Source organism: Albimonas donghaensis, assembly GCF_900106695.1.
GTDB classification, from domain to species: Bacteria; Pseudomonadota; Alphaproteobacteria; order Rhodobacterales; family Rhodobacteraceae; genus Albimonas; species Albimonas donghaensis.
Map to the genome: position 1 here is coordinate 399,430 of NZ_FNMZ01000001.1, position 113,853 is coordinate 513,282.

The window sequence follows — 113,853 nt, forward strand, 5'->3', positions numbered from 1 at the left end:
GAAGATGTGGAAATCCACGCCGATCAGCTTCGCGGGGTCGAATTGCGGAACCATCTTGCGGATGCCGTCGCCGGCGCGGTCCAGCAACTGGACCAGCGACGGGCTGACATAGGTGATCCGGTCCTCGGTGTCGGCGATCATCAGGAGCGTCGAGGCGCTGTCCAGCGCCCGCCTGGTGCGGGCCGAGGCCTGCGACTGCTCATGGATTTCGCCCACCGACCGGGCGAGCATGCCGATCTCGTCCATGCGTTCGAAGCCCGGGATGCTCGCGTCCTCCCCCGCGATCAGCTTGCGCACGGTGGCGCCGAGCTGCACCAGCGGCCGGGTCAGCAGGCGGGTCAGCGCCCACATCCCCAGCGCCCCCGCGCCCAGCGCGATCGCGAGGCCGAGCCCGGCCAGGCGCATGGCCGAGGCGCGCACATCCGCCACGATCACGGCATCGGTCCAGCTGACGAGAATCGCGCCGACGATGTCCTGCCCCTTGCCGAAGCGCACCGCGCGCGCCTGGGTGAGGCCGTCGGCGGAGGCGCCGGGCTCCCCCGTCTCCAGCGTCCGGGCCAGCAGGGCCGCCGCCGCCGGAGCGCGGGTCAGGGCGCCGACCTCGTCCAGCGTCTCGCCGGCCGCGTTGACCACCCTGGCCCCGCCGAAGGCGCGGCCGTTCGCTTCGGACAGATGCACCAGGGTCTCTTCGATGATCTCGGTCTTGGCGAACTTCACCGCGCCGCCCATGTCCCGCGCCGTGAGGTCGGCGAGCTGGGAGACCGAGCGCGCGAAGACCTCGCTTGCGAGCCGGCTCTGCGCCTGCATCGACAGCGCCGCGAACAGCGCCGTCAGCAGGATCGCGCCCAGAGCGAAGGCCAGGGCGATGCGGCGGCCGAGACGGGGGCTGGCGCCGAGTCGCTCCACGTTCGAGGCGGGGGCAGGGGTCATCACGGGCTCCGGGTCACGAGGGGGCGGCGCGGCGCGCCGGGCGCGGCGCCGGAGCCCGCGCGGCGCGGGCCCCGGCGTCGCGGATCACTGCAGCAGCTCGACGTTGATCCCGAAGGTCACCGCCCCGATCGGCGCGCCCCCGTCGGGGTCCACCACCGGCAGGCTCACCTGGCTCTGGTAGGTCTGGGTGCTTTCGTCGAGCTCCACGTCCGAGATGTGGATCGCGTCCGCGCCGACCTTGTAGGTCTGGCGCCACTTGGCCTCGTCGCCCTGCCAGTAGTCCGATGTCGGGTCGGAAACCGCGACGTTCAGGCCGACATGATCCATGGCGAACGCCTCCGTGATCAGCCCTTCGGAGGCGTCGCGGGCGTCGGCCAGCACCCTGGAGGCCGGGCGGCCCGCGACCTCGTCCACCAGCGGGGCGGAGGCGGTCCCCACCTGCGCGCGCCAGTCGGCGTCGAGCTGGTCGATCCGCGCCTGGTCGGGCGCGCCGGCGGCGTTCTGCGCCTTGACCGCGGCGACCACCGCGGGATCCGCGGCGATGGCGGCGAGCTGATCCCGGGCCAGCGCGCGGAGGCTGTCCTCGAATTCATTGGCGGCGGCGGGCGTAGCGAGCGGCGCCAGCGCGATGAGGGCGGCGGCGATCCGGGTGTGTCTCATGGCGGGCGGTCCTCGACTGCGAAAGGATGTTCGCGGGACGGATGGCCCTCCCCGCGCGGCGCGGACTTTCCACCCTTAGGGCTACCGTCAGGTTAATCGCCGCAGGATTCGGCCCCCTCCGGCGCGAAGGCGCCGCCGCGGCCCGTCTTCGCGCCGCCCGCGTCGATTGGCGGCGGGCCAGCGCCGGTCCGCGCGCCCCGAAGGCCCCTGCGCGAGGTTTCGCCCCGTCGCGGCGGATTGTATAAGGCGCGCGTGGATTTCGCCGCGACGCGCGACGCGAGGCGCGCGCCCCGGCATCGACAGGACGCAACTAGGCGAGGAGACCGGAAATGGTGGTCAAGGTCGGCATCAACGGGTTCGGACGGATCGGGCGCAACGTGCTGCGCGCCATCGTGGAGAGCGGGCGCACGGACATCCAGGTGGTCGCGATCAACGATCTCGGCCCGGTGGAGACCAACGCTCACCTGCTGCGCTACGACAGCGTCCATGGCCGCTTCCCGGCCGAGGTGAAGGTGGACGGCGACACCATCGACGTGGGCTGGGGCCCGATCAAGGTGACCGCCGAGCGCGACCCCAAGGCGCTGCCCTGGGGCGACGTCGACGTGGCGATGGAGTGCACCGGGATCTTCGCCGACAAGGAGAAGGCCTCGATGCATCTCGAGAACGGCTCCAAGCGCGTTCTCGTCTCGGCCCCCGCCGGCGGCGCCGACAAGACCATCGTCTACGGCGTGAACCACGGCGTGCTGACCGCCGAGGACAAGGTCGTGTCCAACGCGTCCTGCACCACCAACTGCCTGTCGCCGGTGGCCTATGTGCTGGACCGCGCCGTGGGGATCGAAAAGGGGTTCATGACCACGATCCACTCCTACACGGGCGACCAGCCGACGCTCGACACCATGCACAAGGATCTCTACCGGGGCCGCGCCGCGGCGCTGTCGATGATCCCGACCTCCACCGGCGCCGCCAAGGCCGTCGGCCTGGTCCTGCCCGAGCTGAACGGCAAGCTGGACGGCGTCGCCATCCGCGTGCCGACCCCCAACGTCTCGGTCGTCGACCTGACCTTCATCGCCAAGAAGGCGACGACGGTCGAGGAGATCAACGCCGCGATCCGCGAGGCCGCCGACGGCGAGCTGAAGGGCATCCTCGGCTACACGGACGAGCCGCTGGTCTCCATCGACTTCAACCATGACAGCCACTCGTCGGTGTTCCACATGGACCAGACCAAGGTCATGGAAGGCACCATGGTGCGCATCCTGACCTGGTACGACAACGAGTGGGGCTTCTCCAACCGCATGTCGGACACCGCCGTGGCGCTGGCCGCCACGATCTGATCCGGGAGCGCTGGCCGCCACGATCTGATCCGGGGGCGCTGGCCGCCGCGATCTGAAGCGGGGGCGGGGAAAGACCCTCGCCCGCGCCGGACGACCACGGGCGCCGCGGATCACGCGGCGCCCGTTTCGCTTCAACGCCCGTTCCCGCCGTGCCGGAGGCCCGCCATGACCGTTTCCACCCCGACCGGGATCCGGCCCGCCGACGCCGCCGACGCCGCGACCGTGGCCTTCCTGCTCAACGAGGCCGCCAGCGGCTTCGCGATCGCCCTGTGGCGGGGCGCCGCCGCCCCCGGCGAAAACCCCTGGGCCATAGGCGCCGCGCGCATGGTCACGCGCATGGCGGACGCCGCCGTGCGGGTGATCGACGGACCGCAGGGCCGCGCCGCCGCGCCGGAGGCCGCGATGATCGGCTATCCGATCCCGGCGGCGACCGAGCCCGGCCCGGACCTGCCCCCCGCCTTCCTGCCGCTGACGGAGCTGGAGAACCTCTCCGCCCCCAGCTGGTACATCAACGCGCTCGGCGTCCAGCCCGAGGCGCGGGGCCGGGGCCTCGGCGCGCGCCTGCTGGCGGAGGCCGACGCGCTGGCCCGCGCCGCGGAGCTCGACGCGGTGTCGTTGATCGCCTCGGACGTCAATGTCGGGGCCATCCGGCTTTATGAACGCAACGGGTTCGAGGTCGTCGCCTCCCGCCCCAAGGTGGGGTTCGAGGGCTGGACGCCCGAGGGGCGCGACTGGCTGCTGATGCTCCGCCGCGGGCTGGGCTGAGGCCCGCGGGGCGCCCTCGGCGCATATTTCGCCCGGAAACCGCCCTTCGCGCGGTTTTGGCCCTTCGAAGATGACGGCGCCGGCCCTATCTTCGGATCACGCGGGCTCACGCCCTTATCCCGTCCTTTCGCCGTCCCGCTCGCGCCCCATCGGCGCGGCACAGGGGGCGTCGCGCGCCCCGTCCCGCCGCCCGTCGCGCCGCCGCCGGTCATTCCGCCGTCCCGTTTCGTCCGCCCCTCCGACCTCCGAGAAAGATACGCAAGCATGATCCCCATCGCGCCGCGGCCCCGCCGCGACCGAGCCGCCCCGCCCCCGGCCTCCCGCCGTCTCTCCCGCCGTCCGTCCCGCCGATGCGCTTCGCCCCGGCGCGCGGGCGCCGCGGAGCGAGGCGCATGATCTCGCCCGAGCTGCTGCTGCACGACTTCATCACGCTGTGGGTGGTGATCGACCCGATCGGGACGCTGCCGGTGTTCCTGGCGGTGACCTACGGGCTGAGCGCGAAGGCCCGGCGACGGGTGGCGCTGCGGGCGGTGGTCGCGGCTTTCATGGTGCTGATCGGCTTCATCCTCATCGGCCAGCTGGTGCTGGAGGGGCTGGGGATCGCGCTGACCTCGTTCCAGCTTGCGGGCGGGATCGTGCTGTTCATTTTCGCGCTGACCATGATCTTCGGGCAGGGCAAGCCGCAATCGGAGCTGGAGGAGACGCCCAGCCTCTCCCAGACCGCGATCTTTCCGCTGGCCATCCCCTCGCTCGCCTCGCCGGGCGCGATGCTGGCGGTGGTGGTGCTGACCGACAACAACCGCTTCTCTCTGGTCCAGCAGGCGACGACGGCGGGGCTGATGGCGCTGGTGATGGCGGCGGCGCTGGGCGTGCTGTGGGCCGCGAACCCGATCCGCTCGGTGATCGGGGACGCCGGGGCCTCGGTGATCAGCCGGGTGATGGGCATGATCCTCGCCGCGGTGGCGGTGGACGCGGTGCTGGCGGCGCTGGCCGCGATGGGCCTGATCCCGCCGCAGGGCCCGGTCGCGGTCAACGTGCCGGAGCTTGCCGGCTAAGGCGGGCGCGGCCGGCGCGGCCGGCGGGGGGCGGGGAGGGGCTCAGGCGATCAGGTTGTCGGCGTCGAAATCCGCCTCCCGCAGGCCTTTGAACAAGACCTCGCCGCCTTCGAAGATCACCGCGACGCCGCGGGCGCGCTGCTCGAATTCCAGCGCGTCGAGCCCGTCCACCCCGCGCCCGAACACGGCCCGGTCCAGGTCTGGGTCGAAGCGGCGCGCCACGTCCGCGCCGTCGCCGGCGCGGAAGCGGAGCACATCGCGCCCGGCCCCGCCGGCCAGCACGTCGTCGCCCCGCCCGCCGATCAGCACGTCGCGCCCGGCCCCGCCGCGCAGCAGGTCGTCGCCGGCTCCGCCGCGCAGCAGGTCGTCGCCGGCTCCGCCGCGCAAGGTATCGTCGCCGGCCCCGCCGCGCAGGGCATCATCGCCGGCTCCGCCCTTCAGCCGGTCCCGCCCGGCGCCGCCGGTCAGCCGGTCCTCCCCCGCGTCCGCGAGCAGCCGGTCCGCGCCGCCGCCGCCGCGCAGCACGTCGTCGCCCGTCCCGCCGAGCAGGCGCTGCGCCCCCGGCCCGCCCGAAAGCGTCAGCCCGGCCTCCACCGGGGTCGCGGAGGGCGCTCCCGGCGCCGGCCCGGGCTCCGGGTCCGGCTCGGGCGCCGCGCCGGTCACGGTCACCGTGACATGGCCGATGTCGAACGCGCCCTCCGGGTCCGCGGCCGTGTAATCGAACCCGTCCGTCGCCACCGCCCCGACCGCAAGCCCGTCGAAGGCGCCGTCGGGATCATAGACGAAGCGCCCCGACGCCTCGAACCGCACCAGCGCGCCGGAGGCGAGCCGCACCAGCCCGCCGCCGCCCGCCGCCGCGCCCTCGACCCCCGCGAGGTGCAGGACGTCCCCGTCCGGGTCCGCATCCGCCCCCGCGCCGTTATCCGCCAGCAGGTCGCCCGTGACCCCGCCCGTGACCCCGTCGGTGGAGCGCGCGGCGAAGGCGTCGTCCCGCGCCTGCGGACCGCGATTGGTCGAGGCGACCTCCACCGTCACCACCTGGCGGGCCTCCGCCATGCCGTCGCCGACCCGGTAGACGAAACTCGCCTCCCCGTGGAACCCGGCCTCCGGCGTGAAGGTCACCCCGCCGCCCGACAGCGTCGCCGTCCCATGGGCCGCGTCCTCCACACCCAGCAGCGCCAGCGCCGCGCCGGGCGCGGCGATGTCGCCGTCCAGCAGCTCCGCCGCGGAGATCCATACCGACCCGCCCTCGACCGCCTGCACGGTCTCCGCGTCGGGGATCGGGCCGCCGGCCAGCGACACCGTCTCGCCCCCCCGGAACTCCAGGATCTCCATCCCGGTCAGCGTGTCGCGCGCGCGATCATGGGGCGAGCCGCCGTCGGCGACCCGCGCCACGATCGCCGCGCCGGGGCCCAACAGCTCGATCCGGAAATCCTCGCGCGCCGCGACGTAGATGACCCTGTCCATCCCCGGCCCGCCATCCATGGCGTTGAAGCCGTAACCGCGGGAGATGAAGCGGTCGTCGCCCTCGCCCCCCGACTGGCGCGTGTCCCAGCCATAGGCGGCGATCAGGTCGTTTCCCGGCCCCGCCTCCACCACATGGCCGCCGCCATAGGCCGATCCGAGCTGGATCTCGTCATTCCCGGCGCCGGCATGGACGCGGTCGTCGCCGCCCCCGCCATAGATCACGTCGTCGCCGTCGCCCATCACGAAGATGTCGTCGCGGGCCGTCCCCGTGGCGGGCTCGCGCGCGGAGCTGTCGCCGCTGCGCGTCACGCCGGGGCGGGCCTCGGAGATCAGCAGGGACGTGTTGTCGAAGCGCAGGATCTCCACCGCCGGGATCGCCAGCGACACGCCCCAGAGGTCGGAGCGGATGGTCCGGCCGTCGACGGCGAGCTCCCAGTCGGCCTCGACCCCCGGCAGCACCACCGTGTCGAGCCCCTCGCCCCCGGCGAAGAGGCCCGAGCCGCCGGTCGCCTCCAGCACGTCGTCGCCATCGCCGCCGAACATGTCCGCCAGCCCGCCCGAGAGGCGGAACAGATCGTCGCCCGCATCCCCGAACAGCGCGTCGCGATGCGATCCGCCGGCCTCCAGCGTGTCGTTCCCGTCGCCGCCATGGGCCTCGCCGCCGCGTCCGAAGGGTTGCAGCAGGTCGTCGCCCGCGAAGCCGCGCAGCACCTGCCAGTCGCCCTCGCCGTGGAGGGAATCGTCGCCGGGGCCGCCGTCGAGGGTCTCTCCGAAGGGCGGGGTCACGAGTTCGGTCATGGGAGAACGCGCCTTGCTCCGGCCGCGGACGCGTGGCGCCGGGCCTGGTTGAGCGCGCACGAAGCCTCGCGCGCGGCGCCGCGGCTTCAGGCGGCATGTTTCAGCGGAAGTTAGGGATTTCTTAACATCTCGCCGGGATCGGAGCAATCGAAGGCGGGCGGGGCAGGGGCTCCCGCCGCCCCGCCCACCGCCCCGCCCGCCGCCGCTCCCGCCGCCTCTCCCGCCCCCCGCCCGCGTCGCCGCGTCCCCTCCCGCGGCCTTGCGCGGGGACGCGGGACTGCGGTCTATAGGCGCCAGAACCCATCGGCGGACCGGACGCGAGGCCCTTTTCCATGACCCGCAAGACCCTTGACGACATCGACCTTTCGGGAAAGCGCGCGCTGGTGCGCGTCGACGTGAACGTGCCGGTGCGCGACGGCAAGGTGACAGACGCCACCCGCATCGACGCCATCCTGCCCACGCTGCGCGACATCCTCGCCAAGGGCGGCAAGCCGGTTCTGCTGGCGCATTTCGGCCGGCCCAAGGGCCAGGTCGTGCCAGAGATGAGCCTTGAGGTCGTGCGCCCGGCGCTCGAAGCCGCCATCGGCGCGCCGGTCGCCTTCGCCTCCGACTGCGTGGGCGAGCCCGCCGCCGCCGCCATCGCCGCCATGCCCGAAGGCGGCGTGCTGCTGCTGGAGAACACCCGCTTCCATGCGGGCGAGGAGAAGAACGACCCCGCCTTCGCCGATCAGCTCGCGGCGCTGGGCGATGTCTTCGTCAACGACGCCTTCTCCGCCGCCCACCGGGCCCATGCCTCGACCGAGGGGCTGGCGCGCCGGCTCCCCTCCGCCGCCGGGCGGCTGATGGAATCCGAGCTCTCGGCGCTGGAAAAGGCGCTGGCCCATCCCGAACGCCCGGTGACGGCGGTGGTCGGCGGGGCCAAGGTCTCCACCAAGCTGGACCTGCTGTCGAACCTGATGGCCAAGGTCGACGCCATCGTCATCGGCGGCGGCATGGCCAACACCTTCCTCGCCGCCCAGGGGATCGGGGTCGGCAAGTCGCTGTGCGAGCATGACCTGCTCGACACCGCGCGCGAGATCATGGCCAAGGCCGACGCGCAGGGCTGCAAGCTGCTGCTGCCCTCCGACGTGGTGGTGGCCCGCGAATTCGCCGCCAACGCCGCCAATCAGACCGTGCCCGCCACGGAATGCCCTGAGGACGCGATGATCCTCGACGCCGGCCCGGACGCGGTGGCCGCCGTGGCCGCCCAGTTCGCGGCCTCGAAGACGCTGGTCTGGAACGGACCGCTGGGCGCCTTCGAGATCGAGCCCTTCAACACCGCCACCGACGCCGCCGCGACCACGGCGGCGGAGCTGACCGAGGCGGGAAAGCTGCTCTCGGTCGCCGGCGGCGGCGACACGGTGGCGGCGCTCAACGCCTCGGGGGCGGCGGCGAAGTTCTCCTATGTCTCGACCGCGGGCGGCGCCTTCCTGGAATGGCTGGAGGGCAAGACCCTGCCGGGCGTCGCGGCGCTGGAAAGCTGATCGTCCGGATGCGGTTCCGGGCCCGGTTTCGGCCCCGGTTTCGGCCCCGGTTTCGGCCCCGGTTTCGGATCGTGGAGGGGGCGCGCGCCGCAGGGCGCGGGCCCCTTTTCCATGGCGGGAGGGGGCGCGCCCCGCGCGTCCCGCTCGCCGCATTGGCGCTGATCCTCGGCCTCGCGCCCGCAGCGGGGGCGGAGACGGTCTGCACGCTGATCCGGGACGTCGCGACCGGCGCCACCCTGCTTGAGCAGGGCGATTGCCGGACCCGCGTGACCCCGGCCTCGACCTTCAAGATCCCGCTGGCGGTGATTGGCTACGAGGCCGGGCAGCTGATCGACGCGCATGCGCCGGTCATGGCCTTTCGCGAGGGCGACCCGGACTGGGGCGGCGAGGCCTGGAGGCGCGACACCGACCCCGCCGCCTGGCTGCGCCATTCGGTGGTCTGGTATTCGCAACGCCTGACCCGCGCGCTGGGGGCGGAGACGCTGACCCGCCAGGCGCGCGCCTTCGGCTATGGCAACGCCGATTTCTCGGGCGATCCGGGGCTTGGCAACGGGCTGGAACGGGCCTGGATCGCGTCCTCGCTGAAAATCTCTCCGCAGGAACAGGCGGCCTTCCTGCGCGCCCTGGCGCGCGACGCGCTGCCGGTGCGGCGCGACGCGATGGCCCGCGCCCGCGAGATCGTCGAGACCCGCTCCGTCGGCGCCTGGACCCTGCACGGCAAGACCGGCGCCGCCTATCCGCGCCGGGCGGACCGCAGCTTCGACTATGCGCGGGGCTGGGGCTGGTATGCAGGCTGGGCGCGGCGCGAAGGCCCCGGGGCCCGCGGAGACGGGGCGCTGATCTTCGTGCGCCTCACCCAGGCGCGGGGGCGGCGGGCGGGCTCGCCCGGGGTGCTGACCCGCGACGCGTTTCTGGCCGAATGGCCGAAGCTGGTCGGGGACTGAGGCGGGGGGGAATGGGGTCGGCGGATGCCCCGACCCGGCAGGAACGAAGGACGGCGCCGCCCCGCGCCCCGCCCGCGCCCTGCATGAGCCCCGCATGAACCGCCCGGCCGCCGCGCGCCTGCCGGCCGGCAGGCGCGTCCCCGCGTCGCTTGACGCTGATGGGGCGCCACGCTACCCGAACGGGCGGAACCCCTTAACAACCGACCGATATCGGCCCATCCGCTCAGGAGCTCCCATGAAAGCGACCCGTACCGTCAAGCAGATCCTCGCCAATTACGAGGGCGACACCCCCGGCGTGAAAGCCAACCTGTGCCGCATGCTGATGACCGGCAAGCTCGGCGGCACCGGCAAGATGATCATCCTGCCCGTCGACCAGGGCTTCGAGCACGGGCCCGCGCGCTCCTTCGCGCCGAACCCCGCCGGCTATGACCCCCATTACCACTACCAGATGGCCATCGACGCCGGGCTCAACGCCTATGCCGCGCCGCTGGGCATGCTGGAGGCGGGCGCCGACACCTTCGCCGGCCAGATCCCGACCATCCTGAAGTGCAACTCGGCCAACTCGCTGATGTCGGGCACCTCGGGCAAGGACCAGGCGATCACCGCCCGCGTGTCGGACGCGCTGCGCATCGGCGCCTCGGCCATCGGCTTCACCATCTATCCGGGCTCGGACTGCGCGCTGGACATGTTCGAGGAGATCTCGGAGATGCGCGAGGAGGCCGCCTCGGTCGGCATCGCCACCGTGATCTGGTCCTACCCGCGCGGCGAAGGCGTGACCAAGGACGGCGAGACCGCGATCGACGTGGCCGCCTATGCCGGCCAGATCGCCGCGCTGCTGGGCGCCCACATCATCAAGATCAAGCTGTCCACCGACCACCTGATGCTGCCCGAGGCCAAGAAGGTCTACGAGGAGCAGAAGATCGACGTCGCCACCCAGGCCGCGCGCGTGAAGCACTGCGTCGAGAGCGCCTTCGGCGGTCGCCGCATCATGGTGTTCTCGGGCGGGGCCAAGAAGGGCGAGGACTCGGTCTATGACGACGCCCGCGCCATCCGCGACGGCGGCGGCAACGGCTCGATCATCGGCCGCAACACCTTCCAGCGTCCGCGTGAGGACGCGCTGGCGATGCTCGGCAAGCTGGTCGACATCTACAAGGGCAAGGCCTGATCCCACGCGCTCCGGTCCCCTTCGCGGGGCCGGGGGCGAAGGCGACGGAAAACAGGGGGCCCGGCGGCGACGCCGGGCCCTTTTCGCGTCGGCTTGAGGGGGAGGTGAGTGGGGGGCGCCTGAGCGATCGGCGGGCGCTCAGTCCCCGTTCGTCTCCATGAAGGCGGCCATGCGGCCTACGGCGCGGCCGCCGGTGACGACGTGGCCGTCGACCTCGATCCAGGCATGGGCGGCGATCCCCTCGGGGCCCCGCGTCGCGCCCAGCCGGAAGGCGCAGGGCACGCCGAGCCGGTCCAGCCACATCCGCGCGGCCAGCGACTGGATCATGCAATCGGACCGCCAGGGCATCCGCCGGGACACCGCGATCAGCGCGCGGCGCATCCGCTCACGCGAGTCGGCGTCGAGCCGGGCCGGGCGGGGGCCGTCGGCCGGGGCCCGCAATCGTTCGATCAGGCGGGAGGCGGGGAATCGGGCATGGAGGATTCGGGCGCGCGCGAGATAGCGGAACGCGTCGAGCGCCGCGCGCAGCTCGCCGGGCTCGAACACGCGCCGCCAGCCGCGCCGCGGGGGCCGGTCGCCGGGGGCGGTCATCGGCGCCCCCCGCTCACGCCGCGCCCGCTTTCCGCGCGTTGCGATGCGAATGGGGGCGCGAATGGGGGCGCAGACAAATGAAAACGGCCCGCAAAGCGGGCCGCATCATCTTTTCCGACAGCATCGACTGTTCGAGCCGCGTGTCGTGCCGACTCGATTACGAGCAGGCGTCCGTGAAGACCACGGCCTTGCCGCAACCATCGGGGCCAGAGCCGTCGAGGCCGCGAGTCAGCGCTTTCACAGAGACGACCGAAACGGTCGGACGATTCCAAACTTTTTTGCCCATTGGCTCACCTCGTGAGTCTACATCACACCCGCAGCCAACATACGAGTATTCGGCTAAAACGCAAAGAGTTTTTGCGCTGCGCCATGGCGAACGAACCCCGGCGGAGCGTAATGGCGGGCCGGGCGCGGCGCGTTAAGCTTAATGAATTGCGGGATTGTTCATGCGACGCCGGTTCCGCGCCGCGGCAGGGCGCCCGCCGTGACCGGATCGGACAGGACATCCGCGATACCGCGTCGCAGCAGGATCTCGGACAGCCGCGCGGCGGCGTCGCGGGCCGCCTGCGGGGGGCCGGCGGCTCCATGCGGCGCGGGCAGGACGAATCCGGCGCTCAGGAGCACCGCCGCCCGTTCGGTCAGCGCCGGCGTCTCGAGACCGAGCCGCCGCGCCGTGGCGTCAAGCCGCGCGGCGCCGCCGCCGCCGGCCTGCTCCAGCGCGTCGAGCACGGGCAGGTAGGCCGCGCGGGCGAGGGTCATCGGGCCGAGCAGCCCCTCCACCCGGATCCCGGCGGCCACCGCCTCCGCCGCGCCCGGGGCGGGGAGCAGCTGGAGCGCGCCGGGCTCCGCGGCCGGACCGCCGGCCTTGAGGAACAGGTCCGAGCGCGTCTGGCGCATCAGCATCAGGTCGGCGACCTCCGCCGCCTCGAACGGATCGGCGCAGCGGTCGATCTCGGCCTGCTGGGCCTCGGTCATGTCGAAGGATCGGGCCAGGCGCAGGGGATCGGCCGGGGTCCAGGCGACCAGGCCGGCCGGGGCCAGGGCGGCGGCGAAACTCCGCGAATCCTGCGGGGCGGGGCGGGGCGCGCCCCAGATCCGCGCGAAGACCCGCGGCGGCAGGCGGCGCATTTCGTCCCGGCTCTGCGCCCAGTCCACGGCGCCGCGCATGAAGCGGTGGCTGAGCAGCGTCACGCGCTCGGCCTCCTCCAGCGTGCGGGCCATGCGGGCGGCGGGATCGGCGATGTCGGCGGCGGCGTCCCAGCGGTTCAGCGTCAGCTGGCGCAGCGCCCCGACCGACAGCGCCCCCGGCGCCACCGAGCGGGTGAGCATGAAGCCGCCCCCCGGGGCGAGCCGGCGGGCCAGCAGGCCGATCAGCGCGGCGCGTTCGGCCTCGGGCAGCAGGTCCCAGCCCCAGGGCATGACCGCGAGGTCGAATTCGGCGGCGTCTCCCTGCGCATCCCCTTGGGCATCCCCCCGGGCGTCCCCCCGCGCATCCCCCTGGGCGTCGAGGCGGGCGGCGAGCCGGGACGGCGGGCCCGCGACCACCTCCGCCGCCCCGTCCAGCCCGGCTTCGGCGAGCAGGGCGGCGGCATGGGCGGCCTCGGCCGCATCCTCGGCCTGGGCGAGAATCGTCGTCCCGGTTCCGGCCAGCGCCGCGGCCTGGACCGCGAGCCCGACGCCGGAGCCGACCTCCAGCATCAGCAGCCGACGGACGGGCCGCAGCGCGGCGCCGGCCAGCGCGGCGGCGGCGGCGAGCCGGGCGGGGGAGGCGAAGGCGAGGACGCCGTGGCAGGCGGGCAGATCGGCGATGACCGGGCGCGCGGCGATGTCGGCGACGGGCTCCGGAACGGCGCCGGCGGCGGAGAGGACGTCGGGGGTCCGGGTCATTCGGGCCAAGCGCCTCCGGTTGCGTAGGAAAGGCATTTATGCCACAGACGCTTGGGGAGACAAGGGCCGCGCGGGGGCGTGGTTCGAGGGGTTTGGAGAGACGCCATGGGGTTTGTCGGCAAGGCTGCGCCGTGGGCGAGGCGGCGGGCGACCGGTCCGCATGTGGGCCGCGCCCCGCGCCGAAATCTCCGTCCCGCAGACCTCTTCCCCAGCGCTTCGCCATCCTCCGATCCTCGGGCCTGTCGCGTCGCGCGCATGAGACGCGCCGCATGACCGGGGTTCGGGCATGAGCGCGGCCCCGCCGCCGACCGATCCCGGCGCCGCCCCGGACGCCGGCGCCCGGGCGCCGATCCCCGCCCATCGCCCCGACCTCGCGCCGGCGCGGGGGCGTTTCTCGGCGCTCGGCCTGGTCTTCGACAGCGATATCGTCGCCCCGTGGATGGAGCCCGCGCCCGCCGACGCGCCCGCGGACGTCACCGTGCGCATCGCCCCGGTCCCGCCGGCGCCCGATGCCGCGCCCGTCGCCGGCGTCTGGCGGCTGACCGGGCCCGGAGAGATGGTGCAGGAAGCTTCGTTCATGCGCATCCGCATCACCGACGGGCGGCGGGTGGAGCTCGACCTCTCCCGCGCCGCGGGGACCAGCCGGGAGACCATCGCGCTGGCGCTGGGCTACGGCGTCACGCCGGGGCTGCTGCATCAGCGCGGGGCGCTGCCGCTGCATGCCGCCGCCGCCGCCGGCCCGCTGGGCGCCGCGCTGTTCGTGGGCGATGCGGGGGCGGGCAAGTCCACCTTCGCCGCCATGCTGGCGCGATCCGGCTGGGCGCTTGCGGGCGATGACCTGATCGCGCTCGACCTGGGCGAGGGCCGGCCGATCGGGGTGCACCGCGCCATGCGCACCGCGCGCCTGTTCGAGGATTCCGCCCAGGCGCTGGCGCGCATCGACGCGCCGGATCCGTCCCCCCCCCGCGCGCGCGCCCATTCCCTCGCCCACTCCCCCGACCGCGCGCCGAGCCGTGGGGTGTCGGAGATCACCGGCGCCGGCGAGGGGCTGGGCAAGGGCGTCCGGGCGCTGGCGGACGCGGACGCGGCGCTGGGCGGGTTCGCCTGGCCGGTCCCCCTGCGCGCGGTGTTCGCGCTGGAATGGCTGCATCCCGACGACGCCGCGCCGGAACTGGAGCGGATCGGCGGGATGCAGGCCCTGATGCGTCTGCGCGACGCCGTAGGCCGTCCCGAGGTGGCCTCGGCGCTCGGCCGCGACCCCGCCTATTTCGCGCAGCTCGGCCGCATCGCCGCCCAGGCGCCGGTCTATGCGCTGCGCCGACCCCGCCGTTTCGACGCCGCCCCCGCCGCGGCCGCCCTGGCCCGCGCGGCCATGGAGGAGGCGGCCGCCCGCGCCGCTGCAAAGGAGACCTCAGCGTGAAGTCCGAAGACGTGATCAGCCGACGCCCCGGCGTTATGGAAGCCCGGATCAGCGAGGACGAGCTGGTGCTGCTCGGGGTCGGGTCGGAGTCCTATGTGGGCCTGGACGCCATCGCCTCGGACGTCTGGGACCGGCTGGAGGCTCCGATGCGTTTCGCCGATCTGGTGTCGTCGCTGGCCGCGGATTACGACGCGCCGGCCGAGCGGATCGAGGCCGATCTGGAACCCACCCTGGCCACCCTCGTGGAGGGCGGACTGGTCGACATCGCGCCGGCCGGCTGAGCCCGGCGCGCGCGCGGCAGGAGCCCGCCATGCCTTGTCCCGGTCCGAGCCGTCCGCGCCCCGTTCCCGGCGGGCGCTTCGCATGAGCGCGCGGCCGCCCGCGGCGCCGCCGGCGCCGGTGCGGATGTTCGGCGCCTTCGACGCGCGCGGGCGGCGGGACCTGCTGGACGCCGCCTTCGCGCGGATGGGGGCGCCGCTGGCGGGCGGGGCCTGGGCGGGGCCGGACCTGGACGGGCGCGACGCCGACGCCGATCCCGCCGCGCGGGTGCTGCGGCTGGGGCTGCGCCTGCCCTTGGGCCTGGGCGCCGCGGCGCCGGGGCGGCTGCGGCGGCGGGGCGGGCGGATCATCGCCGGCTTCGCGCGGCTGTATGAGGACGCGCCCGCGCGCGCGCCTTCGTCCAATCCCGCGCCCGATCCCGCGCCCGGCGCGCCGCCCCCGGCGACGCGGGACGAGGCCGATCTCGACCGGCTCGCCGACCTGCTGGGGCGGGGCGCCTTCGAGACCGCGCGCACCGGCGCCGCGGCGGTCGAGGGCGCCTATTCGGTGGCGGCGCTGGACCTGGAGGCGCCGGGCGGGCCGGCCCTGACCCTGCTGCGCGACGGCATGGGGCACGAGCCCTTGCCCTATGCGATCCGTCCCGACGGGCTGGTGCTGTTCTCCACCTGGATCCACTGCCTGCGCGCGGTTCCGGGGCTGGACGGCGACCCGGACCCGGCGGCGGTCGGGGAATTCACGCTCTACGCCGATCTGCCCGACGGCGGCACGGTCTGGCCCGGCATCGAGGAACTGCCCCGCGGCGCGCTGCTGCGGGCCGACGCCTCGGGCGCCGCGCGGCGGGTCCACTGGCGCCCCGGGCCCGACCCCGCGTTGCGCGGGCTCGCCCCCGGCGCGGCGATGGAAGCGGGGCGCGAGATCGCCCGCGAGGCGGTGCTGAGCCGCTGGTCCCGGCTGGGGGCGCGGCCGTCGATCCTGTTCTCGGGCGGGCTCGACAGCTCGCTGGTCGCGGGGATCGCCTGCGAGGCGGGGGCGCGGACGGGCGCGGTCGTGCCGGCGGTCAGCTCCGTCTCCACCGAGGGCGCGGCGCCCAGCGAAGACGCCGCCCGCGCCGCCATGCAAGAACGCTGGCCGAACCTGGAGGTGACGCCCTTCCGCTCGGAGCGCGCGACGGCGCTCGGCGGGTCGTGGGAGGCCTGGCTCCGCCATGGCCTGCCCAATATCGACGCCGCCGCGGACACCTATTTCGGGATGCCGCGGGCGATGCGGGCGATGGGACGGGACGCGGCGCTGGGCGGGTTCGGGGGGGACATGCTGGTCTCCCACCCGCTGCGCGACAAGTTCCGGGACGACGTGCTGCATCTGCGGATCGGCGAGGCGCTGCGCGAGGCGCGGGCGCTGCGGGCCGAAGGTCATGGGCGCAAATACCTGTTCCGGCTGGTTTTCGTCATGGCGAGCCTGCGCTGGCGGCTGAACTGGCTGCGCGCAGGGCGGGCGGGGATGGACGCGGCGCGCATCGGCCCGCCGATCCCGCCCGCGCGGATGGAGGCCTGGGTCCGCGCCCGCACCGCGCCGTTCCAGCATCGCGCGCCCTCGATCCTCGCCGCGGAACTGGCGGGGATCGAGAATGCGGCGACCTGGACGATCTGCGACTTTCACCTGCCGGCGGCGGGCGGGCTCGGCGCGGCGCCGGAGGCGGTGGCCTATGGCTCGCCCCTGCTGGACACCCGCCTGATGGCGGCGGTGATGGCGGCGCCGGCGGGGCTGAAGCGGCTGGACGGGCAGCGGCGCGGCTATATCCGGCGGCTGCTGGAACCGGTCGCGCCCGAGCGCGTCGCGCGCCGGCCCGACAAGTCCGGTTTCCAGCCCGACGAGGCCCGCCTGATGGCGGAGGCCCTGCCGCGGGTGGAGGCGGATCTGCGCGCCTTCGCGGCCGATCTGCCGATGTGGCCGGAACTGGTCGACCCGGTCCTGCTGGAGGCGCGGCTGGCGCGGGTGCGCGCCGATCCGGGCGCCGCGGACGGATTCGGCGACCGGCTGGGCGTGCTGCGGGCCTGGAACCACGGCCGTTTCCTCGCCTTCGCCGCAGGGGCGGGGCCGGAGGACGCGGGGCGCTGAGCCCTGAGCGGCGCGGTCGTCAGAGCGCCCGACGCGCCCGCAGCGCCGCCCCGATGGTGCCGTCGTCGAGGTAATCCAGCTCCCCCCCGATCGGGACGCCCTGGGCGAGGGAGGTGCAGGCGACGCCCTCGGGCAGGCTCTCGGCCACGTAATGGGCGGTGGTCTGGCCGTCGATGGTGGCGGGCAGGGCGAGGATGACCTCCGTCACCCCTTCGCGGGCGCGGGCGGCGAGGCGGGGGATCCCGATCTCCTCCGGCCCGGTTCCGTCCAGCGCGGAGAGCAGCCCGCCCAGCACATGGTAGCGGCCGCGGAAGGCGCCGCCGCGCTCCATCGCCCAGAGATCGGAGACGTCCTGCACGACGCAGAGCGTGGCCGCGTCCCGCCGCTGGTCCCGGCAGATCCCGCAGCGCCCCGAGGTCGAGATGTTCCCGCATTCGGCGCAGGGCTTCACGGTGCGCGCGACCTCGGTCATCGCCTCGGCCAGCGGCGCCAGGGTCAGGTCGCGCTTGCGCACCAGGTGCAGCGCCGCCCGGCGGGCGGAGCGGGGGCCGAGCCCGGGCAGGCGGGCCAGAAGCTCGATCAGGCGCTCGACGGCGCGGCCGTCCTCGCCCCCCGACTCGTCGCCGGAATTGTCGCCGATGCCGGCAGGCCCGTCGTCGCGCCCGAGCGGATCGTCGTCGTGCATGCGCCTCACCCCTCGCGGAACTGGAGCCGGTGCAGGTCGGCGTAGAGGCCGCCCTTCGCCAGAAGCTCCTCGTGGCGGCCGGTCTCGACGATGCGGCCGCCATCCATGGCGACGATCATGTCCGCGTCGCGGATCGTGGACAAGCGGTGCGCGATGACCAGCGTGGTGCGGCCATGGGACAGTCGGTCGAGCGCCTGGCGGACTTTCTCCTCGGCCTCGGCGTCGAGCGCGGAGGTCGGCTCGTCCATCAGCAGGATCGGCGCGTCCTTGAGCATGGCGCGGGCGATGGTCAGCCGCTGACGCTCGCCGCCCGAAAAGCGCAGCCCGCGTTCGCCCGCCTGGGTGTCGAGGCCCTCGGGCAGGGCGGCGACGAAGTCCCAGGCCTGGGCGTCGCGGGCGGCCTGCTCGATGGCGGGGCGGTCGGCCTCGGGGTCGCCGAAGCCGATGTTGCGGGCGACGGTGTCGTCGAAGATCACCGCGTCCTGGCCGACCACCGCCACCTGGCCGCGCAGGCTTTGCAGCGTGGCGTCGCGGATGTCGCGGCCGTCGATGGTCACCGCGCCGGAGGTGGCGTCGTAAAGGCGCGGGATCAGGTTCATCAGCGTGGTCTTGCCGGCCCCGGACCGGCCGACCAGCGCCACCTTGGACCCCGCCGGGATGGTCAGCGAGATGTCGCGCAGGGCCGCGGCGCCGCCTTCGTAGTCGAAGCCCACGGCGTCGAAGCGGATTTCGCCGGTGACGCGGGGCAGGGCGACGGCGCCCGGGCGGTCGGCGATCTTCGGCTGGGCGTCGAGCACCGAGAAGATCCGCTCTCCCGCCGCCGAGCCCTGCTGGACCTCGGCGTAGAGCGTGCCGAAGCCGCGCAGGGACTGGCCCGCGATGAGGAAGGAGGAGACGAAGGCCATGAACTCGCCGATGGAATTGGTTCCGGCCGCGATCCGCGCCCCGATCACCCAGAAGATGATGGCGAGGCCGAGGCCCGCCAGCGCCTCCAGGAACGGGTCGATGCGGGCGCGCTGGTCGGCGGCGCGGACCCGCAGGCGGCGCAGGCTCTCGAAGGTCTCGCCGGCCTTTTCGGTGAGGTAACCCTCCAGCCGATAGGTCTTGGACAGGCGGATGCCGGACAGGCCCTCGGCGACGCGGGCGGTCATCTGGCCGGCCTCTTCCTGGGAGCGGCGGGCGATGCGGCGCAGGCGGCGGCCGATGTTGCCGATGGGGATGGCGGCCAGCGGCAGGGCGCCCAGCGCGTAGAGCGTCAGCTCCCAGTCGATCCAGAGCAGGGCGGCGAGCAGGCCGAACACCGTCAGCCCGTCGCGGATCAGTCCGGTGATGAGCTTCTCGACCGAGGTGTGCAGCACCAGGATGTCGGTGGTGAAGCGGTTGGCGGTGGCGGCGGGCGCCTCCTTGTCCAGGGTCGCGAGATCGGCGCGGACCAGCGCGCCATACATCGCCCGCTGAAGGTCGCAGTCGATCTGGGACAGGATGGCGTTGGTCAGCAGCCGCTGCGCGTAGAGCGCGGCGGACTTGATCGTGACCGCGATGATGACCAGCACCGGGGCGAAGCGGATGACGTCGAGGGACCGGGTCTCGAACCCCTCCAGCGACCATTTGATGAGCAGCGGGTAGACCGAGGTCGCCCCCGCCACCACCGCGATCAGCACGAGGTTGAGCACCAGCCGGCGCCAGTAGGGGCGCAGCCAGTCGCGCCACAGGCGGGCCAGCACGTCGAGCGTGCGGGTCTCCACCGGCGCGCGGGGCAGCGTGGCGGCGGCGGCGCGATAGGCCTTCTGGGCGGGGTCGGCCATGCGGCGCTCCTGCTTGGGTCCGGTCCTGCTCGGGGGCCCATGTCTAGCGGTCCGGGCGCGAAGGTCCAGAGGGCAGGGCGGCGCGGGGGCCGGAGCGGGCGCGCGCCCGCGCCGCCCGGCCGGCGCGCCCCACCCGCCCGCCCGCGCGCCGTCCGGCCGTCGCGGGCGCGCGCCGCGGGGCGGCGGGGGTGGCGCGGGGGTTGGGCGGGAGCGGGGGGCCATCGCGATCCGCGACGCGGGCGATCACGAAAATTCATCCGCGCGCAAGGCGCCGCGGGCCGGGGGCGCAAGCCCTTGGAGCGGCGGGACTCGGCCCGCCCGTGGCCGGCGGAATCCGGCCCCGCGCGTCGCGGAGCGTCCGCGCCGCGTCGCAAGACGGCTTTTGCGCCGCAATGAATGGCTGTAGCCCTGTCCGGTCATGCGCGCCCGCGCGCCCGAGATCACGCCCTGCAAGAGGTCCGCCCATGTCCCTCGCCTTCGGCCGGCATTTCCTGTCCATCCCCGGCCCCTCGGTCATGCCGGACCGGGTGCTCAACGCCATGCACCGCGACGCCCCCAACATCTATGAGGGCGCGCTGGCCGAGATGGTCTCCGGGCTTTACGAGGACCTGTTGCGGGTCGCCCGCACCAGGGAAGGCCGCGTCGCGGTCTACGCCGCCAACGGGCATGGGGCGTGGGAGGCCGCGATCTCCAACCTGTTCTCGCGCGGGGACAAGGCCGTGGCGCTGGATTGCGGGCGCTTCGCCGAGGGCTGGGCGATGACGGCGCGCCAGATGGGCGTCGACTGCCAGGTGGTGAGCACGGGCGAGCGCGGTCCGGTCCCGCCCGAGACGGTGGAGGCGCTGCTGCGCGCCGACGTGAACCACGAGATCAAGGCGGTGATCGTGGTGCAGGTGGACACCGCCTCCTCTGCCCGCAACGACATTCCCGCGATCCGCAAGGCCATCGACGCCGCCGGCCATCCGGCGCTGTTCCTGGTGGACTGCATCGCCTCGCTGGGCACCGAGACCTTCGAGTTCGACGCCTGGGGCGTGGACGTGATGGTGGCCGGCTCGCAGAAGGGGCTGATGACCCCGCCGGGGCTGAGCTTCGCTTTCGTCGGGCCCAGGGCGTGGGAGGTCCGCGGGGATCTGGTCACCGCCTATTGGGACTGGAGGCCCCGCGCCGCGCCGGAGATGTTCTACCAGCGCTTCGGCGGCACCGCGCCCACCCACCTGCTGTTCGGCCTGCGCCAGGCGGCGACCATGCTGCTGGAGGAGGAGGGGATCGAGGCCGCCTGGCGCCGGCAGCGCATCCTCGCCGACGCCACCCGCGCCGCGGTCGAAGCCTGGGGCGAGAACGGCGGCCCGGTGGAGCTGAACGTGCAGGACGAGGCCGCGCGCGCCAACGCGGTGACAACGATCCTGACCCGCGGCTTCCCGCCCGCCGCCCTGCGCAAGCTGTGCGAGGACCAGATGGGCGTGACGCTCGGCATCGGGCTGGGGCGCTATGCGGGGACCTCGTTCCGCATCGGGCACATGGGCTGGCTGAACCCGCCGATGATCCTCGGGACGCTGGGCGCGGTGGAGACCGCGTTCAACGTGATGGGCGTGAGCCATGGCGCCGGCGTCGCCGCGGCCGCCGAGACCATCGCGCGCGGTCTTTCGGAAGCCTGAATGGCGGGGGCGCGGCGACCGGAGGCGCCAATCGGGGCGCGGATGGGGATGGGCCGGTTGCGGACGGGCGGGCGGCGATGATCGTCGTCGCCGTCCTGCTCGCGCTCATCGCCCTGGTCGTGCTGACCCTGCGGGCGCGGTCCCGCGCGCAAAGCCGCGGGGCGGCGCGCGACCGGCTGGCCGCCCATGCGCTCCCCCTGCTGCGCGCGGCGTTCCCGGATCAGGCCGGGGCGGTCGACCTCGCCTGGTGCGCCGCGTTGTGGCGGGCCTACGAGGACCACGCGCTGCGCGAGACCGGGCGCCCCGACACCGGCGCTGCCTTCGCCGCCATGGCCCCGCTGGAGGCGGACCCGGAGGCGGCGCCCGCCCTGCGCGCCCGCTACGCCGCCGCCATCGCGCCCCTGTCTCCGCCGCCGCTGCGGGCCTGTCTGCGCGCGGATCCCGACGACGCCGTCCGGCGGATCTACGCCGCCCTGACCCAGGCGGCGGAGCGGAGCGCGCGCGGGGACGGAGCGGGCCGCCGGTGAGGCGCGGGCCGCGCCCCGCTCCGCCGTCGCTCGGCGGCGTCGCGCCGCTTTCCATCCCGCGGCGCCCGGTGTATGCAACCGGCCCATGAGCGATCCGCGCGCGATATCCTCGGCCCTGAGCGGTCGGCGAATTAGCCCGGCGGCCTCCTGAGCGATCAGGGGCGCCGCCCGAACTCCGCTGCGCTCCGGCGCGCCTGACGGCGCGGCCGGGGACCATCGCCCTATTCCGAGACATTCGCCTACGGAGCGTCCGCCCATGTGCGCCGACACCGCCGACAAGACCGCCCCCGACTACCGCGACACGCTGTTCCTGCCCCAGACCGGCTTTCCCATGCGCGCCGGCCTGCCCAAGCGCGAGCCCGAATGGCTGGCCCGCTGGGAGAGGATCGGGGTCTATAACCGCCTGCGCGAGACCGCCGAAGGCCGCCCGCCCTTCGTGCTGCATGACGGCCCGCCCTATGCCAACGGCCACCTGCATATCGGTCACGCGCTGAACAAGACGCTCAAGGATTTCGTGGTGCGTTCCCAGCAGATGCTGGGCCATGACAGCCGCTACGTGCCCGGCTGGGACTGCCACGGCCTGCCGATCGAGTGGAAGATCGAGGAGCAGTATCGCGCCAGGGGCCGCGACAAGGACGAGGTGCCGGTCAACGAGTTCCGGGCCGAGTGCCGCAAGTTCGCCGAAGGCTGGGTGGACGTGCAGCGCGAGGAGTTCAAGCGCCTCGGCGTCACCGGGAACTGGGAAGACCCCTACCTGACCATGAATTTCGACGCGGAGGCCGTGATCGCCGCCGAGTTCATGAAATTCGTGATGAACGGCAGCCTCTATCGCGGCTCCAAGCCGGTGATGTGGTCGGTGGTCGAGAAGACCGCCCTGGCCGAGGCGGAGGTCGAGTATCACGACCACCAGTCCCACACGATCTGGGTGAAGTTCCCCGTGGTCCGCGCCCCCGCCGGCGAGGCCTACTGGCCGGTCGAGGAGGACCCCGAGAAGGAGGACGCCTCGCGCCGCGCCGTCGCCGCGCTGAAGGCGCATGTGGTGATCTGGACCACGACGCCCTGGACCATCCCGCAGAACCGGGCGGTATGCTTCAATCCGTCGGTCTCCTACGGGCTCTACAAGGTCACCCAGGCGCCCGAGGGCAACTGGGCCGCGACCGGCGACGTGCTGTTCCTCGCCGACGCGCTGGCCGAGGACGTGATGACCAAGGCCAAGGTCGAGGCGCATGAGCGTCTGCGCGACGTGACGGCCGAGGAGCTGTCGGGCATGGTCCTCGCCCATCCGCTGCGCGGCGTGGAAGACGGGCGGGGCGAGTGGGACTACGACGTCCCCGTGCTGCCGGGCGATCATGTGACCGACGACGCGGGCACCGGCTTCGTCCACACCGCGCCCAGCCATGGCGCGGACGACTACGAGGTCGGGCGCAGGCACGGCCTGCCGATGACCTACAACGTGCTGGAGGACGGCTCCTACCGGCCCGACCTGCCGCTGTTCGGCGGCGCGGTGATCTTCGACCAGAAGGGCAAGGAGAAGGACGCCAACAAGCGCGTCATCGACAAGCTGGCCGAGGTCGGGGCGATGCTGGCCCGCGGGCGGGTCAAGCATTCCTACCCGCATTCCTGGCGCTCCAAGGCCCCGCTGATCTTCCGCAACACGCCGCAATGGTTCGCCGCCATCGACGTGGCGCTGGACGACGGCATGGACGAGCACGGCGCCACCATCCGTGAGCGCGCGCTGAAATCCATCGACACGCTGGTGGAGTTCACCCCGAAGTCGGGGCGCAACCGCCTGCATTCGATGATCGAGGCGCGGCCCGACTGGGTGCTGTCGCGCCAGCGCGCCTGGGGCGTGCCGCTGACCTGCTTCATGCGCGAGACCGGGCCGGGCGAGGTCGAGCTGCTCCGCAACGCGCAGGTCAACGCCCGCATCGAGGCCGCCTTCCGCGAGGAGGGCGCCGACGCCTGGTTCAACGACGACGCGCATGAGCGGTTCCTGACCGGGATCGAGGGCGTGACCCCGTCCGACTGGACCAAGGTGACGGACATCCTCGACGTGTGGTTCGACTCGGGAAGCACCCACGCCTTCGCCCTGCGCGACCGGCCCGACGGGATCTGGCCCGCCTCGCTCTACCTGGAAGGCACGGACCAGCATCGCGGCTGGTTCCATTCCTCGCTGCTGCAGGGCTGCGGAACGCGGGGGCGGGCGCCCTATGAAGGCGTGCTGACCCACGGTTTCACGCTGGACGAAAAGGGCATGAAGATGTCCAAGTCCATCGGCAACACCGTGGCGCCCGAGGACATCATCCGCCAGTACGGCGCCGATATCCTGCGGCTGTGGGTGGCGCAGACCGACTTCACCGCCGACCAGCGCATCGGGCCGGAGATCCTCAAGGGCACCGCCGACAGCTACCGCCGTCTGCGCAACACCCTGCGCTTCCTGATCGCGGCCTGCGACGGGTTCGAGGACGCCGAGAAGGTCGCGCCCGCGGAGATGCCGGAGCTGGAGCGCTTCATGCTCCACCGGCTGACCGAGCTGGATGCAGAGGTGCGCGCGGGCTACGGCCGCTACGCCTTCCAGACGGTGTTCCAGTCGCTGTTCCAGTTCTGCACGGTGGAGCTGTCGTCGGTCTATTTCGACATCCGCAAGGACACGCTCTACTGCGATCCGGCCGACAGCCTGCGCCGGCGGGCCTGCCGCACGGTGATGGACGCGCTGTTCCATCGCCTGGTCACCTGGCTCGCCCCCATCCTGGTGTTCACCATGGAGGAGGCGTGGCTGGAGCGGTTCCCGGGCGAGGACAGCTCGGTCCACCTGCAGGACTTCCCCGTCACGCCGGACTGGCGCGAGGGCGGCGACCTGACCGCGCGCTGGGAGCGGATCCGCAACGCCCGCCGGGTGGTCACCGGGGCGCTGGAGATCGAGCGGCGCGAAAAGCGCATCGGCTCCAGCCTCGAAGCCGCGCCGGTGGTGCATGTGGCGGACGCCGAGCTGCGCGCCCTGCTGGAGGAGGTGCGCTTCGCCGATCTGTGCATCACCTCGGGGATCGTGCTGACCGATGCGCCGGCGCCGGAAGCGGCCTTCACGCTGGACGACGTGCCGGGCGTGGCGGTGGTTCCGGCCATGGCGGAGGGCGAGAAATGCGCCCGCTGCTGGAAGGTGCTGCCCGATGTCGGGACCCACGCCCATGAGGCGGTCTGCGGCCGTTGCGAGGACGCGCTCGCCTGACGAACCGGCGCCTTTCGCGGGCGCCGGCCCCGGACACGGGGAAAGCGGAATGTCGGATGCGGGCGGGGCCATGGCCCCGCCCGTCGTCGTTTCAGGGAGCGGGTTTCAGGGAGCGGGTTTCGGGGCGGCGTATCGGGACGGCGTATCGGGGAGGGGCGCATGTCGCCGCTCGCCGCAAAGGCGCGCGCCCCGCGCCTGTTCCGGAACGCGAAGGGGGGCGGCGTCCCGCGGACGCCGCCCCCCCTGTTTCGCAACGTCCGTCCCCGGAGGGGATCAGAGCAGCGCCTTGACCTTCTCGGCGGTCGCCTCGGCGGTGATGCCGAAATGGGCGTAAAGCTCGGGCGCGGGGGCGGAGGCGCCGAAGCCCTCCATGCCCACGAAGCCGGCCTTCTTCTCCGACCCGCGCTCGGCGCAGAGCCAGCGGTCCCAGCCCAGGCGCACCGCGGCCTCGATCGCCACGCGCACCGGACCGGCGGGCAGGACCTTCTTGCGATAGGCCTCGTCCTGGGCGGCGAACAGCTCCTGGCAGGGCATGGAGACGACGCGGGTCCCGATCCCTTCGGCCTGAAGCAGGTCGCGGGCGGCGAGCGCGATCTCGACCTCCGAGCCGGTGGCCATCAGGATGGCGCGGCGCTTGCCCTCGGCCTCGGCCAGCACATAGGCGCCCTGGGCGACGAGGTTCCTGGACTGGTTCTTCAGGCGCACCGCCGGCAGGTTCTGGCGCGACAGGGCCAGCACCGAGGGCGCGTCCTGGGTGGTCATCGCCACTTCCCAGGCCTCCAGCGTCTCCACCGCGTCGGCGGGGCGGAACACCAGGGTGTTGGGGGTGGCGCGCAGCATGGCCAGATGCTCGACCGGCTGATGGGTCGGGCCGTCCTCGCCCAGGCCGATGGAGTCATGGGTCATCACGTAGATCGACCGCACGCCCATCAGCGCCGACAGGCGCATGGCGCCGCGGGCGTAGTCGGTGAAGCACATGAAGGTGCCGCCATAGGGGACCACGCCCCCATGCAGCGCCATGCCGTTCATCGCCGCCGCCATGCCGTGTTCGCGGATGCCGTAATAGACGTAACGGCCCTTGCGGTTGTCGGCGTCGAAGGTGCCCAGCCCGGTGGTCAGGGTGTTGTTCGATCCGGTCAGGTCGGCGGAGCCGCCCACGGTTTCCGGCGCGGCCGCGTTGATCGCGCCCAGCGCGATCTCGGAGGCCTTGCGGGTCGCGACCTTGGGGGCGTCGGCGACGAGCTTCTTCTTGAGCTTGCGCACCGCGGCGGCGAGCTTGGGCGAGGTCTCGCCGGTCATGACCCGCTCGAACTCGGCCTGCTTAGTCGCGGACAGCATCCCCAGGCGGACTTCCCAGGCGTAACGCTCGCCCGCGCCCTTCTTGCCGATCTCCGCCCACTGGGCGGCGATGTCGTTGGGGATCACGAAGGGCGCGTGGGACCAGCCGTAGATCTCGCGCACGGTCGCGATCTCCTCGGCGCCCAGCGGCGCGCCATGGGCGCCGGCGGTGTCCTGCTTCTTGGGGCTGCCGTAGCCGATATGGGTCTTGCAGGCGACCAGGGTGGGGCGGTCGTCGGCCTTGGCGGCGGTCAGGGCGCGGTCGATGTCGTCGGGGTCATGCCCGTCGCAGGACAGCACCGCCCAGCCCGAGGCGGAGAAGCGCGCCAGCTGGTCGGTGACGTCGGAGGCGTCGACCCGGCCGTCGATGGTGATGCCGTTGTCGTCCCACAGCACGATCAGCTTGCCGAGCTTCTGCTTGCCCGCGAGCCCGATCGCCTCCTGGGAGATGCCCTCCATCAGGCAGCCGTCGCCGGCGATCACCCAGGTGCGGTGGTCGACGATCTTCCTGCCGTAGCGCGCGGCGAGCGATTCCTCGGCCATCGCCATGCCCACGGCGGTGGCGAGCCCCTGGCCCAGCGGGCCGGTGGTGGTCTCGATCCCCTCGGCATGGCCGAATTCGGGATGGCCGGCGGTCTTGGCGCCCAGCTGGCGGAAATTCTTGAGCTGGTCGATGCCCATGCCCGGATAGCCGGTCAGGTGCAGCAGGGAATAGAGCAGCATCGAGCCGTGGCCGGCCGACAGCACGAAGCGGTCGCGGTCATGCCAGCCGGGATGCGCGGCGTCGAACTTGAGGTGCTTTTCGAACAGCACGGTGGCCACGTCGGCCATGCCCATCGGCATGCCGGGATGACCGGAATTGGCCGCCTGCACGCCGTCCATGGCGAGGGTGCGGATCGCCGCGGCTTTCATCCAGTGCTCGGGATGGCGGGCGCGGAGGGTGGGAATGTCCACGTGAATTCGCCTTTCGTCATCTTGCCGCCCGCCTGCGGGGGGCCGTGCGGGCGCGGGCCGGGGGGGCGCGGGCCGCGGCGGTCATGCATCGAAGGGGCCGCATGGTCAAGGGCGCGGCGGGGCCTCGCGCGCGGAATCCTCATCCGCGGGCGCTTGACGGGCGGGCCTGCGAGTGATCGAATCGCGCTCCACAGGCGTGATCGCGAAACGCGGCGCGCGAAGCGGAAACAACCGCGGAGGCCGGGCAGGCCACGGGACGGAGGGTTGCGCGTGGCGCAGACGCGAGGCACGGGGATCGCCGCGGCGAAGCGGACGCTTGCCGCGGCGCTGGGCGAGCTTGAGGCGGCCGTCGAGGATTTGCGGGAGGACGCGGAGAACGCCGCCGGGCTGGAGGAGGCCGAGGCCGCCGCCCGCGCCGCCATGTCCCGCGCGGTGGAGCTGGAGGCCGCTCTGACCGATCAGCGCCGCGCGTCGGAGCTGGCCGAAGCCGCCGCCGAGGCCGCGGAGGCCGACCGCGACGTGCTGCGCGACGAGCTCGCCGCCGCGCGGGAGGAACTGGCCCGCCTGCGCGCCCTGCGCGAAGAGGACGCCGCCATGATCGAGGAGGCGCTGGAGGAGTTGCGCGCCGTGGTTTGATCCGCGCCCGCGCTTTCATCCGCGCCCTGCGCCGCCTCGCCCGCCCCCATCCGCATCCGGAGACCGACCCCCATCATGGCTGACCTGGATATCGCCATCGCCGGCCGCAACTACCGCGTCGCCTGCGCCGACGGGGAGGAGGACAACCTCACCCGCGCCGCCGCCCTGCTGGCGGAGGAGGCCGAGACCCTGCGCGCCCAGTTCGGCGGACGCTTCGCGGCGTTGCCGGAATCGCGGGTGCTGCTGATGGCCTCGCTGATGCTGGGCGACCGCTTCCGCGCCACGCTGGACGCCGGCGCGGTGGAGCCCGGCGCCCTGGCCGCCGAGCCGGCCGAGCCGGCCGCGGGACAGCCCGGCTTCTTCGACGATCCCGAACTGGCCGCGCGCGTGGAGGCGCTGGAGGCCGAGCTGGCCGAGGCCCGCGAGGCCGAAGCCGCCGCCGTCGCCGCGCTGGAAGACGCCGCCGCGCGGGTCCGCACGCTCTCCGCGGAGATCCGCGAGGATGCGGAAGAGGATGACGAGGAGGGGGACGACGACCTCGACGCGGACGATGGTCCGGACGGGGCCGCCCTTGTCGCCGCGCCTGAAATGATGGCCGCCGACGATGGCGAGACCGACGAGGATGATCCCGACGACGAACTCGACGGCGATCTCGACGACGATCCGGAGGATGATCCGGAGGATGAGGCGCGCGCGGACGACGATCTGGACGTCAGCCTCGACGCCCCGTCGGAGGATGACCTCGACGACGACGATCCGGCGGAGGACGACCTCGACGATGAGGATGCGCTGGAGGACGGCGAACTCGACGAAGAGGACAGCCGCCGCTGATCCGCCTTTCGCCGGGGGGCGCCCGGCGCCGTAGGGGGCAGGGCGTCTCGCCCTCCGATCCGGCGGCGGTTGACAGCGCCGCCGCCCGCGCGATGCTCGCCCCATGACAGCCGCAGCCGCCCCCGCCCCCGCGCCCTTCGCCGCCCGTCTCGTCCGGGCTCCCCGCGCCCATGAGCCCGATCGCGGGCGCGAGAGCTGGGAGGCGCTCGCCCCCGATCTCGGCTTGCCGGAGCTGCGCCCGCTGATCGAGGGCGCCGCCGGGTCCTCCCCCTATCTGCGCGACCTCATGGCCAAGGAGGCCGCCTGGCTGCCCGGCGCGCTCGCCGGCCCGCCCGAAACCGCGCTCGCCGAAATCCTCGCCGACGCGGCGGCCGCCATCGCCGAGCCCCGGACCCTCGGGACCGCGCTGCGCCGGGGCAAGCGGCGGCTGGCGCTGCTGACCGGGCTCGCCGATCTGGGCGGGGTCTGGGGGCTGGAGGCGGTCACCGGCGCGCTCTCCGACTATGCCGACGCGGCGGTGGAGGCCGCGATCCGCGCGGGCCTCGCTGAGGAGATCGCCCGCGGCCGCCTGCCGGGGACGGAGGCGGACCCGAGCGGGACCTCGGGCCTCGTTTCCATCGCCATGGGCAAGGGCGGCGCGCGGGAGCTGAACTATTCGTCGGACATCGACCTGATCTTCCTGTTCGACGAGACCCGCCACGCCCCCGAGGATTACGCCGAGATCCGGGCCCGGCTGGTCAAGGTCTGCCAGGGCGCGGCGCAGCTGCTGTCGAAACCCACCGGCGAGGGCTACGTGTTCCGCACCGACCTGCGGCTGCGCCCCGACCCCTCGGTGACGCCGGTCTGCATCGGCATGGACACGGCGGAACGCTACTACGAATCCCTCGGCCGGACCTGGGAACGCGCGGCCTTCATCAAGGCCCGCGCGGCCTCGGGCGATATCGAGGCGGGGGAGCGGTTCCTGGGCGAGCTGCGGCCCTTCATCTGGCGCCGGTTCCTGGATTTCGCGGCCATCCGCGACGCCCATGACATCCGCCAGCGCATCCGCGACCATCGCGGCGTGGGCGGGGAGATCGCCGTGCCGGGCCATGACGTGAAGCTGGGCCGCGGCGGGATCCGGGAGATCGAGTTCTTCGTCCAGACCCGGCAGCTGATCTGCGGCGGCCGCGACCCGGCCCTGCGCCCGCGGGCGACGCGGCCGGCGCTCGCCGCCCTGACCCGCGCCGGCTGGGTGGCGGAGGAGACCGCCGCGACGCTGGACGCGGCTTACCTCGCGCATCGGGAGCTGGAGCACCGGCTGCAGATGGTCGAAGATCGCCAGACCCATTCCATGCCCACCGCGACCGAGGCCCGCGACCGCATCGCCGCGCTGGCCGGCTATCCGGACCGCGAGACGATGGAACGCGAGCTGGACGCCCGTTTCCACGCCGTGGCCGGGATCACCGAGACCTTCTTCGCCCCCGGCCAGTCCCGCAAGGCGCAGCCAGAGGCGGCGGCGGCGGACGCGCCCTCGGCCGCCGCGCTGCCCGCCACCGGGCTCGCGGCGCTGGAGGCGCGGGGCTTCGCGCGGCCCGAGGCCGGGGCGGCGCTGGTCGATCGCTGGCGGGAGGGGGCGATCCCGGCCACCCGCTCGGACCGCGCGCGGGGGCTGCTGGCGGAGCTGGAGCCGCTGATCCTGAACGCGCTGGCCCGCGCCGCCTCTCCGGACGAGGCGCTGATCCAGTTCGACCGCTTCCTGTCGGGCCTGCCGGCGGGCGTGCAGATCCTGTCGCTGTTCTCCGCCAATCCGCGGCTGCTGGACCTGATCGCGGAGATCTGCGCCGTGGCCCCGCGGTTGGCGGACGAGCTGGGGCGCAATTCGCGGGTCATCGACGCGATCCTGGCCACGGATTTCTTCCGCCCGCTGCCCGATGCCGACGCGCTGGAGGCGGAGCTGAAAGGCTGGCTGGCGCGGGAGGGGGAGGATTACGAACGCAAGCTCGACGCCGCGCGGGTCTGGGCCAAGGAGATGCGCTTCCGGATGGGCGTGCAGCTGCTGCGCGGCATCGCCGGGGCGGAGGAGGCGGGGCGCGGCTTCTCCGCCATCGCCGAGGCCGCGCTGCGCGCGCTGATGCCCGAGGTGGAGGCCGATTTCGCCCGCCGCTACGGCCCCGCGCCGGGGGCCGGGCAGGGGGGCGGGGCGGCGGTGCTGGCCATGGGCCGGCTCGGCAGCCGGGAGATGACGGCGAATTCGGATCTCGACCTGATCCTGCTGTTCGACGCGGCGGGGGAGGAGGCCTCGGACGGGCCGAAATCCCTGTCCTCGGCGGTCTGGTACGCGCGCTTCGCGCAGGCGCTGATCCGCGCGGTCTCGGCCAAGACGGCGGAGGGGGCGCTGTATGAGATCGACATGCGGCTGCGGCCTTCGGGGCGGCAGGGGACGGTGGCGACCTCGATCGAGGGGTTCCGCAACTACCACGCCGAGCGCGCCTGGACCTGGGAGCGGATGGCCCTGACCCGGGCGCGCGCCGTGGCCGGCCATGACGGGCCGATGGCGGCGGCGGAGGCGGCGATCGCCGAGGCGCTGGGGCGGCGCAGGGCGCCGGAGAAGACCCGCGCCGACGCCGCCGAGATGCGCGCGCGGGTGGCCGAGGCGGCCCGCGCCGGGCGCCGCGAGCCCTGGGCGGTGAAGCGGGTGCGGGGCGGGTTGATGGACGTGGAATTCGCCGCGCAGGCCGGGCTGCTGGCCGATATCGACGCCTCGCCCGAGGGCGGGAGCGAGACCGCCTGCGCCGCGCTTCCCCACGCCGTCGACGCCCCGCGCGCCTTGCGGGCGCTGGCCGAGCGGGGCGCGATGACGGTCGAGGACGCCGAGACCCTGGCCGAGGCCCATGCCCTCCAGTCCCGCGCCCTGCAGGCGTTGCGGGTGACGCTGGTCGGCCGCTTCGACCCCGAGACCGCGGGGGCCGGGATGGAGGGCGTGCTGTGCCGCGTCGCCGCCGGCGAGGACGCGGGCGCGGCGGGCGCGGCGGGTTCGGAAGCGAGCGGCGGGGGCGGCATCCCCGGCCTGGAAGCCGCCCTGCGCGCGGCGCAGGCGCGGGCGGGCGATGTGGTGGACCGGCTGCTGCCGCCGCCCGACGACGACGACGGGCCCGAAGCCGGCGCGGACCCGGCGCCGTGAGCCCTGCCGCCCGGCCGCTGCCGATCGTCTGGCATCCCGACTACATCGCCAGCCTGCGCCCCAACCATCCGTTCCCGATGTCCAAGTATCACTACCTGCGGCTGGCGCTGGAGGCGCGGGGGATGATGGGGCCGGGCGAGTGGTTCGCCCCCGCCGCCCTGCCGGCCCTGCGCATCGCCGCGGCCCATGAGATCGGCTATGTGGATCGGGTGATCGGCTGCACCCTGAGCGCGGAGGAGACGCGGCGCATCGGCCTGCCCTCCACCCCCGCCGTCGCCCGCCGCGCCACGCTGTCGAGCGCGGGCACGCTGCTCGCCGCGCGGCTGGCGATGGAGCACGGGCTGGCGGTCAACGCCGCGGGGGGCTCGCATCATGCGGGGCCGGATTACGGCTCGGGCTACTGCGTGTTCAACGACGTAGCGGTGGCGGCGCGGGCGCTGCTGGACGAGGGGCTGGCGGCGCGCATCCTGGTGGTGGATTGCGACGTGCATCAGGGCGACGGCACCGCGTGGATCTTCGAGAACGATCCGCGGGTGTTCACCTTCTCGATCCACGCGCAGAAGAATTTCCCGGCGAGGAAGGCGGTCTCGGACCTCGATGTCGGGCTGATGGACGGGCTGGGCGACGCCGATTACCTCGCGACGCTGGCCGATGCGCTGGCCCAGGCGCTGGAGCGGTCGGCCCCGGATTTCGTGTTCTACAACGCCGGGGTGGACCCGTGGGAGGGGGACCGGCTGGGGCGCCTGGCGCTGTCCTTCGACGGGCTGCGCCGCCGCGACCGTCTGGTGCTGGAGACGATCCGCGCCCGCGGTCTGCCGGTCGCCGCGGCGCTGGGCGGCGGCTATTCGCGCGATCCCGACGAACTGGCGGGGCGGCACGCGATCCTCTTCGAGGAAGCCGCGGCGCTGACCGGCACGGGAGCGGCGGGTTGACACCCGCCCTACGGGTCGGCGCGCGCGGGGCGTAGGGCGGGTGTCAACCCGCCGTCCCCGCATCCGCCAGGGCCTCGATCCGCAGCAGGGCGATGCGGCGGACCTGCTCCAGCGCCTCGGCGAACTCCGCCTCGGGGGCGTTCTCCACCCTCGCGCGGAAATCGGCGAGGATCTCGGTGCGATGCCGGCCGCGGACCGCGAGGATATAGGGGAAGCCGAACTTCGCCTTGTAGCGGTCGTTGAGGGACTGAAACGCGTCCAGCTCCTCCGCCGTGCACTGGTCGAGCCCGGCGCCGGCCTGTTCGGCGGTGGAGTCCGCGGTCAGCCCGCCCGCCAGCGCCAGCTTTCCCGCGAGGTCGGGATGCGCGCGCAGCAGCGCCAGCTGCCGGTCCCGCCCGCCCGCCATCACCTGCGCGTGCAGCGCAGCGGAAAGCCCGGCCGGCGTCGCCGCATCCGCGCCCATGCCCGCGTCGAAGGCGTTCTCCGCCACCCAGGGCGAATGCTCGTAGACCCCGCCGAAGCGGTCCACGAAGGCGGCGCGGCTCAGCGCGGTCGGCGCGGGGGAAGAGGGGGCGGCGGACATGGCGGCTCCTGCGTCGGTTATGCTGCGGCGCGAAATCGGGGCTTGGCGGGCGGCGCGCCGCAACGCTAACGTCGCTTGCCGGCCCATGAAAAGGCCTGCCGAAAATCGACAGCAACCGGCGCAGGGGGCCCGCGACGATGGAAGCCATTTTTCACGACTGGATCAGCTTCGCGGTGCGCGCGGCGCATATCGTTGCGGCGATCGGCTGGATCGGCTCCTCGTTCTACTTCATGTGGCTGGATTATTCGCTGCGCCATGACCCGGACCTGCCCGGCGGCGTGAAGGGCGAGAGCTGGTCGGTGCATGGCGGCGGCTTCTACCAGGTGCGCAAGTTCGCCGTGGCGCCCGAGAAGATGCCGCAGGTGCTGCACTGGTTCAAATGGGAGAGCTATTCGACCTGGCTCACCGGTTTCGCGATGATGGCGGTGACCTATTACTGGGGCGCCACCAGCTTTCTGATCGACCGCGAGGTGGCGGACCTGCCGGTGTTCGCGGCCATCGCCATCTCCATCGCCTCGCTGGGGGTGGGGTGGCTGCTCTACGACCAGCTGTGCAAATCGCCGCTGAAATCGCGGCCGGCGGTGCTGTTCGCCATCCTCTACGCGGCGATCCTGCTGCTGTGCTGGCTCTACGGCCAGATCTTCTCGGCCCGCGCGGCGTGGCTGCATACGGGCGCGGTGATCGCCACGATGATGTCGGGGAACGTGTTCCTGGTCATCATCCCCAACCAGCAGAAGGTGGTGGAGGCGCTGAAGGCCGGAGAGGCGCCGGACGCGAGATACGGCGAGATCGCCAAGCTGCGCTCGACCCACAACAATTACCTGACGCTGCCCGTGGTCGCGATGATGATCTCCAATCATTACCCGATCGCCTTCGGGCATCCGCATAACTGGATCCTGGTCGGCTACATCCTGGCGATCGGCGGGATCATCCGGCACTTCTTCAACATGCATGACCAGGGCAAGCATGGTCGGGCCGTCATGTGGCAGTGGCCGACGGCGACGCTGCTGTTCATCTGCATGATGTGGACGTCGGCCTGGCGGCCCGATCAGGGCTCGGCCGATCTGGACGCGGGGCGGGCGATGACCATCGTCGCCACCCATTGCACGGTCTGCCACGCCGCGAGCCCGCTGCACGAGAATTTCGAGGAGGCGCCGGGCGGGGTGATGTTCGACACGGTGGAGCAGATGCGCACCCATGCCCCCAAGATGCTGGCGCAGGCGGTGCTGTCCAACATCATGCCGCTGGGCAACGAGACGGGCATGACCGCGGAGGACCGCGCGGTGCTGGGCGCCTGGCTGCGCGCCGGCGCGCCGGAAGAATGAGACGCGGGGACATGAGACGCGGGGACATGCGCGGCGCGCGGGAGGGCGGTCGATGAGCACGCTGCTGCTGCGCGGGGCCGAGGTGCTGGTCACCATGGACGGCGCCCGCCGCGAGATCCCGGGCGGCGGGCTCTTTGCGCGCGACGGGGTGATCGAGGCGGTGGGCGCGCCCGCCGACCTGCCGCGGGATGCCGACGAGGTGATCGACGCTGCCGGCTGCGTGGTCACGCCGGGGCTGGTGAACACCCATCACCACCTGTTCCAGACCCTGACCCGCGCCGTGCCCGCGGGGCAGGACGCGCTGCTTTTCGGCTGGTTGCAGTCGCTCTACCCGATCTGGGCGCGGATGGGGCCGGAGGAGATCCGCGTCTCCGCCATGATCGGGCTGGCGGAGATGGCGCTGACCGGCTGCACCCTGTCCTCGGACCATCTCTACCTGTTCCCCAACGGCGCGCGGCTGGATGACGAGATCGACGCGGCCCGCGCGCTGGGGGTGCGGCTGCACGCCATGCGCGGCTCGATGAGCGTGGGGGAGAGCGCGGGAGGCCTGCCGCCGGATGCGCTGTGCGAGGCCGAGCCGGCGATCCTGGAGGACTGCATCCGGGTCATCGACGCCTTCCACGACCCGAACCCCGGCGCGATGATCCGGGTGGGGGTGGCGCCGTGCTCGCCGTTTTCGGTGAGCCCGGAGCTGATGCGGGATTCGGCGCTGCTGGCCCGCGACAAGGGGGTGATGATGCACACCCACCTGGCCGAGAACGACGAGGACATCGCCTTTTCGCTGGAACGGTTCGGGCAGCGGCCGGGGGATTTCGCGGAAGGGCTCGGCTGGACCGGGCCGGATGTGTGGCATGCGCATTGCGTGAAGCTGGACGCGGGCGAGATCGACCTGTTCGCGCGCTCGGGCACCGGGGTGGCGCATTGCCCGTGCTCCAATTGCCGGCTGGGCTCGGGGATCGCGCCGGTGCGGGCGATGCGGGATGCGGGCGTGAAGGTGGGGCTGGGGGTGGACGGCTCGGCCTCCAACGACGCGGGCGACCTGATGGGCGAGGCGCGCCAGGCCATGCTGTTGCAGCGCGTGGCCCGGGGCGCCGACGCGATGAGCGCGCGCGAGGCGCTGGAGATCGCCACGCGGGGCGGGGCGGCGGTGCTGGGGCGCGACGATCTGGGGTCGCTGGAGCCGGGCAAGCGGGCGGATTTCGCGGTGTTCGACGTGGGCGGGATCGCCCAGGCCGGGTCCTGGGACCTTGTGGCGGGGCTGGTGCTTTGCGCCCCGGCGCGGGCGCGGGAGGTGCGGGTCGAGGGCCGCGCCGTGGTCCGTGAAGGCCGCATCGCCATGGCCGGCTGGGACCGCGTGGCGGCGCGGCAGAAGGCGCTGACGCGCAAGCTCGCGGGGGCGTGAAGGACGGAGGGAGGACGGGGGAGGTGAAGGACGGGGGACGGGGTCGGGCCTCGCGGGGCTTCGCCCGCATCGTCCCGCCCGCCGTCCCCGGTTCCGGCCCGCCTTCGCGCGCGGTTCGCGACGTCTTCTGTCGCGAAAGGGGCGCGCCTGGGCGACCCCGGCCTGTCGGCAACGGACGCGCGGCGGGTCGGCGGGACGCCTAGAGAAGGCTCCCCGGCCGCGCGCCTCCGCGCCGCCCTTGCGAGACCGTTCCTCCATGCTCACCCCCGTCGCGCTGCCCGACCTGTTCTCCCGCGAGGATTGCGCCCGCATCATCGCGCTGGCCGAGGGCGGGGCGCTGGACGAGGCCCGCCTGGTCGGCGGCCGCGCCGTCGCCGAGAAACGCCGCGCCCGCATCGCCTGGCTGGACGACGAGGGCGCGGCGTCCTGGGTCATGGCGCGCCTGATGCGGGCGGTGGCGGACGCCAATCGCGACGGGTTCGGCTTCGACATCGAGGCGTTCGAGGAGCGCGGTCAGGTCGCGCTTTACGAAGAGGCGGCGGGCGGAGGCTTCGACTGGCATTCGGACGTGGGCGACGGCCCGCTGGCGCGGCGGCGCAAGCTGACCGTGGTGGCGCAATTGTCGGAGGACGGGGATTACGAGGGCGGGGCGCTGGAGGTGAACGGCGACGGGGCGCCGCGCGCCGCCTCCCGCGCGCAGGGGGGCGGCATCGCCTTTCCGTCCTTCGCGCTGCACCGGGTGGCGCCGGTGACCCGCGGCCGGCGCTGGTCGCTGACGATCTGGGCGCATGGCGCGCCGTTCCGCTGAGGCCCGGCGGAACGGCCGCCTCCCGGCTACGCCGCCCCCCGCTTCAGCCGTCCCCCGCCCCCCGGCTCAGGCGTCCCGGCGCAGGCCGCGATAGGGGGCGTTGGGCAGTTCGCCCGTGCGCGACAGCAGGATGGCGATGGGGCGCGTGACCCGGAACTTGGCGAAGACCATGGTCGCGATCACCATGATCGGCACCGCCAGGAACAGCCCCGCCGGCCCCCAGATGGCGCCCCACACGGTCAGCGACAGCATGATCACGAAGCTGGACAGGTTCAGCCGGTTGCCCATCAGGCTGGGCACCGCCCATTGCCCGGCGATGAACTGGGTCACGCCCAGGACGGCCGCCAGCAGCATCAGGTCCGACGCGTTCCCGTGCGACAGCGCCGCGAAGCCCACCGGCAGCGCCACCCCGGCCAGCGAGCCGATGGTGGGGATGTAGTTCAGCGCGAAGGCTAGGAACCCCCAAAGCGCCGCCCCCGGCACCCCGAGCCACCAGCAGGCGAGCCCGGTGATGACCCCCACGCCGACGCTGATCACGGTCATCAGCCAGAGGTAGACGCGGGTCTCGACGGCGATGTCGGTCAGCGTCTCCTTCAACTCTTCGGCCTGTTCGGGCGTGCGGGCCAGCGCGTGCAGCTTGGCGGGGAAGAACGGCTCGTCCACCAGCAGGAACATGGTGAAGATCAGCACCAGGGTGACGATGGACAGCGAGCTCTGCATATAGCTCAGCACCGCCTCCAGCCCGCCGACGCCGAGGAAACGCTTCATCAGCGCCTCGGAGGTCAGCTCGTCCTGAAGGCCCATGCCCGAGGCCCAGTACCACAGGTCGAGGAAGAACGGGTTGCCGTAGAGCGTCATGTCCCCGGCGAGCTCCGACAGGGAGGTCGCCACCAGATGGGCCGAAACCGCCAGCGCGCTGAACAGCAGCGCCACGGCGATCACCCGCGCCAGCGCGCGGGGGAGGGCGGCGCCGATGAGGGGAACGCGGGTCAGCGCCTCCGCCAGCGCGTTGATCAGGAACCAGGCCAGGATCGACAGCGCCACGGGCACCGAATAGGCCGCCGTGGCCGACAGGCTCCAGGCCAGAAGCGCGGCGAAGGCCAGCGAGAAGAACGGCCCTGCGGCGAGCGCCGCCCCGAGGCTGCGCGCGGCGCGGGGGCGGCCCAGTCCGACGGGACGGTCCCGGCGCGCCGCGGCCTCGCCGGCGGCGCCGGTCGCCGCGGCCGCCGCGGCGTCGGCCGCGTCGATCCTGGCCTCGGCCGCTTCGTGGGCGGCCTGCGCTTCGGGCGGAACGGGCGCTTCGTGGGGATCGGAGGCGGTCGGGGCCGCGAGCTCGGCGGAGGCGAGGTCGGCCGGGCCCAGTCCGAGCGGGGAGGCGGGGGTCGCCCGCAGGGGCGGCTCCGGGATGTTCGAGGAGGCGGCGGGGTCGATCCCGGCCTCCGGCGGCGTGCCAGGGTGGTTCAGGATGTGGCTCCCGTCGTGCCGGCGGGGGATGTCTCCGCCGCCTCCGGACCGCAGAAGATATCGTGCAGAAGCATCAGGATGCGCGCCGCGCGCGGATCGGCGATGCGGTAAAAGATGGTCTTGCCCTCGCGCCGGTTCTCGACCAGCCCCTCCAGCCGCAGACGCGACAGCTGCTGGGACACGGCGGACTGGCGGGCGCTGATCAGCCGTTCGAGCTCGGTGACCGATTTCTCGCCTTCGACGAGGTGGCAGAGGATGCGCAGCCGCCCCTCATGGGCAAGCGCCTTGAGCAGCGCGGTGGCTTCGTCCGCGTTGGCGTCCATGACGTCCATCGCGCTGGGAGACACGTTGATGCGGGAATCGGCGAGACCTGGGGAGAGGGTCATTTGCAAATCGAACTCTATACTGGATGCGCACGCCCCGCACGATCGTCGCGGAAGAGGGGACGCTGGTTGAAGCGCGCATGCGGGCGGGCTCCGAAAAGACATCGCCTGCGCCTGCGAAGGGTCTGAACCGGCGAGGCGCTGAGGATCGCCCGCCGACGGGTCACGCGTTGCGAGGGGGCGAGAACGAATGGAATGTCGACCCTGCTGCGCTAACTAGCATATCACCCAAAACGGCGCAAAAAAGGCTTGCGCTGCGCGAGGCGCGTTTTTTTGGGAGCCGAAGGGGGGCGAAGGGGGGCGGAGGCGCCCCGGAGCGCATCCGCAGGGGGCGCGGCCGGCGGGGCGCGCCGCGGTCCGACCCGCCCGACCCGCCCGACCCGCCGGACTCGTCTGCGGCGCCGCGCCTCCGCCGTCCCGCGCCGGATCCTGAAGGAGAGATCATGTCGCTTTCGATCGTCATCCCGCTCGTCGTCGCCGCGCTGGCCGCCGCCGCGACCGGGGCGCTGTTCCGGCCCGGAGACTGGTATCACGGCCTGGCGCGGCCGCGCTGGACCCCGCCGGACCTGGCGTTTCCGCTGGTGTGGACGGCGCTATACGCGCTGATGACCTGGGCCGCGCTGCGCCTGGCGGATGCGGCGCTGGCCGGCGGGGAGGACGTGGCGGCCGGGATCTCGCGGGAGATGGCCCTGACCGCGCTCGCCTTTCACGGGCTGCAACTGGTGCTGAACGCCACCTGGTCGCCGCTGTTCTTCGGCGCGCGTCGCCCGGTGGCGGCGCTGGTGGTGGTGGCGGCCCTGTTCTTCGCGGTGGTCGCCGAGATCGGCTTCGCGTTGCGCGCCGACCCGCTCGCGGCGCTGCTGCTCGCGCCCTATCCGATCTGGGTGGCGCTGGCCTTCGCGCTGAACCTGTCGATCTGGCGGAGCAATCCGCCCGAGGCGTTCGGCCGGCCCGACTAGGGCGGAGCGGGCGCTGGGGTAGGGGCGCCGGGGGGAAGGGCGCCTGAATCGCATCCAAATGCCGCGGAATTAGCCAGAGCGATTCGCCGCCGGATATGTTTATTTCCCCTCCCCGGCCCGCGCCCGCGCGCCGGGACAGGCGGCGCGCTCCCGCTTCCGTTCGGATCCCTTCCCGGGTCCGGCCCGACGGATCGACGGGGACGCGGCCGCAACGCAGCCTTGGCGCGGCCCGGTCCCACCTGCGGACCCCGGCGGCCGCCCCTGAGCCACGGAGACGAGGGCCGCATGGACTACGAGGGCTTCTTCCGCTCGGAGATCGACGCGCTTCGCGACGAGGGCGAGTATCGCGTCTTCGCCAATCTCGAGCGTCACGTGGGCGCCTTTCCCCGCGCCACCCGCCGCCGCGACGGCGCGGCGCAGGGGGCCAACGACGATCGCCACGAAGTCACCGTCTGGTGCTCCAACGACTATCTCGGCATGGGCCAGAACGCCGAGGTCCGCGCCGCCATGGTCGACGCGATCGAGACCTGCGGCGCCGGCGCCGGCGGCACCCGCAACATCTCCGGCACCAATGTGCATCACGTGGCGCTGGAGGCCGAGCTCGCCGATCTGCACGGCAAGGAATCGGCGCTGCTGTTCACCTCGGGCTATGTGTCGAACTGGGCGGCGCTGGGCACGCTGGGCTCGCGGCTTCCGGGCTGCGTGATCCTGTCGGACGCGCTCAACCACGCCTCGATGATCGAGGGCATGCGCCATTCGCGCGCCGACAAGCGGATCTGGAAGCACAACGACCCCGAGGACCTGCGCCGGCATCTCGCCGCGCTCGACCCTGCGCGGCCCAAGGTGGTGGCGTTCGAGAGCGTCTATTCCATGGACGGCGACATCGCCCCGATCGCCGAGATCCTCGACGTGGCCGAGGAATTCGGCGCCATGACCTATCTCGACGAGGTTCACGCGGTCGGCCTCTACGGCCCCCGCGGCGGCGGCGTCGCGGAGCGGGAGGGCCTGATGGACCGCCTGACCGTGATCGAGGGCACGCTGGGCAAGGCCTTCGGGGTCATGGGCGGCTATATCGCGGCCTCGACCGCGCTGTGCGACTGGGTGCGCAGCTACGCCTCGGGCTTCATCTTCACCACCTCGCTGCCGCCGGCCGTGGCGGCGGGGGCCTGCGCCTCGATCCGCCATCTCAAGGGCTCGGACGCCGAGCGGATGCGGCAGCGCGCCATGGTCGCCCTGCTGCGCCGGCGGCTGGACCAGATGGGCATTCCGCATCTGCCGAACCCCAGCCACATCGTGCCGGTGATGGTGAAGGACCCGGTGAAGTGCAAGATGATCTCCGACATCCTGCTGGACGACCACGGGATCTATGTGCAGCCGATCAACTATCCCACGGTGCCCCGCGGGACCGAGCGGCTGCGCTTCACCCCCTCGCCCCTGCACACGGAGGCGGATGTGGAGCACCTTGTGCAGTCCCTCCACGCGCTGTGGAGCCAGTGCGCGCTGAGCCGCGCCGTCGCCTGACGCCGCGCGCCGGGGCCGGCCGCCCGAGGCCGCCGGCGGAATTCGGAGCCAGCGACCGGAGACCAGAGCCAGCGATCAAAGCCGGGGGCCTGCGCCATGCGCGGGCCCCTTTCGCGTTTAGGGCGCGGGGTCGGGACGGGGTGTCGGGACGGCGCTGGGAAGGCGTCCGGGCGCGCCTGTCATCGCATTCCGGTGAGGCGCGTGCGACACGGCGGCCCGCGCGCGGGTGTCGCCTCGCCCGACCGGGGGCGCCGGCCTATCTCCAGAGACGGATCCGGCCGGCCGCGCCGCGCGCGCAGCCCGGGACCGAGACCAATGTCGGGGCTCCGCCAGCATCAGGACGGTTGCCCCGCCGGGTCAGGTCCGCGAATTTCGGGTCTGCGTCCGGGGCCGCGTCGCGCGCGCCCCGTCCGCGCATGAGGAAGCCAGGGAGAGCCCGATGAAAGCCACCCATGTCCTGACCGCGCTCGGCCTCGCCGCCGCCGCGGCGCTCGCCGGCCCGGCCGCGCAGGCCGCCGACGCCGCCGCCGGCAAGAAGCTGTTCGCCCGCTGCAAGTCCTGCCACATGATCGCCAATGGCGACGACGTGATCTTCAAGGGCGGCAAAACCGGCCCGAACCTTTACGGCATCGTGGGCCGCCCGGTGGGGGCCGAGGAAGGCTTCCGCTACGGAAAAGGCTTCGAGGAGGCCCGCGAGGCCGGCCTCGTGTGGACCGAGGAGGACGTGGCCGCCTACATCACCGACCCGACCGCCTGGATCCGGGAGAAGACGGGCGACCCGAGGGCGCGTTCCAACATGTCGTTCAAGCTGCGCCGCGGGGCCGACGACGTGGCCGCCTACCTCGCCAGCGTCGCCGAGTAAGCCGCCGGGGCGCGCCGGACGCGGCTCGCCCCGGCGCCGTGCGCGCCCGGCCCGATGCCGGCGCCGGCGCGCCCGGGGGATCGCTCGCGACGGCGGGGGCGCCGGCTCCGCGGCCCGCCGCGGGGCGGTGCCCGTGACATTCGGGGGATGACCTGGACGACGCCGGCGGCGCCCGCCCGCCCGGCCTTCAGGCCCGCCCGCCCGGCCCTCAGGCCCGGCTGCGGCCGGCGCCGCCGGCGGGGCGCGGGTCTTCGGGGCCGTCGACTTCCTCTGGGGCGTTGGGCCGGGGGCCGACGCGCTGCTGACGCACTCGGTCCTGCTGGTCCGCGGGATAGGCCGACAGCGGCGGCGGACCGCCCCAGAGCGCCCGCATGATCACGTCCTGCGCGATGGGCGAGGCCGCCGACGACCCGCCCCCGCCATGCTCCACCACCACCGAGACCGCATAGCGCGGCGCGTCATAGGGCGCGAAGCTGACGAACAGCGCATGGTCCCGCCGTTCCCAGGGCAGGTCCTCGTTGCGGATCACGCCCGCCGCGCGCTCGGCCGCCGTGATCCGGCGCACCTGGCTGGTGCCCGACTTGCCGGCCATGGCCAGGCCCTCGGCCATGATCCGCGCCCGCCGCGCGGTGCCGCGCCGGTCGTTGACCACCGCCCACATCCCCTCGCGCACCATGCGCAGATGCGCGCCGTTGACGTCGAGCGGCGGCGGCGTCGGGTCGGGCAGGGGGCGGCCCGCCTCGCCGCGCACCAGCCGAGGGCTGACCGCGCGGCCCGTCGCGATCCGCGCCGTCATCACCGCCAGATGCAGCGGCGAGGCCAGCACATAGCCCTGGCCGATCCCGGCGTTGAGCGTGTCGCCGATCAGCCATGACTGGTCGTAGCTCGCCCGCTTCCAGTCGCGGGTCGGGGCCACGCCCTCGGCCACCACCGGCAGGGGCAGGTCATGGCGCACGCCCACCCCCAGCCGATGCGCCATGTCCGAGATCGCGTCGACCCCGACCCGCCGCGCGATTTCGTAGAAATACACGTCGCAGGACTGGGCCAGCGCGTCGCGAAGGGTCATCTGCCCATGCCCGCCCCGGCTCCAGCAATGGAAATAGCGGTCCCCCAGTTTGTAGCGGCCGTTGCAGAAGATCTTTTCGACATTGTCGACGACCCCCGCCTCCAGCGCCGCCAGCGCCACCACCATCTTGAAGGTGGAGCCCGGCGGGTAGAGCCCCGAGACGGTCTTGTTGGACAGCGGCCGGTAGGGGTCGTCCATCAGCCCCCGCCAGTTCCTGGTGGAGATGCCGAAGACGAACTGGTTGGGCTCGAACCCCGGCGAGGACGCGCAGGCCAACAGGTCCCCGGTGGTCACGTCCATCGCCACCACGGCCGCGCTCTCGCCGTTCAGCCGGTCCATGGCGTAGCGTTGCAGCTCCAGGTCGACGGTCAGCTGAAGGTCGGCGCCCGGCGCGCCTTCCTCCCGGGTCAGCTCGCGCACCTTGCGGCCGCGGGCGTTGACCTCGATCCGGCTGAGCCCGGCATGGCCGCGCAGCGTGTCCTCGCGCCGCGTCTCCACCCCCGACTTGCCGATGTGGAAATCGGGGATCTGGAACAGCGGCGTGCGGCCTTCGTCGGCGATCAGCTCCTTCTCCGACACGCGGCCCACATAGCCCACCACATGGGCCATCGACAGGCCCTCGGGGTAGTAGCGGGTCAGGCCCACCTCGACGTCGATGCCGGGCAGGGCGGGGGCGTTGGCGTTGACGCGGGCGAAATCCTCCCAGTCCAGATGCTCGGTCACCGTCACCGGCACGAAGGAGGACTTGCGGCGGATGTCGCGCAGCACCCGCTCGCGCTCATGCGGCTCGATCCGGATCAGGCGGCCCAGCCGGTCGAGCGTGTCCTCCACATCCCCGGCCTGCTCGCGGATCAGGACCACGCGGTAGTTCTGGGAGTTCACCGCCAGCGGCGCGCCGTTGCGGTCGAAGATCTGGCCGCGGGCGGGGGGGAGGAGGCGGATGTTGATCCGGTTCTCCTCGGCCAGCAGGCGGTAGCGCTGGGCGTCCTCGACCTGCAGCGCGCGCATCCGCCAGGCGAGCGCGCCCATGATCCCGGCCTGGGCGCCGAGCAGCAGCAGCCCCCGGCGGGTCAGCCGAAGGGAGCGGACGGGGGGCGGGCGCCAGCGGCTCATGCCTCGCTCTCCCGCGGGGAGGCGCCGAGGCGCAGGACATAGCGCAGGAAGCCCGCGATCAAGGGAATGGCGAGCGCCGTGGTCGCCACATGGGGGGCGAGCGCCATGGGCGAGGGCGGCTGCGCGAAGGTCAGCGCCATCATCAGCCATTGCAGGCCGACCGCGGCGGCGTAGACCAGCGCCGCCGCCGCCCAGTCGCCGAGCAGGGAGCGGGGGGCGGGGGTCGCCCGGGCGCGCAGGCGCAGCATCTCGGTCCCCAGCAGCAGCGACAGGGCCCCGGCGCCCAGCGGCCCGCCCAGCAGGGCGTCGCGGGTCAGGGTCAGGGCGAAGACCAGCAGCATCGGCGTGGCCTCGGGTCGGCGCAGGGCGAAGAAACTGAGCACGCACCAGAACAGGTCGGGCATCGGCGCGTCGGGCAGGGGGGCCAGCGGCGCGAGCTGGGCCATCAGCGCGGCCAGCGCGCCGAGCAGCAGCACCAGCACCTCCGCCGCCCGGCGAAAGGCCGCGCCCGGTCCGGCGGCGCCGCCGCTCATGGTCTCGTCCCCGGCGCCGCGCCCGCGCCCGCGCCGGGGGCGGGGGCGGAGAAACCGGGCGTCAGGGAGGGCGTCAGGAACGGGATCGTCGCCGCGCCCGGCGGCGGCGCCGGACGGGCCTCGGGACGGGCCTCGGGACCGGGACGGGCGTCAGGACCGGGGGCGCCCCCGCCGTCGGGCGCCGCGTCCGGCCCGCTTTCGGGCCCCGTCTCGTCCAGCGGTCCGCCGCGATGGATCAGCCCGCCCGGCTGGTCGATGGACGTGTCGGGCCGATAGCGCAGCACCCGCACGAATTCCAGCCGCTCCAGGTCCGCGGCCAGGCGGGTGCGCGGCGACCCGTCGGGCCCGGCGATGACCAGGCCGATGGAAAGCTCGGGCGGGAACACCTCGCCGTCGCCCGAGGTCACCACCCGGTCGCCGGGGCGCACCTCGTCGGGGTCTTCGAGAAAGTCGAGCCGGGGCGCGGGGCCGCCGTCGCCCGACAGGATCGCGCGGCGCCCCGAGGGCCGGATCAGCACCGGGATGCGCGAGGAATAGTCCGTCAGGTAGAGGATCCGCGCCGCCCGGCGGCCCAGCCCCACGACCCGCCCCGCCAGCCCGGCGCCGTCCATCACCGCGGCCCCGTCCATGACCCCGTCGCGCCGGCCCACATTGATCAGCCCGGTGGCGAGGAACGGCCCGCCCGAATCCCCGATCACCTCGCCGGTCACGAAACCCAGCGAGGGCGACAGCCGCACGTTGTTGAGCGCGCGCAGGCGGGCGTTCTCCTGCTCCAGCGCCAGCGCGCTTTCGCGCCAGGCGCGCAGGCGCTGGATTTCGAGGCGCAGGGCCTCGTTCTGCTCGTAGACGCGCACGAAGTTCTCGAAATCCGCGACCATGGCCGACAGGAAGTCGAGCGGCCCGCCGACCCGCTCGATCACCGGCTGGAGACCGTCGACGACGCTCATGCGGATGCGGTCGACGCGCGGGTTGTCGAGCCGCCAGAAGGCGAAGACGGCGAGCAGGAACAGGCAGAGCACCAGCAGCAGGATGCGCCGCAGCGCCCGCGCTGCTCCGCCTTCCGCGATGCCGTCATCCCTGGCCATGGCCGTCGTTCACCGTCCGTGTGGTTGCGTCCGCGCCGCCGTTCCCGGTCGTTCCGCGTCGGGTCGTGCCGCGTCGGGCCGTTCCGTGTCGGGCCGCCCGTGGCGCATGGTTTCAGCGTCGAGGGGTCGACGTCTGGCGAAGGTCAACGCGGGCGTCCCGTCTCGCCCCGATCCACGGCCCGGAAGCCGTCAGACTGACCCTCGCGCCCAATCGGGTCAACGCCTTGACCGCCGGTCGGCCGGGGCGCGGACCGTGCCGCCCGCCCGCCTCTCCGCCGCCGCGCGGGTGGCGGCCGGCGCCGGCGCGCGGGAGACAGCGGCGCGCGGGTCGGGGCGCCGGCTCCCGTCCCCCGCATCCTGTCCACCGCATCGCGTCCCCCGCATCCTGCCCGCCGCAAGCGGTCCGCGGCCTCAGGTCTTGTAGTTGAGGATGTGGATCAGGTCCTTCTCGTGCTCCAGCGCCTTGCCGGTGCCCAGCGCCACGCAGCTCAGCGGCTCTTCGGCGGTGGTGATCGCCAGGCCCGTCTGCTCGCGCAGCGCGAGGTCGAGATCGCCCAGCAGCGCCCCGCCGCCGGTCAGCATCACGCCGCGATCCACGATATCCGCGGCCAGGTCCGGCGGAGTCGCCTCCAGCGCCGACATCACGGCTTCCTTGATGTTCATCACCGGTTCGGCCAGCGCCTCGGCGATCTGGGCCTGGGTGACCTCGATCTCCTTGGGAATGCCGTTGAGCAGGTCGCGGCCCCGGATCTCGATGGAGCGGCCGCGGCCGTCCTCGGGCGGGCGGGCGGTGCCGATGGTGCACTTGATGCGCTCCGCCGTCGCCTCGCCGATCAGGATGTTCTGCTGGCGGCGCAGGTAGGAGATGATCGCCTCGTCCATCTTGTCGCCGCCCACCCGGATCGAGCGCGCATAGACGATGTCGCCCAGCGACAGCACCGCGACTTCGGTGGTGCCGCCGCCGATGTCCACGACCATGGAGCCGGTGGCCTCGGTGATCGGCATGCCGGCGCCGATGGCCGCGGCGATGGGCTCGGGGATCAGGGCGGCCTTGCGGGCGCCGGCGGCCATCACGCTCTCGCGGATCGCGCGTTCCTCGACCGGGGTCGCGCCGTAGGGCACGCAGACGATGATCTTGGGCGAGGCGAAGGAGCCGCGCCGATGCACCTTGCGGATGAAGTGCTTGATCATCTCCTCGGCCACGTCGAAATCGGCGATGACCCCGTCGCGCATGGGCCGGATCGCCTGGATCGAGCCGGGCGTGCGCCCGAGCATCAGCTTGGCGTCCTCGCCGACCGCGAGCACCTCCTTCTTGCCGTTCTTGGTGGCGAAGGCGACGACGGAAGGTTCGTTCAGCACGATGCCGCGCCCCTTCACATAGACGAGGGTGTTCGCGGTTCCGAGATCGATGGCCATGTCGGCCGAGAACATCCCGAAGAGGCTGTTCAGCATCATGCCTGTCCTTGCGTGCGGCCGCGCGGCCCGGGCGGCCCCGGTAGCGGGGTCTCGTTGGAATGCGACTCGGCCGGAGTTCGGCGGAAAATATGGGGGCGGAGCCGACAAGCCAACCCCGCCCGTGCCGGGCGCGTCCTGCGGGAGACCCGCGGCCGCACCGTGCGCTCTTTTCGCCCCCCCCGCCATGCCCGCCCCTTGGCGGCGCGACGATTTTTCGACAGCGGCGGCGGACGGGGTTCGGGGGGCGGGGGCGGACCCCGCGGCGAATGCGGCCCGGGGCGGGACCGGGCGCCCCGCGGCGGGTCGTCGCTGTCTTGGCGCGGGGCGTCCGACGGCGGCTTTCGGGGCCGTCGCGCGCGTCTTTCGCGGCAGGGGCGGGCAGGGCTTTTCGGCTGCGCGCGGGGGCCGGTCGTCTCCGGGGTCGGAAGCGGGCCGCGGGGCTTGCGCGCCCAGACCCTTCGCGCCATCGTGAACCCCGAAAGACGCCCCGCTCCCTCAAGCCGCCCCCCCAAGCCGCCCCCCCGAACGCTTCCCGAACCGCCGGAGACCGATGCTGGACGCCGCCCGAGCCTTGCAGGAGACCGCGGAGCGCACGGCGCCCGCCGCCGGCCCGGCCCCCCTGCGCCGCGCCGCGCCCGATCAGCTCCAGCCGCGGGCCGAGGGCGAGGGCCGCGTCGCCGTGCGCGTCGCCCGCGGTCGGACGCGCCTGCGGGACCTCTATCAGCGCGGCTCCGCCAAGATCCTGCTGCCCGCCACCGCCGGCCCCGCCTTCGAGGCGGTGGTGCTCAACACCGCCGGCGGGTTGACCGGGGGCGATCGCTTCGAGTGGCGGGCGGAGGCGGCGGAGGGCGCGTCCCTCGCCCTCTCCACCCAGGCCGCGGAGCGGGTCTACCGCGCCCAGCCGGGGCTCGAAGCGCGGGTGGTCACGCGGCTCCATGCGGGGCCGGGCGCGACGCTGGACTGGCTGCCGCAGGAGACGATCCTGTTCGACGGCGGCGCCCTGCGCCGGCGGCTTGAGATCGACCTGGACCCGACGGCCGCCTTCACCGGGATCGAGCCGCTGATCCTCGGCCGCGCCGCCATGGGGGAGACGGTGCGCGAGGCCGCCTTCCGCGACCAGTGGCGCCTGCGCATCGGCGGAGAGCTGGTCTGGGCCGACGCCCTGCGCCTGGTCGGCCCGGTGGCCGAAATCGCCGCGCGCCCCGCCTGTTTCGGCGAGGGCATCGCCGCGGCGGCCATGGTCCACGCCGCCCCCGGCGCCCCCGCCCGGCTGGGAGAGCTGCGCGCCCTGCTGGCGGGGCATGACGGCGTGGAGGCCGCGGCCTCCGCCCTGGACGGTCTTCTGACCGCCCGTTTCGTCGCCCGCGACGGCCGCGCGCTGCGCCGCGCGCTCATCGCCGTTCTCGGCCGTTTCCGCGCCGGCCCCTTGCCGCGCGTCTGGACCCTGTGAGGAGCCGCCCATGAACCTGACCCCGCGCGAAAAGGACAAGCTCCTGGTGTCGCTCGCCGCCATGGTGGCCCGAGGCCGGCTGGCCCGGGGCGTCAAGCTCAACCACCCGGAGGCCATCGCCCTGATCACCGATTACGTGGTCGAGGGCGCGCGCGACGGGCGTTCGGTCGCCGACCTGATGGAGGCCGGCGCCGGGGTCGTCGCGGCCGAACAGTGCATGGAGGGCATCCCCGAGATGATCCACGAAGTTCAGGTCGAGGCCACCTTTCCCGACGGCACCAAGCTGGTGACCGTCCACCACCCGATCCGCTGATCCCTACCCTTCCGCCCCCCCTCACGCCGCGCCGGCGCGGGGGGGGCGTTTCCATCCCGTGACGCAGACCCATCCAGGAGACCTCCCTTCATGATCACCCGCGCCGCCGCCGCCCTTTCCGCCTCCGCCATGGGCTTCGTCCCCGCCGCGGCCTTCGCCCATGCCGGGCCCGAGGGTCACGCCCACCCCCATGGCATCGAGGTCGTGGCGCTCGCCGCCATCGCGGTGGCCGCCATCTGGGCCGCCCGGAGGGCGCTGCGGTGATCCCCGGAGAGCTCTTCCCCGCCGCGGGCGAGATCGAGCTCAACGCCGGCGCGGAGACGGTGAGCCTCACCGTCTCCAACACCGGCGACCGCCCAGTCCAGGTCGGCTCGCATTACCATTTCGCCGAGACCAACCCCGCGCTCGACTTCGACCGCGAGGCGGCGCGGGGCATGCGGCTCGACATTCCCGCGGGCACTGCGGTGCGTTTCGAGCCGGGCCAGTCCCGCGACGTGATCCTGACGCCCTTCGGCGGCGCCCGGCAGGTCTGGGGGTTCAACCAGAAGGTCATGGGGGCGCTCTGAGTCATGGGAATTCCCGCCTCTCGCGCCCCGCGGGGCGTCGCGCCCGCGCCTGACCATCCCGTCGCCCGTGGACGGCGCCGGGCCGTGGCGATCGGCCGGCGACTTGGCAGGGCGCGGCGGCGCGTGCCGGGGCCGGCGGCATGACCTCGGTGCTCGCGCTGGCGCTGATGGCCGCGATGGCCTGGTACGGCCCGCATCTGGGCCTGCGCCTGTTCGGCGGCCGCAAGGGCGTGCTGATCGGGGGGCTGGGCGCGCTGGCGCTGGCGCCGGCGGTGGGCTTCGGCCTCGCCATCGTGATGTCGCGCTTCAACGGACGCCCGCTGCACACCGAGTTCGAGGCCACCATGAACGCCTGGGGCCTGGCGCTGTTCGCCACCGGCGCGGTCTGCCTGCAGCTTATCCGCCGGGTCCGCCGCGAGCAGCCGTCGCGCAAGTCTCCGGGGCCGTGGCCGGGCCCTTCGCAGTCCGCCTCGGGCGATTCCCATGGCGGCGCCGACGGGACTGCCGGAGGGGATGCTGGAGGGGATTCGGGGGGGGACGGGGATTGAGGGCGGCCGCGGCCGCCCCCCGTCCCGGTCTCGACCGCGCCTCAGTGCGGGTCGGGCAGCGGCGGCAGCGTGCGCAGGAAGGCGACGATCGCCGCCGCGTCGTCATCCGTCATCCGAGCGTAATAGCCGTAGCCCATGGGCGGAGCCATGGCCTCGCCGTCCGGGCGCCGGCCCTGCCGGATCATGGCGTCGATCTCGGCGTCGGTATATCCGGCCAGCCCGTCCTCGTGCGCGGTCAGGTTGGCCGAGACGCTGACGCCCCAGGGCCCGTGCCATTCGTTGCCGCCGGCGCCCAGATGGGTGTCCATCATCGGCCCCTGCGGCCCGAACGTGGTGTGGCACTCGGTGCAATGGGCGACGGGCCCGGCCAGGTAGGCGCCGTATTCGGCGGTCGGTCCCGGCGCCGGCGCCGTCACGCCGGAGACCGGCGGGCCGTAGCTGGGCGGCAGCGGGATGTTGTATTCGGATTTCGGCGTCGTCCCCTCGACCGCCGGCACGGTGCGCAGATAGGCGACCATGGCGTCGAGATCCGCGTCCGACAGCCCGCGATAGAGCATGATCGGCATCGGCGGGCCGATGATGGTCCCGTCGGGGCGGAGGCCCTCGCGGATCGCCTTGCGGAGCTGGTCATCGGTCCAGGCGCCGACGCCGTCGGTCTCATGCGGCGTGATGTTGGGCGCGTAGGCGGTGAAGGCCGGGTTCTTCTCCACCAGCCGGCCGCCGAGATCCCGGGACATGTCCGGCCCCTGCGGGCCGAACGGCGTGTGGCAATTGCCGCATGCGGCGACCACGTTCACCAGGTATGCGCCGCGTTCGAGCTGGGTTTCGGCCCGGGCCGCGCCGGCGGCCGCGGCCGCGGCGACGGCGCTGACGGCCAATGCCTGACGGATATTCACTTTACGCACCTCTTTCCCTACGCGCGGCGACATTCCGCTGCGTCATGGGGATGTTACGTCGGGGCGCCGCGGCGCGTCGATGAGAAATGTCACGCCCGGGCCGGCGTTCGGGCGGAGGCGCCCGCCCCCGCTCCTGCCGCCCATTCCGCCCTGTCCGCCGCCCATTCCGCCGCCCGCGCCGCGCGTCCCCGCGCCGCCTGACCTCCGGAGACCCGCCATGCCCGCCCGCATTTCCCGTCCCGACTACGCCGCCATGTTCGGCCCCACCACCGGCGACCGGCTGCGGCTGGCCGACACCGACCTGGTGATCGAGGTCGAGCGCGACCTGACCACCTATGGCGAGGAGGTGAAGTTCGGCGGCGGCAAGGTGATCCGCGACGGCATGGGGCAGAGCCAGGTGACGCGGGCCGGCGGCTCGGCCGACACGGTGATCACCAACGCGCTGATCGTGGACCATTCGGGGATCTACAAGGCCGATGTGGGGCTGCGCGACGGGCGCATCGCGGCCATCGGCAAGGCCGGCAATCCGGACGTGCAGTCGGGCGTGGACATCATCATCGGCCCGGGCACCGAGGTCATCGCGGGCGAGGGCCGCATCCTCACCGCCGGCGGCTTCGACAGCCATATCCACTTCATCTGCCCCCAGCAGATCGACGACGCCCTGCATTCGGGCGTGACCACGCTGCTGGGCGGCGGCACCGGGCCGGCGCATGGCACGCTGGCCACCACCTGCACGCCGGGCCCCTGGCATATCGGGCGGATGCTTCAGGCGCTGGACGGCTTCCCGATCAATTTCGGGATCTCGGGCAAGGGCAACGCCAGCCGGCCCGAGGCGCTGGTGGAGATGGTCGACGCCGGCGCATGCGCGATGAAACTGCACGAGGACTGGGGCACCACGCCCGGCGCCATCGACTGCTGCCTGTCGGTGGCCGACGACATGGACGTGCAGGTGATGATCCACACCGACACGTTGAATGAGTCAGGCTTCGTCGAGAACACGCTCGCCGCCATCAAGGGCCGCACCATCCACGCCTTCCACACCGAAGGCGCGGGCGGCGGCCACGCCCCCGACATCATCAAGGTCTGCGGCGAGCCGCACGTGATCCCGTCCTCGACCAACCCCACGCGGCCGTTCACGAAGAACACCATCGACGAGCATCTGGACATGCTGATGGTCTGCCATCACCTGTCCAAGTCGATCCCCGAGGACGTGGCCTTCGCCGAAAGCCGCATCCGGCGCGAGACCATCGCGGCGGAGGACATCCTGCACGACATGGGCGCGTTCTCGATCATCGCCTCGGACAGCCAGGCGATGGGGCGGATCGGCGAGGTGCTGATCCGCACCTGGCAGACCGCGCACAAGATGAAGGTGCAGCGCGGTCGCCTGCCGGAGGAGACGGGCGACAACGACAACGTGCGGGTGAAGCGCTATATCGCCAAATACACCATCAACCCGGCGGTCACGCACGGCATGTCGCGGGAGATCGGCTCGGTCGAGGTCGGCAAGCGCGCCGACCTGGTGCTGTGGTCGCCGGCCTTCTTCGGGGTGAAGCCGGAGATGACGCTGGTGGGCGGCACCATCGCCTGCGCGCAGATGGGCGACCCCAACGCCTCGATCCCGACGCCGCAGCCGGTCTATTCGCGGCCGATGTTCGGCGCCTTCGGGGTGTCGCAGTCGCGGGGCTCGGTCACTTTCGTGTCGGAGGCGGCGCAGGCGGCGGGGATCGGGGCCGCGCTGGGGCTGAGCAAGGACACGGTGGCGGTGAAGGGCACGCGCGGGATCGGCAAGGCCGACATGCGCCTGAACGACCACTGCCCGCGGATCGAGGTCCACCCCGAGACCTACGAGGTCCGCGCCGACGGCGTCCTGCTGACCTGCGAGCCGGCGGAAGTGCTGCCGATGGCGCAGCGGTATTTCATGTTCTGAGAGCGCCGCCGCGGCGGAGGGCGGGGCCGAAACGGGGGGCTGGGCGCGGGTCGAAACGGGGCCTTCGGTTCCCCTCATCGCTCGCCCCCGCCGCGAAAAGCGCCATATCCGAAGCTGCGGCGCCCGTTCTGCGTCGCGGGTGAGGAGCGCGCATGTCCAAGGACCACCACCACGACGACCATGACGAAGAGGTGCACCTGGACGCCGAAGGCCAGCGTCAGGTCGAGGCGCATTCGGACGCGCCGGCCGAGGTCGTCTACGAAGCCATTCGCCGACAGGGCATCCACGAGATCGGCCGGCCGGCCAGCGCGCTGTGGTGGTCGGGCTTCGCCGCGGGGCTGACCATCAGCCTGTCGGTGCTGGCGGAGGGCATCCTGCGGGTCTCCCTGCCTGATGAGCCCTGGCGGCCGCTGGTCTCGTGCTTCGGCTACTCCATCGGCTTTCTCATCGTGGTGCAGGCGCGGATGCAGCTGTTCACCGAGAACACCATCACGCCGATCCTGCCGCTGTTCCTCGCCCCCGGTCTGCACGCGCTGGGGCGCACCGCGCGGCTCTGGGCCATCGTGCTGGTCGCGAACCTGGCGGGCTGCGCGGCGGCGGCGGCGGCGATGACGGGGCTGGAGATGGTCCCGGCCGACCTGTTCCGCGGCGCGCTGGAGATCGCCCGGTCCTATGCCAGCCATACTCCGTGGGAGCAGTTCGTGCGCGGCGTGCCGGCGGGGTTCCTGGTCGCGGCCATGGTCTGGATCCTGCCGCGGCACGAGGGCTCGGGCTCCATCCTCATCGTGGTCATCGTGACCTGGCTGATCGGGGTCGGGGAGATGTCGCATGTGGTCGTCGGCTCGACCAAGCTGTTCATGCTGGCGATGCTGGGCGAGATGGACCTGCGGAGCGCGCTGATGGATCACACGCTGCCCGCGCTGGCCGGCAACGTCATCGGCGGCACCGGCATTTTCGCCGCGCTGACCTTCGCGCAGGTCCGCGAGGAGGTCTGAGCCCGCCCCGCCCCCCGCTCGACGCGGCGGGGGCGGGGCGGGGGCGGCCGGATCAGCCCCGCGGCAGCTGCTTCAGCTTCAGGCGGGTGATCTGGTTGCGCCGCCGCTCGATCACCTCGAAGCGGACCCCGTGGAAGGAGAAGATCTGGCCGGCCGAGGGGATCGTCTGCGCCTCGTGGATCACCAGGCCGGCGACGGTGTTGGCCTCGTCGTCGGGCAGGCTCCATTCGGTCGCGCGGTTGAAATCGCGGATGGTCGTGGAGCCGTCCACCAGCAGCGAGCCGTCGGGCAGGCGGGTCAGCCCGTCCACTTCCGAGTCATGCTCGTCCGCGATGTCGCCGACGATCTCCTCGAGGATGTCCTCCAGCGTGATCAGCCCCTGAAGCGTCCCGTATTCGTCCACCACCAGCGCGAAATGCGAGCGGCGCTTGAGGAAGGCCCGCAACTGCTCGTCCAGCGAGGTGGTGTCGGGCACGAACCACGGCTCCATCGCCAGGCCGATGATGTCGAGGTCGCGCACCCCGCGCCAGCCGTCGGGCGTCGCCTCGGTCAGCTTGTGCACGGCGCGCAGCAGGTCCTTGGCGTGGATCACGCCGACGATGTTCTCCGGGTCGTCCTTCCAGATCGGGATGCGGGTATGGGTGGACTGGAGGCAGTAGGCGAGGATCTCGTCCGCGGGCAGGCTGGCGTCGATGGTCTCCAGCTGGCGACGATGGCGCATGACCTCGGCCACCTCGCGCTCGCCCAGGTCGAGCGCGGCGAGCAGCCGGTCCCGGTCGTCCTTCTGCACCGCGCCCTCGAAATGGTGCAGGTCGATGGCGCCGCGGATCTCGTCCAGCGCCAGCACATGGGTCTCCGGGTCCATGTCGACGCCGAAGATCCGCAGGAACAGCCGCACCGCCCGGGTGATCGTGGCCACCACGGGCGCGAAGATCCGCACGATCACCGAGATCGGGCGGGAGACCAGCGTCGCCGCCCGCTCAGGCGCCGAGATGGCGTAGTTCTTGGGCGCGATCTCCGAGAACACCACCACCAGCGCGGTCATCGCGAGGGTGGCGACGGCCACGCCGCTCTCGCCCACCAGGATCGTGAAGAACATGGTGGCCAGCGATGTGCCAAGGATGTTGGCGAGGTTGTTGCCCAGAAGGATCGCGCCGATGAGCCGTTCTCCGTCCTCCTTGAGCGCCAGCGCCGAGGCCGCCCCGCGCGAGCCGCGATCGGCCAGTCCGTGCAGCTTGGCGCGGGAGGCGGCGGTGAGCGCGGTTTCGGAGCCGGAGAAGAAGGCCGAGACCACCAGCAGGATGATGATCGCGACGCCGAGCCAGATCGCTTCGGCCGGGGCGCCGAGCAGGGTGGCGCCGGCCGGGGCCGGATCCGCGCCGGTCGCCGCCGCGCCCCCCGCATCCGCGCCTGCATCCGACTGGGCGGAGGCGGCGAAGAGCTGCCCGAACCAGGCGGAGGCGCGGTCGATGAGGGTGAAATCGGCGGCGGCGGCGGCGCTCCGGGCGATCTCGGCGCCAGGGGTCGCGGCGGTGTCGGCGGAGGTCGCGGCGTCAGGCGTCACGGGGCTCGGCGCTCCTTGCATGGGGGACGGTCGCTCCCTCTTATGGGGCTCCGGCGGGGTGCGGACAAGGGCGCGGGACGCGCGGGAAGGGGCGGCATGACGGCCGGATCGACGGGATACGGGGACGCGGCGGCGGCGGATGGGACGATGCGCCCGCGGCCGGGACGCGTGGCGGATTGGGGCGGGATCGAGGGGCCGGCGGTGCTGTTCGGCGGGCCGTGCTCCAACCTTCAGGCCACGCGGGCGCTGCTGGACGCGGCGGGCGACGCGACGCTGATCTGCACCGGCGACCTCGCCGCCTATTGCGGGGATCCGGGCGCGACGGCGGCGGCGGTCCGGGCCTCGGGCGCGCGGGTCATCGCGGGGAACATGGAGCGGTCGCTGGCCGAAGGCGGGGCCGATTGCGGCTGCGGTTTCGACGAAGGCGCGGCCTGCGCGGTGATGGCCGACGCCTGGTTCGCCCATGCGGATCGCGGGATCGACGCGAAGGCTAGGGCCTGGATGGAAAGCCTGCCGGACCTCGCCGTCTTCCGCCATGCCGGGCGGCGCTGGGCGGTGATCCATGGCGGCGGCACGGCGGTGAACCGGTTCCTCTGGGCCTCGACGCCCGAGGCGGAGCTCGCCGCGGAATGGGCGGCGGTGGAGGCGCTGACCGGCCCGGTGGAGGGCGTGATCTCCGGCCATTCGGGGATCGGCTGGGCGCGGGAGGTCGCGGGCCGGCCCTGGATCAACGCCGGCGCCATCGGCCTGCCGCCGAATGACGGCGACCCCCGGGTGGAATACGCGGTGCTGGAGGGCGGGCGGGCGCGCCTGCGCCGCCTCGCCTACGACCACGCCTCCGCCGTGGCGGCGATGCGGGGGGCGGGCTTGACGCAGGGCTATGAGCGTTGCCTGGAGACCGGGTTCTGGCCATCGCAGGACATGCTCCCCCCCGGTCTGCGCCGGGCCGCGGAGGCGGGCGCATGAGCGCGCCGACCTGCCTTTCGATCCAGTCCGCGGTGGTGGCGGGGCATGTGGGCCACGGGGCGTCCTCCTTCGCGCTGGGGGCGTCGGGGGTGGAGGTCTGGCCGCTGCCCACCGTCACCCTGTCGGGCCACGCCCGCACGCCCGGCGTGAAGGGCCGCCGCGCCACGGGGGCGGAGATCGCGGCCCTGGGCGAGGGGCTGGCGGCGGGCGGGGCGCTGGCGCGCTGCGATGGGCTGCTGACCGGCTATCTCGGCACGGCGGAGGCGGCGGAGGCGGTCGCCGACATCGCCGAGGCGCTGCGGGCGGCGCGGCCCGGCGCGATCGTGCTGTGCGATCCGGTGCTGGGGGACGAGGGGCCGGGGCTGTATCTGCCGCCCGAGATCGGGACGGTCTATCGCGAACGCCTGCTGCCGCTGGCCGATATCGCGGTCCCCAACCGGTTCGAGCTGGGCTGGCTGACGGGCCTGCCCTGCGGCGACCTGGCGGAGACGCGGGCGGCGGCGGAGGCGTTGCGGGCGACGGGGCCGGGCGTGGTCCATGTGACTTCGGTCCCCGGGCCGGAGGGCGGGCTCGGCATTCTCACCGTCACCGGGCAGGGCGCCGGGCAGGGCGCCTGGCTGGCCACGGCGCCGCGGGCGGATCTGCATGTGAACGGCGCGGGGGATTTCGTGGCGGCCCTGCTGATGGCCGGCGCCCTGACGGGCCGGCCGGCGCAGGAGGCCGCGGCCCGCGCCGTCGGCGCCGCGCATGTCCTGGCGGTCGAGGCGCTGCGCACGGGCCGCGACGACCTGCCGGTGATCGCCGCGCAGGCGGCGTGGCGGGACGCGGCGCCGGCGCGCTCCGTCCCGTTGGGCTGACCCCGCCCGGCCCGCTCAGTCGGCGGCGTCGGGGTGGAACAGTTGCTGGCCGTCGCGCCGATAGGCGGCGATGGCGTCCTGTCCGGCGGGGGAGAGGAGCCAGGCTTCCAGGGCCTCGGCCTCCGCCGCCCGGACATTCGGGCAGCGCTCCGGGTTCACGCGGATCACGCCGTAGGGGTTGAACAGCGCCGGGTCGCCCTCGGCCACGATCCGGTGCCCGGCCTTGTTGGCGAAGGCCACCCAGGTCGCCCGGTCGGTCAGCGCGTAGGCGTCCATGCCCACGGCCAGGTTCAGCGTCGCGCCCATGCCCGAACCGGTCTCCCGATACCAGGTTCCGGAGGCGGCGGCGGCGTCGATCCCCGCGGCCGTCCAGAGCGCGCGCTCCTTGGCATGGGTGCCGCTTTCGTCCCCGCGGGAGGCGAAGGGCGCCGCGGCGCGGGCGATGGCGGTCAGGGCGGCGGCGGCGTCGGGCGTCCCGGCCGCGCCGGCAGGGTCGTCCGCGGGCCCCACGATGACGAAATCATTGTGCATCAGGGCGTGACGGGCGAGGCCATGGCCCTCGGCCACGAACGTCTCCTCCGCCGCCCTGGCGTGGACCACCAGCAGGTCGCCGTCGCAGTTGCGCGCGTTCTTCAGCGCCTGTCCGGTGCCCACCGCGACCACGCGGGCCTGAATGCCGGTCGCCGCCTCGAACTGCGGAAGAATGGCGTCGTAGAGCCCGGAATTGGCGGTGGAGGTGGTGGATTGCACCAGCACGAAGCGCTCGGCGGCGGCTGCGGGCAGGGCGACGAGCGCGACGAGGGCGGCCGCGAGGGTGAGGCGGGACATCGGATACTCCGGAGCTCAGATCAGCAGGCGGCCGTCGAGATAGGCGCGCGCGGCGGGCGTCTCGGGCCGGTCCAGGAAAGCGGCGGCGGGCGCCGTCTCCACGTCCCGGCCGCGATGCATGAAGATGATGCGGTCGGCCATGCGCGCGGCCTGGCCGGGGTCGTGGGTGACGAGGACCACTTCGGTCGCCTCCTCGGCCACCCTGGCGGCCAGCCGCTCGATCGCGGCGGTGGAGCGGGGGTCGAGGCTGGCGGTGGGCTCGTCCAGCAGCAGCAGGCGGGGGCGCACGGCCAGCGCGCGGACCAGCGCCAGCCGCTGCGCCTCCCCGCCCGACAGCGCGCGGGCGGGCTGGTCGGCCAGCCCTTCCAGCGCGCCGAGGCCGAGCAGTTCCGCCACCCGTCCCGGACGCTCGCGCCGCGGCACCCGGGCGGCGCGGAGCGCGTGGTCGAGATTGGCGCGGACCGAACGGCGCAGCAGCACCGGGCGCTGGAAGACGAGGCTGGTGGCGATGGCGATGGAGCGCACCTGGCCCAGATCCGGGCGCACCAGCCCGGCCATGACCCGCAGCGACAGGCTTTTCCCGGCCCCGTTCGGCCCCATCAGCGCGGTGATCCCGTGGCCGGGCAGGCGCAGGGTCAGCCCGTCGAGCAGCCGCCGCCCGCCGCGCAGCAGCACCACGCCCTCCAGCGTCGGGGCGGGTTCGGGCAGGGTCGGGATCGCGGGCGCGTCGGATGTCTCGCCGGGGGCGCGGCGGCCGGGAAAGGGGAGGATGCGATCGCCCTCGGTCATCGGCGGGGCGCTCCCGCAGGGGAGAGGCGGCGGGGGTCAGGCATGGGCCGGCCCCTCCGCCCGGTTGCGCAGCAGGGCGACGGCGCCGTGGATCAGCGCCGACAGCGCCACCAGCACGGCGCCGAGCGCCAGCGCCAGCGCCAGTTCGCCCTTCGAGGTCTCCAGCGCGATGGCGGTGGTCATCACGCGGGTGGCATGGGCGATGTTGCCGCCCACGATCATCACCGCGCCCACCTCCGCCAGCGCCCGCCCGAAGCCGGCCAGCGCCGCGGTGGTCAGGGCGAAGCGCGCATCGACCAGCAGCGTGCCCAGCGCGAACATCCGTCCGGCGTTCATCGAGCGCAGCAGCTCGTCGTATTCGTCATGCAGGGCGGCGACGGTCTCCCGCGTCAGGGCGGCGACGATGGGCAGGACCAGCAGGGTCTGGGCGATGACCATGGCGGTGGGGGTGTAGAGCAGCCCCAGCGGCCCCAGCGGCCCGGAGGCCGAGAGCATCAGGTAGACCGCCAGCCCCGCCACCACCGGCGGCAGGCCCATCAGCGCCGAGATCATGGCCGCGAGCAGCCCGCGTCCGGGGAAGCGCGCCACCGCCAGCAGGGCGCCCAGCGGCATGCCCAGCGCGCAGGCGGTGACCGTGGCGCCGAGGCTCACCGCCAGCGACAGCCCGACGATCCCGGTCAGTTCGGGGTCGAGCGCCGCCAGCAGGCCGAAGGCCGCCGACACCGCTCCCGAAAACCCGTCCATCCGCGTCTCCACCCGCCCGGGGCCGGCGGCCGGCGGGGCGCGCCGGTCCGTCCCGCCTCCGGGTCTTTTTCCTCCCGCGCCTCCCGCGCCTTCGCGCCTCCCGCGTCTCGGGGGGGGGGCGGCCCGCAAGCGCGGATCTCGCCGACCCTGCGCCCGCCGACCCTGGGCCCGCCGCGCCGCGCCCGCAAGCGGACCCGCGACCCGTCGCGCGCCGTTCCCGACCCGCGCACGGCCCGATGACGCGAAGACGAACGCCGCGCCCCGCGCCCGGTGAGCGGGGGCGGAGCCGTCGCGTCATCGCCTCGCGGTCCGCGCCCCCGGCAACGGGGGGGGCGAGGGTCAGGGCATCAGGGCCAGCACGTAGCCGGGCAGGGCGAAGGCGGCCTGGTGCACCTCCGGCGTATAGTATCGGGGGGTGATTGCGGCTTTCTTGAAGCGCGCGCGCAGGGTCGCGAGCGAGGTCTGGCGCGCCTCCCCGTCCGTGCCCCAGCCGAAGGCCATCGGCCCGCCGGCATAGGAGGGGACGGTGGCCATGAAGCAGGTGCCCTCGGCGAACAGCGCCTTGAAGGCCCGCATGGTGTTGGTCAGCTCGTCGCCCTGAAGGAAGGGCACGCCGTTCTGGGTGACGAGGATGCCGCCCGGGTTCAGGATGCGTTTGGCATGGCCGTAGAAGGTGTCGGTGAACAGCACCTCGCCCGGTCCGATCGGGTCGGTGCTGTCGACGATGATGACGTCGTAGCCCTCGCCCTCCGCCACGTCGCGGCGCACGAATTCGGCGCCGTCGGCGATCACCAGCTCCAGCCGCGCGTCGTCGAAGGCCCCGTCGGAGATGGCGGGCAGGTAGGTCTTGGAGAACTCCACCACGCCGGCGTCGATCTCGACCATGGTCACATGCTCGACCGAGGCGTGGCGCAGCGCCTCGCGGGCCATGCCGCCGTCGCCGCCGCCGATGATCAGCACGCGGCGCGCCGCGCCATGGGCGAGGATCGGCGTGTGGGTCAGCATCTCGTGGTAGATGAACTCGTCGCCCTCGGTCACCTGCACCACGCCGTCCAGCGTCATGATCCGCCCGAAGGTCGGGTTGCGGAACACGCGGATGCGCTGGTGCTCGGTCTCCGAGTCATAGAGCAGGGCGGTCTCGCGCAGGGCCTGGGCGTGATCCTCATGCAGGGTCTCGACGGTCCAGCCGGGGATATCGCGAAAATCGGACATGTGCGGGCTCCTGCGCTCTGACGTTAGGGGTGGACCTAGCCAAGGGGGGCGCGGGACGCAACCGGAACCGGGCTGGAACCGGGCTGGAACCGGGATTCGGAAGGGGCGGGACCGGGGCTCGACGCATGCGCGGCGCAGGATTCCGGGGCAGGCTCCGCCCCGCCATGATAGAATCGCCATATGAGCTGCCCTGCGGCGTGGTCTTGCCGAACCGGCTGGCCAACGCCGCGATGACCGAACGCATCGCCGAACCCGGAAACCATGCCGGGGCGCGGCTAATACGCCTTTACCGCACCTGGGCCGAGGGGGGCTGCGGCCTCCAGATCACCGGGAACATCCAGGTGGAGCGGCGCCATCTCGAGGCCGCGGGGAACGTGATCCTCGACGAAGCCGGCGACGTGGCGCGGCTGGCGCACCTGGCCGAGGCCGCGAAGGCGGGGGGCGCGCCGGCCTTCGCCCAGATCTCCCATGCCGGACGCCAGACGCCGGTGGGGGTGAACCCCGCGCCCCACGCGCCCTCGGCGGTGAAGCTGACCGAGGCGGGGGTGGGCCATGGCGACCCGGTGGAGATGTCGGCGGAGCAGGTCGAGGCGGTGATCGTCGCCTTCGGCGCCACCGCGGCGCGCTGCCAGGCGGCGGGGTTCGACGGAATCCAGATCCACTCGGCCCACGGCTATCTGCTGTCGAGCTTCCTCAACCCGCTCGCGAATCTGCGGACCGACCGTTTCGGCGGCTCGGCCGAGGCCCGCGCACGGCCGCTGCTGGAGGCGGTGGCGGCGATCCGCGCGGCCTGCGGGGCGGGCTTCGCGATCTCGGTCAAGCTGAACGCGGCGGATTTCCTCAAGGGCGGATTCGACCTGCCCGACTGCGTGCGCGTGGCGGGCTGGCTGGAGACCGCCGGCGTGGACCTGCTGGAGGTCTCGGGCGGCAATTACGAACAACCGGCGATGATCCGCGGGCGTCCTGACGACCGCCGCGAATCCACCATCGCGCGGGAGGCGTTCTTCCTCGACTACGCGGCCGAGCTGCGCCGCTCGGTCTCCCTGCCGATGATGGTCACGGGCGGGTTCCGCACGCGCGAGGGGATGGAGGCGGCGCTGGCCTCGGGGGCGGCGGACGTGATCGGCCTCGGTCGGCCGCTCTGCCTGGAGCCGGACCTGCCGGCCCGCCTGATCGCGGGCGAGACCGACCGCGCCATCGACGCCGAGAAGGACGTGACCCCGCGCGGCGCCGTGATGGCCTGGTATTACGAGCAGATCTTCCGGATGTCCGAGGGGCTGGCCCCCGATCCCTCGATCACCGGGGCGGAGGCGCGGGAGCGGTTCGTGGCGCGCGAGGCGGCGAATCTGGAAGCCTACCGGGCCGCCTGAGCCCGTGACGGACGCGTCCCTGATGGACTGGCCCCTGATGGACTGGCCCCTGATGGACTGGCCCGTGCCGGGTCAGTCCATCTGCGGGCCCCAGGCATGGCCGAACTGCAGGTAGACCGTGGCCCCGTCCTCGCCGAAGGCGAGGTCCACGCCCATGTCGAGCCCCAGCTTGCGCGCCACTTCGAACCGCACTCCCACGCCCCCCGCGACCACGGTGGAATCGGCGCCCGACAGGATCGAGCCGGAGCTGTGCGCATGCCCGACCCCGGCGAAGGCCACCGCCGCCCAGCGCGGGGCGATCCGGCGGCGCAGCTCGCCCTCCAGCGAAATCACGCGGTCGCCGGTATAGCGGTTGAAGGGCACGCCGCGCAGGGTGACGCCCGGCTCCATGAAGAAGGGCGCGTCGCCGAAAGTGGTCCCGGCCGAGGCGATGCCCGCATAGGTCCACGCGCCCTCGGTGCGGAAACCGGCGGCGACCAGCGAGAGGGAGGAGAAATCCGCGTCGCTGGCCAGGCTCTCGTCATAGAGCAGCGCCTCGGCGATGACGTTCAGGCCGTTCTTCGGGGTCAGCGGGTTGTCGCGGTCGTCGTAATGCAGCGCGCCGCCGAGCCCCAGCAGGTCGGTGGTTCGTCCCAGGAACGGGTCCGGGCGGGGGAATCGCCCGGACGTGTCGAGCGCCACGTCGTTGGACCGCCACGCCACGGTCGGGCCGGCCGAAAAGCCGGTGTCGGGGATCCGGTAATGCGCCCGCCCGCCCAGATAGGTGATGACATTGTCATAGGCGAGCGAGACATCCCGCCCGCCGGGATAGAGGTCGAGGATCGCCAGCCCGTGCGCCGCCGCCGCGGAATAGAGCAGGTCGCCCCCGAAGACGCTGCCCGAATGCAGCGCGCCGATCCCGGTCGAGCCGTTGCCGGTGACGGCGCCGGCGAGGATCGAGCGCTCGGGCGGGCGATGCGCGCCCTCCGGCGGCGGTTTCACGAAATAGCCGACGAGGCCGAGGCCCCCGTCCACCGCCGGCTCGGTGATCACCACGGGGACGGGGATGAAGCCGCCGCGCAGCAGCAGGTTCGACAGGTCCGGCTGGCCGTCGGTCGCGTCGAGGAACAGGCTGCGCCAGCCCGACGGCGCCTCGGTTGCCTGGGGGGCGGCGGACGCGGTTTCGGCGGCGGCGGGGGATGTCGGCGCGGATTGCGCGACGGCGGGGACGGGCAGGGCGGCGCTCGCGGTAAGCGCCAGCGCCAGCGCCGGGGCGACGGCGACCTGCGGGATCGGACGGCGACGGAAACGCATGGAGCACCTGGCGAACGCACGACGGAAAGGCTGCGCCGAGCCTATGCGCTTCGTCGCCCCCGCGCCAGCATGCGGCCCGCCCTCCGCGGGGTCCCCGGAATGCGAAAGGGCGGCCCCGAAGGACCGCCCTGTCATGTCTCGTCGTTCTCCGGGGGCGGCTCAGAGCCGGCCGGCGACCACTTCCTCGCCGCGCAGCAGCTCCCTCACCCGGACTTCGCCGGCGTCGAAGGCTTCGCGCAGGACCTCCACGGCCTTCCACGGCTGCGCGTCGCCGCACATGAACACGTCGAAGGCGCCGTAGCCGATCTCCGGCCAGGTGTGGACGGAGATGTGGCTCTCGGCCAGCACCGCCACGCCGCTCACGCCCTGGGGGCTGAACTTGTGGGTGTGGATGTGCAGCAGAGTCGCGCCGCACTGGTCCACGCAAGCCCGGAAGGCGTTCTGGATGCGATCTTCGTCATCCAGGCCGTCCGCGTCCACCACCTCGATGATGAGGTGGGTGCCCGCGAACACCTTGCCGTCCCGGCGAATGAAATGGTCGTCCCGCGTCTCGTCGAAGACGTCCCGGGTAATAACGGCCTCATGGCCGCTCTCTCGAGCTTCCTCGTGGGTGGCGCCTGTCTCCAGGTCGATCCCCAGTCGGAAGAGGCTGCCGTCGTCCATGACGTAGTCTCCCCTACCAGCAGATGAAACCCAGCGGTCCCTTAGCGCCCCCCCTGTGACTCCGCCGACATCCGAAGACGACGACGGGTCCGAGCGAGGTTGGGATCGGCGACCCTGTTGAGGGCGAGATACGCATTCGTATCCGCCCGTGCAAGGAAAGATTTGTGACAATCCTTCGGCGCGAGCTTCAGGGCCTGACGGCGCAATTTTCCTGCTGGGACCAGCGAAATCGCGCAATCAATACACGAAGGCGGGCGGCGGCATCGCCCGACGGCGGTTCAATTGTGACAGGGGTGTGGCGCGCGCTCAGCGACCCGGCCCGCTTGCGGCGCGCAGGGCGGACTCGGCCTTGCGCGACGCCTCGGCCTGCCGAAGCGCCTTGCTCCGCAGCCGCTCGCGGTGGGCGATGTAGACCGAGGAGCCGATGATCACCGCGCCCCCGATCAGGGTCCACATGTCCGGGGTCTCGTCGAACAGCACATAGGCGGCGGCGCCGATGAAGATCAGCCGGGAATAGGACAGCACGCCCATCGGCGCGGCCTCGCCCAGCCGGTAGGCCTGCAGGTCGCCGATGGAGCGCGAGGACGACGCCGCCACCAGCGCCAGCAGCACCAGCCAGTTGGCGGCGCCCTGCGGATAGCCCCAGGCCGGGATCGCCAGCGGCAGGGCCAGCAGCCCGGTCATCGCGATGGAGGACAGGAAGGACGACAGCGGCCCGTCGGCCGTGGCCACCCCCCGCGACAGCACCAGCGCCAGCGCGAAGAGCAGCGACGAGGCGATGGAGGCCAGCATGGCGGGATGAAAGCCCTCGATCCCCGGCCGCAGGATGATGAGCGCGCCGACGAAGCCGATGCCGACCGCGGCCCAGCGGCGCGGGCCGACCTTCTCGCCGTTGATCGGGGCCGCCAGCAGGGTGGCGAAGATCGGCGCGGTGAAGTTCAGCACCGTGGCGGTGGAGACCGGCAGGTTCGACAGCCCGTAGAACCCGAGCTGGGTGGAGACCGCGATCAGCGCGCCCCGCTGAAGGTGCAGCCGGGGCTGGGAGAAGCGGAGCCGCGCCCGGAACGCCGGCCAGGCCAGCAGCGGCGCCACCAGCAGCATGATCCCGGCGGAGCGGAGGAACACGATCATGCGGCTGTCGAGATCGCCCGACAGTTCCTTCACCGCGAGGGTCATGGCCGTGGCCGCCGCCACCGAGAGCCCCATCCACAGCGCGCCGGCGGCGTTGTCGGCGTCGATCGCCGCGGACGAGCCCGCGCCGGTTGGGGCCGGGGCGCCGGATGCGGGCGAGAGCGCGGGCGGGGAGGGCTGGGGCACGTGCGCGGACTTTCTGCGGCTGGCTTCGGGCTTCGAGCTTGGGCGCCGGGGCCGGAGGTTTCCGCCGGGGCCCGGCGCCCGGCCGGCGCGCGCGGGCGGCGGGGGCGGTGCGGAGCAGGGGGCGGGGCCGGCGGCCGGGGCGCGGGTCTGATAAGACTACCTTACCGAACGCCGTGCCTTGACGCAATTTCCGCAGGTGCGAAGGCGCCGCGGCCTTTTTCCAGCCCCGTCCTCGGTCCATGATCGTCGCCATGACCCCAGATCCGCGCCTTTCCCGACCGATCCCCGCATCGCCCCGTTTGCGCGCCCGCGCCCGCGCCCGCGCCCCTGCCGGGGCTCTTGCCCGCGCCCCTGCAGGCGCGGCGTCCGTTTTCGCCCTGGGGCTCGGCGTCGCGCTGGCCTTCGCGGCGGGGCCGGCCTCGGCGCAGGTGCATCTGCGCAACTGCATGGAGGCCAAGGGGGCCTCGGCCTCGCTGGCCGATTCCTGCCGCCGGGCGCTGGATGCCGGCGGGCTCAGCGCCCGCCAGCAGGCCGGGGCCTGGGTGAATATCGGCGTGGCGTTGTCGGAGCTGGGCCGCGACGGCGACGCGCTGACCGCCTTCGACCGGGGCGTCGCCGCCGATCCGCGCTTCGGCGCCGCCTATGAGAACCGGGCGCTGGCCCGCGCCCGGCGCGGCGACTCCGGCGGCGCGCTGGATGACTGGAGCCAGGCCATCGCGCTGTCCCCCCGCTCGGCCGAGCCGCTGGTGGGGCGCGCCACGCTCCAGCTTCAGCGCGGGCAGGCGGCGGCGGCGCTGGCGGATCTGGACCGGGCGGCGAGGCTGGCCCCGAGCGATGCGGATGTGCATTACAACCGCGGCCTCGCCCTGTCGGCGCTGGGCCGGGGGGCGGAGGCGGCGGCCTCGTTCGGCAAGGTGCTGCGGATCGACCCCAATGACGCGGCGGCCCTGCTGCAACGGGGCCTGGCGCTGCTGCCGACCGATCCCGCGGCGGCGCTGCGCGACCTGGACGCGGCGATCCGCGTCTCGCCCAACTGGGCCGCGGCCTGGGCCACCCGCGGCCAGGCGCAGGAGAAGCTGGGCCGGCGCGAGGCCGCGTCCGCCGACTATCGCCGGGCCTTCGAGCTTGGCTACCAGGCCCCGTGGCTCAATCGCAAGATCGAGGCGCTGGGCGGCTGAGGCCCGAGTCCGGGTCCGAGTCCGAGTTCGGGTCGGGGACTGTGCCCGAGCCCGGGTCCGGGCCGGCGCCCGCCGTTCAGCTCGCGGCGGCGGCGGGGGGGATGATGCCGGCGACCGCGCTCGTGGGAGTGGCGTCGGGCGCCGCCTCGGGCACGAAGGCGTCGCGGGCGCAGAGGCGGGTGAACAGTTCGACCGGCTGGTCGAAATCCCGCAGCCGCTGCGGCCCGATCGAGGTCCAGCGATCCGGATCGACCTGCGCCACCTCCCGCGTCGCCAGCACCGCGCGGCCCAGGATCTTGGACAGCTCGTCCAGCCGCGCGACCTTGTTCACCGCCGGTCCGATGGCCGAGAAGGTCAGCCGCGTCGGCACGCCGATATTGCCGAACATCACCTCGCCGATGGTCATCGAGATCGAGAAGTTCAGCATGTCCCGCCCGTCCATCCCGTCGGCGACCCCGATGGCGGTGGCGTCGGCCCCGGCGGCGGCCTCGCGCCCGGCGAGCCACGCCTCCCGCCGGTCCAGCGCCTTCTCCATCGCCCGCATGGCGGCGCGCGCGGCCTCCGGCCCGCCGGTGTCGCCGCGCACCGGGAAGATCGCCAGCACCGCGTCGCCGATGAATTCCAGGATCTCGCCGCCCTCGTCGATCACCGATTGCGCGGTGCAGTCGTAATAGGACCGCAGCAGGTCCAGATAGGCCTCCGGCGCCATCTGGTTCGACAGGCGGGTGGAGCGGCGCAGGTCCGAATGCCAGATGATGGCGCGGATGCGTTCGCCGTCCCCGCGCCGGACCTCGCCGGACAGGGCGCGCGCGGCGGCGGTGGCGCCCAGATAGGCGTCGGCCAGGTTCACCATCACCCGCTTCTGGATCGCCGAGTGGCAGGCCACCGCGAACACCCGCTGCACGCGGGCCAGCGCCTCCAGGTCGGTGTCGGAGAAGCCGCCGGGGCGCCGGGTGGACCAGGACGCCATGATGCCGGACTTGCCGCCCCGGAACCCCTTCACCTCGGCGATCGAGAAGCGGGTGGAGGTCATCAGGTAGTCGGTGAAACCTTCTTCCGCGAGTTCCTCCAGCACGGGGAAATCGAGCAGCGCCTCGGGCCCGTCGAGCCGCCGGCGCATCATGTCGAGACCATGCACCAGCACGTGATTGAACGGGCTGGCCTCGAAGGCGCCGGAGGACGTGGCGTCGTGGCGATACTGGAACAGCTGCGCCCCTTCGCCGAGCCGCCAGTAGATCTGCTCCGCCTGGAACAGCGGATGCAGGGTCGGCCAGCTCAGCGCCGCGCGCTCCAGCGGGATGCCGACCGCGTTCAGGCGCTGGCACAGCGCCCCGAACAGTTCCAGGATGTCGGGATCCGACAGGGTTTCCTGCAGGAGCCAGGTTTCGACCTTGGCGGTGAGCGTCGCGTGCGTCATCGCTCGAAGATAGGCGCGCCGGGGGGCCCGGGCAATGCGCCCGGCGCAGCCGCGAGCGCGAATGCGCGCGGGCGTCGCCTGCGCGCAAGGGAAACCGCGTCGCGCGACTCCCGCAAGTCGGCGAATGTTAACCGCAGTTTAACCAAAGCTTGGCCGGCTGACATCGGCGCCGTATAATCGCCTCATTGTCGCGCGTCCGGGGAAAAACGAGGCGCCGCGCTCAAGTTTCTGGGGGGCGAAATGAACTCGAACGGAATGCGCGGACGCGGGCCGCTTGCGAGCGGAGCGCTGGCATGGGCGCTGGCGGGGGCGATCGGCGGGCTCGCGGCGGGCTCGGTCGGGCCGGCGCAGGCGCTGAGCATCGACGTGTCGCTGAAGACCGGGACGGGGGTCGAGGCGGCGCCCGCCGGCGTGCTCGGCGCCGGCGCGCTGCTGGACATCGCCGAGGCCGCGGCCTCGGTCTGGACCGCGGCGCTGGACGACGGCGGGGCCGGAACCAGCTTCGACATCGAAGTGGCCTGGGGCGACCTGGGCGACGCTTCGGTCATCGCCACCACCTATGTCGGCACGGTCGGCGGCGGCGCCAAGGCGGCCGGGCCGGCGGTGATCGGGGCCTCCACCTCGCCGAGCATCTGGTTCAACTCGGCGCGCAGCGACTGGTTCATGGATGCCGATCCGCTGGACCCGTCCGAGTTCGGCGCGGCCGAGACCATCGAGGACGGCGCGGGGAACGTCACCGGCCAGTTCTTCGTGGCCGAGACCTCGCCGCTGGACGGCGTGCTCGACATGTTCACGGTCATGCTGCACGAGATCGGCCACGCCATCGGCTTTCTCGACTATACGAACAGCCCTTTCGACGACGGCGGCGTGACCATCGCGGCGCCGCTGCCGATGGAGGGTTACGAAGTCCCGCTCGACACCATCGGCGGGGGGCATGTCTTCGTGCCGCTGACGCCGGAGCAGGAGTCGCTTCCGCCGCTCCAGCAGCTTATCGCGGCGGCGCAGAACAACGAGGCCTACTCCCATGCGCTGTTCTTCCACTCCATCGCGGCGGGAGAACGGCGGCTGCCCTCGCTGATGGATCTCGTGGCGATGGCGCAGGTGGTGGGCTACGAACTGGTGGACCCCGACGCGGCGCTGATCCTGGCCGGCGGCGAGGCCTATGCGAGCGCGGAGGTGCCGGTCCCCGCGGCGGGGCTGCTGGCGCTGAGCGGGCTGGGCGCGCTGGGGATCGCCGGCTGGCGCCGGCGGCGGCGCGGATAGGCGCGGCCGCGGGCGAGACGCGCGGCGCGGAGGCCGGGCGCGAAACGACCATCCGAGGGACCAACGGAACGGGGGGCGCGGTGATCCGCGCCCCCCGTTTTCAGTTGCGGGACGGTTCAGACGGGGCTCGGCCCGGGATCAGTCCTGGCCGGCGAAACGGGCGGCCATCGCCTCCCGCGCCTCGTCGGTGATCTTGGCGAAGAGCACGTCGGGCACTTCGAACGCATGGCCGCCGGGCAGGGCTTCGAGCGCGGCGGCCACGTCCCCGGGCCAGTCCTGCGCCGTCTCCGCCGGCAGTTTCAGCGCGGCGATCATCGCGTCGGCCGCATCCGGCACGAAGGGGCGCGACAGGATCGCGTAAAGCCGGGTGAGGTTGAGCGCGAAGCGCACCGTCGCCGCCGCCCGGTCGGGGTCGGTCTTGAAGGCGGCCCAGGGCGCGGCGGCCTGGAGATATTCGTTGCCCGCGACCCAGATGCCGCGCAGCTCGGCGGCGGCCTTGCGGATCTCGATGGCGTCCCAATGGGCCTCGTAGGCCTTCAGGCGCCGGGAGATCTCGGCGATCACCGCGGTCTCGGCCTCGCCATAAGCGCCGTCGGAGGGGACCTCCTCCCCGAAGCGGGAGCGGCAGAACTTGGTGACGCGGGAGACGAAGTTCCCCAGCACGTCGGCCAGATCCTTGTTCACGCCGGCCTGGAAGGCCTCCCAGGTGAAGTCGGTGTCGGCGCTTTCGGGCGCGTTGGCCAGCAGCCACCAGCGCCAGTAATCCGAGGGCAGGATCTCCAGCGCCTGGTCCATGAAGACGCCGCGGCCCGAGGAGGTCGAGAACTTGCCGCCCTCGTAGTTCAGCCAGTTGAAGCCCTTGACGTAGTCCACCAGGTGCCAGGATTCGGCCCCGTCCGCGCTCGCGCCCATCATCGTCGCGGGGAAGGACAGCGTGTGGAAGGGGATGTTGTCCTTGGCCATGAACTCGACATAGCGCACGTCCTGCGCGCCCTTGTCGTCGCGCCACCACCGCTCCCACGCCGCGTCGTCGAGACCCTCGGCGTCGGCCCATTCCGCGGTCGCGGCGATATAGGCGATGGGGGCGTCGAACCAGACGTAGAAGACCTTGCCTTCCATGCCGGGCCACTCGGCCTCGCCCTTGCGCACGGGCACGCCCCAGTCGAGGTCGCGGGTGATGCCGCGGTCCTGCAGCCCGTCGCCGTCGTTGAGCCACTTCTTCGCGATGGAGGTGGTCAGGATCGGCCAGTCGGACTTGCTCTCGATCCACTCGGTCAGCTTGCTGCGCATGGCGGACTGGCGCAGGTGGAGGTGCTTGGTCTCCCGCACTTCCAGGTCGGTGGAGCCGGAGATGGCGGAATAGGGGTTGATCAGGTCGGTGGGGTCGAGCTGCTTGGTGCAGTTCTCGCACTGGTCGCCGCGGGCCTTGGCGTAGCCGCAGTTCGGGCACTCGCCCTCGATGTAGCGGTCGGGCAGGAAGCGGCCGTCGGCTTTCGAATAGACCTGCTTCTCGGAGACCTCCTCGATCAGCCCGGCCTCGGCGAGGCGGGCGGCGAGGTGCTGGGTCAGCCGGTGATTGCGGGCGGAGGACGAGCGGCCGAAATGGTCGAAGCTCATCCGGAAGCCGTCGGCGATGCCGGCCTGAACGCCGTGCATCTCGTCGCAGAATTCGGCGGGGGTCTTGCCCGCCTTGGCGGCGGCGAGCTCGGTCGGGGTGCCGTGCTCATCGGTGGCGCAGATGAACAGGACCTCGTGGCCGCGCTGGCGCATGACGCGGGAATAGGCGTCGGCGGGAAGCTGCGAGCCCACCAGGTTGCCCAGGTGCTTGATCCCGTTGATGTAGGGGAGGGCGGAGGTGACGAGGATGCGGGTCATGCCGGCTCCGGTTCTCGCGCGCGCCGGGCGGCGCGATGGCTGGATGGGTGAGTCGGCGCTTCTCTTAACGCATCCCCCCGGCCCCGGCGAGGGCGGCTCAGCGCCGGCGGCGCAGCAGGCGGCCGACCCCGAAGGTGGTGCGGGGGGTGTAGACATAGGGCGTGCGCGCGTCCGGCGCGGCGGCGGGGCGCACGGCCATGCGCCAGACGCCGACGCCGGCCAGCGCCGCGTGGGCGGCCGCGATGAACAGGAACAGCGAGGCGGGGCCCTGCGTCTCGATCAGCCAGGCGGCGGCCACGGGGCTGAGGATCGCGCCCAGGCCGTAGATGAAAAGCAGGGAGGCGTTGAGCTCCACCGTCTCTCCCGGCTCGGCGAAGTCGTTCGCATGGGCGGAGGAGATGGAATAGATCGGGAAGGACACCACCCCGAAGGCCAGCGCGCCCATGTAGAGCGTGGCGGGAGACGCTCCGCCGAACACCGCCACGCCCGAGCATACCGCGATGGCGGCGGTCGACACCCAGACCAGCACCCAGCGCCGGTCGTAGCGGTCGGCCAGCATGCCCACCGGGATCTGGGCGATGGCCCCGCCGAGGATGGCGGCCGAGAGGAACAGCGCGATCCCCCCCGCATCCAGCCCCATGTCGAGCCCGTAGATCGGCCCGACCATGCGGAAGGCGGGCATGGTGACGCCGGCGATGAACACGCCCGCCGCGCCCAGCGGGCTGAGCCTGAACGTGCGCAGCGGGCGCAGGCGCGGGGCGAGCGGGGGCGGGGGCGCCTCGGAGGTGGTCAGGGTCAGCGGCAGCAGGCACAGGCAGCACAGCATGGCGATGATGTTGTAGGAGACGAACTCGGCCGGGGGCAGGGCGGCGATCAGGGCCTGGGCGACCAGGGCCGCCATCAGGTCCACCACCCGGTAGGCGCCGATGGCGCGGCCGCGGGTCCGGGTGGTGACGCGGGCCTGCAGCCAGCTTTCGATCACCGTGTAGGCGCCGGCGAGCGCGAAGCCGGTGATGACGCGCAGCCCGGCCCAGAACAGCGGCTCGTACCACAGGGGATGGGCGAGCGCGCCGATGGCCCCGCAGGCGGCGAAGGCGGCGAAGACCCGGACATGGCCGACCGCGCCGGTCAGTCGCGGCGCCAGCCAGCAGCCGACGAAGAAGCCGACGAAATGGGCGGAGCCGAGCAGGCCGATCTCGGCGGTGGAGAAGCCCACGGCCGCGCCCGACAGGGCGTCGAGCGGGGCGAGCGCGCCGGATCCGAGCTGCACCAGGGCCACGGCCAGGAACAGGGCGGCGAAGGAGACGATCAGACGCATCCGGTGGGGTCCGCGACGGGCGTCCCTGGCGACGGCCGGCAAGAGGGGCGCGCGCAGGGCGGACGGAGCGCGGGCGCAGGCTTTTCTCATGCGCCATCCCGACGCCTGCGTCGAGCGTTTCGTGCGGCGGATGCGGGCGGGCATCCGGCGGGGGGGGAGCCCCGGTCGGACGTCGCGCCGCGCTGGCGCGCGCCGCATCCCCCGCCCGGGCCTCCCCCAGCAGGGTCGCCCGGTCGGGCGCAGGGGGGGATCGATGAGGGCGAAGGGGAAGAAAAGGAAAAAAGGATCTTCCGGGGCGCGCGCGGACCGCGAAATTCTCGCGGCTGGCAGGACGCGCGGCCAGACGCGCGCCCCGGAAGACCAGCGACGCATACCGGCGTCGCCTCGGGCCGGGTCCGCCTCCGCGCAACCGTCCGCCGGGGCGGGGGCGCGAGAAGGTCCGGCGTCCGGCCGCCCCACGAGGGACAAGGGAGGGGGCCGGAGGGGCCGGCGCGATGGCCGGCTCGGCAGGATCGGCGAGGCGCCGGGACTTGCCGGCGCAGCGGCGATTCCGCAGGGACGCATACTGTCTCGCATGGGCCGCGTGATCGGAACGTGATCAAAGGCACGCGCCGTCATGCGGCGTCCGGTCGCGCCGCGTTCCGGGCCGGCGAAGCCCCGTCCTCGCCGTCCCGCGACGGCGCCGCCGGGCGCCGGCCGGGCAGCGCGCCGCGGGCGAACCCGAGACGCCGGCGCCCGCGCGACGCGGCGCTTCGCGAACGTGACAGCCCGCGATCCGGCGGAACCCGGCGCCGCGCCCGGTCTCGGCCGGGGAAAGCGGGCGGAGGCCTCTGCGGCGCCGGGCGCGTTGCCGGGGCGCGCGCGCATTGCTATGGGGACGCTCCCGGAACGATCCCGAACGATCAAGCCGGGACGCGCGTCGCCGCGTCCGGGCCCCCGCGCAGGAGCCGTCGCTTGCCCGTGACCGAGCCGTCCGACATTCCCCCCGCCGCGAAATCCGCCCCCGGCCATGCGGCCTCCGGGCCCGATGCGCCCGTGGCCTCGGCCGGAGGCGCCGCCGCCAGCGGGATCGAGCCGGGCGAGACCGGCCTGCCCACCTGGATCGAGAACGAGCTGGAGCGCCCGCGCGCGCGCTCGCTCGGCGCGCTGCGTCACATTCCCGGCCTGATCGCCCCCTATCGCGGGCTCGCCTTCGGCGCGATGGCCATGCTGCTGGTCACCACCGTGCTCAACCTGGTGCTGCCGGTGGCCGCGGGCCGCGTGGTCGACGGTTTCTCGGAAGAGAACCTGGCGCTGATGGACGCCTATTTCCTGGCCGCCTTCGCCATCGCGGGGGGCCTCGCGCTCAGCACCGCGGCGCGCTTCTACCTGGTCTCGCGCCTGGGCGAACGGGTCATCGCCGACCTGCGCCGGCAGGTCTACGACAAGGTCATCGGCATGAGCCCGGCCTTCTACGAAAAGCTGATGACCGGCGAGGTGCTGTCGCGGCTGGGCAACGACACCACCCTGCTGATGAGCGTGGTCGGCTCCACCGTCTCGGTCGCGCTGCGCAACGCGCTGCTGTTCGTCGGCGGCCTGGGCATGATGTTCTGGACCTCGCCCAAGCTGACGCTCTTCGGGATGCTGATGGCGCCGGTGCTGGTGTTCCCGATCCTGATCATCGGGCGCCGGGTGCGCAAACTCTCCAAGCTCACCCAGGGGGCGCTGGCGCAGAGCGCGTCGATGGCCTCCGAGAGCCTGCTCGCCGCGCAGACCGTGCAGTCCTACACCGCCGAGGACGCCGAGCGCGCCCGCTATGGCGGCGCCATCGAGCAGGCCTACGGCTTCGCCATGCGCCGCATCCGGGCGCGCACCGCGCTGACCGCGATGATCATCTTCCTGGTGTTCTCGGGCGTGGTCGGGGTGATGTGGATCGGGGCGGACGACCTGCGCAACGGCGCGATCAGCCCGGGCGAGCTGGTGCAGTTCCTGATCTATTCGGTGCTGGTGGCCGGCGCGACGGGCGCGCTGTCGGAGGTCTGGGGCGAGATGCAGCGCGCCGCCGGCGCCACCGAGCGGCTGATCGAGCTGCTGGAGATGGACGACGAGGTCCGCCGCCCCGACGCGCCCACGCCCCCCGCGGCGCCGGCGCTCGGCGAGGTGACGTTCGACCGCGTGCGCTTCCGCTATCCCTCGCGGCCCGAGCGGCTGGCGCTGGGCGATGTCAGCTTCACCGTGGCGCCGGGCGAGACGCTGGCGCTGGTCGGGCCCTCGGGCGCCGGCAAGACCACGATCTTCCAGATGCTGATGCGCTTTTACGAGCTGGAGTCCGGAACCGTCTCCATCGACGGCGTGGACATCGCGCGGATGGATCCGGTGGCCCTGCGCCGCGGCTACTCGGTGGTCAGCCAGGACCCGGCGATCTTCGCCAACACGGTGGAGGCCAACATCCGCTTCGGGCGCCCCGAGGCGACCATGGAGGAGGTCGAGGCCGCCGCCCGCGCCGCCGCCGCCCATGACTTCATCACCGCGCTGCCCCGCGGCTACCAGACCTATGTGGGCGAGCGGGGGCTGATGCTGTCGGGCGGCCAGAAGCAGCGGCTCGCCATCGCGCGCGCGGTGCTGCGCGACGCGCCGATCCTGCTGCTGGACGAGGCGACCTCGGCGCTGGACGCGGAGAGCGAGCGGCTGGTGCAGGAGGCGCTGGAGCGGCTGTCGGCCGGGCGCACCACGCTGGTCATCGCGCATCGGCTGGCGACGGTGAAGGCCGCGGACCGCATCCTGGTGATGGAGGACGGCCGCATCGTCGCCGAGGGCGCCCATGACGCGCTGATCGCCGAGAACGGGCTCTACGCCCGCTTCGCCCGGCTGCAGTTCACCGACGGCCCCGCCGCCGTCGGCTGATCCCCCCGCCTCCCGTCCGCCCGCCTCCCGCCCGCCGCCCCCGCGCCGTCCTGCCCCGCCCTCCGCCGCCCCCATGGAACGAGGAGGGGCGCGCAGGGCCGGCGTGAGGCACTGGTTCCGCTTGGTGAATTTCCGTATCCTCGGGCGCATCGGACGTCGCGTCCGCGGCGCAGTGACGCTAGGTTGCGGTTGCGCAAGTTGACGTGCGCGTCCATCTGTTCCGCAGCCGCGGAGAAACGGCGCGGAGGGAGCGATCGCAGGGAGGACCGTCATGGACGGATCGCGGGAGACCTATTCGGCTATCGACGACAAGGCGAGCTGGGAGGCCGTGCCCCTGTCGGAACGCTGGAGCGCGCGGAGCGTCTACGAGCTGCTGACCCAGACCGCCGGCGCGCAGGCCGACCGGCCGGCGCTGAGCTTCCAGATCCGCTCGGGCGAAAGCGACAAGGCGGAGACCCTGACCTGGGAGCAGGTGCGCGCCCGGACCGCGCGCGCCGCGAACCTGTTTCGGGATCTCGGCGTGCAGGAGGGCGACGGGGTCGCCTATCTGCTGCCCAACTGCTCGGAAGCGGTGATCGCGCTGATGGCGGGCGCCACCGCGGGCACGGTCTGTCCGCTGAACCCGCTGCTGGACGCCGAGCAGATCGGCGCCCTGCTGCGCGAGACCGGGGCGAAGGTGCTGGTCACCCTCGCGCCCTTCCCCAAGACCGACGTGGCCGAGAAGGCCGCCGCCGCCGTGGCGCTGGCGCCCGAGGTGAAGGCGATCGTCGAGATCGACCTGAAGCGCTATCTCGCGCCGCCGCTGAGCTGGATCGTGCCGCTGATCCGGCCCAAACGGCCCGGCGGGCATTCGGCGAAGATCCTCGATTTCCATGAGGCCATCGCCGGCAAGTCCGATCAGCTCGCCTTCGCGGAATCCGGCGACCCGCAGCGCATCGGCGCCTGCTTCCACACCGGCGGCACCACCGGCATGCCCAAGATCGCCCGGCACACGCATCACGGGATGATCTACAACGGCTGGCTCTCGGCCTCGATGATGTTCAGCGCCGAGGACGTGGTGCTGTGCCCGCTGCCGATGTTCCACGTCTTCGCGGCCTATCCGATCTGGATGGCCTGCATGGCCTCGGGCGCGCATATGGTGATGCCGACCCCGCAGGGCTATCGCGGCGACGGGGTCTTCGACAATTACTGGAAGCTGGTGGCGCGCTGGCGCGCGACGCTGATGATCACCGTGCCCACCGCCGCCGCCGCCCTGATGCAGCGCGAGGTGAACGCCGACGTCTCCACCCTGCGCTACGCGCTCTGCGGCTCGGCGCCCCTGCCGCTGGGGCTGTTCGAGCGGTTCGAGCAGGCGACCGGGGTCAAGATCCTCGAAGGCTACGGGATGACCGAGGCGACCTGCCTCGTGTCCTGCAACCCGGCGACGGGGGAGCGCAAGGTCGGCTCGGTCGGGCTGCCCTTCCCCTATACCGACGTGCGCATCCTGATGTGCGACGAGGTCGGCAACGTCGTCAAGGAATGCGGAACCGACGAGGTGGGCGAGATCTGCGTCTCCAATCCCGGCGTGATTCCGGGGGGAACCTATACGGAGCCGGAGCGCAACGTGAACCTCTACGCGGACAATGACTGGCTGCGGACCGGGGATCTGGGGCGGATCGACGGCGACGGCTACCTGTGGATCACCGGGCGGGCGAAGGATCTGATCATCCGCGGCGGGCACAATATCGACCCCGCGCTGATCGAGGAGGCGCTGGCCCGGCATCCCGCCGTGGCCATGGCCGGGGCGGTGGGCCAGCCCGACGCGCATTCCGGCGAGGTGCCCTGCGTCTATGTGGAGCTGGCGGCGGGGCAGGAGGCCTCGATCGAGGCGCTGCAGGCATGGGCCGATGAGCGCATCCCCGAGCGGGCGGCGCATCCCAAGCATATCGAGATCCTGCCCGAGATCCCCAAGACCGCGGTGGGCAAGGTGTTCAAGCCGGACCTGCGCAAGCTGGCGATCGCGCGGGTCTACGGCGCGGCGCTGGCCAAGGCGGGGATCAAGGTCGAGGTGAATGTGGTCGAGGACCGCAAGCTGGGCCTGGTGGCCGAGCTGCGCCCGGTGGGCAAGGCGGTCAGCCAGGCCGAGCTGCGCGCGGTGCTCGATGTCTTCGCGCGGCCGTTCCGGTTGATCGAGAAGGGCTGAGCCGGGGTCCGGGCCGGGCCGCCTTCCCGGTCGGGAGGGCGGGCCGGCGCCCTGCGCCGGGCGCCGCGTCGAGGGCGCGCCGACGGGACCGGCGGGCCCGCGGCGCATTGAAACGGGGACGAGGGTCGCGAGGTCTCCTCACGGCGCGGGGCGCGCGTCCGGATGGGGGGGCGCGGGCGGTGGTTCGTGGACGGTGGTTCGCGGACGGGGCGTTGCGGACGGGGCTTCGCGGCGCGGCCGATCACGAGTTCGCCGATCACGGGTTCATCGCGAAACCATCGCGCGCGCGGGGCTTGGATTGACGCCCGGTCACGAAGCGCGGAGGGGGGGCGCCCGGCGGCGCCGATCCGGGGCAGGGTGCGCGCATCGCGATCTTCGCGCCACCCCCGTTCCCAATCGCCGGAGCCCAGACGATGACCCGCCCCGCCGACGCACCCGCTGAGTCCCTCCGTTCTTCCACCCTCCGCGATCCCGCGCCCGCCGCCCGCCCGCGCAGCCGGCGCGAGGCGCTGGCGCTGGGCCTCGGCGGTCTCGCCGCCATGGGGCTCGCATTCGCGCCCCGGGCCGCGCGCGCCGAATCCGACCCGGTCTTCTCCGACTGGCGCGGCCGCGCGATCCGCGGCTATGACCCGGTCGCCTATTTCACCGAAGGCAAGCCGGTGCAGGGCTCGTCCGACTTCGAGACCGAGTGGAAGGGCGCGACCTGGCGCTTCGCCTCCGCCGCCAACCGCGAGGCCTTCCTGGCCGATCCGGAGAAATACGCGCCCCAATACGGCGGCTACTGCGCCTGGGCGGTGAGCCAGGGCCAGACCGCGCCGATCGAGCCCGAGCAGTGGTCGATCGTCGATGGCAAGCTCTACCTCAACTACAACGCGGACGTGCAGGCCAAGTGGAAGGCGGATGTGCCGGGCTTCATCGCCAAGGCGGACGAGAACTGGCCGAAGGTGCTGGAGAAGTGACGCCGGTCTGACCGCGGGGCGGGCGGCGTCGCGCCGCCCGCCCGATCCCGCCCGATCCCGCCCGATCCCGCCCGATCCCGCCCGATCCCGCCCGATCCGGTTCCGCCGCGCGCGCGCCGCGAAGGACCTGAGACGCGCGCAGGCGCGCGGCGAGGCGAAGTCCTGCCCGCGTCAGCGGGCGCCGCCGGATCGCCCGGCCCGGAGATCCGCGCAGCCCCTCCGCCTTGCCTCCGCGCCCCCACGGGTGCAGGAAACAGGGAAAGATCAGGAGGGACCCCCGATGCCAGCCACCCCGACCGACGCGCCCTATGCGGGCAACCTGCTCGCCGCCGCCCTGCGCGCGCCCTCCGCGGGCGACGAGGGACGCGTCTTCGCCACCCAGGTCGGCCGCCCCGACCTGACCTATGGCGCGCTCTGGGACGGGGGCGAGCGCATGGCCGCGGCGCTCGTCGCGCTCGGCGTGAAGCCCGGAGACCGGGTGGCCATGCAGGCCGAGAAGTCGCTGGAGGCCGTGCAGCTCTATCTCGGCGTGGTGCTGGCCGGCGCGGCCTTCCTGCCGCTCAACACCGCTTATGTGCCCGCCGAAATCGAATATTTCCTGGGCGACGCCGAGCCCACGGTCTTCGTCTGCGATCCCGCCGCGCTCGCCGCGCTCGAGCCCATCGCGGCGAAGGCCGGCGTGGCCGCGGTGATGACGCTGGATGCGGATGGCGAGGGGACCATGGCCGACGCCGCGGCGGCGCAGGCGCCCGGCTTCGCGGCGGCGGCGCGGGGGGCGGACGATCTCGCCTGCATTCTCTACACCTCGGGCACCACCGGGCGCTCCAAGGGGGCGATGCTGACGCATTCCAACCTCGCCTCCAACGCCGAGACCCTGCGCGACTACTGGCGCTTCACCCCCGCCGACCGGCTGATCCACGCGCTGCCGATCTTTCACGCCCACGGGCTCTACGTGGCGCTGAACGTCACGCTGGTGGCCGGCGGCGCCCTGATCTTCCAGCCCAAATTCGACCCCGACGCGGTGCTCGCCGCCATGCCCGCGGCCACCGCCCTGATGGGCGTGCCGACCTTCTACACCCGCCTGCTCGACCATCCCGGCATGACCCGCGAGGCGGCGGCGGGGATGCGCCTCTTCGTCTCCGGCTCCGCCCCCATGCTGGCCGAGACCCATGCCCGCTGGACCGAGGCCACCGGCCACCGGATCCTCGAGCGCTACGGCATGACCGAGACCTCGATGAACGCCTCCAACCCCTATGACGGCGACCGGCGCCCGGGCACGGTGGGTTTCCCGCTGCCGGGCGTGGAGATCATCATCACCGACCCCGAGACCGGCGCGCAGATGCAAGCCGGCGAAACCGGGATGCTGGAGGTCCGCGGCCCCAACGTGTTCAAGGGCTACTGGCGGATGCCCGAGAAGACGGCGGAGGAGAAGCGGGAGAACGGTTTCTTCATCACCGGCGATCTCGCGCAGATCTCGGAGGACGGCTACGTCTCCATCGTGGGGCGGGCCAAGGACCTGGTGATCTCGGGCGGCTACAACGTCTACCCGAAGGAGGTCGAGGGCCTGATCGACGACCTTCCCGGCGTGAAGGAAAGCGCGGTGATCGGCCTGCCGCACGCGGATTTCGGCGAGGGGGTGGCGGCGGTGATCGCCGAGACCGCTCCCGGTTCGGTGGACGCGGAGGCGGTGAAGGCGGCGCTGCGCGACCGGATCGCGCGCTACAAGCAGCCGCGGGCGGTGTTCGTGGTGGCGGAACTGCCGCGCAACACCATGGGCAAGGTGCAGAAGAACGTGCTGCGCGAGACCTACAAGGATGCGTTCGCCGGTTGATCGGGCGGAGGGGGGCGCGGGGCGCGGCTGACGCCGCGCGCCGCCGCGGCGGATCTCCCGCCCTCCCACCCTGATCCGCCGCGGCGGCGGGCGCGAGAGAGGCGAAGGCCCGGCGAAGGGATCGCCGGGCGTTTTCCTGTTTCAGGGGATCTCCTGCCGGGGGGGCGCGGCTCGCCGCCTCAGCGGCCGCGCAGGTCCTGCATTCCGGGCATGGACTGGGGGCGGGCCTCGCCCACATGGCGGGCGCGGGCCTCGGCCTCGCGCGCCACGGCGATCTCTTCGCGAAGCCGCCGCCGCTCCACCGCCATGACGTAGAGGATGGAGAGCGTCGAGAGCACGCCGGTCAGCAGCATCATCCCGATCAGCGGCCAGGGCCCCGTCTCCGGCCCCAGCAGGGCGCCGGTCGCGGCCGACAGCGCCGCCCCGCCGCCCATCATCAGCGTCGAGCCCAGCCCCGAGGCGCTGCCCGCCAGCTGCGGGCGCACGGACAACGAGCCCGCCATGGCGTTGGGCATGGTCATGCCGTTGCCCATGCCCATCACGAAGACCGGTCCGAACAGCGCCAGCGGATGCGCGAGCCCGGCGAGGAACATCACGAGGCAGCCCAGCATGGCGCAGGTCGACACCAGGGTGCCGGTGAGGATCATCCGGTTCAGCCCGACCCGCTGCGAATAGCGTCCCGACAGGAAGTTCCCCGACATGTAGCCGCCGGCGATGAAGCCGAAATAGAAGCCCAGCTCCGACGGGCTCAGCCCCAGCATCTCGGTGGCCACATAGGGCGCGCCGCCCATGAAGGTGAAGAAGGCGCCCGACGCGAAGGCGCAGGCCAGCGCGTAGCCCCAGAAGCGGCGCGAGGCGAAAAGCTCGGGATAGGCGCGGAACTGCTCGGTGAAGGAGGCGGAGCGGTGGCGGTTGGTCTCCCCCGCATCGGCCCAGCACAGGGCGGTCGCGGCGATGCCGAAGACCAGCAGCACGATGAAATTGGCGTGCCAGCCCCAGGTCTGCTCCAGCGCGCCGCCGATCATCGGGCCGATCATCGGGGCCACGGCCATGCACATGGTGACGTAGCCGATCATGGAGGCGGATTTCTCCGGCCCCACCATGTCGCGCACCATGGCCCGGCTCAGCACCAGCCCGGCCGAGACGCCGGCCTGGGCCATGCGGCAGGCCATGAAGATCTCGATCGTGGGCGCGAGGATGCAGCCCAGCGTCGCGACCGTGAAGATCGCGAAGGCGCCCAGCACCACCGGCCGGCGGCCATAGCGGTCCGAGAGCGGCCCGATCAGCAGCTGCACCGCCGCCATCACCGTCAGATAGGCGGAGATGGCGAGCTGCATGACCGCGTACTCGACCTCGAAATACGCGGCCATGCCGGGCATCGAGGGCAGGAAGATGTTCATGCTGAGCGCGCCGAGACCCGCCATCACCACCAGCGTGATGATCGCCGGCGGAGTCGATCTGTCGAAAATGCGGGCGGGCCGAGTCGGCGCAGGATCGGCGAGTGTCATAAGGCGCTCTTACAATGAAGGGGTGCGCCTGTCTATCGCGCGCGCCGTCTGGACGCGGTCGTGTCCGTCACGTCGCGGCCCACTGCGAAGGTCGGGTTTCTTTTCCGTTAAACCACCATTTGCGAACGAAACCATTAATCTCTTGCTAACCAAAACGGGCTATCCCGGCCGCGGAAACGCAACCTTTCCTCAACCATGCGCTGCAAAAGTGCGCCTTGCGACCGTGAGGGTCGGAAGGGGTGTGGCATGCGGTGCCTGGTAGTGGACGATTGCGAGGAGCTGGCGCTGTTGTGGCGGCTTGAGCTGACGACGCGCAGTTTCGACGTGGACGTGGCCCTGAACGCGGAAGAGGCGTTCAAGGCCATGCTTCATACGCGCTACGACCTGATCGTGGCGGATCTGGGTTTGCCGGACGGGTCCGGCGTGACCGTGGCGCAAAGCGCCGCGATGCGCGCGCCGGATGCGGACGTGGTGGTGGTGACGGCCCGGACGGAATTCCCCAACGGGGAACTGTTCGGGATGTCCGACAACATCGTCGGCGTGTTTCGAAAATCGGCGGACATGTCCGACCTCTACGCCTTCGTCGAGCATCTGCGCGAGCGTCGGGAACGGGACGACGCCCCCGCTGTCCGTGCCGCCCGCGATCGAGGGGAGGCCGAAGAGGCCGGGGCCGACATCTTCGGGCCGGCCTGGAGCAAGGCGCGCCGGATCACGGCCAACGCCGCCGAATAGGCCTCGGCCGGTTCTCCCGCGGACGCGATCGCCCGGACCGGGTGACGGCGGGTCGGATGCGCGGACGGCGCCGCCCGCGTGCGGTGACGCCGGATGGCGGCGCGCGAAGCCGCTTGGCGCGCGGCGCCCGCGTCCAATCCGCGACCCCGCGAGGTCCGGCCCCGATCCCCTGTGCCGCGCGAACCGCTTCGCGGCCTCATGCGGGGGGCGCCTCTCCGGGCTGGCGGAGCGCCGCGCGCCGACCCGAGGCCGGGATCAGCGCCAGTCGGGCTCGCGCTTTTCCAGGAACGCCTGCACGCCCTCGGCGGTGTCGCGGTGGACCATGTTCTCGGCCATCACCCGGCCGGTATAGGCGTAGGCGGCCTCCAGCCCCATCTCGGCCTGGGCGTAGAAGGCCATCTTGCCGGTCCGCACCGCCACGCCCAGCTTGCCCGCCACCCGGGCCGCCAGGTCCATCGCCGCCGCGCCCTGTTCCCCGTCGGGAACCGCGCGGTTGATCAGCCCGATCTCGGCGGCCCGCGCGGCGGAGATGAATTCGCCCGTGGTCAGCATTTCGAAGGCGTGCTTGGCGGGCACGTTGCGGGTCAGCGCCACCATCGGCGTCGAGCAGAACAGCCCGATATTCACCCCGTTGACCCCGAACCGCGTCGAGTCCGCCGCCACCGCCATGTCGCAGGTCGCCACCAGCTGGCAGCCCGCCGCGGTGGCGATGCCGTGAACCTCGGCGATCACCGGCTGGGGCAGGCGGGTGATCGAGGTCATCATGCGCCCGCATTGCGCGAACAGCGCGTTGTAATAGGCCCGTCCGCCGTCGGGCGCCTGGCGGGCGGCCTGCATCTCCTTCAGGTCATGGCCGGCGCAAAAGGCCTTGCCCGCCCCGCGCAGCACCACCGCGCGCACCGACGCGTCGACCGAGAGCGCGTCGAGCTCGCCCTGCAGGCGGGCCAGCATCGCCTCCGACAAGGGATTGATCCGCGCCGGCGCGTTCAGCGTCAGCCGGGCGACGCCGTCGATGTCTTCGCGCAGGACCAGGTCTTCGGCATCGGTTCGGGCGGCGGCGTCGGTCATCGGGTCTCTCCTGCAGGGGCGGGCCTGTTCGGGCGAGCGCATCCTAGTCGGCGGGGCGGGCGGCTTCCACTCCCTTCGCCCGGCCCTTGACCTTCGCCCCCCGGCCCGCATTCTGCCCCGAAACGAAATCAGGGGAGGGCAGGGCGCATGACGACGCCGCGGACGACGCATTTCAACGAGGCCGAGCTGGGCGCCTATCTCGACGAGGTCTTCCCGGAGACCGCCGGCCGCTTCGTGGTGGAGCAGGTGGCGCCGATGTTCGTGCGCATGCGCATGAAGATCGGGCCGCTGGACCTGCGGCCGGGGGGGACGATCTCGGGCCCCGCGATGTTCACCCTGGCGGATTGCGCCTATTACGCGGTGACGCTGGCGATGATCGGGCGGCAGGCGCTGACGGTGACGACCAACTGCTCGATCAACTTCATGCGCAAGCCCGAGCCGCGGGACCTGATCTGCGAGGCCCGGATCTTCAAGCTGGGCCGGGTGCTGAGCGTGGGCGACGCCACGATCCTCTCGCCGGGGGTGGAGGGGCCGGTGGCCCATGCCACGCTGACCTACTCGATCCCGCCGGCGCCGCTCGCGCCCTAGGCCGGGGGCGCGGCGGGCGGGATCACTCGCGCCCGCTTCGGGCGTCGCGGGCGCGGCCGGTCACCCGGTCGGGCGGGTTGGCCATGGCCGCGGCCTGGGCATGGCCATGCGCCTTGCGCCGCGCTTCGCCAGAGGACGCCGATTGGGGGGGCGGCTGGGACACCGACCGGGGCGCCGAAGGGCGACGGCCGAGCCGGGTTCGGCCGTCATCCATCCAGCCCGCCTCGCGCAGATCACGCAGGCGGGCGCGACTGACCGGGATCTCCTCGCCGTTGACCAGGGTCAGGGCGGCGCGGTCGCCGTCGCGGCGCACCTCGCGCACCGCCCGACGCGCCACCCAGTGCGAGCGGTGGACGCGCAGGCCCTCCTCGGGCCAGGCCTCGTCCATGGCGTCGCCGAGGCGCATCAGCAGCATCTCCTCGCCGCCGTCCGTGGCGACCGAGACGTAGTGGTCGTTCATGGTCAACCGCAGCAGGGCGCCGCGCTTGTCGGCGGGCAGTCGGCGGAGCAGGGGCGGCCCGCTCGCGATGTCGGCCCGCGCTGTCGGGGCCGCCCGCGAGATCCGCGCGGGCGCCGCCGCGGTCGGGGGTGCGGACGCCGCCGTGGGCGTGGGCGTCGTCTTGGTTGGGGCGATCCAATCCGCCTCCGACTTCGTCGCCACGCGCGCAGGGGGCGCGAGCGAGGGCTCCTGCGCCTCGGGGGGCGCCACGGGGGGCGTTGAGCTCCGCATCGCCTCGCCGGGCGCGTGATAGGCGAGGCCGTCCTGCGCGGAGGCGGGCGGCGAGCGGTCCAGCGCCGGCAGGCCCATCGGGCGTCCCATGACCAGCCGCGACTTCGCCTCCAGCAACAGGGTCAGCGCCGCGTAGACCGGCAAGGCCGCGAACCAGGCGCCGAAACCATAGGGCGTTCCCAACGCCAGCGCCCGCAGCCCTCCAAGGATCAACGCCACGAAAGGCGCCGAGGCCGCGACCGTGATCACAAGCGTGGAGAGCGCCGAGGCCCCGCTGGGCCGCATCGCCGCTTCGACACCGCTGCCGATCAGGGTCGACACCGCCCAGGCGCCGCCAAGCGCCACCAGCCAGTAGAGCATCCGGTCCGCCGGCCCGTAGGCGCCGGCCGCTCCGAACGGCATGGCCACCGCGAACAACCCTGAGGTGATGGCCCAGATCGCCCATAGCCGCGGGGAGGCGATCCGGCGACGCCATTCGCGAAGCGCGAATGTCAGAATATCCATGGTTCACGTCCGTTCGCGAAGTTCGATAGGTCTCTTGCGAAAACCAGTTTGAACATCCAACCCTAATGCGTCCAGCCTGTTTCGCGTCGCAAGGGTTGCTGGTCCCATCCCTTCGACGGACCTGCGCGAGGCGGTGGGATGAGCGGCTGGCCGGACCTCGACGGCCAGTGTTCCATTGACCGGATGCGGGGCCCGGAACTGGCGCGCTTCACTGGGGAGCCAAGCGCCGGACGGGCGCGGGAGAGCGGCGGCGGCGGCCGGCGACTCTCCCGCACGCGCCCCCCGGATACCTGGGGGATCCGGAGGCGCGTGGCGTTCGTCGCCAACAACACCGGGGAGACTGACGCAGCGGACCTGCGCTTCGGCGCGGTCGGCTGCGGCCCGCGGCCGGGTTCGGGGGAACCCGCCGCGGGCGTATTTTCGCCCCTGCGCGACCTTCGCCGACCTCCTCCCGCCCGAGTCCCGCGCCCGACTTGGCCCGACGTTTCGGTCCGTCTCGTGTCGGAGCGTATCGGATCGTCCTGAAGCGTTCGGCCGAGCCCCATGCGCGCGGCGGCGCCGGCGGGGGCGCTCGGGAGGGGGCGAAAAGTGGGGTATATGAAAACCCCACTGGCAAGCGCATGGAATTCCTTGCGGGATTTCGCCCATATCCCCGCGTAATGCGATTGACATGGGCCGGGGAATCCTTAGAAGGCGCGCATCCATCCGTCGTCGGGACCGTCCCGCGCGCCGGAAGCCGTCACTGCGCCAGGGCCGACGCCTCCGGCGTCTCCGAAGCGAAGGATCGCAGGCGCGCCGCGCGCCACGAAAGCGAAGGGATCCATGAAGACCTTTTCCGCCAAGCCGTCCGATATCGACAAGAAGTGGGTCGTGATCGACGCCGAAGGCGTGGTGCTGGGCCGTCTGGCCGTCATCATCGCCACCCGTCTGCGGGGCAAGCACAAAGCCTCGTTCACGCCGCATATGGACATGGGTGACAACGTTATCGTCATCAATGCCGACAAGGTCCAGCTGACCGGCCGCAAGCGCGCCGACAAGGTGTACTACTGGCACACCGGTCACCCGGGCGGCATCAAGCAGCGCACCGCCGCGCAGATCCTCGACGGGCGTTTCCCCGAGCGGGTGGTCGAAAAGGCCGTGCAGCGCATGATGCCGGGCGGTCCGCTGTCCCGCAAGCAGCTGTCCAACATGCGCGTCTACGCCGGCGCGGAGCATCCGCACACGGCGCAGGAGCCCGAGGTGATCGACGTCGCCGCCATGAACTCCAAGAACACGCGGAGCGCCTGATATGTCCGACGACCTGAAGTCGCTCGACGAGCTCTCGACCCTCACCTCCGGCGAAGACGCCATCGTCGAAATCGCCGCCCCGCGCGAGCCGGTGCGCGACTCGCTGGGCCGCTCCTACGCCACCGGCAAGCGCAAGGACGCGGTCGCCCGCGTCTGGGTGAAGCCCGGCACCGGCAAGGTCGTGGTCAACGGCAAGCCGATGGCCGAGTACTTCGCCCGCCCCGTGCTGCAGATGGTTCTGGCGCAGGCTTTCTCGGTCTGCGACGTGGAAGGCCAGTTCGACGTGATGGCCACCGTCAAGGGCGGCGGTCTGTCCGGTCAGGCCGGCGCGGTGAAGCACGGCGTGTCCAAGGCGCTGACGCTCTATGATCCGAGCCTGCGCCCGGCCCTCAAGGCCGCCGGCTTCCTGACCCGCGACGCCCGCGTGGTGGAGCGCAAGAAGTACGGCCGCCGCAAGGCCCGTCGTTCCTTCCAGTTCTCCAAGCGCTGATCCGGGCGCCGGTCTTCGGGCCGGCTCTCGCGACCGCGGAACATCGACGGCCGCGCCCTGTCCGGGGCGCGGCCGTTTTCGTGCGCCAGGCCGCGCCTCTGGCCCCCCGGCCCGGACCCGCGCGCGCCGAGGGGGACGGAGGGTCGAGGACCGCGCGCCTCTTCCCGGCGCGGCGCTTCGCGATCAGGGGGAGGGAGCAGGCGGCCGCCCGCGCCTCGTCCCCGGCCGCGCCGGCCAGGCGCGCGCAGCCCCTGCGCATCAAGGCGGAAGCGGCGATCAGCCGATGACGTCCGCGCGTCTCTCAAGCAGGCTTTCGTAGAGGAAATCGACGAAGAGCCTGACCCGATGCACCCGGCGCAGATCGCCGTGCATCAGCACCCAGGTCGAGCGGCGCCGGTCGAGATCGGTCCCCGGCACCCGCTGCAGCTCGGGAAAGACGCTTTGCACCCAGGCGGCCAGAAAGGTCATGCCGGCGCCGGCCCGGGCGAGGTGCATGTGCATCGCCGGATCGGCGATGGCATGCCGCACCTTCGCGCCGGGAAAGGGCGAGGCGGCGATCATGGCCTGCAATTCAGGCGCCGCGCCGTAGCCCAGCCAGGTCAGTCCCTCGCCGCGGGGCCCGGCGTCGTGCAGATGCCGGTCGATGTAGCCGCGCGAGGCGAAGACGCCCAGCGACAACGGAAACAGCTTGCGCCCCACCGCATCGCCTTCGGGTTCGGTCACATGGCGGATCGAGACGTCGGTCTCCAGTCGGTCGATCGAGTCGATGCCATAGGACAGGTTCATGTCGATATGGATGTCGGGATAGAGCGACAGGAACGCGCCCAGAACCGGCGCCAGCAGGAAATGCGCGGTCATCGGGTCGGCGGACAGCCGGATGCGTCCCGCCGCCTCGCCGTCCAGCCCGCGAACGGCGTTGAACCCCTGACGCAGGGCCGCCTCCGCCTCCAGCGCCTGGGGCAGCAGCTTGCGGCCCGCCGCCGACAGCTCCAGCCCGCCCGCGCTGCGCCGGAACAGCTGGACGCCCAGTTGCGCCTCCAGCCCCTCGATCTGCCGGCGCACGGTGGCATGGGCGCCGTCCAACTGCTCGGCGGCCCCGCGCAAAGAGCCCGCCCGCGCCACGGCCAGAAAGGCCGGAAGAGATTTCCAATCCACCATACGGGGCGATTATGAACCACACCGGAGCGTTTGCGGCAATGTCCGGTGAGCATTCGGTCCGATAGGCGTTCGACGTCACACCGAAAGGAACACCCCCATGACCGCCACGCTCACCGCATGGAGCATTGATCGCTACGGCGCCCCCGAGGTTCTGAGCCCGGTGACGCGCCCGGTTCCGGCGCCCGCACCCGGCGAGATCCTGATCCGTATCCGCGCCTCGGCCGTCACCCGCGCCGACGGCATGATGCGGGCCGGGCGGCCGGTTTTCGCGCGGCCGTTCCTCGGCCTGCGGCGCCCGCGCCGGAACCTGTCGGGCACGGGGCTGTCGGGCGAGGTGATCGGCGTGGGCGACGGGGTCGGCCGGTTTGCGGTGGGCGATGCCGTCTTCGGCGAGGCGGGGCTGAAATTCGGGGCCAACGCCAGCCATATCCGCCTCGACGAATCCGGCGTGCTGATGAAGAAGCCCCGGGCGCTGTCGCATGAGGACGCCGCCGTGATGTGCGACGGTCCGCTGACCTCCTGGCATTTTCTGCACGAGGTCGCGGGGCTGCGTCAGGGTCAGCGCATCCTCATCCTGGGCGGGTCCGGCAGCCTCGGCACGGCTGCGGTGCAGATCGCCGCGGCCGCGGGCGCGCATGTCGTCGCCACCTGCAGCGCGGGGAACGCCGCCTTGGTGGCGGGGCTCGGGGCGGAACGGGTCATCGACCATGCGCGGGAGGATTTCACCGCCCTGCCGGAGCGCTTTGACGTGATCTTCGACACGCTCGGCGTCAGCGCCTTCGGGGCGGCCAGCCCCCGGCTGACGGAGGCCGGGCGCTATATCTGCCCCGTGCTGAGCCCGTCGCTGCTGGGCGCGATGCTGCGAAGCCGCCTGTCCGGCCGGCGTCGGGCGTTGTTCAGCGCCGCCGGCCTGCAACCGCCCGAGCTCCTGCGCGCCCACCTTTCCCGCCTGCTGGCCATGGTGGAGGCCGGAACCCTGGCGCCGGTGCTCGACCGGGTCTATCCGCTGGCCGATCTGGTCGAGGCGCATCGCTACATGGAGACGGGGCGCAAGCGCGGCAACGTGGTCGTCATGTGACCTGCGCCCCCCCCCCCGTGACCGCGCCCCCCCCGTGCCCGCGGCTAGGCGTATCGAACGGGTTGCACGCCGGCATCGAAAGGCACGCGCCTCGATCGGAATGCCGGGCCTTCGATGACCTCGGGTCGGCTGATCCGGTCCATGCGGAAATGCCGGAAATCTTCGCGCATCGGGTCCCAGGCGACGAGATACCAGAGCGGCGGCAGGATCAGCATGGCCTGCGGCTCGACCTGCCGCTCGGTCTCGGTCCCCTTCGCGTCGCGATAGCGGAACTTCAGCCGCGACCGTTCGAGAAACGCCTGCTCGAATGCGGGCGACAGGGCGGCCTCCGTATCGCCCAGGGTCGACGTGTCGACCTGGGGCGCCAGCGGCCCGACATAGAGACAGTCGAGCAGGCGGCGCAGATCGCGGAGCGTGTCGGGTGGCAAGGTCTTCTCGATCTTGGCCAGCCCGGCGTCGGCGAGGCTCGAGAACGGAAGCGTCCGGGCGGCGCGCATACTTGAGACGCAGACGATGAGCGCGAAGACCTCGGTGACCGTCAGGCGCGCCGTCGCCGGCACGGAGCCCGGGTCCAGCCGCAGGCCCCCGCCGCGGCCCTGTTCGGCGTGGATCACGTAGCCCTCGTCGCGCAGCGCCGACAGGTCGCGCAGGATGGTGCTGCGCGATGCGCCGACCTCCCGGACCAGCGCGGCGAGGGTGCTCGTCCCTGTGCGGCGCAGGGTCCGCAGGATGGCGTCTTGTCGACCACGGCTTTTCATGGCGGCTCCCTAGCACACAAAGGCGTCAGGTTCTGGAACCGTTTTGATCTAGGCGTTCGCCGAGCTGACACGCAAAGGAGACGCCGCCATGACCCGAACCGCCGATTTCCCCGCCCCCACGCGCGTTGCGCTGGGCGACGCCCGCCTCGAGGTCTTCGAGGCCGGTCGGGAGAACCGGGGAAATCCGATCGTGCTGTGCCACGGATGGCCCGAGCACGCCTATTCCTGGCGCCACCAGATGCCGGCGCTGGCGGCGGCGGGCTATCACGTCATCGTCCCGAACCAGCGGGGCTACGGGAACTCGTCGCGTCCGTCGCAGGTGGAGGCCTACGACATCGCCCGGCTGACGGGCGACCTCGCCGCGCTTCTCGATCATTTCGGGTATCGGGACGCCGTTTTCGTCGGCCATGACTGGGGCGCGAACGTCGTGTGGAGCATGGCGCTGCTGCATCCGGCCCGCGTGAGGCGGATCATCAACCTGGCGCTGCCCTACCAGCCCCGCACCCCGATCCCGTGGGTCGAGTTCCTGGAGGGCGTGTTCGGGCCCGACAACCACCTTGTGCATTTCAACCGTCAACCCGGCGTGGCGGACGCCGTGCTGGACGCGAATGCCGGTCGCTTCCTGCGCAACCTCCTGCGCAGGAACCAGCCTTCCGCGCCGCCCGAGCCGGGCATGATGATGATCAACCTCGCCACGGCCGAGGCGCCTTCCGGCGATCCGCTGATGAGCGACGAGGATCTCGCCGTCTTCATCGCGGCATTCGAGGCGTCGGGCTTCGCCGCCAGCATCAACTGGTACAGGAACCTGGATCGCAACTGGCGCATCCTGGCGGATGTCGACCCCGTCGTCCGCCAGCCCGCCCTGATGATCCATGGGACGCGGGACATGATCCCGCCGTCCGAGACGCTTTCGGAGTTCGTCCCGAACGCGGAGGTGCTGAGCCTCGACTGCGGCCACTGGATCCAGCAGGAGAAGCCCGACGAGACCACCGAGGCCATGCTGGGCTGGCTCGCGGTCCGGCAGGCGGCGTAGGCGGGGGCGGTGCGGGGCAGTGCGGGGCAGGGTGGCGCGGGGCTCTCCGGCAAGACCGGAGGGCTCGCGCCGTTTCCCGCCCGTGCTAGGCTCAGGCGGATCGCGACCCGTCGGGCGCGCGCCCGCAACGAACGCCCGCAACGAACGCCAGGGAGGCGACGACAGAGAGGCATGGACAAGCTTTCCGTCATGCACGCCTTCCGCCGGATCGTCGAACGCGGCGCCTTCGCGCGCGCGGCGGAGGATCTCGGCGTGTCGCCCGCGCTTCTGAGCCGCGAGATCAAGCTGCTGGAGGAGAGCCTCGGCGCGACGCTGCTCACCCGCACGACGCGTTCCATGTCGCTCACCGACGCCGGACGGCTTTACTACGATGAGGCGACCGGCATCCTGGACGCCGTGGCCGGGGTCGAGACGCGCATCCGCGACGGCGCCGGGGCCGTGCGCGGTCACCTGAGGGTCAACGCCTCCAGCTCTTTCGGGCAGACGGTGATCGCGCCGATCCTTCCGGGGTTTCTCGACGCCTATCCCGACCTGCATCTGACGCTGTCGATGGACGACCGCGTGGTGGACATGGTGGAGGGCGGGTTCGACGTCTCGATCCGCATCCGGCCCGCCATGCCGGACTCGGCGCTGGTGGCGCGCAGGATCGGCACGATGCGGCAGCGGATCTTCGCGGCGCCCGCCTATCTGGAAAAGGCCGGGGCGCCGGCTGTTCCGCAGGACATCGCCCGGCGTCGGGTGATCGGCTTCCTGCTGGCGGACCACCTGACCTCATGGGCGCTGAGCGGCCCCTCGGGCGCGGTCACCATCGACCTCGACCCGCCGGTGCGCGTCGGCAACAGCCTCGTGCTGCGCGATCTGCTGATCGCCGGGCAGGGCATCGGGACCTTGCCGGACTTCGTTTCGAAAGAGGCCGAGGCGCGGGGCGCGCTGGTGCGCGTTCTGCCCGACTGGGAGCTTCCGGCGCCGGAGATCTTCGCGGTGACGGCCTCGCGGCTGGGCATGGACGCGAAGGTCACGGCCTTTCTCGACCATCTGCGCGCCGCGCTCGGGCCGTGACATTCTTCAACCTGCGTAAAGAATGAAGTGACGGCGGGCCGGTTATTCCGGCCCGGCCGATCCCCGATCCTCTCCGGCATCGACGCCCGAAGCCCCGAGAGGTTCCCATGACCCGCGTTCTCGTTCTCTACTATTCCAGCTACGGCCATGTCCGCGCCCTGGCGCAGGCCGAGGCCGAGGGCGCGCGCAGCGTTCCCGGCATCCATGTCGACCTGCGCCGCGTGCCCGAAACGGTCCCCGAGGCGGTCCGGCGGAGGGCCGGCTTCGCGGCGGATGACACGCCCGTGGCGGCGCCGGCCGATCTGGAGGCCTATGACGCCATCATTTTCGGCACGCCGACGCTGTTCGGCATGATGGCCGGGCAGATGAAGACCTTTCTCGACCAGGCCGGCGGCCTCTGGGCGCGGAACGCGCTGGTGGGCAAGGTGGCCGCCGTCTTCGCCTCCACCGGCTCGCAGCATGGCGGGCACGAGGCGACGCTGCTGTCGACCCAGATCCCGCTCCAGCATTTCGGGATGCTGATCGCGGGCATGCCCTACAGCTTCGCCGGCCAGACGACGGCCGAGGGCATCGTCGGCGGCGCGCCCTATGGCGCGGGGACCATCGCGGGGGCCGATGGCGCGCGCGCGCCCACCGAGACCGACCTTGCCGGCGCGCGGTTCCACGGCGCGCATGTGGCGCGGATCGCCGCGCGGCTGGCCGGGGCCGTCCTGGCGGAGGAGGCCGCGTGATGGCGTCCCTCACCCTCGACTTCTTCCACGACGTGGTCTGCTGCTGGTGCTTCAACATTTCGTCGCGGATGCGGACGCTGGCCGCTGAATTCGACCTCGACATCCGGCATCGCGCCTTCGTCCTGCAGGCCAGCCGCGCCGAGATGGCCGCGCGCTGGGGCGCGCCCGAGGACGCCCGCGAGACCATCCTCGGGCACTGGGCGGTCTGCCGAGAGGTCAGCGACCGGCCGGAGCGCGTCGACATCGACGCCATGCGGGCCGCGCCCTTCGATTATCCCCACGGGATGACCGCCGCGCTGGGATGCAAGGCGGCGGAGCGGCTGGGCGGGCAGGCCGCCCACTGGGCCATGTTCGACCGCCTGCAGCACGCGCATCTGACCGAGGCGCGGAACGTCGCCGACCCGGCCACGGCGCGGCGCGCCGCGCGGGCGCTGGGGTTCGACCGCGCCGCCTTCGCCGAGGTTTTCGAGGACCCGGAAACCCGTCGCGCCGTCGAAGCCGACCGGGCGCGCGCCCGCGCGCTCCAGGTCCGATCCATCCCGGCCCTCATCATCCGCGAGACCGGCGCGCGCCTCGTCAACGGACCGCGAGAGGATCTGGCCGCGCAGCTGCGCGCCTCCCTCCGCCTCGTCGCCTGAAAGGAGGTTCCCAATGATCATCCCGTTCGTCTTCCGCGAGACCGCCGATCGCCGCCGCGCCTTTCGAGATGTCCGCCGCGACCTGCCGCCTCGCCTGATGCGCGACATCGGCCTCGATCCCTGGCCGGGGCGCCCGCGCGCGCCGTTCCCTTCGCTCTGGTGAGCGAGGGCTGCCGCGATCCGAGGTCCGCCTCGCATGACGGCGCGCCCGCGACCTTTGACGACACCCAAGCCCGACATGTCGGGGCGGCGATGACCGCCGGCCCCGCCCCTTCCGCGCTCTTCCGAACATGAGACACGCCATGTCACGCACCGCCGACATCCTGCTCACCGCGCTCGCCCCGGCGGTCTGGGGCAGCACCTATCTGGTCACGACCGAGGCGCTGCCCGCGGGCTACCCGGTCACGATGGCGGCGTTGCGCGCGCTGCCGGCCGGGCTGCTCCTGCTCGCGCTCACGCGTCGACCGCCGCCGATCGCGTGGCTCGGGCGGATCTTCGTGCTCGGCGGTCTGAACTTCGCGCTGTTCTGGGCGCTGCTGTTCGTGGCCGCCTACAGGCTGCCGGGCGGGGTGGCGGCGACGCTGGGCGCGCTTCAGGCGATGATGGTGATCGTGATGGCGCGCGGATGGCTTGGCGCGCCGATCCGGGCGCGGGCCGTCGCCGCAGCCGCCGCCGGCGTTTCGGGCGTGGCGCTGCTGCTGATCGGTCCCGAAGCCGCTCTCGACCCGGTGGGGGTCGCGGCCGGGCTTGGCGGCGCCGCGTCGATGGCGGCGGGCACGGTGCTCAGCCGGAAATGGCAGCCGCCCGTCTCGGCGCTCGGCTTCACGGCCTGGCAGCTGACCGCCGGGGGGATGATCCTGCTGCCGCTTGCGCTGATCGTCGAGCCGCCGCTGCCGCCCCTGACGGGGACGAATGTCGCCGGGCTGCTCTGGCTGGGGCTCATCGGCGCCGCGGCCAGCTATGCGCTGTGGTTCCGGGGCGTCGCGCGGATCGAGCCCGGCGCGGTGTCGATGCTGGGCATGATGAGCCCGGTGACCGCCGTGCTGCTGGGGTGGGCGGCGCTGGGGCAGTCGCTGACCCTGCTGCAGGGGGTGGGCGCGCTGATCGTTCTCGGCTCGGTCTGGGCGGGGCAACGGGCCAACCGTCCGGCGCCGCCTGCGCCGGCGAAACCGGCGGCGCGCCCGGTCCTGCGCATGGAAGGTTCATGATCCGCGCCGGGCCGGTTCCGACGGACCGTCGCGGAGGACCTGATCATGGCGCGTCGCGAGGCGGGGCTGACGACCTACGGCGGCTGAAGCGTGCAACGGTTCAGCGCCCGGCCCGAGGCGGCCCGCGGGCCAAGTCCCCGGGGCTGCGCCAGTCCATGATCGCCGCGGGGTCGCGAAACCGCGGCCGCGGCGGCATCCACTGCGTCGCCCGTCGATAATACGGCGCCGGTCGAGGGGCTCGAACCCCCGACCCCCTGATTGCAAATCTCAAGTTTAGTAGTTTCTCTATGTTTCTTTCCGTGTCATGGATCGACATATAATGCATTGAAAACAGCATATTGAACGCCTACCTTCTCCTCCAAGGCGGCGCATGGTTTCGCGCCGCGTGTTGGACAGGTGTTGGACCGGTGTTGGACTGGAGGGCGCTATGGTCGCGCGTAAACTGAAGCTGACCCAGCGGACGGCGAATGCGGCCAAGGCCGAGGCGAGCCGCTACCACATCGCCGATACGGACCTCCCTGGCTTCCGTTTGCAGGTCACGACCACAGGCGCGAAAGCTTGGTATCTCGCCTATCGCCTTGGCGGCGGACGCGGGGCTTCGCAGCGGGAGCCGAAGATCGGCGACTTCCCCGCAATGAAGGCGGAGGCCGCGCGGCGGATCGCGGAGGAGTGGCTTGCCGAAGTCCGCAAGGGCGGCGATCCAGCCAGCGAGCGCAAAGCCCGGCGCGACGCGCCTCGTATGTCGGAGCTTTTCGACCGATATCTCGAAGAGCACGCCCGCCCGCACAAGAAGGCCTCCAGCCTTGAGAACGATGTGCGCATGATCGAGAAGCGGCTGCGCCCCGCATTCGGTAGGACGAAGATTGCCGAGGTCGCTCGCTCCGAGATCGCCGCCTTTCACAAGCGGATTTCGGCGACGCCTTATGAGGCAAACCGGGCGCTCGCCTTGCTTTCCAAGATGTTCAACCTCGCTGAAGTGTGGGGCCTTCGCCCTGATGGAACGAACCCGTGCCGCCATGTCCGCAAATATCCCGAGACGAAGCGAAAGCGCTTCCTCTCTCCCGCGGAACTGGCGCGGCTTGGCGAAGTCCTGCGGATGGCGGAACGCGACGGGTATATTTCCCTCCTAAAAAAGGAAGGCGTGCGCGAGCTTCAGAAGCGGGTGCCCGTCTCTGTCGAGGCCGTGGCCGCGATTCGCCTGTTGATTCTCACCGGTGCGCGAAAGTCCGAGATCCTTGGGCTGCGCTGGGATTGGATCGACCTCGCCAGCGGCCGAGCGAGCCTTCCGGACAGCAAGACCGGCGAGAAGTCGATTATTCTGCCGCCGCCTGCGCTGGCTGTTCTGGCGGACCTCAAGCGATCCGACGAAAACCCCTACGTGATACGCGGCGCGAAGCGTGGCGCGCATTTGGTGAACCTCAAAGACCCGTGGCTCGCCATCAGGGAAGCGGCGGGGCTGGATGATGTGCGCGTGCATGACCTTCGGCATTCCTTCGCCAGCGTAGGGGCGGCGGGCGGCGCGTCGCTGCCGATCATAGGGGCATTGTTAGGGCATTCTCAGCCGGCGACGACGGCGCGGTATGCCCATCTGTCTGATGACCCGTTGCAGGCCGCAGCGGCGACTATCGGTGGACGGATCTCGGTGGCGATGGGCGACGCGCATGCCTCGGGCGAGATCGTCCTCTTGAAGGATTCGATCAGCTGAAGCTTTGGGCCTACTCTGGTCGTCCATGCTTCGAGAACAGGCCGCGCTAGAGATCAGGATTCATTCTCACGGGTTGAAGCTCCTTACGTCGAGGAGATGGACGTGACCTACGTGTAATTAGTGCTGGACAAGCGAAGCTAAACGCGTAATCTTGCAATCTGGAGAGTGGGAAATAGCGCCTCGGGGTTCCCGGGGCGTTTTGCATTTCGCCTTCCCCGTGCGCGTCGGATTTGTCCGGACGCGACCAGCCCCGCCAGCGCCAGAAACCTACGAGCACGAAAACTGAGCCTCCGCCGGCGACCGGCGCGGGGCCTTTTTGCGTTGGCATCTCCCCATCCCTGAGAGGTCCCTTATGAACCTGCTTGTGCAACGCAAGCGGCTGCTCAGCCGTGACGAAATCGAAGCCGAATACGGCATCACTCGCCGCTGGCTCGAACTGGCCGCCCATCGCGGAGACGGGCCGCCAATGCGAAAAATCTCCCGCCGCATGGTCCGCTATGAGCGGTCCGAATTTGAGGCGTGGCTCGGCGCGTCGCGGGTGGATTGACCGATGGCGGAAAAGAACGAAGCCCGGCGCGCGGACAGGCGCGACCGGGCCTCTGGAAAGCCTTCGCGAACGGCGCGGCTTCCCGAGACCATAACGTTCACAATTTCAAGTGTCATCTGCGACGTTGCCCGCGATACGTGCGAGAGCCGCAGGATGGGCGACGTCACCTGTCGCAGCTGGTTCAGTTCCGTGACGTCGGCGCGATCAACGCGCATACTCGGGAACATCGGGAGGGCCGAGGGATGACCCACGATGGAACCTTTCACACCGATGCCGCAGCGGCGGCGTTTGCGCTCGCCAAGGCGGGGCTCCCGGTGTTTCCCTGCGACGGTCGACCGAAGCCGCTCGCCGAGCAACGCTACCCAGACGAGCCGCGCAAAACGCCTCTCACGCCGCATGGCTTCAAGGACGCGACCGCGGACCTGGATACCGTCGCGAACTGGTGGCGACGTTTCCCCGAAGCGTTGCCGGGCGTCCCGATGGGGGTGGCGTCGGATCTCTTCGTTGCGGACGCCGACATAGATCGCGAAACGGGCGAAACGGCAGGAGAGGCGACGCTCGCCGCGCTTGGCATTACACCCGCGAACCACATGTATTGCGCGCCGACCCGCTCGGGGGGGTGGCATTTCATCTTTCGGTGGCGCAAGGGCCTGCCCGGAAACAGCGTGAAGGGGCTTGTTGGCGTCGATATTCGCAGCGAGGGCGGCTACGTGGTCGCCTGGGCTCACGAGGCGCTGATCGCCGCCCACGAGGCCGCGGACCTCAAAGGGCCGCCCAGCGCCCTCCTGTCGGCGCTGGAGCGCGCGAAGGATGCGGGCAGGCGCAGCGACAAAGGTGGGCGTGGGGGCTTCAAGTTCGATCACGTTGGGTGTGATCCGTTCTTCTCCGCCGTTAAGGCTGCGGCGCTCGCCAATCTGGGTGCATGGGTTCCGCGGATCTTTCCCGCTGCGGACTTTCAGCCTGGGACCGGGGCATGGCGCGTCTCGTCGCGCGTCCTCGGCCGAGGGCTGCAAGAAGATCTGTCGCTGCATCCAGACGGCATCCGGGATTTCGGCGAGGAAGCGCCGATGACCGCAATCGACGTGGTTATGCGTTGGGGCGGCGCGGCGACGCCGCTAGAAGCCGCGGACTGGCTTTGCAACGCGTTGGGCATTGATCCTGCGAATAAAGGACAGGGCGCGCGCGCCGGCGCGCTGGTGAGGGCAGGCGATAACGACTGGCCCGAGCTTGTCCCGCTCGAAGGCGGCGACCTGCCGCGGCTTTCGCCCGATATGCTGGGCGGATGGCTCGGCGACTATGCGTCGGCGCTCGCGACCTCTACGGAAACGCCGTTCGAGATGGCGGCCTGCCTTACCCTCGGCGCGGCTTCGGTGGCGGCGGCGCGGCGCGTCCGGGTGCGCGTGAAGCCCGACTACTTCGAGCCCTGCAACCTTTGGCTTCTCCCGGCGCTGGCCCCGGGCAACCGGAAATCGGCGGTGGAAAAGGCGGCGGCCCGCCCGCTTCGTGATTGGGAGCGGGAGAAAGCCGAGGCGATGGCGAGCGAGATCGCGGTATCGGCATCCGAGCTGGAGGTGGCGAAAGGGCGTTCCAAGGAGTTGAAGGCGCAAGCCGCGAAAGCAAAGAGCGACACCGAAGCGCGCGACCTCGCCCGGAAGGCGGCGGAGATCGAAAGCGCCGCGCCTGAGCCCCCGCGGCCGCCTCAGCTCTGGACCTCAGACGCCACGCCCGAGAACCTGGGCGTGCTTCTCTCCGCGCATGGCGAGCGCATGGCGTGGCTCTCCGCAGAAGGCGGGTTCTTCGAGATCGTCGGCGGGCGATACTCGAAAGGCGTTCCGAACCTCGATCTCATGTTGAAGGCCCATGCAGGCGACGCGGAGCGGGTGGACCGGATTGGGCGCGCCCCCGTTTATCTGCGCGAGCCGCTGCTTACGGTCGCCATGTCGCCGCAACCGGACCTGTTGCGGGGGCTTGTGGCGAAGCCGGGTTTCCGGGGCCGGGGTCTTCTGGGGCGGTTCCTCTACTTCCTGCCGTGGTCGCCGCTCGGCTGGCGCAGTCTGGACGCGGAGCCAACGCCCGAGCCCGCCAAGGCGGCCTATGACAGCGGGCTTCGCTCCATGCTGGATTGGCCCGAGGGGTATGATCGAAGCGGCGAGCCTTGCCCGCATGTCATCTCGCTTTCGCCCGGAGCCTTCGAGGAATGGCTTTCCTTCGCCAAGCGGTTCGAAGCCCGAATGCGGCCGGGAGGCGACTTCGAGAACGCCACCGACTGGGCGGGCAAGGCCCCCGGCGCAGCGGTGCGCGTCGCTGGAGTGCTTCACGCCGCGGACCATTCGGGGGGGGCGCCCTGGATGACCGATGTTCCTCGCGAGACGATGGAACGAGCAATTGCCTTCGTCGAAGTCTCTGCCGCCCATGCGCTAGCCGCGTTTCGCCTGATGGCGGCGGACGAAGGCTTGGCGGCTGCCGAGCAAGCTTGGGCTTGGATGCGCCGCCGTCACAAGCGCAGCTTCGTCGCCCGTGATCTTTGGCAAGGTCTGAAGGGTTCAGCGGCCTTCGCGACAATGGCGGACGTGTCGTTGGCGTTGGAACGACTTGTCGAGCGTGGATATATCGCCATCGCGCGAGATGGTCGGGGCAGACCTGGGCGGCCTGCAAGCCCGACGATCACGGTCCGCCCCGACCTTTCGGCGGATTGGGATTGATGGATTGCCAACACCGCTGGGCGTCCGCGTGCGACCCGAACGTTCTCCCCGTTTCCCCCATTTCCCCCCAAATGCGCGGTCGCGTGCCATTCCGGGGGAAGCGGGGGATATGGGGGAAGGGGAACGCGCACCGCTTTTTGTCCCGCACTACGCGCCCGCGCAACCGTCGCTCTGATGCCCGATATTGCGGCGAGGCTTGTCGGAAACGGGCGGCGCGGGGGAGGGGCGCGCGAGGTCAAGGCGGAGGGAATGCCGGGCGATTGGGCCGCTCTGGGGAGGCGGCTGACACACGGCCTGCGTGGGAAAGGTCTCTTGCCTTTGAGCAATGGCAGGCCGGAGGGGGGGGCGTTGATCCTCCGGCTGATTGGATCGGGGACCGGCGAGGAAACGCAATTTCCCGCGTCCACAGTTTGAGGCATGACGCGCCCATGTAAGGGGGAGGGGGGCGGAGAATCTCTAGCCCGTCGAAGCCGGGACCGGCGTGGATAGGCGAACTCCTACGCTAACACAGGTTTTGGCCTCGCCACGTGCGCATGGCGGAAGCTTGCGGGCGGAGGCGCGCAAGGCACGGCGATACGGTCGGCCTTCAGCGGCCTCACGGAAGACCGATGCACCCACTTCAAGCTCTGCCTCGGCGCTGATGCCGTTAGGCGCCGGTAGGGGTCCTTCCCCAAAGTTCAGCCCAAGGGTGGTTCGGGCCTTGGGGTCGATCTAGGCGCAGAAAAGCCCCAAGGGGGTTCCGTCCGCAGGCAATTGGAACCACGCCTTTTGAGGCGTGGTTTGATGCGCGACCGTATGGGGGAATGCGGGACGGACTTCGAGCATCGTTGCTGCCGTCAGAGCGCGTAGCGGCCTTCTCCCGTCATCTCGGCCATGCCAAGGCCGGCGAGTGTTTCCAGCAATGGCTCGACGGTCGTTGCGCGCCCTCGGAGGAAGGTGCGGGCCACGGCTTCGGCATCGGCCTCGCCCAACGTCTCCAGCGCCTCGCGAACCGCGGCGATCTGGGCGGGCAGGGTTTTGGGCCACGCGGCCTTGCCGGTCTGGGCTTTCGCGGTGATGGCGAGCGTTCCGGACTTGGCCCCGGCCGCGCGACCGTCGGGGTTCTGGTATTCGGGGCGGAGCCAGCGGACCTGGCCCTGCGCCTCCTCTTCGGCGCGCTCGCGATTGAGGGCGACGAGATTTTGAAGGAGGTCGTTTTCGGGCAGGTCGACCGGCCAGCCATAGGCCTCGGCCACGGCGGCATCGATCCGGTCGTGAATGTCGCGTAGCAGGCCGACGAGGCCGTCGTCGTAAATCTGCTTGTCCTTGCCATCGATCCGCTCGCCGGCCCGGAGTTTTTCGAGGACGTTATACATCTGGGTCAGGGTCAGTTTGGGATGCCGCGCCTGGCGGTCTTTTCGGTGGGCGTCAAGTTCTTCGCCAAGGTTGCGAAGGGTGGTGCGCTGAGAGGGCGTGAGAACGGGGAAGGGAAATGGATCAAAGCAGCGGGATTTGACGTAGACCGGGTCATTGCCGACGCCAAGTCTACTACCTGAGGCGAGAGACCAAGCAACATGTTGCTTACAAGAGAGCGTGGCAAGTATTGATGAATCATCGATGGCAATGGCTATGAGCTTATTGTCGGGCAGAATGCTGCGATCTAGGAAGTAAAATAGCCGATGTTTTGCTGTTTCGACGGTGGCAATATATCGAGAAATATTGTCTAGGGCGAGCCTTAAGTCTTTGCGAGGCTCTCCGAAAATCCACCAATCGCGACGGTAGATTTCTCTCGAATTCTGATCGCGCTCGGGTTTCACATGATCAAGCAAGTGCTGATAGACCGAAGGAAACGCCGATCTCACCGCGCTCTCCGAAAGCCCGTATAGGTCGATGACCATTACTCCGCGGGGAGTCGACGTAAGGTCGCGACCGTTCCGATATGATCGGACATGCGCTTCGACGTCTTTGGTCGAGCCACGGATAAGTTCCCTTGCCTTCTCCGGCGAAACTATGAACCCGGCACCGTGAAGCTTCACACCAGGGGATGCGATGCTATGGTTCGCCATCAGCGAAGTTGCGCTTCCAACGTCAGCGCCAATCCGTAGGTTTGAGAAGAGAAGCCCACGTTCCGCCGACAACTCGACCGCACGCCCCTCGGCCTCGTTCCGCTCGCCACTCTCCTTAGTCACGGTCACTAGCCGCCCAGGCCGCGTTCCCGACGCCCCTACCGTCATGCCGATCCGCACTGCCGCGCCGTCCACGGTATCGACCCAGGGGTGATCGGGGATGGCGAACAATAGTGAAAGCGGATGTTTGGCGTCGCCGAGATGCGGCTCCAGCACACGGCGATTGAAAGTTTGTCGTAAGCTATTCGTCGTGATCAGCCCGAACCGCCGCAAGCCAGCGGAGCCGTCAAAAGCGCGGGCCTTCACCGCCGCCTTCTCCCACCAGAACATCACCAGATCGGCGCTCTGCGGCATCTTCGGATAGGCTCGCCAAAGCGCTTCCACATAGCCGTCGCCCAGCGCCTCGCGCATTCGGCTCGCCCCGATGAACGGCGGATTGCCGACGATGAAAGTCGCTTCGGGCCAAGCGGCGGGGCGCGGGTCGGCGTAGTCGAAAATCTGCACGCGCGCCGAAGGGTCGGGGACCTCCTCCCCGGTCGCGGGATGGCGCATCGTGGTCACGCCGTCCCAGCGGGTGACGGGCGCGCCGGCCTCGTCCATTCGCGGCGTGCGGCCAGTCCAGGTCAGCACCGCGTCGCGATGCTCGATATTGCGGAAATCGCGCAGGATCGGCTCGGAGGGCGCGGCCTTGCCGTGGGTGCGATAGTGCCATTGCAGGTAGCCGATCCACAGCACAAGCTCGGCCACGTTCGCCGCCCAGGGGTTCAGCTCGATCCCGAGAAACTGGTGCGGGTCGACGGTATGCCCGGCAAGCCCGAGACTCGCCTGCGCTTCGCCCAGCTCCTCCAGCGTGGCGACGACTTCGCCTTCGAGGCGCTTCATCAGTTCCAGCGCAACGTAGAGGAAGTTACCCGAACCGCAGGCCGGGTCCAGAACCGTGATCTCGCAAAGCTTGCGGTGAAAGTCGCGAACCGCGTCCAGCGCCTCCTTGTTCTTGCCCTGGCTGCGGAGGAGATCGGCCGCGGCTTGCACGTCGCGCCAGTCGGAGCGGAGCGGCTGGATGATGGTCGGCATCACCAGCCGCTCCACATAGGCGCGGGGCGTGTAGTGCGCGCCCAGCTTGTGCCGGCTCTTGCGGTCAAGCGCGCGCTCCAGCAGCGTTCCGAAAATCGCGGGCTCGACTTGCTTCCAATCGGCGTCGGCCGCCTCGATCAGAAGGCCGAGTTGCATGGCCGTGAGGGGCAGGGCTTTCGCGTCGCGGAAAAGGCCGCCGTTGAAGCGCAGGAGGCGCGCCATCAGAACGGGGGAGTTGCCGCCCGTGTTCATCGTCTCCCATAGCGATTGCAGGACGGGCTCGGCCATTTCGGGGCGGCCGCGCAGCTCGCGCAGCTTGTCGCGGAAGGAGTCCTTCGGAAGCAGCTCGACGTCTTCGGCGAACATCGTGAAGAGGCAGCGCATCAGGAAGCGCGCGACCGTTTCCCCGTCATGGCCCTGGCCCTCGAAGCTTTTGCCAAGTTCGGCGAGATGGGCGGCGATATCGCGGGTGACTTCGGCAGCGCGGCGGGAGGGGTCCAGCGAGAAAGGATCTTCCCAGACGGTGCGGAGCCGGTCGCGCACGGCCTCGTCGCGCAGGTCTTCGAGCGTGATCCGGTAGCGGTTGCCGTCCGGAAACTGAGTGTAGCCCTGACCCTGACCCGAGAAGTCGGCGTGAACCTCGATCATGTTCCCGACGTCCACGATCAGCAGGAAGGGGGGCCAGCCATCTTCCTTCGAGACGGAGCGTGCATAGCCGTCCGCTTGGTTGCGTGCTCGAAGCAGGGTGTCCTCGAAAGCGCGCGTTCCACGGCGGCCATGTCCGGTCCGGTTGGCCGTGCCGCTGCCAGGGAGAAGGTCCAGTTGCTCCGCCTCGGCTTTGGGGCCTGCGCCTTGCTTGGCTTCCATGATGAAGCAGCGACGGCGATAGAGGTCTATCCGCCTTTTGCGACGGTCGCCGGTATGCGTTTCCGTCACCGGGCGTTCGAAGCGATAGTCGTCTGTTTGGCCGTCGCTTTGGGCCGGCTTAGGCGGGGCGACGCCGATCAGGGCGCAAAGTTCATTCGCGAATGTCTGGAAATTGGCGATCTCGCTGCCGCCCGAGGCGCGCCAGCGGGAAATGAAGTCCTCGATCTGCAATGTGTTGTTCTCCCTGTTAGGGGGACGTTGCATGCGACGGCGGCTTGCCACAATGGCTTTTCCGACTTGCTCGATATGCGAGCGGACAGAGCGAAGCTCCTGCGCACCCGATTAGGCGGATGCCGCGACCCGCCGGTGAAGGCGAGATCGGTAGTGGTGTTGGACCGGGGTTGGACGGCTAGCCGTCCGGGTTTTCGATAGCCCTATAAGCTATTGAAATTATGGCGCCGGTCGAGGGGCTCGAACCCCCGACCCCCTGATTACAAATCAGGTGCTCTACCAGCTGAGCTAGACCGGCTCGCCGCAAGCCCCCGGCTAACCCATCGGCGGGGCTCGGGCAAGACGGAGACGCAGGCGGCGACGGCCGTCGCGCCCCGCCCGGGGCCCCTGCGCGACCCGCCTCCCGCGTTGACCTGCGCGCCGCCCCGCGATACCGCTCGCGCGCGCGCCGCGGCGCGGCCCCGTGGGGGCCCCGGCGGCCGGCCCGACGCCGCGCCCGCGCGGCGACCCAACGGAGGCGGAAGACCATGACCCGGACCCCGCAGGCGCAGGACGCCCCCCGCTCGTTCCAGGAGATCATCCTGAGGCTGCAGACCTACTGGGCCGCCCGCGGATGCGCCGTGATGCAGCCCTATGACATGGAGGTCGGCGCCGGCACGTTCCACCCCGCCACCACCCTGCGCAGCCTCGGCGACCGGCACTGGGCCGCGGCCTATGTCCAGCCCTCGCGCCGCCCCACCGACGGGCGCTATGGCGACAACCCCAACCGGTTGCAGCATTATTACCAGTTCCAGGTGCTCATCAAACCGAGCCCGCCGGACCTGCAGAACCTCTATCTCGGCAGCCTCGAAGCCATCGGCATCGACATGGGCCTGCACGACATCCGCTTCGTCGAGGACGACTGGGAGAGCCCGACGCTGGGCGCCTGGGGCCTGGGCTGGGAGGTCTGGTGCGACGGCATGGAGGTCTCCCAGTTCACCTATTTCCAGCAGGTCGGCGGGCATGACTGCCGGCCCGTCTCAGGCGAGCTGACCTACGGGCTGGAGCGGCTGGCGATGTATGTGCTCGGCATTGATCACGTCATGGACATGCCCTATAATGACCCGCAGTCCCCGATCGCGCTGAAATACGGCGACGTCTTCCGCCAGACCGAGCGGGAGTTCTCCCGCTTCAACTTCGACGTGGCCAACACCGAGGTCCTGCTTCGCCATTTCGAGGAGGCCGAGGCCGAATGCGCCGCGATCCTCGCGCAGGACCGCACCGACCCCAAGACCGGGCGCGACATTCCCATGGCGCATCCGGCCTATGACCAGTGCATCAAGGCGTCCCACATCTTCAACCTGCTGGATGCGCGGGGCGTGATCTCCCCGACCGAGCGGCAGGCCTATATCGGGCGGGTGCGGACGCTGGCCAAGGCCTGCGCCGACTGCTTCGTGACCACCGAGGCCGGCGGCGGCGCGCCGGCCGCGACGGCGGAGGCCTGATCCGATGCGCTCCCGTCCCCTTATCCTGGCCTTCGCGGGCTTCTGCATCGCCTTCGGCGCGGCGCTCTGGTGGTTCCAGACGCGCGCCTTCTACACGCGCGAGGACGGGGTGACGGAGATCGAGATCCAGGGCTCGACCCTGCCGGTCGTCGAATATGACGGGATCGACGCCGCGACCTCGCCGCTGAAGCTGCGCGCCTGTTTCCGCATCGCCGACGGAGTGGCGCCCGACGCGCTTCAGCATGTGGCGGAGGCCGAGGCGCCGACGCCGCTGGTGGCGCCGAGCTGGTTCGAGTGCTTCGACGCGGCCGAGATCGCAGAGGGCATCGAGGCCGGACCGATCCGCGCCGTGCTCGCCGCGCGCAACACCCCTTACGGCTTCGACCGGATCGTGGCGGCGGGGCCGGACGGGCGCGGCTGGATGTGGCGCCAGATCAACGCCTGCGGCACGGCGACCTTCGACGGCAAGCCCTTGCCCGACGGCTGCCCGCCCGCCCCGGAGGACTGAGCGCCATGCACGCCCGGCCCGAGCGGGAGCGGCGGCGATGACCGGCGCGCTGACGCGATCCCACCTGCGCGACCGCCTGGCGCCGAGGCCGGGGCGGGGCCGCGCTGCGCTGTGTCCGGCGATGGGGGCGGGTATCGCGCCGCGGTGCTCTCCTCCGGTTTCGTCGGGTTCGGCATGGGGGCCACGCCCACCGCCATCGCCAACATGACCGCGGTCGCCAAACGCTTCGGGCCCTCGCCCATGGCCTTCGTGGTGCTGCCGCTGGTCTCCGCCTTCTTCGTGGATCCGGCGAACGCCTTCGCCATCCGCTTCTTCCTGACGCTCTAGGATTCCTCGCCATGCCCGACCTCTTGATCGAACTGTTTTCCGAAGAGATCCCGGCGCGCATGCAGGGTCGCGCGGCGGAGGACCTGAAGAAGCTGGTCACCGACCACATGGTGGAGGCGGGGCTGACCTATGCCGCCGCCGCCGCCTTCGCCACGCCGCGCCGCCTGTGCCTGGCGGTGGAGGGGCTGCCCAAGGCCACCCGCGCCACGCGGGAGGAACGCAAGGGCCCCCGCGCCGACGCGCCGGAAAAGGCCGTGGCGGGGTTCCTGCGCTCCACCGGCCTGACCATGGACCAGCTGGAGCGCCGCGCCGACAAGAAGGGCGAAGTGCTCTTCGCGGTCATCGAGAAGCCGGGCCGCGAGGCCGCCGAGGTGGTGGCGGAGGCGCTGGAGCAGGCGATCCGCAACTTCCCCTGGCCCAAGTCGATGCGCTGGGGGTCGGGGAGCCTGCGCTGGGTGCGGCCGCTGCATTCGATCATCTGCCTGCTGTCGGATGACGCGGGGCCGGAGATCGTGCCGCTCGACATCGACGGGATCCGGGCGGGCGACATGACCTGGGGCCATCGCTTCATGGCGCCGGGGGCGGTCCAGGTCTCGGGCTTCGAGGACTACCGGGACAAGCTGGCCGCCCGTCACGTGGTGCTGGATCCGGCCGAGCGGGCCGAGCGCATTCGGCATGACGCCGACCAGGCCGCCTTCGGGCTGGGCATGGAGATCGTCGAGGACAAGGGCCTGCTGGCCGAGGTCGCCGGGCTGGTGGAATGGCCGGTGGTCCTGATGGGGCCGATCGGGGAGAAGTTCCTCGGGCTGCCGCCGGAGGTGCTCCAGACCTCGATGAAGGAACATCAGAAGTTCTTCTCGGTCCGCAATCCGGCCACCGGGCGCATCGAGAAATTCGTGACCGTCGCGAACCGGGAGACGGCGGACGCCGGCGCCACGATCCTGGAGGGCAACGGCCGCGTGCTGGCCGCGCGCCTGTCGGACGCGCTGTTCTTCTGGGAGAACGACCTGCGCAAGATCGAGCGAGAGGGTAAAGGAATGGCGGGGCTGGAGGCGATGGCCGCCCCGCTCGCCAACGTCACCTTCCACAACAAGCTGGGCAGCCAGGCCGACCGCATCGCGCGCATCGCGGCGCTGGCGCGCGAGATCGCGCCCGCCGTCGGCGCCGACCCCGCGCTGGCCGAACAGGCGGCGAAGGTGGCGAAGGCCGATCTCGCCTCCGAGATGGTCTACGAATTCCCCGAGCTTCAGGGCGTGATGGGCGGCTACTACGCCCGCGCCGCCGGTCTGTCGGAGGAGGTCGCGGAGGCCTGCGCCGCCCATTACGCGCCGCTGGGGCCGGGGGACGCGGCGCCGACCGCGCCGGTTTCGGTCGCCGTGGCGCTGGCCGACAAGATCGACATGCTGGCTTGTTTCTGGTGCATCGATGAAAAGCCAACCGGCAGCAAAGATCCCTTCGCCCTAAGGCGAGCTGCGATCGGTATAATTCGCATAATCACTACGGGTGGTGTGCGAGTAAGTTTGGAGAAAGTCCTTATGAGCTGGGCCGAGGCGTCAATTTTGATGCCGGTGTCTTATGGCGATCCTCGAGGCACGGGTGTGCCCAAGCAGCGTCCGAAAACGTTTGATAGATTCCTTTCGACGGTTGCAGAGGGTGAAACCAGCTCGGGAGATTTTTATGAGGATCAAGAATTCGATCTTGAGGCTATCTCCACTGAGTTTAGTGACCTGCTCGCCTTCCTCGCCGACCGTCTCAAGGTGCATCTGCGCGGCGAGGGCGTGCGCCATGACGTGATCGAGGCCTGCTTCCAGCTGGGCGGCCAGGACGACCTCGTGCTGCTCGTCGCCCGGGTGAAGGCGCTTCAGGCCTTCGTGGAGACCGAGGACGGCGCCAACCTGCTGCAGGGCCACCGCCGCGCGGTGAACATCCTGACGGCGGAGGAGAAGAAGGACGGCATCGAATACTCGCTCGACCCGGATGTGAAATTCGCCGAAGGGGCGGAGGAGACGGCGCTGTTCGCCGCCCTCGACGCCGCGGAGCCGAAGATCGCCGCCGCCCTGGCCGAAGAGGATTTCGCCGCCGCCATGACCGCCATGGCCGGTCTGCGCGCGCCCATCGACGCCTTTTTCGAGGCGGTGCAGGTGAATTCAGACAACGGCATCATCCGGCGCAACCGGCTGTGCCTGCTCAACCGCATCCGCGTGGTGATGCAGCGGGTCGCCGTCTTCGGCGCGCTGGAGGGCTGAGCGGCCCAAGGCGCGCCCGTCTTCCGGCGGGGTGGACGCAAGCGGCGGGATGCGGGGCGGGGCAGGGTGGCTCCGCCCCTCTCCCCCGTCGCCCGAGGCCCCATGACCGTCACCCTCTCGCCCTTCGCCATCGACATCCCCGAAGCCGCGCTCGACGACCTGCGCGCGCGCCTCGACATGACCCGCTGGCCGGAGCCCGAGCCGGTGGACGACTGGTCCCAGGGCGCGCCCATCGACCGGATGCGGGGGCTCTGCGACTACTGGCGGCGCGACTACGACTGGCGGCGCTGCGAGGCGCGGCTGAACGGCATGGGCTCGCAGCGGGCCGAGGTCGACGGGCTCGGCATCCATGTCCTGCACATCCGCAGCCCGGAGCCGGATGCCCTGCCGATGATCATGACCCATGGCTGGCCGGGCTCGGTCATCGAGTTCATGGACGTGATCGGCCCCCTCACCGACCCCGCCGCCCATGGCGGGGACGCGGCCGACGCCTTCCACCTCGTGCTGCCGTCGCTGCCGGGCTACGGCTTTTCCGACAAGCCCGCGCGCTCGGGCTGCGGGGTGGAGCGGATCGCGGAGATCTGGGCGCAGCTGATGCCGGCGCTGGGCTATGACCGCTATGTGGCGCAGGGGGGCGACTGGGGCTCGGCGGTCACGACCGCGATGGGGACGCTGGCGCCCAGGGGGCTGGAGGCGATCCACCTCAACATGCCGTCCTTCCCGCTGGATCGCCGCGACCCGTCCGAGGACCCCGCCATTCGCCGCGCGATCGAGGCCAACACCCGCCATCGCCGCTGGGGCACCGGCTATTCGCGCGTCCAGTCCACCCGTCCCCAGACGCTGGGCTACGGGCTGACCGACAGCCCGGTGGGGCAGGCCGCGTGGATCTACGAGAAATACCAGGAATACACCGACCATGACGGCGACGCCGAGGCGCTGCTGGGCCGGGACGCGATGCTCGACAACATCATGCTCTACTGGCTGCCGGCGGCGGGCGCGTCCTCGGCCCGTTTGTATTGGGAAAGCTTCGGGGGGCGCGCGATCCCGCAGGTGCATATCCCCACCGCCGCCACCGTTTTCCCGCGGGAGATCGTGCCCGCCCCCCGCGCCTGGTCGGAGAAGATCTACACCAACATGCACCGCTGGACCGAGGCCGAGCGGGGCGGCCATTTCGCCGCCTTCGAGCAGCCGGAGATCTTCACCCGCGAGGTCCGCGACGCCTTCCGCGCCTTCCGCTGAACGCGGCCGCAGGGCGTGTGATTCGAGCCGCCGGGTTGCGCAGACCGCCGTCGGGCGCCTGCGAACGCGCCCCGCGGCCCCGGATTCGCCCCCTTCGGCGCCTAGCGTCAATTCAACCTTAACGCCGGCCGGGCGAGGCTCGGCCGCGCTTTCCATTTCCTGCGGCGCCCGCTAGGCTTGCTGCATAGCACAATGGGCAGGGAGGCGCGGCATGCGCCCCGAAACGGACCTCTCGCACGACCTGATCGCCCCGCTGGGCCCCGGCGGGGCCGAGGACGCGTCGCGTTTCGGCCGCAAGGCGGTGACCCTGTCGCGGCTGGTGAGCATGGGCGTGCCGGTGAAGCCGGGCTTCGCGGTTTCGGCCGAGGCGGTCACGCGGCTCGCGGAGAACGGGGGGGAGGCGCTGGGCCCGGGTTTCGCCGCCGCGCTGGCCGGCCTCTCCCCCGGGGCGCTGCTGGCCCTGCGCGCCTCGCCGGGCGCGAAGGAATGGGGCGGGCCCGCGACGCTGCTCAATCTCGGCGCGTCGGTGGAGGCGCTGGAGCCGCGCATCGGCGCGCTCGCCGCCCGCGACGCCACCCGCCGCCTGATCCACGCCTATGCGGTCCATGTCGGGGGCGCCGATCCGGAGGCGTTCGAATACGCGCTGCACGACACGCTCAAGGATCATGGCGCGGAGACCGAAGGCGATCTCGACGCCGAGGCGCTGGACGAACTGATCGAGACCTTTCTCGAACTGCATGAGGACGAGACCGGCGATCCCTTCCCCCATGCCGCCGCCGACCAGCTCGCCGGCGCGATGCGGGCGATGGCGCGGATGTGGGGCTCGGTCTCGGCCCGGCTGCTGCGCACGTCGCGCGGGGGGCCGGAGGCCGGGGGCCTCGCGCTGATCGTGCAGGAGATGGCCATGGGTCTCGCGCCCGGCCTGTCGGGGGCGGGACGTGTCGCCTTCCGCTCCGAACAGTCGGGGGAGCCGGGGCTGCGCGGGCGGATGCTTTACCAGGCGCAGGGCAACGACGCCTCCGCCGGGTTGCGCACCCCGCGCCTGATCGGGGCGACGGAGCGGCGCGCGGCCGGCGTCCGCGACCCGTCGCTGGAGGAAGCCGCGCCCGAGATCGCCGACCGCCTGCGCGCGCTGGGCGCGATGGCCGAACGCGAGTTCGCCGAGGCGATGGCCCTGGAATTCACCCTGGAGGGCGGCGAGCTTGCGGTGCTGGGGGCCGAGCCCATCCGCCGGTCGCCCCGCGCCGCGGTGCGCATCGCCGTGGATCTCGCCAAATCCGGCGCCATCCAGATGGAGGACGCGGTGCTGCGGGTCGAGCCGCGGCTGCTGTCGGAACTGCTGCACCCGACCATCGACCCCTACGCGCCGCGCGACCTGCTGGCCGGCGGCCTGCCGGCGAGCCCCGGCGCCGCCTCCGGCCCCATCGTCTTCGCCGCCGAGGCCGCCGACGCCTCCGCCGCCCGCGGCGTCCCCGCCATCCTGGTGCGGGTGGAGACCAGCCCCGAGGACATCCGCGGCATGCACTCGGCCGCCGGGGTTCTGACCGTGCGGGGCGGCATGACCTCCCACGCCGCGGTGGTGGCGCGGGGGCTGGGCACGCCCTGCGTGGTCGGCGCCTCGGGCCTGTCGCTGGACCTGCAATCGCGGGAGCTGACCGCGCCGGACGGGCGGGTGTTCCGCGAAGGCGACCTGATCACGGTGGACGGCTCGGCCGGAGAGGCGCTGGCCGGCGCCGCGCCCACCGTGCAGCCCGAATTCTCCGGCGCGCTGGCCGAGCTGATGGACTGGGCCGACGGCATGCGCCGCATGAAGGTGCGCGCCAACGCCGACACCGCGCAGGACGCGCGGGTGGCGCTGGGCTTCGCCGCCGACGGCATCGGCCTGGCGCGGACCGAGCACATGTTCTTCGAAAAGGGTCGGATCACCGCCATGCGCCGGATGATCCTGGCCGAGAAGGAAAGCGACCGCCGCGCCGCGCTCGAACAGCTTCTGCCGATGCAGCGCGCGGATTTCATGGCGCTTTACCGGGTGATGCAGGGCTCTCCGGTCACCATCCGCCTGCTGGACCCGCCGCTGCACGAATTCCTGCCCCATGCCGACGACGAACTGGGCGAACTGGCCGAGGCGACCGGCCTGACCATGCGCGCCCTGCGCCGGCGCATCGACGACATGCAGGAATTCAACCCGATGCTGGGCAAGCGTGGCTGCCGGCTGGGCGTGACCATCCCCGAGATCTACGAGATGCAGGTCCGCGCCATTTTCGAGGCGCTGGCCCAGTCCTGGGCCGACGGTCCGCTGGTCGTGCCCGAGATCATGATCCCGCTGGTCTCCGCCCGGCGCGAAGCGACCATGATCCGCCGCACCATCGACGGCGTGGCCATGGCCGTGGCCGCCGAGACCGGGCGCGACTTCGCCTACAAGGTGGGCGTGATGGTCGAGACCCCGCGCGCCGCCCTGCGCGCCGGGGACCTGGCGGAGGATCTCGATTTCCTCAGCTTCGGCACCAACGACCTGACCCAGATGACCTACGGCCTCAGCCGCGACGACGCCGGGCGCTTCATGCGCGACTACGTGAACCTGGAGGTCTTCGCCGAGGACCCGTTCCATTCCCTCGATCTGGAGGGGGTGGGGGAGCTGATGGTGATCGCCACCGACCGCGCCCGCGACCGCAAGCCGGGGATCCCGCTGGGCCTGTGCGGAGAGCATGGGGGCGACCCGGCCTCGATCCGCTTCTGCGAGGCGGCGGGCTTCGACTATGTCTCCTGCTCGCCCTTCCGGGTGCCCATCGCGCGGCTGGCCTGCGCGCAGGCCACGATCCTCCAGCGTCGGGTGCGCGAGGCGGCGGACGAAGCCGCGCGCGCGGGCGCTGCGCTGGAGCGGTCCGGGGCGGCTGGCGCGGCCGGGGCGGCTGGGGCGCGCGGCGATACGCAGGCGAGGACGGGGACCGGAACGGGGACGAGAACGGGGACGGCGGCGGAATGACCGGAACGATCGAACGCGAGGCGACGGCCGAGGGGCCGGGCGCGGTCCAGGGCGCGATCCAGGGCGGGGGGCGGAGCGATCCGGCCGCGGGCGCCGCCGCCCTGGCCGCGCTGGGCGAGGGCGGCAAGGCGAAGCTCGCCCGCGCGCTGGCCCGCATGGAAAGCCACGCCCAGGCGCCCGAGACCGCCGCGCTGCTCGACGCCGCCCATCAGGCGCCCGTCGGCCATGTCATCGGGCTCACCGGCCCGCCGGGGGTGGGGAAGTCCTCGCTCGCCAACCGGCTGGTCGCGTCCTGGCGGGGGCGGGGGTTGCGGGTGGCGGTGATCGCGGTGGACCCGTCCTCGCGCCGCTCGCGCGGGGCGCTGCTGGGCGACCGCACCCGGATCGCCACCGACCCCGAGGATGACGGGATCTTCGTGCGCTCCATGGCCGCCCGCGACCGGCTGGGCGGGCTGGCGGAGCTGACCTTTCCCGCGATGATCCTGATGCGCGCGCTTTATGATCGGGTGCTGGTGGAAACGGTGGGCGTCGGCCAGTCCGAGGTCGAGATCGCCGACATGGCCGACACCGTGGCGCTTTGCGTGCAGCCCGCGTCGGGGGACGCGCTGCAATTCATGAAATCCGGGGTGATGGAGGCGCCGCATCTGCTGGTGGTCACCAAGGCCGACCTCGGCGGCCCGGCGCGCCGGGCGCTCGCGGACCTCAAGGGGGCGCTGAGCCTTGCGCCGCCGCGGCCCGACGGCAGCATCCCGAAGGCGCTGATCTGCTCCTCGACATCGCCCGACGGCGCCGACGATTTCGTGGCGGCGCTGGAGGCCCGGGC

90 protein-coding genes, 1 tRNA gene and 1 pseudogene (2 of these 92 cut by a window edge) are annotated in these 113,853 nt (G+C 72.0%); 58 read left to right on the plus strand and 34 right to left on the minus strand.

The window, feature by feature from the left end; translation table 11 throughout:
* Both BLV24_RS01660 and BLV24_RS01665 read right to left on the minus strand, forming a co-directional pair.
* Positions 1-930, minus strand: partial view of a methyl-accepting chemotaxis protein gene (locus BLV24_RS01660; protein WP_092679397.1) — the 5' portion only. The gene continues 1,233 nt to the left of window position 1, outside the view; only the first 930 of its 2,163 coding nucleotides appear in the window; the start codon lies at positions 928-930; its stop codon lies off the left edge, out of view.
* An 84-nt stretch (positions 931-1,014) separates the two neighbouring features.
* Positions 1,015-1,590 carry a hypothetical protein gene (locus tag BLV24_RS01665; RefSeq protein WP_092679398.1) on the minus strand — a complete coding sequence of 192 codons (576 nt, stop codon included), beginning with the start codon at positions 1,588-1,590 and terminating at the stop codon, positions 1,015-1,017.
* Positions 1,591-1,919: 329 nt separating this feature from the next.
* Between BLV24_RS01665 and gap the strand changes: the two genes are divergently transcribed.
* The 3 genes from gap to BLV24_RS01680 all read left to right on the plus strand — a co-directional run bounded on the left by gap (position 1,920) and on the right by BLV24_RS01680 (position 4,741).
* Positions 1,920-2,921, plus strand: coding sequence for a type I glyceraldehyde-3-phosphate dehydrogenase (gap, locus tag BLV24_RS01670; RefSeq protein ID WP_092679399.1), 1,002 nt, complete (start codon positions 1,920-1,922; stop codon positions 2,919-2,921).
* A gap of 165 nt (positions 2,922-3,086) precedes the next feature.
* Positions 3,087-3,686 (plus strand): GNAT family N-acetyltransferase, encoded by a 600-nt coding sequence (locus BLV24_RS01675; RefSeq protein WP_092679400.1) that lies wholly within the window; start codon positions 3,087-3,089, stop codon positions 3,684-3,686.
* Between the two features lie 392 nt (positions 3,687-4,078).
* Positions 4,079-4,741: a MarC family protein gene (locus BLV24_RS01680; RefSeq protein ID WP_092679401.1), complete on the plus strand. Its 663-nt coding sequence runs from the start codon at positions 4,079-4,081 to the stop codon at positions 4,739-4,741.
* Positions 4,742-4,783: 42 nt separating this feature from the next.
* Here BLV24_RS01680 and BLV24_RS01685 read toward each other — a convergent pair whose 3' ends face one another.
* The gene (locus tag BLV24_RS01685) at positions 4,784-7,006 is read right to left on the minus strand and encodes an Ig-like domain-containing protein (RefSeq protein WP_092679402.1); all 2,223 of its coding nucleotides are present in this window, start codon (positions 7,004-7,006) and stop codon (positions 4,784-4,786) included.
* Positions 7,007-7,338: 332 nt separating this feature from the next.
* On the opposite strand from BLV24_RS01685, the gene BLV24_RS01690 reads away from it, so the two are divergent.
* From BLV24_RS01690 to BLV24_RS01700, 3 genes are all read left to right on the plus strand, one after another.
* On the plus strand, positions 7,339-8,529 hold the full coding sequence (locus tag BLV24_RS01690; RefSeq protein ID WP_092679403.1) for a phosphoglycerate kinase: 1,191 nt from the start codon (positions 7,339-7,341) through the stop codon (positions 8,527-8,529).
* Between the two features lie 152 nt (positions 8,530-8,681).
* On the plus strand, positions 8,682-9,473 hold the full coding sequence (locus BLV24_RS01695) for a penicillin-binding transpeptidase domain-containing protein (protein ID WP_218133323.1): 792 nt from the start codon (positions 8,682-8,684) through the stop codon (positions 9,471-9,473).
* 235 nt (positions 9,474-9,708) lie between these two features.
* A complete protein-coding gene (locus BLV24_RS01700) occupies positions 9,709-10,638 on the plus strand; it encodes a class I fructose-bisphosphate aldolase (protein WP_092679405.1) in 930 nt (309 codons plus the stop codon).
* A 138-nt stretch (positions 10,639-10,776) separates the two neighbouring features.
* Here BLV24_RS01700 and BLV24_RS01705 read toward each other — a convergent pair whose 3' ends face one another.
* Both BLV24_RS01705 and BLV24_RS01710 read right to left on the minus strand, forming a co-directional pair.
* Positions 10,777-11,229, minus strand: a complete 453-nt coding sequence (locus tag BLV24_RS01705; protein ID WP_092679406.1) for a lasso peptide biosynthesis B2 protein — start codon at positions 11,227-11,229, stop codon at positions 10,777-10,779.
* A gap of 444 nt (positions 11,230-11,673) precedes the next feature.
* On the minus strand, positions 11,674-13,116 hold the full coding sequence (locus tag BLV24_RS01710; protein ID WP_092679407.1) for a methyltransferase regulatory domain-containing protein: 1,443 nt from the start codon (positions 13,114-13,116) through the stop codon (positions 11,674-11,676).
* Between the two features lie 286 nt (positions 13,117-13,402).
* On the opposite strand from BLV24_RS01710, the gene BLV24_RS21850 reads away from it, so the two are divergent.
* The 3 genes from BLV24_RS21850 to BLV24_RS01720 all read left to right on the plus strand — a co-directional run bounded on the left by BLV24_RS21850 (position 13,403) and on the right by BLV24_RS01720 (position 16,930).
* Positions 13,403-14,536, plus strand: a complete 1,134-nt coding sequence (locus BLV24_RS21850; protein WP_176954586.1) for a hypothetical protein — start codon at positions 13,403-13,405, stop codon at positions 14,534-14,536.
* Positions 14,533-14,817 carry a PqqD family protein gene (locus BLV24_RS21855; protein ID WP_176954587.1) on the plus strand — a complete coding sequence of 95 codons (285 nt, stop codon included), beginning with the start codon at positions 14,533-14,535 and terminating at the stop codon, positions 14,815-14,817. Before BLV24_RS21850 ends, BLV24_RS21855 begins: the two co-directional genes overlap by 4 nt.
* An 82-nt stretch (positions 14,818-14,899) precedes the next feature.
* The gene (locus BLV24_RS01720) at positions 14,900-16,930 is read left to right on the plus strand and encodes an asparagine synthase-related protein (protein WP_092679408.1); all 2,031 of its coding nucleotides are present in this window, start codon (positions 14,900-14,902) and stop codon (positions 16,928-16,930) included.
* A gap of 19 nt (positions 16,931-16,949) precedes the next feature.
* Here the strand turns inward: BLV24_RS01720 and recR are convergent, their stop codons facing one another.
* Positions 16,950-17,615 (minus strand): recombination mediator RecR, encoded by a 666-nt coding sequence (gene recR / locus BLV24_RS01725; RefSeq protein ID WP_092679409.1) that lies wholly within the window; start codon positions 17,613-17,615, stop codon positions 16,950-16,952.
* A 5-nt stretch (positions 17,616-17,620) separates the two neighbouring features.
* Positions 17,621-19,420, minus strand: a complete 1,800-nt coding sequence (locus BLV24_RS01730; RefSeq protein ID WP_092679410.1) for an ABC transporter ATP-binding protein — start codon at positions 19,418-19,420, stop codon at positions 17,621-17,623.
* A 464-nt stretch (positions 19,421-19,884) separates the two neighbouring features.
* Here BLV24_RS01730 and BLV24_RS01735 point away from each other — a divergent pair, with 464 nt between their 5' ends.
* From BLV24_RS01735 to ileS, 3 genes are all read left to right on the plus strand, one after another.
* Positions 19,885-21,075, plus strand: a complete 1,191-nt coding sequence (locus tag BLV24_RS01735; protein WP_092679411.1) for a pyridoxal-phosphate-dependent aminotransferase family protein — start codon at positions 19,885-19,887, stop codon at positions 21,073-21,075.
* 77 nt (positions 21,076-21,152) lie between these two features.
* Positions 21,153-21,602 carry a hypothetical protein gene (locus tag BLV24_RS01740; RefSeq protein ID WP_092679412.1) on the plus strand — a complete coding sequence of 150 codons (450 nt, stop codon included), beginning with the start codon at positions 21,153-21,155 and terminating at the stop codon, positions 21,600-21,602.
* 256 nt (positions 21,603-21,858) lie between these two features.
* Complete coding sequence (gene ileS / locus BLV24_RS01745) at positions 21,859-24,828, plus strand: isoleucine--tRNA ligase (RefSeq protein ID WP_092679413.1); 2,970 nt, start codon at positions 21,859-21,861, stop codon at positions 24,826-24,828.
* Positions 24,829-25,101: 273 nt separating this feature from the next.
* Here ileS and tkt read toward each other — a convergent pair whose 3' ends face one another.
* On the minus strand, positions 25,102-27,120 hold the full coding sequence (tkt, locus tag BLV24_RS01750) for a transketolase (protein WP_092679414.1): 2,019 nt from the start codon (positions 27,118-27,120) through the stop codon (positions 25,102-25,104).
* A 270-nt stretch (positions 27,121-27,390) separates the two neighbouring features.
* Here tkt and BLV24_RS01755 point away from each other — a divergent pair, with 270 nt between their 5' ends.
* The 4 genes from BLV24_RS01755 (at position 27,391) to BLV24_RS01770 (ending at position 32,679) form a co-directional block, all read left to right on the plus strand.
* Positions 27,391-27,756 (plus strand): hypothetical protein, encoded by a 366-nt coding sequence (locus BLV24_RS01755; RefSeq protein ID WP_092679415.1) that lies wholly within the window; start codon positions 27,391-27,393, stop codon positions 27,754-27,756.
* A 75-nt stretch (positions 27,757-27,831) separates the two neighbouring features.
* The gene (gene zapA, locus BLV24_RS01760; RefSeq protein WP_092679416.1) at positions 27,832-28,587 is read left to right on the plus strand and encodes a cell division protein ZapA; all 756 of its coding nucleotides are present in this window, start codon (positions 27,832-27,834) and stop codon (positions 28,585-28,587) included.
* A 103-nt stretch (positions 28,588-28,690) separates the two neighbouring features.
* Positions 28,691-31,747, plus strand: coding sequence for a bifunctional [glutamine synthetase] adenylyltransferase/[glutamine synthetase]-adenylyl-L-tyrosine phosphorylase (locus BLV24_RS01765; protein ID WP_092679417.1), 3,057 nt, complete (start codon positions 28,691-28,693; stop codon positions 31,745-31,747).
* A complete protein-coding gene (locus BLV24_RS01770; protein ID WP_218133324.1) occupies positions 31,744-32,679 on the plus strand; it encodes a histone deacetylase family protein in 936 nt (311 codons plus the stop codon). Before BLV24_RS01765 ends, BLV24_RS01770 begins: the two co-directional genes overlap by 4 nt.
* A 43-nt stretch (positions 32,680-32,722) precedes the next feature.
* On the opposite strand, the gene uraD is transcribed toward BLV24_RS01770, so the two are convergent.
* Positions 32,723-33,262 (minus strand): 2-oxo-4-hydroxy-4-carboxy-5-ureidoimidazoline decarboxylase, encoded by a 540-nt coding sequence (gene uraD / locus BLV24_RS01775; RefSeq protein WP_092679418.1) that lies wholly within the window; start codon positions 33,260-33,262, stop codon positions 32,723-32,725.
* Between the two features lie 137 nt (positions 33,263-33,399).
* On the opposite strand from uraD, the gene BLV24_RS01780 reads away from it, so the two are divergent.
* From BLV24_RS01780 to BLV24_RS01790, 3 genes are all read left to right on the plus strand, one after another.
* A complete protein-coding gene (locus tag BLV24_RS01780; protein ID WP_092679419.1) occupies positions 33,400-34,587 on the plus strand; it encodes a urate hydroxylase PuuD in 1,188 nt (395 codons plus the stop codon).
* Positions 34,588-34,639: 52 nt separating this feature from the next.
* The gene (locus tag BLV24_RS01785) at positions 34,640-35,989 is read left to right on the plus strand and encodes an 8-oxoguanine deaminase (protein WP_092679420.1); all 1,350 of its coding nucleotides are present in this window, start codon (positions 34,640-34,642) and stop codon (positions 35,987-35,989) included.
* A gap of 256 nt (positions 35,990-36,245) precedes the next feature.
* Positions 36,246-36,797, plus strand: a complete 552-nt coding sequence (locus BLV24_RS01790) for a 2OG-Fe(II) oxygenase (protein WP_092679421.1) — start codon at positions 36,246-36,248, stop codon at positions 36,795-36,797.
* A 66-nt stretch (positions 36,798-36,863) separates the two neighbouring features.
* Here the strand turns inward: BLV24_RS01790 and BLV24_RS01795 are convergent, their stop codons facing one another.
* Together BLV24_RS01795 and BLV24_RS01800 are read right to left on the minus strand one after the other, a co-directional pair.
* Positions 36,864-38,315, minus strand: coding sequence for an AI-2E family transporter (locus BLV24_RS01795; protein ID WP_218133349.1), 1,452 nt, complete (start codon positions 38,313-38,315; stop codon positions 36,864-36,866).
* Positions 38,258-38,647 (minus strand): ArsR/SmtB family transcription factor, encoded by a 390-nt coding sequence (locus BLV24_RS01800; RefSeq protein WP_092679423.1) that lies wholly within the window; start codon positions 38,645-38,647, stop codon positions 38,258-38,260. Before BLV24_RS01800 ends, BLV24_RS01795 begins: the two co-directional genes overlap by 58 nt.
* A gap of 440 nt (positions 38,648-39,087) precedes the next feature.
* Here BLV24_RS01800 and BLV24_RS01805 point away from each other — a divergent pair, with 440 nt between their 5' ends.
* The 3 genes from BLV24_RS01805 (at position 39,088) to BLV24_RS01815 (ending at position 41,986) form a co-directional block, all read left to right on the plus strand.
* Positions 39,088-39,603 (plus strand): TspO/MBR family protein, encoded by a 516-nt coding sequence (locus BLV24_RS01805; RefSeq protein WP_218133325.1) that lies wholly within the window; start codon positions 39,088-39,090, stop codon positions 39,601-39,603.
* Positions 39,604-39,888: 285 nt separating this feature from the next.
* Positions 39,889-41,124 (plus strand): 5-aminolevulinate synthase, encoded by a 1,236-nt coding sequence (hemA, locus tag BLV24_RS01810; protein ID WP_092679424.1) that lies wholly within the window; start codon positions 39,889-39,891, stop codon positions 41,122-41,124.
* A 439-nt stretch (positions 41,125-41,563) separates the two neighbouring features.
* On the plus strand, positions 41,564-41,986 hold the full coding sequence (locus BLV24_RS01815; RefSeq protein WP_092679425.1) for a c-type cytochrome: 423 nt from the start codon (positions 41,564-41,566) through the stop codon (positions 41,984-41,986).
* Between the two features lie 208 nt (positions 41,987-42,194).
* Here the strand turns inward: BLV24_RS01815 and mrdA are convergent, their stop codons facing one another.
* From mrdA to BLV24_RS01835, 4 genes are all read right to left on the minus strand, one after another.
* Complete coding sequence (mrdA, locus tag BLV24_RS01820) at positions 42,195-44,165, minus strand: penicillin-binding protein 2 (protein ID WP_092679426.1); 1,971 nt, start codon at positions 44,163-44,165, stop codon at positions 42,195-42,197.
* The gene (locus BLV24_RS01825) at positions 44,162-44,698 is read right to left on the minus strand and encodes a hypothetical protein (protein WP_092679427.1); all 537 of its coding nucleotides are present in this window, start codon (positions 44,696-44,698) and stop codon (positions 44,162-44,164) included. The genes mrdA and BLV24_RS01825 overlap by 4 nt, the downstream gene beginning before the upstream one ends.
* Positions 44,695-45,783 (minus strand): rod shape-determining protein MreC, encoded by a 1,089-nt coding sequence (mreC, locus tag BLV24_RS01830; protein ID WP_092679428.1) that lies wholly within the window; start codon positions 45,781-45,783, stop codon positions 44,695-44,697. Before mreC ends, BLV24_RS01825 begins: the two co-directional genes overlap by 4 nt.
* A 411-nt stretch (positions 45,784-46,194) precedes the next feature.
* Positions 46,195-47,235: a rod shape-determining protein gene (locus BLV24_RS01835; RefSeq protein ID WP_218133326.1), complete on the minus strand. Its 1,041-nt coding sequence runs from the start codon at positions 47,233-47,235 to the stop codon at positions 46,195-46,197.
* A 553-nt stretch (positions 47,236-47,788) separates the two neighbouring features.
* On the opposite strand from BLV24_RS01835, the gene BLV24_RS01840 reads away from it, so the two are divergent.
* The 5 genes from BLV24_RS01840 to BLV24_RS01855 all read left to right on the plus strand — a co-directional run bounded on the left by BLV24_RS01840 (position 47,789) and on the right by BLV24_RS01855 (position 50,115).
* Complete coding sequence (locus BLV24_RS01840; RefSeq protein WP_092679430.1) at positions 47,789-48,688, plus strand: urease accessory protein UreD; 900 nt, start codon at positions 47,789-47,791, stop codon at positions 48,686-48,688.
* Between the two features lie 10 nt (positions 48,689-48,698).
* The gene (locus tag BLV24_RS01845; protein WP_092679431.1) at positions 48,699-49,001 is read left to right on the plus strand and encodes an urease subunit gamma; all 303 of its coding nucleotides are present in this window, start codon (positions 48,699-48,701) and stop codon (positions 48,999-49,001) included.
* A 90-nt stretch (positions 49,002-49,091) separates the two neighbouring features.
* On the plus strand, positions 49,092-49,265 hold the full coding sequence (locus BLV24_RS21860; RefSeq protein ID WP_176954588.1) for a hypothetical protein: 174 nt from the start codon (positions 49,092-49,094) through the stop codon (positions 49,263-49,265).
* Positions 49,262-49,567, plus strand: coding sequence for an urease subunit beta (locus tag BLV24_RS01850; protein ID WP_092679432.1), 306 nt, complete (start codon positions 49,262-49,264; stop codon positions 49,565-49,567). Before BLV24_RS21860 ends, BLV24_RS01850 begins: the two co-directional genes overlap by 4 nt.
* A 140-nt stretch (positions 49,568-49,707) precedes the next feature.
* Positions 49,708-50,115: a hypothetical protein gene (locus BLV24_RS01855; protein ID WP_092679433.1), complete on the plus strand. Its 408-nt coding sequence runs from the start codon at positions 49,708-49,710 to the stop codon at positions 50,113-50,115.
* A gap of 41 nt (positions 50,116-50,156) precedes the next feature.
* Here the strand turns inward: BLV24_RS01855 and BLV24_RS01860 are convergent, their stop codons facing one another.
* The gene (locus BLV24_RS01860) at positions 50,157-51,011 is read right to left on the minus strand and encodes a c-type cytochrome (RefSeq protein WP_245710332.1); all 855 of its coding nucleotides are present in this window, start codon (positions 51,009-51,011) and stop codon (positions 50,157-50,159) included.
* Positions 51,012-51,228: 217 nt separating this feature from the next.
* Between BLV24_RS01860 and ureC the strand changes: the two genes are divergently transcribed.
* Both ureC and BLV24_RS01870 read left to right on the plus strand, forming a co-directional pair.
* On the plus strand, positions 51,229-52,938 hold the full coding sequence (gene ureC / locus BLV24_RS01865; RefSeq protein ID WP_092679435.1) for an urease subunit alpha: 1,710 nt from the start codon (positions 51,229-51,231) through the stop codon (positions 52,936-52,938).
* 152 nt (positions 52,939-53,090) lie between these two features.
* Complete coding sequence (locus tag BLV24_RS01870) at positions 53,091-53,933, plus strand: formate/nitrite transporter family protein (protein ID WP_092679436.1); 843 nt, start codon at positions 53,091-53,093, stop codon at positions 53,931-53,933.
* Positions 53,934-53,985: 52 nt separating this feature from the next.
* Here the strand turns inward: BLV24_RS01870 and BLV24_RS01875 are convergent, their stop codons facing one another.
* A complete protein-coding gene (locus BLV24_RS01875; protein WP_245710403.1) occupies positions 53,986-55,284 on the minus strand; it encodes an HlyC/CorC family transporter in 1,299 nt (432 codons plus the stop codon).
* Positions 55,285-55,593: 309 nt separating this feature from the next.
* On the opposite strand from BLV24_RS01875, the gene BLV24_RS01880 reads away from it, so the two are divergent.
* Both BLV24_RS01880 and pdxY read left to right on the plus strand, forming a co-directional pair.
* On the plus strand, positions 55,594-56,463 hold the full coding sequence (locus BLV24_RS01880) for a metallophosphoesterase family protein (RefSeq protein ID WP_245710333.1): 870 nt from the start codon (positions 55,594-55,596) through the stop codon (positions 56,461-56,463).
* Complete coding sequence (gene pdxY, locus BLV24_RS01885) at positions 56,460-57,320, plus strand: pyridoxal kinase (protein WP_092679438.1); 861 nt, start codon at positions 56,460-56,462, stop codon at positions 57,318-57,320. The genes BLV24_RS01880 and pdxY overlap by 4 nt, the downstream gene beginning before the upstream one ends.
* 15 nt (positions 57,321-57,335) lie before the next feature.
* Here pdxY and BLV24_RS01890 read toward each other — a convergent pair whose 3' ends face one another.
* The 4 genes from BLV24_RS01890 to speE all read right to left on the minus strand — a co-directional run bounded on the left by BLV24_RS01890 (position 57,336) and on the right by speE (position 60,893).
* Positions 57,336-58,148 (minus strand): ABC transporter substrate-binding protein, encoded by an 813-nt coding sequence (locus tag BLV24_RS01890; RefSeq protein ID WP_092679439.1) that lies wholly within the window; start codon positions 58,146-58,148, stop codon positions 57,336-57,338.
* A gap of 15 nt (positions 58,149-58,163) precedes the next feature.
* Positions 58,164-58,937, minus strand: a complete 774-nt coding sequence (locus BLV24_RS01895) for an ATP-binding cassette domain-containing protein (protein ID WP_092679440.1) — start codon at positions 58,935-58,937, stop codon at positions 58,164-58,166.
* Between the two features lie 36 nt (positions 58,938-58,973).
* Positions 58,974-59,681 carry an ABC transporter permease gene (locus BLV24_RS01900; protein ID WP_092679441.1) on the minus strand — a complete coding sequence of 236 codons (708 nt, stop codon included), beginning with the start codon at positions 59,679-59,681 and terminating at the stop codon, positions 58,974-58,976.
* A gap of 339 nt (positions 59,682-60,020) precedes the next feature.
* The gene (gene speE / locus BLV24_RS01905; RefSeq protein ID WP_092679442.1) at positions 60,021-60,893 is read right to left on the minus strand and encodes a polyamine aminopropyltransferase; all 873 of its coding nucleotides are present in this window, start codon (positions 60,891-60,893) and stop codon (positions 60,021-60,023) included.
* 164 nt (positions 60,894-61,057) lie between these two features.
* Here speE and BLV24_RS01910 point away from each other — a divergent pair, with 164 nt between their 5' ends.
* Positions 61,058-62,263: an NADH:flavin oxidoreductase/NADH oxidase family protein gene (locus BLV24_RS01910; protein ID WP_176954589.1), complete on the plus strand. Its 1,206-nt coding sequence runs from the start codon at positions 61,058-61,060 to the stop codon at positions 62,261-62,263.
* Positions 62,264-62,335: 72 nt separating this feature from the next.
* On the opposite strand, the gene BLV24_RS01915 is transcribed toward BLV24_RS01910, so the two are convergent.
* The 3 genes from BLV24_RS01915 to BLV24_RS01925 all read right to left on the minus strand — a co-directional run bounded on the left by BLV24_RS01915 (position 62,336) and on the right by BLV24_RS01925 (position 65,536).
* The gene (locus BLV24_RS01915) at positions 62,336-63,556 is read right to left on the minus strand and encodes a BamA/TamA family outer membrane protein (protein ID WP_092679444.1); all 1,221 of its coding nucleotides are present in this window, start codon (positions 63,554-63,556) and stop codon (positions 62,336-62,338) included.
* Between the two features lie 159 nt (positions 63,557-63,715).
* Positions 63,716-64,219: an adenosylmethionine decarboxylase gene (speD, locus tag BLV24_RS01920; RefSeq protein WP_092679445.1), complete on the minus strand. Its 504-nt coding sequence runs from the start codon at positions 64,217-64,219 to the stop codon at positions 63,716-63,718.
* A gap of 306 nt (positions 64,220-64,525) precedes the next feature.
* The gene (locus tag BLV24_RS01925; protein ID WP_143040187.1) at positions 64,526-65,536 is read right to left on the minus strand and encodes a DMT family transporter; all 1,011 of its coding nucleotides are present in this window, start codon (positions 65,534-65,536) and stop codon (positions 64,526-64,528) included.
* Between the two features lie 251 nt (positions 65,537-65,787).
* On the opposite strand from BLV24_RS01925, the gene BLV24_RS01935 reads away from it, so the two are divergent.
* Entirely contained in the window at positions 65,788-66,714 is a 927-nt protein-coding gene (locus tag BLV24_RS01935) for a tetratricopeptide repeat protein (RefSeq protein ID WP_176954590.1), read from the plus strand.
* 76 nt (positions 66,715-66,790) lie between these two features.
* Here the strand turns inward: BLV24_RS01935 and BLV24_RS01940 are convergent, their stop codons facing one another.
* On the minus strand, positions 66,791-68,131 hold the full coding sequence (locus BLV24_RS01940; RefSeq protein ID WP_092679449.1) for an adenylate/guanylate cyclase domain-containing protein: 1,341 nt from the start codon (positions 68,129-68,131) through the stop codon (positions 66,791-66,793).
* 255 nt (positions 68,132-68,386) lie between these two features.
* On the opposite strand from BLV24_RS01940, the gene BLV24_RS01945 reads away from it, so the two are divergent.
* Positions 68,387-69,394, plus strand: coding sequence for a hypothetical protein (locus BLV24_RS01945; protein ID WP_092679450.1), 1,008 nt, complete (start codon positions 68,387-68,389; stop codon positions 69,392-69,394).
* A gap of 138 nt (positions 69,395-69,532) precedes the next feature.
* Here BLV24_RS01945 and metG read toward each other — a convergent pair whose 3' ends face one another.
* Together metG and BLV24_RS01955 are read right to left on the minus strand one after the other, a co-directional pair.
* Positions 69,533-71,269, minus strand: coding sequence for a methionine--tRNA ligase (metG, locus tag BLV24_RS01950; RefSeq protein WP_092679451.1), 1,737 nt, complete (start codon positions 71,267-71,269; stop codon positions 69,533-69,535).
* A gap of 97 nt (positions 71,270-71,366) precedes the next feature.
* Positions 71,367-72,587, minus strand: a complete 1,221-nt coding sequence (locus BLV24_RS01955) for an MFS transporter (protein ID WP_092679452.1) — start codon at positions 72,585-72,587, stop codon at positions 71,367-71,369.
* A 1,089-nt stretch (positions 72,588-73,676) separates the two neighbouring features.
* Between BLV24_RS01955 and BLV24_RS01960 the strand changes: the two genes are divergently transcribed.
* From BLV24_RS01960 to BLV24_RS01975, 4 genes are all read left to right on the plus strand, one after another.
* On the plus strand, positions 73,677-75,470 hold the full coding sequence (locus BLV24_RS01960) for an ABC transporter transmembrane domain-containing protein (RefSeq protein WP_092680223.1): 1,794 nt from the start codon (positions 73,677-73,679) through the stop codon (positions 75,468-75,470).
* A 271-nt stretch (positions 75,471-75,741) separates the two neighbouring features.
* Positions 75,742-77,652, plus strand: a complete 1,911-nt coding sequence (locus BLV24_RS01965) for an acyl-CoA synthetase (RefSeq protein ID WP_092679453.1) — start codon at positions 75,742-75,744, stop codon at positions 77,650-77,652.
* Positions 77,653-78,065: 413 nt separating this feature from the next.
* Positions 78,066-78,611, plus strand: coding sequence for a YHS domain-containing (seleno)protein (locus BLV24_RS01970; protein ID WP_245710334.1), 546 nt, complete (start codon positions 78,066-78,068; stop codon positions 78,609-78,611).
* A 280-nt stretch (positions 78,612-78,891) separates the two neighbouring features.
* Positions 78,892-80,442 carry a malonate--CoA ligase gene (locus BLV24_RS01975; RefSeq protein ID WP_092679454.1) on the plus strand — a complete coding sequence of 517 codons (1,551 nt, stop codon included), beginning with the start codon at positions 78,892-78,894 and terminating at the stop codon, positions 80,440-80,442.
* Positions 80,443-80,621: 179 nt separating this feature from the next.
* Here BLV24_RS01975 and BLV24_RS01980 read toward each other — a convergent pair whose 3' ends face one another.
* The gene (locus BLV24_RS01980; RefSeq protein ID WP_092679455.1) at positions 80,622-81,950 is read right to left on the minus strand and encodes a multidrug effflux MFS transporter; all 1,329 of its coding nucleotides are present in this window, start codon (positions 81,948-81,950) and stop codon (positions 80,622-80,624) included.
* Between the two features lie 246 nt (positions 81,951-82,196).
* Here BLV24_RS01980 and BLV24_RS01985 point away from each other — a divergent pair, with 246 nt between their 5' ends.
* The gene (locus BLV24_RS01985; protein WP_176954591.1) at positions 82,197-82,682 is read left to right on the plus strand and encodes a response regulator; all 486 of its coding nucleotides are present in this window, start codon (positions 82,197-82,199) and stop codon (positions 82,680-82,682) included.
* 255 nt (positions 82,683-82,937) lie between these two features.
* On the opposite strand, the gene BLV24_RS01990 is transcribed toward BLV24_RS01985, so the two are convergent.
* Positions 82,938-83,750 carry an enoyl-CoA hydratase gene (locus tag BLV24_RS01990; protein WP_092679457.1) on the minus strand — a complete coding sequence of 271 codons (813 nt, stop codon included), beginning with the start codon at positions 83,748-83,750 and terminating at the stop codon, positions 82,938-82,940.
* Positions 83,751-83,897: 147 nt separating this feature from the next.
* On the opposite strand from BLV24_RS01990, the gene BLV24_RS01995 reads away from it, so the two are divergent.
* Positions 83,898-84,338, plus strand: a complete 441-nt coding sequence (locus BLV24_RS01995; RefSeq protein WP_092679458.1) for a PaaI family thioesterase — start codon at positions 83,898-83,900, stop codon at positions 84,336-84,338.
* Positions 84,339-84,360: 22 nt separating this feature from the next.
* On the opposite strand, the gene BLV24_RS02000 is transcribed toward BLV24_RS01995, so the two are convergent.
* Entirely contained in the window at positions 84,361-85,572 is a 1,212-nt protein-coding gene (locus tag BLV24_RS02000) for a LytTR family DNA-binding domain-containing protein (RefSeq protein WP_092679459.1), read from the minus strand.
* An 822-nt stretch (positions 85,573-86,394) separates the two neighbouring features.
* Between BLV24_RS02000 and rplM the strand changes: the two genes are divergently transcribed.
* Together rplM and rpsI are read left to right on the plus strand one after the other, a co-directional pair.
* Positions 86,395-86,859, plus strand: a complete 465-nt coding sequence (gene rplM / locus BLV24_RS02005) for a 50S ribosomal protein L13 (protein WP_092679460.1) — start codon at positions 86,395-86,397, stop codon at positions 86,857-86,859.
* A gap of 1 nt (position 86,860) precedes the next feature.
* Entirely contained in the window at positions 86,861-87,349 is a 489-nt protein-coding gene (gene rpsI, locus BLV24_RS02010) for a 30S ribosomal protein S9 (protein ID WP_092679461.1), read from the plus strand.
* 276 nt (positions 87,350-87,625) lie between these two features.
* On the opposite strand, the gene BLV24_RS02015 is transcribed toward rpsI, so the two are convergent.
* Positions 87,626-88,507: a LysR family transcriptional regulator gene (locus BLV24_RS02015; RefSeq protein WP_092679462.1), complete on the minus strand. Its 882-nt coding sequence runs from the start codon at positions 88,505-88,507 to the stop codon at positions 87,626-87,628.
* Positions 88,508-88,604: 97 nt separating this feature from the next.
* On the opposite strand from BLV24_RS02015, the gene BLV24_RS02020 reads away from it, so the two are divergent.
* Positions 88,605-89,585: an NAD(P)-dependent alcohol dehydrogenase gene (locus tag BLV24_RS02020; RefSeq protein WP_092679463.1), complete on the plus strand. Its 981-nt coding sequence runs from the start codon at positions 88,605-88,607 to the stop codon at positions 89,583-89,585.
* Between the two features lie 44 nt (positions 89,586-89,629).
* Here the strand turns inward: BLV24_RS02020 and BLV24_RS02025 are convergent, their stop codons facing one another.
* Complete coding sequence (locus BLV24_RS02025; protein ID WP_092679464.1) at positions 89,630-90,343, minus strand: helix-turn-helix transcriptional regulator; 714 nt, start codon at positions 90,341-90,343, stop codon at positions 89,630-89,632.
* An 88-nt stretch (positions 90,344-90,431) separates the two neighbouring features.
* Here BLV24_RS02025 and BLV24_RS02030 point away from each other — a divergent pair, with 88 nt between their 5' ends.
* The 8 genes from BLV24_RS02030 (at position 90,432) to BLV24_RS02065 (ending at position 99,966) form a co-directional block, all read left to right on the plus strand.
* A complete protein-coding gene (locus BLV24_RS02030; protein WP_092679465.1) occupies positions 90,432-91,376 on the plus strand; it encodes an alpha/beta fold hydrolase in 945 nt (314 codons plus the stop codon).
* Positions 91,377-91,547: 171 nt separating this feature from the next.
* Complete coding sequence (locus BLV24_RS02035) at positions 91,548-92,435, plus strand: LysR family transcriptional regulator (RefSeq protein ID WP_092679466.1); 888 nt, start codon at positions 91,548-91,550, stop codon at positions 92,433-92,435.
* 107 nt (positions 92,436-92,542) lie between these two features.
* Complete coding sequence (gene wrbA / locus BLV24_RS02040; RefSeq protein ID WP_092679467.1) at positions 92,543-93,166, plus strand: NAD(P)H:quinone oxidoreductase; 624 nt, start codon at positions 92,543-92,545, stop codon at positions 93,164-93,166.
* A complete protein-coding gene (locus tag BLV24_RS02045; RefSeq protein ID WP_092679468.1) occupies positions 93,166-93,804 on the plus strand; it encodes a DsbA family oxidoreductase in 639 nt (212 codons plus the stop codon). Before wrbA ends, BLV24_RS02045 begins: the two co-directional genes overlap by 1 nt.
* Positions 93,805-94,106: 302 nt before the next feature.
* On the plus strand, positions 94,107-95,012 hold the full coding sequence (locus tag BLV24_RS02050) for an EamA family transporter (RefSeq protein WP_092679469.1): 906 nt from the start codon (positions 94,107-94,109) through the stop codon (positions 95,010-95,012).
* Positions 95,013-95,439: 427 nt separating this feature from the next.
* The gene (locus tag BLV24_RS02055) at positions 95,440-96,717 is read left to right on the plus strand and encodes a tyrosine-type recombinase/integrase (RefSeq protein ID WP_176954592.1); all 1,278 of its coding nucleotides are present in this window, start codon (positions 95,440-95,442) and stop codon (positions 96,715-96,717) included.
* 352 nt (positions 96,718-97,069) lie between these two features.
* Positions 97,070-97,264: a helix-turn-helix transcriptional regulator gene (locus BLV24_RS02060; protein WP_092679471.1), complete on the plus strand. Its 195-nt coding sequence runs from the start codon at positions 97,070-97,072 to the stop codon at positions 97,262-97,264.
* 242 nt (positions 97,265-97,506) lie between these two features.
* A complete protein-coding gene (locus BLV24_RS02065; protein WP_092679472.1) occupies positions 97,507-99,966 on the plus strand; it encodes a DUF3987 domain-containing protein in 2,460 nt (819 codons plus the stop codon).
* Positions 99,967-100,802: 836 nt separating this feature from the next.
* Here BLV24_RS02065 and BLV24_RS02070 read toward each other — a convergent pair.
* The gene (locus BLV24_RS02070; RefSeq protein ID WP_245710335.1) at positions 100,803-104,243 is read right to left on the minus strand and encodes a class I SAM-dependent DNA methyltransferase; all 3,441 of its coding nucleotides are present in this window, start codon (positions 104,241-104,243) and stop codon (positions 100,803-100,805) included.
* Positions 104,244-104,465: 222 nt separating this feature from the next.
* Positions 104,466-104,541, minus strand: a tRNA-Thr gene (locus tag BLV24_RS02075).
* A gap of 229 nt (positions 104,542-104,770) precedes the next feature.
* Between BLV24_RS02075 and BLV24_RS02080 the strand changes: the two genes are divergently transcribed.
* The 7 genes and pseudogenes from BLV24_RS02080 to BLV24_RS02110 form a co-directional block, all read left to right on the plus strand.
* Positions 104,771-105,727, plus strand: coding sequence for a glycine--tRNA ligase subunit alpha (locus BLV24_RS02080; RefSeq protein ID WP_092679474.1), 957 nt, complete (start codon positions 104,771-104,773; stop codon positions 105,725-105,727).
* 4 nt (positions 105,728-105,731) lie between these two features.
* Positions 105,732-106,235 carry a DUF6446 family protein gene (locus BLV24_RS02085; protein ID WP_092679475.1) on the plus strand — a complete coding sequence of 168 codons (504 nt, stop codon included), beginning with the start codon at positions 105,732-105,734 and terminating at the stop codon, positions 106,233-106,235.
* A 123-nt stretch (positions 106,236-106,358) separates the two neighbouring features.
* Positions 106,359-106,562, plus strand: a pseudogene (locus tag BLV24_RS02090) (sodium/glutamate symporter); the annotation flags it as partial.
* 11 nt (positions 106,563-106,573) lie between these two features.
* Positions 106,574-108,808, plus strand: a complete 2,235-nt coding sequence (glyS, locus tag BLV24_RS02095) for a glycine--tRNA ligase subunit beta (RefSeq protein ID WP_092679476.1) — start codon at positions 106,574-106,576, stop codon at positions 108,806-108,808.
* Positions 108,809-108,910: 102 nt separating this feature from the next.
* A complete protein-coding gene (locus tag BLV24_RS02100) occupies positions 108,911-110,047 on the plus strand; it encodes an epoxide hydrolase family protein (RefSeq protein WP_092679477.1) in 1,137 nt (378 codons plus the stop codon).
* A 211-nt stretch (positions 110,048-110,258) separates the two neighbouring features.
* Entirely contained in the window at positions 110,259-113,030 is a 2,772-nt protein-coding gene (gene ppdK, locus BLV24_RS02105) for a pyruvate, phosphate dikinase (protein ID WP_092679478.1), read from the plus strand.
* On the plus strand, positions 113,027-113,853 hold the 5' portion of the coding sequence (locus tag BLV24_RS02110; protein ID WP_092679479.1) for an ArgK/MeaB family GTPase. The gene runs 214 nt beyond the window's last position; only the first 827 of its 1,041 coding nucleotides appear in the window; the start codon lies at positions 113,027-113,029; the stop codon falls past the right edge of the window. Before ppdK ends, BLV24_RS02110 begins: the two co-directional genes overlap by 4 nt.

What these genes read in the sequence shown, in the direction of transcription:
- BLV24_RS01700 (WP_092679405.1), top strand. Translation starts at nt 9,709, where the DNA reads ATGAAAGCGACCCGTACCGTCAAGCAGATCCTCGCCAATTACGAGGGC.
- speD (WP_092679445.1), bottom strand. Translation starts at nt 64,219, where the DNA reads ATGGACGACGGCAGCCTCTTCCGACTGGGGATCGACCTGGAGACAGGC.
- BLV24_RS02000 (WP_092679459.1), bottom strand. Translation starts at nt 85,572, where the DNA reads ATGGATATTCTGACATTCGCGCTTCGCGAATGGCGTCGCCGGATCGCC.
- rplM (WP_092679460.1), top strand. Translation starts at nt 86,395, where the DNA reads ATGAAGACCTTTTCCGCCAAGCCGTCCGATATCGACAAGAAGTGGGTC.
- BLV24_RS01800 (WP_092679423.1), bottom strand. Translation starts at nt 38,647, where the DNA reads ATGACCCTCTCCCCAGGTCTCGCCGATTCCCGCATCAACGTGTCTCCC.
- mreC (WP_092679428.1), bottom strand. Translation starts at nt 45,783, where the DNA reads ATGGCCAGGGATGACGGCATCGCGGAAGGCGGAGCAGCGCGGGCGCTG.
- BLV24_RS01985 (WP_176954591.1), top strand. Translation starts at nt 82,197, where the DNA reads ATGCGGTGCCTGGTAGTGGACGATTGCGAGGAGCTGGCGCTGTTGTGG.
- BLV24_RS01825 (WP_092679427.1), bottom strand. Translation starts at nt 44,698, where the DNA reads ATGAGCGGCGGCGCCGCCGGACCGGGCGCGGCCTTTCGCCGGGCGGCG.
- pdxY (WP_092679438.1), top strand. Translation starts at nt 56,460, where the DNA reads ATGAGCGCGCCGACCTGCCTTTCGATCCAGTCCGCGGTGGTGGCGGGG.
- BLV24_RS01680 (WP_092679401.1), top strand. Translation starts at nt 4,079, where the DNA reads ATGATCTCGCCCGAGCTGCTGCTGCACGACTTCATCACGCTGTGGGTG.
- BLV24_RS01975 (WP_092679454.1), top strand. Translation starts at nt 78,892, where the DNA reads ATGCCAGCCACCCCGACCGACGCGCCCTATGCGGGCAACCTGCTCGCC.
- BLV24_RS01685 (WP_092679402.1), bottom strand. Translation starts at nt 7,006, where the DNA reads ATGACCGAACTCGTGACCCCGCCCTTCGGAGAGACCCTCGACGGCGGC.
- glyS (WP_092679476.1), top strand. Translation starts at nt 106,574, where the DNA reads ATGCCCGACCTCTTGATCGAACTGTTTTCCGAAGAGATCCCGGCGCGC.
- BLV24_RS01835 (WP_218133326.1), bottom strand. Translation starts at nt 47,235, where the DNA reads ATGCTGAACAGCCTCTTCGGGATGTTCTCGGCCGACATGGCCATCGAT.
- BLV24_RS01845 (WP_092679431.1), top strand. Translation starts at nt 48,699, where the DNA reads ATGAACCTGACCCCGCGCGAAAAGGACAAGCTCCTGGTGTCGCTCGCC.
- wrbA (WP_092679467.1), top strand. Translation starts at nt 92,543, where the DNA reads ATGACCCGCGTTCTCGTTCTCTACTATTCCAGCTACGGCCATGTCCGC.
- BLV24_RS01990 (WP_092679457.1), bottom strand. Translation starts at nt 83,750, where the DNA reads ATGACCGACGCCGCCGCCCGAACCGATGCCGAAGACCTGGTCCTGCGC.
- BLV24_RS01940 (WP_092679449.1), bottom strand. Translation starts at nt 68,131, where the DNA reads ATGACGCACGCGACGCTCACCGCCAAGGTCGAAACCTGGCTCCTGCAG.
- BLV24_RS01945 (WP_092679450.1), top strand. Translation starts at nt 68,387, where the DNA reads ATGCGCGGACGCGGGCCGCTTGCGAGCGGAGCGCTGGCATGGGCGCTG.
- BLV24_RS02085 (WP_092679475.1), top strand. Translation starts at nt 105,732, where the DNA reads ATGCGCTCCCGTCCCCTTATCCTGGCCTTCGCGGGCTTCTGCATCGCC.
- BLV24_RS02100 (WP_092679477.1), top strand. Translation starts at nt 108,911, where the DNA reads ATGACCGTCACCCTCTCGCCCTTCGCCATCGACATCCCCGAAGCCGCG.
- BLV24_RS01900 (WP_092679441.1), bottom strand. Translation starts at nt 59,681, where the DNA reads ATGGACGGGTTTTCGGGAGCGGTGTCGGCGGCCTTCGGCCTGCTGGCG.
- BLV24_RS02060 (WP_092679471.1), top strand. Translation starts at nt 97,070, where the DNA reads ATGAACCTGCTTGTGCAACGCAAGCGGCTGCTCAGCCGTGACGAAATC.
- BLV24_RS01955 (WP_092679452.1), bottom strand. Translation starts at nt 72,587, where the DNA reads ATGCGTCTGATCGTCTCCTTCGCCGCCCTGTTCCTGGCCGTGGCCCTG.
- BLV24_RS01735 (WP_092679411.1), top strand. Translation starts at nt 19,885, where the DNA reads ATGTCCCTCGCCTTCGGCCGGCATTTCCTGTCCATCCCCGGCCCCTCG.
- BLV24_RS01675 (WP_092679400.1), top strand. Translation starts at nt 3,087, where the DNA reads ATGACCGTTTCCACCCCGACCGGGATCCGGCCCGCCGACGCCGCCGAC.
- BLV24_RS01970 (WP_245710334.1), top strand. Translation starts at nt 78,066, where the DNA reads ATGACCCGCCCCGCCGACGCACCCGCTGAGTCCCTCCGTTCTTCCACC.
- BLV24_RS01765 (WP_092679417.1), top strand. Translation starts at nt 28,691, where the DNA reads ATGACAGCCGCAGCCGCCCCCGCCCCCGCGCCCTTCGCCGCCCGTCTC.
- uraD (WP_092679418.1), bottom strand. Translation starts at nt 33,262, where the DNA reads ATGTCCGCCGCCCCCTCTTCCCCCGCGCCGACCGCGCTGAGCCGCGCC.
- BLV24_RS02020 (WP_092679463.1), top strand. Translation starts at nt 88,605, where the DNA reads ATGACCGCCACGCTCACCGCATGGAGCATTGATCGCTACGGCGCCCCC.
- ureC (WP_092679435.1), top strand. Translation starts at nt 51,229, where the DNA reads ATGCCCGCCCGCATTTCCCGTCCCGACTACGCCGCCATGTTCGGCCCC.
- zapA (WP_092679416.1), top strand. Translation starts at nt 27,832, where the DNA reads ATGGCTGACCTGGATATCGCCATCGCCGGCCGCAACTACCGCGTCGCC.
- BLV24_RS02015 (WP_092679462.1), bottom strand. Translation starts at nt 88,507, where the DNA reads ATGGTGGATTGGAAATCTCTTCCGGCCTTTCTGGCCGTGGCGCGGGCG.
- BLV24_RS02080 (WP_092679474.1), top strand. Translation starts at nt 104,771, where the DNA reads ATGACCCGGACCCCGCAGGCGCAGGACGCCCCCCGCTCGTTCCAGGAG.
- BLV24_RS21850 (WP_176954586.1), top strand. Translation starts at nt 13,403, where the DNA reads ATGAGCGCGGCCCCGCCGCCGACCGATCCCGGCGCCGCCCCGGACGCC.
- BLV24_RS02045 (WP_092679468.1), top strand. Translation starts at nt 93,166, where the DNA reads ATGGCGTCCCTCACCCTCGACTTCTTCCACGACGTGGTCTGCTGCTGG.
- BLV24_RS01785 (WP_092679420.1), top strand. Translation starts at nt 34,640, where the DNA reads ATGAGCACGCTGCTGCTGCGCGGGGCCGAGGTGCTGGTCACCATGGAC.
- BLV24_RS01710 (WP_092679407.1), bottom strand. Translation starts at nt 13,116, where the DNA reads ATGACCCGGACCCCCGACGTCCTCTCCGCCGCCGGCGCCGTTCCGGAG.
- BLV24_RS01995 (WP_092679458.1), top strand. Translation starts at nt 83,898, where the DNA reads ATGACGACGCCGCGGACGACGCATTTCAACGAGGCCGAGCTGGGCGCC.
- BLV24_RS01880 (WP_245710333.1), top strand. Translation starts at nt 55,594, where the DNA reads ATGACGGCCGGATCGACGGGATACGGGGACGCGGCGGCGGCGGATGGG.
- mrdA (WP_092679426.1), bottom strand. Translation starts at nt 44,165, where the DNA reads ATGAGCCGCTGGCGCCCGCCCCCCGTCCGCTCCCTTCGGCTGACCCGC.
- BLV24_RS01890 (WP_092679439.1), bottom strand. Translation starts at nt 58,148, where the DNA reads ATGTCCCGCCTCACCCTCGCGGCCGCCCTCGTCGCGCTCGTCGCCCTG.
- BLV24_RS01915 (WP_092679444.1), bottom strand. Translation starts at nt 63,556, where the DNA reads ATGCGTTTCCGTCGCCGTCCGATCCCGCAGGTCGCCGTCGCCCCGGCG.
- BLV24_RS02050 (WP_092679469.1), top strand. Translation starts at nt 94,107, where the DNA reads ATGTCACGCACCGCCGACATCCTGCTCACCGCGCTCGCCCCGGCGGTC.
- BLV24_RS01665 (WP_092679398.1), bottom strand. Translation starts at nt 1,590, where the DNA reads ATGAGACACACCCGGATCGCCGCCGCCCTCATCGCGCTGGCGCCGCTC.
- recR (WP_092679409.1), bottom strand. Translation starts at nt 17,615, where the DNA reads ATGCACGACGACGATCCGCTCGGGCGCGACGACGGGCCTGCCGGCATC.
- BLV24_RS01720 (WP_092679408.1), top strand. Translation starts at nt 14,900, where the DNA reads ATGAGCGCGCGGCCGCCCGCGGCGCCGCCGGCGCCGGTGCGGATGTTC.
- BLV24_RS01790 (WP_092679421.1), top strand. Translation starts at nt 36,246, where the DNA reads ATGCTCACCCCCGTCGCGCTGCCCGACCTGTTCTCCCGCGAGGATTGC.
- speE (WP_092679442.1), bottom strand. Translation starts at nt 60,893, where the DNA reads ATGTCCGATTTTCGCGATATCCCCGGCTGGACCGTCGAGACCCTGCAT.
- ppdK (WP_092679478.1), top strand. Translation starts at nt 110,259, where the DNA reads ATGCGCCCCGAAACGGACCTCTCGCACGACCTGATCGCCCCGCTGGGC.
- BLV24_RS01840 (WP_092679430.1), top strand. Translation starts at nt 47,789, where the DNA reads ATGCTGGACGCCGCCCGAGCCTTGCAGGAGACCGCGGAGCGCACGGCG.
- BLV24_RS01855 (WP_092679433.1), top strand. Translation starts at nt 49,708, where the DNA reads ATGACCTCGGTGCTCGCGCTGGCGCTGATGGCCGCGATGGCCTGGTAC.
- BLV24_RS01910 (WP_176954589.1), top strand. Translation starts at nt 61,058, where the DNA reads ATGATAGAATCGCCATATGAGCTGCCCTGCGGCGTGGTCTTGCCGAAC.
- BLV24_RS01935 (WP_176954590.1), top strand. Translation starts at nt 65,788, where the DNA reads ATGACCCCAGATCCGCGCCTTTCCCGACCGATCCCCGCATCGCCCCGT.
- BLV24_RS01870 (WP_092679436.1), top strand. Translation starts at nt 53,091, where the DNA reads ATGTCCAAGGACCACCACCACGACGACCATGACGAAGAGGTGCACCTG.
- BLV24_RS01815 (WP_092679425.1), top strand. Translation starts at nt 41,564, where the DNA reads ATGAAAGCCACCCATGTCCTGACCGCGCTCGGCCTCGCCGCCGCCGCG.
- BLV24_RS01895 (WP_092679440.1), bottom strand. Translation starts at nt 58,937, where the DNA reads ATGACCGAGGGCGATCGCATCCTCCCCTTTCCCGGCCGCCGCGCCCCC.
- BLV24_RS01690 (WP_092679403.1), top strand. Translation starts at nt 7,339, where the DNA reads ATGACCCGCAAGACCCTTGACGACATCGACCTTTCGGGAAAGCGCGCG.
- BLV24_RS02030 (WP_092679465.1), top strand. Translation starts at nt 90,432, where the DNA reads ATGACCCGAACCGCCGATTTCCCCGCCCCCACGCGCGTTGCGCTGGGC.
- BLV24_RS01705 (WP_092679406.1), bottom strand. Translation starts at nt 11,229, where the DNA reads ATGACCGCCCCCGGCGACCGGCCCCCGCGGCGCGGCTGGCGGCGCGTG.
- rpsI (WP_092679461.1), top strand. Translation starts at nt 86,861, where the DNA reads ATGTCCGACGACCTGAAGTCGCTCGACGAGCTCTCGACCCTCACCTCC.
- gap (WP_092679399.1), top strand. Translation starts at nt 1,920, where the DNA reads ATGGTGGTCAAGGTCGGCATCAACGGGTTCGGACGGATCGGGCGCAAC.
- BLV24_RS02065 (WP_092679472.1), top strand. Translation starts at nt 97,507, where the DNA reads ATGACCCACGATGGAACCTTTCACACCGATGCCGCAGCGGCGGCGTTT.
- metG (WP_092679451.1), bottom strand. Translation starts at nt 71,269, where the DNA reads ATGACCCGCATCCTCGTCACCTCCGCCCTCCCCTACATCAACGGGATC.
- hemA (WP_092679424.1), top strand. Translation starts at nt 39,889, where the DNA reads ATGGACTACGAGGGCTTCTTCCGCTCGGAGATCGACGCGCTTCGCGAC.
- BLV24_RS01980 (WP_092679455.1), bottom strand. Translation starts at nt 81,950, where the DNA reads ATGACACTCGCCGATCCTGCGCCGACTCGGCCCGCCCGCATTTTCGAC.
- ileS (WP_092679413.1), top strand. Translation starts at nt 21,859, where the DNA reads ATGTGCGCCGACACCGCCGACAAGACCGCCCCCGACTACCGCGACACG.
- BLV24_RS01965 (WP_092679453.1), top strand. Translation starts at nt 75,742, where the DNA reads ATGGACGGATCGCGGGAGACCTATTCGGCTATCGACGACAAGGCGAGC.
- BLV24_RS01780 (WP_092679419.1), top strand. Translation starts at nt 33,400, where the DNA reads ATGGAAGCCATTTTTCACGACTGGATCAGCTTCGCGGTGCGCGCGGCG.
- BLV24_RS02035 (WP_092679466.1), top strand. Translation starts at nt 91,548, where the DNA reads ATGGACAAGCTTTCCGTCATGCACGCCTTCCGCCGGATCGTCGAACGC.
- BLV24_RS01805 (WP_218133325.1), top strand. Translation starts at nt 39,088, where the DNA reads ATGTCGCTTTCGATCGTCATCCCGCTCGTCGTCGCCGCGCTGGCCGCC.
- BLV24_RS01740 (WP_092679412.1), top strand. Translation starts at nt 21,153, where the DNA reads ATGATCGTCGTCGCCGTCCTGCTCGCGCTCATCGCCCTGGTCGTGCTG.
- BLV24_RS02055 (WP_176954592.1), top strand. Translation starts at nt 95,440, where the DNA reads ATGGTCGCGCGTAAACTGAAGCTGACCCAGCGGACGGCGAATGCGGCC.
- BLV24_RS02025 (WP_092679464.1), bottom strand. Translation starts at nt 90,343, where the DNA reads ATGAAAAGCCGTGGTCGACAAGACGCCATCCTGCGGACCCTGCGCCGC.
- BLV24_RS01730 (WP_092679410.1), bottom strand. Translation starts at nt 19,420, where the DNA reads ATGGCCGACCCCGCCCAGAAGGCCTATCGCGCCGCCGCCGCCACGCTG.
- BLV24_RS21860 (WP_176954588.1), top strand. Translation starts at nt 49,092, where the DNA reads ATGATCACCCGCGCCGCCGCCGCCCTTTCCGCCTCCGCCATGGGCTTC.